The organism is Natronorubrum bangense (genome assembly GCF_004799645.1).
In the GTDB taxonomy this organism is placed as follows: Archaea; Halobacteriota; Halobacteria; order Halobacteriales; family Natrialbaceae; genus Natronorubrum; species Natronorubrum bangense.
On sequence record NZ_CP031305.1, the window covers coordinates 1576845 to 1687945 of the forward strand.

General features: G+C 60.3%; 115 protein-coding genes, 8 tRNA genes, 3 rRNA genes and 1 other RNA gene (2 of these 127 cut by a window edge). 71 read left to right on the forward strand and 56 right to left on the reverse strand.

The window, feature by feature from the left end:
* Positions 1 to 468: the beginning of a DNA-directed RNA polymerase subunit B'' gene (locus tag DV706_RS07765; protein WP_006065184.1), read on the reverse strand. 1113 nt of this gene lie to the left of the window's left edge; the window shows 468 of its 1581 coding nt (coding positions 1–468); its start codon is at positions 466 to 468; the stop codon falls past the left edge of the window.
* Positions 469 to 696, reverse strand: a complete 228-nt coding sequence (locus DV706_RS07770) for a DNA-directed RNA polymerase subunit H (RefSeq protein ID WP_006065183.1) — start codon at positions 694 to 696, stop codon at positions 469 to 471.
* A 313-nt stretch (positions 697 to 1009) separates the two neighbouring features.
* Here DV706_RS07770 and DV706_RS07775 point away from each other — a divergent pair.
* From DV706_RS07775 to DV706_RS07795, 5 genes are all read left to right on the forward strand, one after another.
* Positions 1010 to 1082, forward strand: a tRNA-Asp gene (locus DV706_RS07775).
* Positions 1083 to 1267: 185 nt separating this feature from the next.
* Positions 1268 to 1340 (forward strand) — tRNA-Asp (locus DV706_RS07780).
* Positions 1341 to 1523: 183 nt separating this feature from the next.
* Positions 1524 to 1596: transfer RNA gene (locus tag DV706_RS07785), tRNA-Asp, on the forward strand.
* Positions 1597 to 1836: 240 nt separating this feature from the next.
* Positions 1837 to 2250, forward strand: coding sequence for a group I intron-associated PD-(D/E)XK endonuclease (locus DV706_RS07790; RefSeq protein ID WP_006065182.1), 414 nt, complete (start codon positions 1837 to 1839; stop codon positions 2248 to 2250).
* 92 nt (positions 2251 to 2342) lie between these two features.
* Positions 2343 to 4439, forward strand: coding sequence for a bacterio-opsin activator domain-containing protein (locus DV706_RS07795; RefSeq protein ID WP_006065181.1), 2097 nt, complete (start codon positions 2343 to 2345; stop codon positions 4437 to 4439).
* Between the two features lie 326 nt (positions 4440 to 4765).
* Here DV706_RS07795 and DV706_RS07800 read toward each other — a convergent pair whose 3' ends face one another.
* The 3 genes from DV706_RS07800 to DV706_RS07810 all read right to left on the reverse strand — a co-directional run bounded on the left by DV706_RS07800 (position 4766) and on the right by DV706_RS07810 (position 7521).
* Complete coding sequence (locus DV706_RS07800) at positions 4766 to 5515, reverse strand: protein-L-isoaspartate O-methyltransferase family protein (RefSeq protein WP_006065180.1); 750 nt, start codon at positions 5513 to 5515, stop codon at positions 4766 to 4768.
* A 330-nt stretch (positions 5516 to 5845) separates the two neighbouring features.
* Positions 5846 to 6505: an HVO_0476 family zinc finger protein gene (locus DV706_RS07805; RefSeq protein ID WP_006065179.1), complete on the reverse strand. Its 660-nt coding sequence runs from the start codon at positions 6503 to 6505 to the stop codon at positions 5846 to 5848.
* A 62-nt stretch (positions 6506 to 6567) separates the two neighbouring features.
* Positions 6568 to 7521 carry an aminopeptidase gene (locus DV706_RS07810; protein WP_006065178.1) on the reverse strand — a complete coding sequence of 318 codons (954 nt, stop codon included), beginning with the start codon at positions 7519 to 7521 and terminating at the stop codon, positions 6568 to 6570.
* Between the two features lie 124 nt (positions 7522 to 7645).
* On the opposite strand from DV706_RS07810, the gene DV706_RS07815 reads away from it, so the two are divergent.
* Positions 7646 to 8575, forward strand: a complete 930-nt coding sequence (locus DV706_RS07815) for a phosphatase PAP2 family protein (RefSeq protein WP_006065177.1) — start codon at positions 7646 to 7648, stop codon at positions 8573 to 8575.
* An 86-nt stretch (positions 8576 to 8661) separates the two neighbouring features.
* On the opposite strand, the gene DV706_RS07820 is transcribed toward DV706_RS07815, so the two are convergent.
* From DV706_RS07820 to DV706_RS07830, 3 genes are read right to left on the reverse strand one after another with little or no spacing between them, the layout of a single operon-like run.
* On the reverse strand, positions 8662 to 9882 hold the full coding sequence (locus tag DV706_RS07820; protein WP_006065176.1) for a TrkA C-terminal domain-containing protein: 1221 nt from the start codon (positions 9880 to 9882) through the stop codon (positions 8662 to 8664).
* Between the two features lies 1 nt (position 9883).
* The gene (locus DV706_RS07825; RefSeq protein ID WP_006065175.1) at positions 9884 to 11170 is read right to left on the reverse strand and encodes a hypothetical protein; all 1287 of its coding nucleotides are present in this window, start codon (positions 11168 to 11170) and stop codon (positions 9884 to 9886) included.
* Positions 11171 to 11184: 14 nt separating this feature from the next.
* Positions 11185 to 11709, reverse strand: a complete 525-nt coding sequence (locus DV706_RS07830) for a DUF7382 domain-containing protein (RefSeq protein ID WP_006065174.1) — start codon at positions 11707 to 11709, stop codon at positions 11185 to 11187.
* A 76-nt stretch (positions 11710 to 11785) separates the two neighbouring features.
* Here DV706_RS07830 and DV706_RS07835 point away from each other — a divergent pair, with 76 nt between their 5' ends.
* From DV706_RS07835 to DV706_RS07860, 6 genes are all read left to right on the forward strand, one after another.
* Positions 11786 to 12847 (forward strand): ATP-binding protein, encoded by a 1062-nt coding sequence (locus DV706_RS07835; protein WP_006065173.1) that lies wholly within the window; start codon positions 11786 to 11788, stop codon positions 12845 to 12847.
* Positions 12848 to 12931: 84 nt separating this feature from the next.
* Entirely contained in the window at positions 12932 to 13696 is a 765-nt protein-coding gene (locus DV706_RS07840) for a DUF7310 family coiled-coil domain-containing protein (protein ID WP_240756737.1), read from the forward strand.
* A complete protein-coding gene (locus DV706_RS07845; RefSeq protein ID WP_006065171.1) occupies positions 13693 to 14157 on the forward strand; it encodes a DUF7311 family protein in 465 nt (154 codons plus the stop codon). Before DV706_RS07840 ends, DV706_RS07845 begins: the two co-directional genes overlap by 4 nt.
* 31 nt (positions 14158 to 14188) lie before the next feature.
* Positions 14189 to 16114, forward strand: a complete 1926-nt coding sequence (locus DV706_RS07850) for a type II/IV secretion system ATPase subunit (RefSeq protein ID WP_049889689.1) — start codon at positions 14189 to 14191, stop codon at positions 16112 to 16114.
* A 7-nt stretch (positions 16115 to 16121) separates the two neighbouring features.
* On the forward strand, positions 16122 to 17837 hold the full coding sequence (locus DV706_RS07855) for a hypothetical protein (RefSeq protein WP_006065169.1): 1716 nt from the start codon (positions 16122 to 16124) through the stop codon (positions 17835 to 17837).
* A 97-nt stretch (positions 17838 to 17934) separates the two neighbouring features.
* Positions 17935 to 19227 (forward strand): DUF7125 family protein, encoded by a 1293-nt coding sequence (locus tag DV706_RS07860; RefSeq protein ID WP_006065168.1) that lies wholly within the window; start codon positions 17935 to 17937, stop codon positions 19225 to 19227.
* A 43-nt stretch (positions 19228 to 19270) separates the two neighbouring features.
* Here DV706_RS07860 and DV706_RS07865 read toward each other — a convergent pair whose 3' ends face one another.
* Complete coding sequence (locus DV706_RS07865; protein WP_006065167.1) at positions 19271 to 19978, reverse strand: MinD/ParA family ATP-binding protein; 708 nt, start codon at positions 19976 to 19978, stop codon at positions 19271 to 19273.
* Positions 19975 to 20340 carry a DUF7857 domain-containing protein gene (locus tag DV706_RS07870; RefSeq protein ID WP_006065166.1) on the reverse strand — a complete coding sequence of 122 codons (366 nt, stop codon included), beginning with the start codon at positions 20338 to 20340 and terminating at the stop codon, positions 19975 to 19977. Before DV706_RS07870 ends, DV706_RS07865 begins: the two co-directional genes overlap by 4 nt.
* A gap of 184 nt (positions 20341 to 20524) precedes the next feature.
* Here DV706_RS07870 and DV706_RS07875 point away from each other — a divergent pair, with 184 nt between their 5' ends.
* Together DV706_RS07875 and DV706_RS07880 are read left to right on the forward strand one after the other, a co-directional pair.
* On the forward strand, positions 20525 to 21538 hold the full coding sequence (locus DV706_RS07875) for a type II glyceraldehyde-3-phosphate dehydrogenase (protein WP_006065165.1): 1014 nt from the start codon (positions 20525 to 20527) through the stop codon (positions 21536 to 21538).
* A gap of 97 nt (positions 21539 to 21635) precedes the next feature.
* Positions 21636 to 22037: an Hsp20/alpha crystallin family protein gene (locus DV706_RS07880; RefSeq protein ID WP_006065164.1), complete on the forward strand. Its 402-nt coding sequence runs from the start codon at positions 21636 to 21638 to the stop codon at positions 22035 to 22037.
* Positions 22038 to 22131: 94 nt separating this feature from the next.
* Here DV706_RS07880 and DV706_RS07885 read toward each other — a convergent pair whose 3' ends face one another.
* Complete coding sequence (locus tag DV706_RS07885) at positions 22132 to 22989, reverse strand: hypothetical protein (RefSeq protein ID WP_006065163.1); 858 nt, start codon at positions 22987 to 22989, stop codon at positions 22132 to 22134.
* 157 nt (positions 22990 to 23146) lie between these two features.
* Here DV706_RS07885 and DV706_RS07890 point away from each other — a divergent pair, with 157 nt between their 5' ends.
* Complete coding sequence (locus tag DV706_RS07890) at positions 23147 to 23926, forward strand: SDR family oxidoreductase (protein ID WP_006065162.1); 780 nt, start codon at positions 23147 to 23149, stop codon at positions 23924 to 23926.
* Positions 23927 to 23932: 6 nt separating this feature from the next.
* Here DV706_RS07890 and DV706_RS07895 read toward each other — a convergent pair whose 3' ends face one another.
* The 3 genes from DV706_RS07895 to DV706_RS07905 form a co-directional block, all read right to left on the reverse strand.
* Positions 23933 to 24802, reverse strand: a complete 870-nt coding sequence (locus DV706_RS07895) for an ATP-grasp domain-containing protein (protein ID WP_006065161.1) — start codon at positions 24800 to 24802, stop codon at positions 23933 to 23935.
* A gap of 326 nt (positions 24803 to 25128) precedes the next feature.
* Complete coding sequence (locus tag DV706_RS07900) at positions 25129 to 25659, reverse strand: 50S ribosomal protein L16 (RefSeq protein WP_006065160.1); 531 nt, start codon at positions 25657 to 25659, stop codon at positions 25129 to 25131.
* 280 nt (positions 25660 to 25939) lie between these two features.
* A complete protein-coding gene (locus tag DV706_RS07905) occupies positions 25940 to 26170 on the reverse strand; it encodes a hypothetical protein (RefSeq protein WP_049889679.1) in 231 nt (76 codons plus the stop codon).
* 752 nt (positions 26171 to 26922) lie between these two features.
* On the opposite strand from DV706_RS07905, the gene DV706_RS07910 reads away from it, so the two are divergent.
* The 4 genes from DV706_RS07910 to DV706_RS07925 all read left to right on the forward strand — a co-directional run bounded on the left by DV706_RS07910 (position 26923) and on the right by DV706_RS07925 (position 30599).
* Positions 26923 to 28155: a site-2 protease family protein gene (locus tag DV706_RS07910; protein ID WP_006065157.1), complete on the forward strand. Its 1233-nt coding sequence runs from the start codon at positions 26923 to 26925 to the stop codon at positions 28153 to 28155.
* A 91-nt stretch (positions 28156 to 28246) separates the two neighbouring features.
* Positions 28247 to 29245, forward strand: coding sequence for an ABC transporter ATP-binding protein (locus DV706_RS07915; RefSeq protein ID WP_006065156.1), 999 nt, complete (start codon positions 28247 to 28249; stop codon positions 29243 to 29245).
* Positions 29245 to 30042 (forward strand): ABC transporter permease, encoded by a 798-nt coding sequence (locus DV706_RS07920; RefSeq protein ID WP_006065155.1) that lies wholly within the window; start codon positions 29245 to 29247, stop codon positions 30040 to 30042. The genes DV706_RS07915 and DV706_RS07920 overlap by 1 nt, the downstream gene beginning before the upstream one ends.
* 92 nt (positions 30043 to 30134) lie before the next feature.
* Positions 30135 to 30599 (forward strand): zinc ribbon domain-containing protein, encoded by a 465-nt coding sequence (locus DV706_RS07925; protein WP_006065154.1) that lies wholly within the window; start codon positions 30135 to 30137, stop codon positions 30597 to 30599.
* 40 nt (positions 30600 to 30639) lie between these two features.
* Here the strand turns inward: DV706_RS07925 and DV706_RS07930 are convergent, their stop codons facing one another.
* Positions 30640 to 31656 (reverse strand): NADP-dependent oxidoreductase, encoded by a 1017-nt coding sequence (locus tag DV706_RS07930; RefSeq protein ID WP_006065153.1) that lies wholly within the window; start codon positions 31654 to 31656, stop codon positions 30640 to 30642.
* A 128-nt stretch (positions 31657 to 31784) separates the two neighbouring features.
* On the opposite strand from DV706_RS07930, the gene DV706_RS07935 reads away from it, so the two are divergent.
* The 6 genes from DV706_RS07935 to DV706_RS07960 all read left to right on the forward strand — a co-directional run bounded on the left by DV706_RS07935 (position 31785) and on the right by DV706_RS07960 (position 36646).
* Positions 31785 to 32486 (forward strand): carbonic anhydrase, encoded by a 702-nt coding sequence (locus DV706_RS07935; protein WP_006065152.1) that lies wholly within the window; start codon positions 31785 to 31787, stop codon positions 32484 to 32486.
* 108 nt (positions 32487 to 32594) lie between these two features.
* A complete protein-coding gene (locus DV706_RS07940; RefSeq protein WP_049889688.1) occupies positions 32595 to 32813 on the forward strand; it encodes a hypothetical protein in 219 nt (72 codons plus the stop codon).
* A gap of 110 nt (positions 32814 to 32923) precedes the next feature.
* The gene (locus DV706_RS07945; RefSeq protein WP_005554588.1) at positions 32924 to 33118 is read left to right on the forward strand and encodes a cold-shock protein; all 195 of its coding nucleotides are present in this window, start codon (positions 32924 to 32926) and stop codon (positions 33116 to 33118) included.
* Positions 33119 to 33234: 116 nt separating this feature from the next.
* Positions 33235 to 33669, forward strand: coding sequence for a cupin domain-containing protein (locus tag DV706_RS07950; RefSeq protein ID WP_006065150.1), 435 nt, complete (start codon positions 33235 to 33237; stop codon positions 33667 to 33669).
* 85 nt (positions 33670 to 33754) lie between these two features.
* The gene (locus tag DV706_RS07955; protein WP_006065149.1) at positions 33755 to 34399 is read left to right on the forward strand and encodes a class I SAM-dependent methyltransferase; all 645 of its coding nucleotides are present in this window, start codon (positions 33755 to 33757) and stop codon (positions 34397 to 34399) included.
* Between the two features lie 180 nt (positions 34400 to 34579).
* Positions 34580 to 36646, forward strand: a complete 2067-nt coding sequence (locus tag DV706_RS07960) for a DEAD/DEAH box helicase (RefSeq protein ID WP_006065148.1) — start codon at positions 34580 to 34582, stop codon at positions 36644 to 36646.
* An 83-nt stretch (positions 36647 to 36729) separates the two neighbouring features.
* Here the strand turns inward: DV706_RS07960 and DV706_RS07965 are convergent, their stop codons facing one another.
* Positions 36730 to 36984, reverse strand: a complete 255-nt coding sequence (locus tag DV706_RS07965; RefSeq protein ID WP_006065147.1) for a pro-sigmaK processing inhibitor BofA family protein — start codon at positions 36982 to 36984, stop codon at positions 36730 to 36732.
* A 90-nt stretch (positions 36985 to 37074) separates the two neighbouring features.
* On the opposite strand from DV706_RS07965, the gene DV706_RS07970 reads away from it, so the two are divergent.
* A tRNA-Pro gene (locus tag DV706_RS07970) sits at positions 37075 to 37147 on the forward strand.
* Positions 37148 to 37531: 384 nt separating this feature from the next.
* Positions 37532 to 41050 (forward strand): LAGLIDADG family homing endonuclease, encoded by a 3519-nt coding sequence (locus DV706_RS07975; protein WP_006065146.1) that lies wholly within the window; start codon positions 37532 to 37534, stop codon positions 41048 to 41050.
* 58 nt (positions 41051 to 41108) lie between these two features.
* On the opposite strand, the gene DV706_RS07980 is transcribed toward DV706_RS07975, so the two are convergent.
* From DV706_RS07980 to DV706_RS07990, 3 genes are all read right to left on the reverse strand, one after another.
* Positions 41109 to 42005, reverse strand: a complete 897-nt coding sequence (locus tag DV706_RS07980) for a transcription initiation factor IIB (RefSeq protein ID WP_006065145.1) — start codon at positions 42003 to 42005, stop codon at positions 41109 to 41111.
* A gap of 232 nt (positions 42006 to 42237) precedes the next feature.
* Positions 42238 to 42693 carry a fluoride efflux transporter FluC gene (locus tag DV706_RS07985; RefSeq protein WP_006065144.1) on the reverse strand — a complete coding sequence of 152 codons (456 nt, stop codon included), beginning with the start codon at positions 42691 to 42693 and terminating at the stop codon, positions 42238 to 42240.
* Positions 42690 to 43100 (reverse strand): fluoride efflux transporter FluC, encoded by a 411-nt coding sequence (locus DV706_RS07990; protein ID WP_006065143.1) that lies wholly within the window; start codon positions 43098 to 43100, stop codon positions 42690 to 42692. Before DV706_RS07990 ends, DV706_RS07985 begins: the two co-directional genes overlap by 4 nt.
* 229 nt (positions 43101 to 43329) lie before the next feature.
* Here DV706_RS07990 and DV706_RS07995 point away from each other — a divergent pair, with 229 nt between their 5' ends.
* The 3 genes from DV706_RS07995 (at position 43330) to DV706_RS08005 (ending at position 47314) form a co-directional block, all read left to right on the forward strand.
* Entirely contained in the window at positions 43330 to 44235 is a 906-nt protein-coding gene (locus tag DV706_RS07995; RefSeq protein ID WP_006065142.1) for a cation diffusion facilitator family transporter, read from the forward strand.
* Between the two features lie 78 nt (positions 44236 to 44313).
* On the forward strand, positions 44314 to 45240 hold the full coding sequence (locus tag DV706_RS08000) for an MBL fold metallo-hydrolase (RefSeq protein WP_006065141.1): 927 nt from the start codon (positions 44314 to 44316) through the stop codon (positions 45238 to 45240).
* Between the two features lie 127 nt (positions 45241 to 45367).
* The gene (locus DV706_RS08005; RefSeq protein ID WP_006065140.1) at positions 45368 to 47314 is read left to right on the forward strand and encodes an AMP-dependent synthetase/ligase; all 1947 of its coding nucleotides are present in this window, start codon (positions 45368 to 45370) and stop codon (positions 47312 to 47314) included.
* Positions 47315 to 47361: 47 nt separating this feature from the next.
* On the opposite strand, the gene DV706_RS08010 is transcribed toward DV706_RS08005, so the two are convergent.
* Both DV706_RS08010 and DV706_RS08015 read right to left on the reverse strand, forming a co-directional pair.
* Positions 47362 to 47964, reverse strand: coding sequence for a magnesium transporter (locus DV706_RS08010; protein WP_006065139.1), 603 nt, complete (start codon positions 47962 to 47964; stop codon positions 47362 to 47364).
* Positions 47961 to 48533, reverse strand: a complete 573-nt coding sequence (locus DV706_RS08015) for a magnesium transporter (protein WP_006065138.1) — start codon at positions 48531 to 48533, stop codon at positions 47961 to 47963. The genes DV706_RS08010 and DV706_RS08015 overlap by 4 nt, the downstream gene beginning before the upstream one ends.
* Positions 48534 to 48704: 171 nt before the next feature.
* Here DV706_RS08015 and DV706_RS08020 point away from each other — a divergent pair, with 171 nt between their 5' ends.
* Both DV706_RS08020 and DV706_RS08025 read left to right on the forward strand, forming a co-directional pair.
* Positions 48705 to 49406: a helix-turn-helix domain-containing protein gene (locus DV706_RS08020; protein ID WP_083902003.1), complete on the forward strand. Its 702-nt coding sequence runs from the start codon at positions 48705 to 48707 to the stop codon at positions 49404 to 49406.
* Between the two features lie 74 nt (positions 49407 to 49480).
* Positions 49481 to 50113, forward strand: coding sequence for a DUF7344 domain-containing protein (locus tag DV706_RS08025; protein ID WP_006065136.1), 633 nt, complete (start codon positions 49481 to 49483; stop codon positions 50111 to 50113).
* Positions 50114 to 50137: 24 nt separating this feature from the next.
* On the opposite strand, the gene DV706_RS08030 is transcribed toward DV706_RS08025, so the two are convergent.
* Positions 50138 to 50707: a DUF2391 family protein gene (locus DV706_RS08030; RefSeq protein WP_006065135.1), complete on the reverse strand. Its 570-nt coding sequence runs from the start codon at positions 50705 to 50707 to the stop codon at positions 50138 to 50140.
* 137 nt (positions 50708 to 50844) lie between these two features.
* Between DV706_RS08030 and DV706_RS08035 the strand changes: the two genes are divergently transcribed.
* Positions 50845 to 52536, forward strand: a complete 1692-nt coding sequence (locus DV706_RS08035; RefSeq protein WP_006065134.1) for an aldehyde ferredoxin oxidoreductase family protein — start codon at positions 50845 to 50847, stop codon at positions 52534 to 52536.
* Between the two features lie 143 nt (positions 52537 to 52679).
* Here DV706_RS08035 and DV706_RS21425 read toward each other — a convergent pair whose 3' ends face one another.
* The 3 genes from DV706_RS21425 to DV706_RS08045 all read right to left on the reverse strand — a co-directional run bounded on the left by DV706_RS21425 (position 52680) and on the right by DV706_RS08045 (position 54464).
* Positions 52680 to 52838: a hypothetical protein gene (locus DV706_RS21425; RefSeq protein WP_161569793.1), complete on the reverse strand. Its 159-nt coding sequence runs from the start codon at positions 52836 to 52838 to the stop codon at positions 52680 to 52682.
* Positions 52839 to 52922: 84 nt separating this feature from the next.
* The gene (locus DV706_RS08040) at positions 52923 to 53258 is read right to left on the reverse strand and encodes a hypothetical protein (RefSeq protein WP_006065132.1); all 336 of its coding nucleotides are present in this window, start codon (positions 53256 to 53258) and stop codon (positions 52923 to 52925) included.
* Between the two features lie 69 nt (positions 53259 to 53327).
* On the reverse strand, positions 53328 to 54464 hold the full coding sequence (locus tag DV706_RS08045; RefSeq protein WP_006065131.1) for a thiolase family protein: 1137 nt from the start codon (positions 54462 to 54464) through the stop codon (positions 53328 to 53330).
* Positions 54465 to 54618: 154 nt separating this feature from the next.
* Between DV706_RS08045 and DV706_RS08050 the strand changes: the two genes are divergently transcribed.
* The gene (locus tag DV706_RS08050) at positions 54619 to 55263 is read left to right on the forward strand and encodes a DUF5806 family protein (RefSeq protein WP_006065130.1); all 645 of its coding nucleotides are present in this window, start codon (positions 54619 to 54621) and stop codon (positions 55261 to 55263) included.
* A 247-nt stretch (positions 55264 to 55510) separates the two neighbouring features.
* A complete protein-coding gene (locus DV706_RS08055) occupies positions 55511 to 56536 on the forward strand; it encodes a hypothetical protein (protein WP_136350837.1) in 1026 nt (341 codons plus the stop codon).
* A 36-nt stretch (positions 56537 to 56572) separates the two neighbouring features.
* On the opposite strand, the gene DV706_RS08060 is transcribed toward DV706_RS08055, so the two are convergent.
* Complete coding sequence (locus DV706_RS08060) at positions 56573 to 57088, reverse strand: DUF7529 family protein (protein ID WP_006065128.1); 516 nt, start codon at positions 57086 to 57088, stop codon at positions 56573 to 56575.
* Positions 57089 to 57169: 81 nt separating this feature from the next.
* Positions 57170 to 57883 carry a lipoate--protein ligase family protein gene (locus tag DV706_RS08065; protein WP_006065127.1) on the reverse strand — a complete coding sequence of 238 codons (714 nt, stop codon included), beginning with the start codon at positions 57881 to 57883 and terminating at the stop codon, positions 57170 to 57172.
* A gap of 62 nt (positions 57884 to 57945) precedes the next feature.
* Here DV706_RS08065 and DV706_RS08070 point away from each other — a divergent pair, with 62 nt between their 5' ends.
* Entirely contained in the window at positions 57946 to 58815 is an 870-nt protein-coding gene (locus tag DV706_RS08070) for a hypothetical protein (RefSeq protein ID WP_006065126.1), read from the forward strand.
* 147 nt (positions 58816 to 58962) lie between these two features.
* Here DV706_RS08070 and DV706_RS08080 read toward each other — a convergent pair whose 3' ends face one another.
* Complete coding sequence (locus DV706_RS08080; RefSeq protein ID WP_006065124.1) at positions 58963 to 59421, reverse strand: DUF4385 domain-containing protein; 459 nt, start codon at positions 59419 to 59421, stop codon at positions 58963 to 58965.
* Between the two features lie 92 nt (positions 59422 to 59513).
* Between DV706_RS08080 and DV706_RS08085 the strand changes: the two genes are divergently transcribed.
* A complete protein-coding gene (locus DV706_RS08085; RefSeq protein WP_006065123.1) occupies positions 59514 to 59999 on the forward strand; it encodes a PaaI family thioesterase in 486 nt (161 codons plus the stop codon).
* A gap of 24 nt (positions 60000 to 60023) precedes the next feature.
* On the opposite strand, the gene DV706_RS08090 is transcribed toward DV706_RS08085, so the two are convergent.
* Genes DV706_RS08090 through DV706_RS08095 form a run of 4 tightly spaced genes read right to left on the reverse strand, consistent with a single transcriptional unit; the run spans position 60024 to position 61152 of the window.
* Positions 60024 to 60203: a hypothetical protein gene (locus DV706_RS08090; RefSeq protein ID WP_006065122.1), complete on the reverse strand. Its 180-nt coding sequence runs from the start codon at positions 60201 to 60203 to the stop codon at positions 60024 to 60026.
* Between the two features lie 56 nt (positions 60204 to 60259).
* Positions 60260 to 60421 (reverse strand): hypothetical protein, encoded by a 162-nt coding sequence (locus tag DV706_RS21715; protein ID WP_169331110.1) that lies wholly within the window; start codon positions 60419 to 60421, stop codon positions 60260 to 60262.
* Positions 60414 to 60536, reverse strand: coding sequence for a hypothetical protein (locus tag DV706_RS22295; RefSeq protein ID WP_275040520.1), 123 nt, complete (start codon positions 60534 to 60536; stop codon positions 60414 to 60416). Before DV706_RS22295 ends, DV706_RS21715 begins: the two co-directional genes overlap by 8 nt.
* Positions 60537 to 60570: 34 nt before the next feature.
* A complete protein-coding gene (locus tag DV706_RS08095; protein ID WP_006065120.1) occupies positions 60571 to 61152 on the reverse strand; it encodes a cysteine hydrolase family protein in 582 nt (193 codons plus the stop codon).
* 132 nt (positions 61153 to 61284) lie between these two features.
* On the opposite strand from DV706_RS08095, the gene DV706_RS08100 reads away from it, so the two are divergent.
* From DV706_RS08100 to DV706_RS08110, 3 genes are read left to right on the forward strand one after another with little or no spacing between them, the layout of a single operon-like run.
* Complete coding sequence (locus DV706_RS08100) at positions 61285 to 62979, forward strand: Hvo_1808 family surface protein (protein ID WP_006065119.1); 1695 nt, start codon at positions 61285 to 61287, stop codon at positions 62977 to 62979.
* 3 nt (positions 62980 to 62982) lie between these two features.
* The gene (locus tag DV706_RS08105) at positions 62983 to 64431 is read left to right on the forward strand and encodes an Hvo_1808 family surface protein (protein ID WP_006065118.1); all 1449 of its coding nucleotides are present in this window, start codon (positions 62983 to 62985) and stop codon (positions 64429 to 64431) included.
* A gap of 30 nt (positions 64432 to 64461) precedes the next feature.
* Positions 64462 to 65643: a nicotinate phosphoribosyltransferase gene (locus DV706_RS08110; RefSeq protein WP_006065117.1), complete on the forward strand. Its 1182-nt coding sequence runs from the start codon at positions 64462 to 64464 to the stop codon at positions 65641 to 65643.
* A 210-nt stretch (positions 65644 to 65853) separates the two neighbouring features.
* Here the strand turns inward: DV706_RS08110 and DV706_RS08115 are convergent, their stop codons facing one another.
* Positions 65854 to 66453: a TIGR00296 family protein gene (locus DV706_RS08115; protein WP_006065116.1), complete on the reverse strand. Its 600-nt coding sequence runs from the start codon at positions 66451 to 66453 to the stop codon at positions 65854 to 65856.
* Positions 66454 to 66698: 245 nt separating this feature from the next.
* Between DV706_RS08115 and rnpB the strand changes: the two genes are divergently transcribed.
* Positions 66699 to 67049, forward strand: an RNA gene (gene rnpB / locus DV706_RS08120) — RNase P RNA component.
* Positions 67050 to 67102: 53 nt separating this feature from the next.
* Here rnpB and DV706_RS08125 read toward each other — a convergent pair.
* From DV706_RS08125 to DV706_RS08135, 3 genes are all read right to left on the reverse strand, one after another.
* Complete coding sequence (locus DV706_RS08125) at positions 67103 to 67990, reverse strand: esterase/lipase family protein (RefSeq protein WP_006065115.1); 888 nt, start codon at positions 67988 to 67990, stop codon at positions 67103 to 67105.
* Positions 67991 to 68049: 59 nt separating this feature from the next.
* Positions 68050 to 69255 (reverse strand): outer membrane protein assembly factor BamB family protein, encoded by a 1206-nt coding sequence (locus DV706_RS08130; RefSeq protein WP_006065114.1) that lies wholly within the window; start codon positions 69253 to 69255, stop codon positions 68050 to 68052.
* A 327-nt stretch (positions 69256 to 69582) separates the two neighbouring features.
* Positions 69583 to 69655: transfer RNA gene (locus tag DV706_RS08135), tRNA-Arg, on the reverse strand.
* 310 nt (positions 69656 to 69965) lie between these two features.
* Here DV706_RS08135 and DV706_RS08140 point away from each other — a divergent pair.
* The 3 genes from DV706_RS08140 to DV706_RS08150 all read left to right on the forward strand — a co-directional run bounded on the left by DV706_RS08140 (position 69966) and on the right by DV706_RS08150 (position 72945).
* Positions 69966 to 71417 (forward strand): single-stranded DNA binding protein, encoded by a 1452-nt coding sequence (locus tag DV706_RS08140; protein WP_006065113.1) that lies wholly within the window; start codon positions 69966 to 69968, stop codon positions 71415 to 71417.
* 66 nt (positions 71418 to 71483) lie between these two features.
* A complete protein-coding gene (locus DV706_RS08145; RefSeq protein ID WP_006065112.1) occupies positions 71484 to 71915 on the forward strand; it encodes a histone in 432 nt (143 codons plus the stop codon).
* 1 nt (position 71916) lies between these two features.
* Entirely contained in the window at positions 71917 to 72945 is a 1029-nt protein-coding gene (locus tag DV706_RS08150; protein ID WP_006065111.1) for a histone deacetylase family protein, read from the forward strand.
* Between the two features lie 70 nt (positions 72946 to 73015).
* On the opposite strand, the gene cca is transcribed toward DV706_RS08150, so the two are convergent.
* Entirely contained in the window at positions 73016 to 74419 is a 1404-nt protein-coding gene (cca, locus tag DV706_RS08155) for a CCA tRNA nucleotidyltransferase (RefSeq protein ID WP_006065110.1), read from the reverse strand.
* Between the two features lie 95 nt (positions 74420 to 74514).
* On the opposite strand from cca, the gene DV706_RS08160 reads away from it, so the two are divergent.
* Together DV706_RS08160 and DV706_RS08165 are read left to right on the forward strand one after the other, a co-directional pair.
* Positions 74515 to 74587, forward strand: a tRNA-Asn gene (locus tag DV706_RS08160).
* 163 nt (positions 74588 to 74750) lie between these two features.
* Positions 74751 to 75215 carry a group I intron-associated PD-(D/E)XK endonuclease gene (locus DV706_RS08165; RefSeq protein ID WP_006065109.1) on the forward strand — a complete coding sequence of 155 codons (465 nt, stop codon included), beginning with the start codon at positions 74751 to 74753 and terminating at the stop codon, positions 75213 to 75215.
* 27 nt (positions 75216 to 75242) lie between these two features.
* Here the strand turns inward: DV706_RS08165 and DV706_RS08170 are convergent, their stop codons facing one another.
* Positions 75243 to 75665 (reverse strand): CopG family ribbon-helix-helix protein, encoded by a 423-nt coding sequence (locus DV706_RS08170; RefSeq protein ID WP_006065108.1) that lies wholly within the window; start codon positions 75663 to 75665, stop codon positions 75243 to 75245.
* 109 nt (positions 75666 to 75774) lie between these two features.
* On the opposite strand from DV706_RS08170, the gene DV706_RS08175 reads away from it, so the two are divergent.
* From DV706_RS08175 to DV706_RS08220, 9 genes are all read left to right on the forward strand, one after another.
* A complete protein-coding gene (locus DV706_RS08175; RefSeq protein WP_006065107.1) occupies positions 75775 to 76980 on the forward strand; it encodes a GTP-binding protein in 1206 nt (401 codons plus the stop codon).
* Positions 76981 to 78231 (forward strand): CobW family GTP-binding protein, encoded by a 1251-nt coding sequence (locus DV706_RS08180; RefSeq protein ID WP_006065106.1) that lies wholly within the window; start codon positions 76981 to 76983, stop codon positions 78229 to 78231.
* A gap of 132 nt (positions 78232 to 78363) precedes the next feature.
* Positions 78364 to 78957, forward strand: a complete 594-nt coding sequence (locus DV706_RS08185) for a MogA/MoaB family molybdenum cofactor biosynthesis protein (RefSeq protein ID WP_006065105.1) — start codon at positions 78364 to 78366, stop codon at positions 78955 to 78957.
* Between the two features lie 209 nt (positions 78958 to 79166).
* Positions 79167 to 79274: transfer RNA gene (locus DV706_RS08190), tRNA-Ile, on the forward strand.
* A gap of 168 nt (positions 79275 to 79442) precedes the next feature.
* Positions 79443 to 79682: a DUF7563 family protein gene (locus DV706_RS22035; RefSeq protein ID WP_049889677.1), complete on the forward strand. Its 240-nt coding sequence runs from the start codon at positions 79443 to 79445 to the stop codon at positions 79680 to 79682.
* A gap of 120 nt (positions 79683 to 79802) precedes the next feature.
* The gene (locus DV706_RS08200) at positions 79803 to 80093 is read left to right on the forward strand and encodes a hypothetical protein (RefSeq protein ID WP_006065103.1); all 291 of its coding nucleotides are present in this window, start codon (positions 79803 to 79805) and stop codon (positions 80091 to 80093) included.
* Positions 80094 to 80095: 2 nt separating this feature from the next.
* Positions 80096 to 81718 (forward strand): DUF7845 domain-containing protein, encoded by a 1623-nt coding sequence (locus tag DV706_RS08205; RefSeq protein ID WP_006065102.1) that lies wholly within the window; start codon positions 80096 to 80098, stop codon positions 81716 to 81718.
* A gap of 343 nt (positions 81719 to 82061) precedes the next feature.
* Positions 82062 to 82964, forward strand: a complete 903-nt coding sequence (locus DV706_RS08215) for a S1 family peptidase (RefSeq protein ID WP_083902002.1) — start codon at positions 82062 to 82064, stop codon at positions 82962 to 82964.
* Positions 82965 to 83190: 226 nt separating this feature from the next.
* Entirely contained in the window at positions 83191 to 83445 is a 255-nt protein-coding gene (locus DV706_RS08220; protein ID WP_006065100.1) for a DUF7692 domain-containing protein, read from the forward strand.
* Positions 83446 to 83473: 28 nt separating this feature from the next.
* Here the strand turns inward: DV706_RS08220 and DV706_RS08225 are convergent, their stop codons facing one another.
* The 10 genes from DV706_RS08225 to DV706_RS08265 form a co-directional block, all read right to left on the reverse strand.
* Positions 83474 to 84625: a type IV pilin gene (locus DV706_RS08225; protein ID WP_083902001.1), complete on the reverse strand. Its 1152-nt coding sequence runs from the start codon at positions 84623 to 84625 to the stop codon at positions 83474 to 83476.
* Positions 84626 to 84813: 188 nt separating this feature from the next.
* The gene (locus DV706_RS08230; RefSeq protein ID WP_006065098.1) at positions 84814 to 85197 is read right to left on the reverse strand and encodes a hypothetical protein; all 384 of its coding nucleotides are present in this window, start codon (positions 85195 to 85197) and stop codon (positions 84814 to 84816) included.
* On the reverse strand, positions 85194 to 85457 hold the full coding sequence (locus DV706_RS08235) for a hypothetical protein (protein WP_006065097.1): 264 nt from the start codon (positions 85455 to 85457) through the stop codon (positions 85194 to 85196). Before DV706_RS08235 ends, DV706_RS08230 begins: the two co-directional genes overlap by 4 nt.
* A 166-nt stretch (positions 85458 to 85623) precedes the next feature.
* Positions 85624 to 86790, reverse strand: a complete 1167-nt coding sequence (locus DV706_RS08240; RefSeq protein WP_006065096.1) for a hypothetical protein — start codon at positions 86788 to 86790, stop codon at positions 85624 to 85626.
* On the reverse strand, positions 86783 to 86971 hold the full coding sequence (locus tag DV706_RS08245) for a hypothetical protein (protein ID WP_006065095.1): 189 nt from the start codon (positions 86969 to 86971) through the stop codon (positions 86783 to 86785). Before DV706_RS08245 ends, DV706_RS08240 begins: the two co-directional genes overlap by 8 nt.
* Positions 86968 to 87774: a hypothetical protein gene (locus tag DV706_RS08250; RefSeq protein WP_006065094.1), complete on the reverse strand. Its 807-nt coding sequence runs from the start codon at positions 87772 to 87774 to the stop codon at positions 86968 to 86970. The genes DV706_RS08245 and DV706_RS08250 overlap by 4 nt, the downstream gene beginning before the upstream one ends.
* Positions 87771 to 88484 (reverse strand): hypothetical protein, encoded by a 714-nt coding sequence (locus DV706_RS08255; RefSeq protein WP_049889676.1) that lies wholly within the window; start codon positions 88482 to 88484, stop codon positions 87771 to 87773. The genes DV706_RS08250 and DV706_RS08255 overlap by 4 nt, the downstream gene beginning before the upstream one ends.
* 2 nt (positions 88485 to 88486) lie before the next feature.
* On the reverse strand, positions 88487 to 90304 hold the full coding sequence (locus DV706_RS08260; RefSeq protein WP_006065092.1) for a hypothetical protein: 1818 nt from the start codon (positions 90302 to 90304) through the stop codon (positions 88487 to 88489).
* On the reverse strand, positions 90304 to 90429 hold the full coding sequence (locus DV706_RS22300; RefSeq protein ID WP_275040519.1) for a hypothetical protein: 126 nt from the start codon (positions 90427 to 90429) through the stop codon (positions 90304 to 90306). Before DV706_RS22300 ends, DV706_RS08260 begins: the two co-directional genes overlap by 1 nt.
* A gap of 92 nt (positions 90430 to 90521) precedes the next feature.
* A complete protein-coding gene (locus DV706_RS08265; protein ID WP_006065091.1) occupies positions 90522 to 90953 on the reverse strand; it encodes a hypothetical protein in 432 nt (143 codons plus the stop codon).
* Positions 90954 to 91063: 110 nt separating this feature from the next.
* Between DV706_RS08265 and DV706_RS08270 the strand changes: the two genes are divergently transcribed.
* Positions 91064 to 91249 carry a hypothetical protein gene (locus DV706_RS08270; RefSeq protein ID WP_006065090.1) on the forward strand — a complete coding sequence of 62 codons (186 nt, stop codon included), beginning with the start codon at positions 91064 to 91066 and terminating at the stop codon, positions 91247 to 91249.
* A gap of 52 nt (positions 91250 to 91301) precedes the next feature.
* On the opposite strand, the gene DV706_RS08275 is transcribed toward DV706_RS08270, so the two are convergent.
* Positions 91302 to 91871 carry a type IV pilin gene (locus DV706_RS08275; RefSeq protein WP_086010027.1) on the reverse strand — a complete coding sequence of 190 codons (570 nt, stop codon included), beginning with the start codon at positions 91869 to 91871 and terminating at the stop codon, positions 91302 to 91304.
* A gap of 7 nt (positions 91872 to 91878) precedes the next feature.
* On the reverse strand, positions 91879 to 92397 hold the full coding sequence (locus DV706_RS08280; protein ID WP_006065088.1) for a type IV pilin: 519 nt from the start codon (positions 92395 to 92397) through the stop codon (positions 91879 to 91881).
* A gap of 334 nt (positions 92398 to 92731) precedes the next feature.
* Between DV706_RS08280 and DV706_RS08285 the strand changes: the two genes are divergently transcribed.
* Positions 92732 to 93571 carry a hypothetical protein gene (locus DV706_RS08285; RefSeq protein ID WP_006065087.1) on the forward strand — a complete coding sequence of 280 codons (840 nt, stop codon included), beginning with the start codon at positions 92732 to 92734 and terminating at the stop codon, positions 93569 to 93571.
* 82 nt (positions 93572 to 93653) lie between these two features.
* Here the strand turns inward: DV706_RS08285 and DV706_RS08290 are convergent, their stop codons facing one another.
* Positions 93654 to 93884, reverse strand: a complete 231-nt coding sequence (locus DV706_RS08290) for a helix-turn-helix domain-containing protein (protein ID WP_006065086.1) — start codon at positions 93882 to 93884, stop codon at positions 93654 to 93656.
* Positions 93885 to 94283: 399 nt separating this feature from the next.
* Here DV706_RS08290 and DV706_RS08295 point away from each other — a divergent pair, with 399 nt between their 5' ends.
* The 5 genes from DV706_RS08295 (at position 94284) to rrf (ending at position 100875) form a co-directional block, all read left to right on the forward strand.
* Positions 94284 to 95321, forward strand: a complete 1038-nt coding sequence (locus tag DV706_RS08295) for a tyrosine-type recombinase/integrase (RefSeq protein WP_006065085.1) — start codon at positions 94284 to 94286, stop codon at positions 95319 to 95321.
* A 465-nt stretch (positions 95322 to 95786) separates the two neighbouring features.
* Positions 95787 to 97261: ribosomal RNA gene (locus tag DV706_RS08300) — 16S ribosomal RNA — on the forward strand.
* A gap of 152 nt (positions 97262 to 97413) precedes the next feature.
* A tRNA-Ala gene (locus DV706_RS08305) sits at positions 97414 to 97485 on the forward strand.
* 225 nt (positions 97486 to 97710) lie between these two features.
* Positions 97711 to 100628, forward strand: a 23S ribosomal RNA gene (locus tag DV706_RS08310).
* A gap of 125 nt (positions 100629 to 100753) precedes the next feature.
* A 5S ribosomal RNA gene (gene rrf, locus DV706_RS08315) occupies positions 100754 to 100875 on the forward strand.
* The 16S, 23S and 5S rRNA genes sit together here with 1 tRNA gene alongside, the layout of an rRNA operon.
* 274 nt (positions 100876 to 101149) lie before the next feature.
* Here the strand turns inward: rrf and DV706_RS08320 are convergent.
* Together DV706_RS08320 and DV706_RS08325 are read right to left on the reverse strand one after the other, a co-directional pair.
* On the reverse strand, positions 101150 to 101422 hold the full coding sequence (locus DV706_RS08320) for a PadR family transcriptional regulator (protein ID WP_006065084.1): 273 nt from the start codon (positions 101420 to 101422) through the stop codon (positions 101150 to 101152).
* A gap of 274 nt (positions 101423 to 101696) precedes the next feature.
* Entirely contained in the window at positions 101697 to 101891 is a 195-nt protein-coding gene (locus DV706_RS08325) for a cold-shock protein (RefSeq protein ID WP_006087767.1), read from the reverse strand.
* Between the two features lie 542 nt (positions 101892 to 102433).
* Here DV706_RS08325 and DV706_RS22040 point away from each other — a divergent pair.
* The 4 genes from DV706_RS22040 to DV706_RS08340 all read left to right on the forward strand — a co-directional run bounded on the left by DV706_RS22040 (position 102434) and on the right by DV706_RS08340 (position 105060).
* Positions 102434 to 102619, forward strand: coding sequence for a hypothetical protein (locus DV706_RS22040; protein ID WP_240756741.1), 186 nt, complete (start codon positions 102434 to 102436; stop codon positions 102617 to 102619).
* A gap of 74 nt (positions 102620 to 102693) precedes the next feature.
* Entirely contained in the window at positions 102694 to 102915 is a 222-nt protein-coding gene (locus DV706_RS22045; RefSeq protein WP_240756742.1) for a hypothetical protein, read from the forward strand.
* Positions 102916 to 103018: 103 nt separating this feature from the next.
* Complete coding sequence (locus DV706_RS08335; protein WP_006065082.1) at positions 103019 to 104113, forward strand: aminopeptidase; 1095 nt, start codon at positions 103019 to 103021, stop codon at positions 104111 to 104113.
* 332 nt (positions 104114 to 104445) lie between these two features.
* On the forward strand, positions 104446 to 105060 hold the full coding sequence (locus tag DV706_RS08340; protein ID WP_006065081.1) for a DUF309 domain-containing protein: 615 nt from the start codon (positions 104446 to 104448) through the stop codon (positions 105058 to 105060).
* Between the two features lie 121 nt (positions 105061 to 105181).
* On the opposite strand, the gene azf is transcribed toward DV706_RS08340, so the two are convergent.
* Positions 105182 to 105925, reverse strand: coding sequence for an NAD-dependent glucose-6-phosphate dehydrogenase Azf (azf, locus tag DV706_RS08345; RefSeq protein ID WP_006065080.1), 744 nt, complete (start codon positions 105923 to 105925; stop codon positions 105182 to 105184).
* A gap of 169 nt (positions 105926 to 106094) precedes the next feature.
* Here azf and DV706_RS08350 point away from each other — a divergent pair, with 169 nt between their 5' ends.
* The 3 genes from DV706_RS08350 to DV706_RS08360 all read left to right on the forward strand — a co-directional run bounded on the left by DV706_RS08350 (position 106095) and on the right by DV706_RS08360 (position 107436).
* The gene (locus DV706_RS08350; RefSeq protein ID WP_006065079.1) at positions 106095 to 106463 is read left to right on the forward strand and encodes a dihydroneopterin aldolase family protein; all 369 of its coding nucleotides are present in this window, start codon (positions 106095 to 106097) and stop codon (positions 106461 to 106463) included.
* Positions 106464 to 106548: 85 nt separating this feature from the next.
* The gene (locus tag DV706_RS08355) at positions 106549 to 106827 is read left to right on the forward strand and encodes a hypothetical protein (RefSeq protein WP_136350839.1); all 279 of its coding nucleotides are present in this window, start codon (positions 106549 to 106551) and stop codon (positions 106825 to 106827) included.
* Positions 106828 to 106968: 141 nt separating this feature from the next.
* Positions 106969 to 107436, forward strand: coding sequence for a DUF5790 family protein (locus tag DV706_RS08360; RefSeq protein WP_006065077.1), 468 nt, complete (start codon positions 106969 to 106971; stop codon positions 107434 to 107436).
* A 60-nt stretch (positions 107437 to 107496) separates the two neighbouring features.
* Here the strand turns inward: DV706_RS08360 and DV706_RS08365 are convergent, their stop codons facing one another.
* Entirely contained in the window at positions 107497 to 108234 is a 738-nt protein-coding gene (locus tag DV706_RS08365; RefSeq protein WP_006065076.1) for a creatininase family protein, read from the reverse strand.
* 122 nt (positions 108235 to 108356) lie between these two features.
* Between DV706_RS08365 and DV706_RS08370 the strand changes: the two genes are divergently transcribed.
* Together DV706_RS08370 and DV706_RS08375 are read left to right on the forward strand one after the other, a co-directional pair.
* Positions 108357 to 109268, forward strand: coding sequence for a phosphatase PAP2 family protein (locus tag DV706_RS08370; protein ID WP_006065075.1), 912 nt, complete (start codon positions 108357 to 108359; stop codon positions 109266 to 109268).
* A 97-nt stretch (positions 109269 to 109365) separates the two neighbouring features.
* On the forward strand, positions 109366 to 109710 hold the full coding sequence (locus DV706_RS08375) for a DUF5789 family protein (protein ID WP_049889674.1): 345 nt from the start codon (positions 109366 to 109368) through the stop codon (positions 109708 to 109710).
* A 170-nt stretch (positions 109711 to 109880) separates the two neighbouring features.
* Here the strand turns inward: DV706_RS08375 and DV706_RS08380 are convergent, their stop codons facing one another.
* Positions 109881 to 111101, reverse strand: the 3' portion of a protein-coding gene (locus DV706_RS08380) for an ABC transporter ATP-binding protein (RefSeq protein WP_006065073.1). It continues 795 nt past the right edge of the window; only the last 1221 of its 2016 coding nucleotides appear in the window; its start codon lies off the right edge, out of view; its stop codon occupies positions 109881 to 109883.

Sequence of the window (111101 nt, forward strand, 5' to 3'; positions counted from 1 at the left end):
GGCGGGGTCTTCACCGATTTCGATCAGTTCTTCATCGGAGAAGCCGGCGATGTTACATTTGTCGGAGCCGACCATAATCGGCATCCGGCCGATCTTCGTCTCGGTCGAGTCGACGACCCGCTGGTCGCCTTCCTCGCCTTTGACGATGGACATCTCCATGAAGACAGGTGCGGAGTAGGTGATGTTCCGAAGTCGAGCTTCCTGTGGGTAGAGAAGTTCCTCCGACCCGTCGGCCTCTCGCACACGCGGTGTGACGACACGAACGTCGCCAAGTTCGACGTGGACTGGTTCCTCGCCTTCTTTGTCACCGATGTCGGTGTCGATCGTTGCCTTCTCGTCGACGACTTCCTGCATCCCTCGGTTGAGGAAGGCGTTGAACGAGCGGTAGTGGTGTTCGGCGAGTCGTTCCTTCGAAAAGTATTCGCGCGAAATGTCACGTCGTTTCGTTCGGTCAAGTTCCATTGCCATTTATTCCACCACAAGTCGATAGATAATCGCCTGATCGGTCGTCCGCGAGTTCCGAACGATCTTGATGACGTCACCGACCTCCGCGTCGTCCGGGAGTGCGGCGTCGGTATATTTGATTTTGGGCAGGTCTGTACGGTCGATGTCGTACTCGGAGAGAACCTCCTCGAGGACCTCTTCCTCGAGGACGGTGTGTTCCGGCACGAGTTCGTGTTGGCTTACGTCTACCATGTGTTGGGATTGATGTGCGTGTGGGCTATCGGGAAAGAAGCGGCTGTCACGAGATACTACAGGCAGATACCGGCGGGACGCATTTAACGGTTACTAACTCGATCGGGAGCAACAGCTATCCGGCCGGGCAAACCTGACCGGAGGTGCCGATCACATTCGATAATAGCCCAGTATCAGTTAAATTCCTTGTGGAGCATGTTACTATATGACATAAGTGTATTTGAGGGGCATGCCGTGTCCCGATTCACCGTACCATGGTCCTCTCGATTGGAAAGCCTTAAGAAGTTCACCGGGAAAGAAAGAGTTGCAGGAAGCCCGGGTGGTGTAGTGGCCCATCATACAACCCTGTCACGGTTGTGACGCGGGTTCAAATCCCGCCTCGGGCGCTTTCTCAAAATCTAACTTCTCGAGCAGCTGGTCTGCTATACCGGAGTATCCACAACCGACGTTTAGGGATCTCGAGCCGGCCGAACGTATCGAACGAACCCTCACACAGATATATTAACTATAACTGACAATACCGATAACACAACCCTTAAGAAGTTCACCGGGAAAGAAGGAGTTGCAGGAAGCCCGGGTGGTGTAGTGGCCCATCATACAACCCTGTCACGGTTGTGACGCGGGTTCAAATCCCGCCTCGGGCGCTTTCTCAAAATCTAACTTCTCGAGAGTCAGTCTATTGTACTGGAATATCCTCACCGATGTCCAGTAATCTCGAGCCAGCCGAAAGTATTCAAGATGATGAACATACTGCCATGTTACTAAATCTGACAATACCGATAACACAACCCTTAAGAAGTTCACCGGGAAAAGAAGGGTTGCAGGAGGCCCGGGTGGTGTAGTGGCCCATCATACAACCCTGTCACGGTTGTGACGCGGGTTCAAATCCCGCCTCGGGCGCTTTCTCAAAATCTAACTTCTCGAGCAGTCGCGCTATTCGAAACGCCAAACGAGGTCGCGACATAGAACGCCTCTGAACGGGTTCAGTTCCCGCGTTAGGCAGTTTTTAATTTCTATAAGCGAACAACTGGTGCAGTTACTTCTCAAACACACAACACTGATTTCGTAGTCACCTACAGTGGGATGATCTCGGTTTTGTGTACACTGTGGTTTTTATCAGATGCCGATAGCAACCGCTGTATGCGCAATTCGAAGGCCATTGGAGACGAAACCGAGTCGAGAGCGCTTTCGGAACTGCTCACACACGGGTACAGTGTCTCGATCCCGTTCGGCGATAACGACAGATACGACCTCGTTGTCGACGATGGCGATGAACTCTATCGGATTCAGTGTAAGACCGGCTGGCCCAACAAAGACGAAACACTCCGTTTTAATACACACTCTCAGACGGGCAAAAATGGCACATACCACGAACGAACCTATCACGGAGATATCGATGCGTTTCTCGTCTACTACCCGGAGACGGAGACGTTCTACTGGATCGATATAGCTGATGCGACTGAGCAGAAGATGGAACTCCGTTTCGAATCCGAGATCGATCATCCCTCGATAAATTGGGCGAGGGAATACGAGTTCGATGGGACCATCCCCTGATTGGTCCGATCAAAATACTAATTGTTTAGCGTTCACTCTGTTTCAATAGAAAAACGGCTCTAATAATTGTTTTCTAACTGACTATTTATTCCATGACCCCACCGATAACCGTTCTCATCGTCGATAACGAACCGGGATTCGCCGACCTCGTCGGCGAGATGCTCGAGCGCGAGCATGAGACGATCGTCGCCGAACCGGCGATGGATGCCAGAGAAGCACTGGCCATCCTCGAGGAACGGTCGATCGACTGTATCGTCAGCGATTACGAGATGCCAGAGATGACGGGGCTCGAGTTGCTCGAGCGAGTTCGCGAGGACGACCCAGAACTGCCGTTTGTTCTCTTTACCGGGCGGGGCTCCGAAGCAGTCGCCAGCGAAGCGATCGCAGCAGGCGTGACCCAGTACCTGCAAAAAGAGTCCGGCGAACAGCAGTATGCCCTGCTTGCAAACCAGATTACGAACGCCGTCTCTCAGTATCGAACCGAAACCGAGCTTCGTGAGAGCGAGCGCCGGTACGAGCGGACGCTGACGACGTTACACGAGACGACACGGGAGTTGATGCGAGCGAACACGAAAACCGAGATCTATCGATCGGCAGTCGACACCGCAGGAGAGATCCTCGAGGTATCGATCGCCGCGGCGTACGCGTTCGAGCCGACAAACGGGGTGCTCGAGCACGCGGCATCGACACGAGACGTCGTCGAGTCGGAGCGACAAGCCGAGCACGGTGATGGATACATCTGGGACGTGTTTTCCGAGGGCGAAAGCGCCTACTACGAAGATGTGAGTCGGGACACAGCTGTCGACAAAACAGTGTGTCGAAGCGAGCTGATCGTCCCGCTGGGGACACACGGTGTGTTGGTTGCAGGCACTGAAGCCGTCGACGGCATCGACGAGACGATGACGGAGCTGCTTCACATCCTGGCGGCAAACACCGAAGCCGCACTCGATCGGGCAGAACGGGAGCAGCTACTGCGAGAAAACGACCGAACACTTACCCGGCAAAACGAGGAGCTCACACGGCTCAATCATACAAACGAGATCGTCCGGGAGATCAACCATGGTGTCGCACAGGCGTCAACACGGAGCGAGATCGAGACACGAGTGTGTGAGCGACTGGCCGACACCGAGCGCTACTGTTTCGCCTGGATCGCCTCGGCCGATACTGATCCACCCGAGCCGACATCGTGGGCCGGCGTCGACGGAGCGTTTATCGATCACGTCCGCGAGAACGGCGAACGAGCGCCTGAACTCCAACTTATCACGGACACGCTCGAAGCCGAACGGATCCAGATCGTCCAGAACGTGCTCGAGGCCGACGGCTGGGAGAAACGCCGAAAGGAGGCGTTGACCTACGGCTACCAGACGATACTCGCAGTCCCATTACTAGACGATGAGCGCCGGTATGGCGTCTTACTCGTCCATGTGGCAGGGGTCGACTCTATCGGTGATCGCGAACGGGACGTGCTCGGCGAACTCGGCGAGACGATCGGCCACGCGATTCGATCGGTCGAGCGCACGCGAGCGATGCTCACCGACAGCCGTCTCGAGGTCGAACTCGCTGTCCACGACTCGCGGCTATTGCTGAACCGGCTTGCCAAGCACGTCGACGGCCCGGTGACCGTCGAGGGCGTGATCGAGCGAGACGACGAGGTCGTCGTATTTGTCACTGTACCGGCAGACACAGCGTGTGTGACAGTAGACCAGTCGGCATCGATCGAGACGCCCACGATCGTCTCGGAGGGTGAAGACAAAACGTTGTTCGAGCTAACGATCACTTCGTCGCCGTTTGTAGAGCTCTTGCGGACGTACGACGTTCAGTTGCGGACGGCGACGGCCCAGAACGGGACGACGACGTTCGTCCTCGAGGTGCCACAGCAGGTCGAAGCCCGGTCACTGGTCGAGGCATTCAGCGAGCGATATCCGGAGACAGAGCTAGCAGCCCGACGCGAAACGACCAGAACCCGGTCGACTCGACCGCTCGATACGCATCTCGAAGAGCGACTCACCGAGCGACAGTTCGAGGCGCTGCAGATGGCCCACTACAGTGGCTTCTTCGAGTGGCCCCGTGAGAGCACTGGCGAAGAGCTTGCGGACGTCCTCGATGTGGCCGCACCGACCTACCACTATCATCTGCGAGCGGCCGAACGAAAGCTCGTAACGCTGGCGTTCGACCGGGACGCTGACTGAGTCACGCCAACACAGCGATGTGAGATGAAGAGACTCGACACGCAAACAGCGATGTGAGATGAAGAGACTCGACACGCAAACAGCGCACCGCGTCTTCCGATCAGCGTCCTGTTTACGCACCAGCCATCTAATTACCTAGAACCGTATCTCGAGACACACTAACCAGTTAGAGAGTATATTTAACCACGAGTAGCCCCTACTACCACTTGGCGATCTGCGATAGTCTGTCGCCACTCCCAATCCCCCACCCCACTTTTCGAAGACAACGATACGAAAGACGGCCAGTGTCGGCTATCCGGTGTCGATACAAGCGCCCACGGCACCGTTCACTGTGGATCGATCGATTCCTCCCACTCGATCCAGTCTAGTTCCCAGCCTCGTCTCGATTCGGCACGACGAAAGGCGTGTTCGCGGTCCTCACGGGCCATACGGTTTCGTTCAACGGCTCCTGACTGTTCGCCCTCTATCAACAGCGGGCCGAACGAGACAGCACCGAACTGGGTCCGGTCGCCAGTAGCCGAAATTGCCTCGAGTCGCTGGCGCTGGCTTCCACGGGGCAACACGAGTCGGCCGTCGGCCGTCAGTTGCTCACGTAATGCCCGCGGTGGCTCGACGGTCGCGGCCTCGAGCAGGATGCGATCGAACGGGGCGTACTCGGGGAGGCCGTTGGCTCCATCGCGGCAATCGACGAGCACGCCGTCGTAGCCCGCGCTGGTGAGGTTCGCTCTGGCGTGGTTGACGAGCGGCCGAGAGATGTCGACGGCGTGGACGTTTCGTTCGCCAACGAGTTCCGCGGTGACGGCGGCCGTGTAGCCGACACCGACGCCGACGATCAACACCGTGTTGTCGTCCTCGAGGGCGAGCGCCTGCAGCAAGCGCGCAACCGTACTCGGCGCGAGAACGCGAGTGCCGAGCACTTCGTGTTCACGATCTGCATACGCCGAGCGGTCATCGTCGAGAAACTGGTGACGAGGGACGTCACGCATCGCAATGGCGACAGCCTCGTCCTGAAGGACGTCCTTGGTGGGGGACTCGAGGCTGTCGACCATATCCGCTCGCAGTACCGCGGGGTCCATACGCGGAGCTATTGCGCCGGTTGTTATCAATGGCGCGCTTGCGCGACCTGCCATCCAGTACGTGGCACTCTCCTCGCATTCGGACGAAGCGAACGCCACCGTGGCCAGACCACTCCAGCTGTCCGTCGTCTTCGCCGGATTCGAGGGCGAGTGTGCTGGATAGCGTAGCAATGGTAGCCACTGAAAATCAGTGCACAGCCGTCGTGCGATCGGTGTGTGACCCGTTTCGGTTGTTCCTATCGGACAACGACCTCCATGCACAGAATCTGGGTGGCAGGTGCCGATTGCCGCTCGATCGCGACGGCGTGAGTGGCCTGTCTACTGCAGCCGTTACCAGGCCGACCAGGCGCTGCTTTGTTCGTCGTAGGCGTACACTCGTTTCGTGTCCTTGGCGAGGACCGTATCGCCGCCTTCCTCGTAGCGGTCCCGGTGATAGCCCGATGCGTCCTTGCGCACGACGAAAGCGTCGATCTTGAACTCATCGTCGCCGAACTCCTCGGTTGAACCGACCTCGAACTCGTAGTCGCCGGGAACGTGGACCGTGATGCTTCGGCTGTCGTTTCGTGAGCCGTCCTGTGGATGGACGGTAACGTTGACCGCGACGTTATCGACTTCGCGAGTCCAGACGGTCTCGATTTCGTCCGCGTCGGCCTCGTCGACGCGTTTCTGGCCGTCGAGTTCGAGGCTCGTGACACGAACCGTCGAGAGCACCTCATCGGTCTCGAGAATGAATTCGTCGCCGACTTCGATCGACTCGTCTTCGGGCGTCGTGACGTTCGCCGTAAACGATTCGCCCTCCTGAGAGACGACGACGTCGAGTGTGACCTCGCGCTCTTGTTCGGGCTGGATCTTGTGGACGTGGCCACACTCACTACAGCGGACGGTTACGGTGCCGCCGCCTTCCGTCGTCGTCAGGACCTCGTGGACCGTCTCGAGGTCCGGCGAACAGGACGGACATGGCGTTGGGACGCGGTCCGGAATATCGTTCATATCGCGCTGTAAACGCTACGTCCGTAAAAGACGATTGAACCTGCGTTCGGCGTCTTCGCGTCTCACGGCTCGCTCTGTGGAAGCTCAATGACGGCTCCGTCAGCAGACACTGTCGGGTCCCGTAGAATGCCGTCGAGGTGGATCGGTGCTTCGGTCTCGCCGCCGATTCCGGCGTTGTCACCGATCGCGATGTGGACGGTGCCGCCGGCTTTTTCATCCAAGAGAACGGAGCCGACGAGATCGGTGACGGCGACGTTTGTCCCAATACCCAGCTCTGCGAGGTTGTACGCGGCGTCACCGACGTCTTCTGCAGCAGCCTCGACCGTCGTGCGGATCTCGTCGTCCGAGATGTGGGTGACGAGGCCGTCTTCGACCTCGAACGTGAGCTGGTGGCCGTCGTCGAGCAACCCGTGGGGTCGCATCGTTCCATCGACGACGAACGTGCCGTCGGCGCTTTCGGGGCTGATGAACACCTCGCCGGCGGGAAGGTTCGACATCTGGCCGGGTTCGTGGACGATTCCAGTGTCCGAGAGCCACTCCCGATCACCGATTTCGAACGTGATGTCGGTTCCAGCGGGTGTCGTCACGCGAATCTCTTCGGCGCCGGCGACCTGCTCACGGACGTCCTCGCAGTGGGCCGCAATCGACTCGTAGTCGGCATCTAACCCCGTGGTAAAGACGTCTTCAGTGATCCCCGGGAGTGTCGCGACACGGGCCCCGGCGTCGTTGGCTTCGGTTCGAGCGCGTGTATGACTCAGACTCTTGGTCGTTGGTGCGAGGACGACATCACCATCGGCCATCGCCGCTGCGACGGGTGCGGGCGGCTCACTGCCGTGGGTTTCTCCTGGCGGATAGCGAACGATGACTGCGTCGTCGGTGCGCTCGCTGGCGACGGCATACAGCGCCTCGCCGATCGACTCGCGTTTGTCGTCGGTCACGATCACACAGGACTCATCGGCCTCGAGGGCCAGACACTGGTAAACGGCCGTCTCGGCAGCGGCACGGAGCTCAGACATATCTCATCTGTACTCGAGTGGCCCAAAAGCTGTTATCCTTGTGCTGTTCCGTGTCAGCTGTCGATCAGCTTTGAGAGTACGACGATAGCGTTTTTACTGACGAACCCAACTGTTCACCGAACTCATGGGCACGTCTACGGTCGAGCGCGTCTTTTTCGACGAATCGACGAACGAGGCCATCAGGGATGCGCTCCCGGAAGCCGGGATCACGTTCTTCGAATACGTCACGCATCTCGGTGACGGCGCGCTGTTGATCGTCTTCGCGACGCTGCTCTACTGGTTCGGTGCCGACTCTCGTCGTGAACAACGAGCGCTCGTGATCGCCATTGGACTCGGTGCGCTCGCGATCAGTGCCGGAATGAAAGGGATTTTTCTCCGGCCACGGCCCGAACTGGCAGCCGGCTACGGCGGCTACAGCTTTCCGAGCGCACACGCGATGGGTGCAGCCGCGTTCTACGGCGCGCTTGCGGTCGTCGCTGACACTGGGACACGGCTCCAGCGGTACGTCGTTGCTGGAACCGTTATCGGACTCGTCGCGTTCTCACGGGTCGTGATCGGCGTCCACTTTGTGGGCGACGTCGTCGTCGGCGTCGCGATCGGGCTGGCGTTCGTTGCCCTTGTCGCTCACGATCGGACTTCCGAGCCCGATTTTATCTTCGCCATCGCGGCTGTCATTGCGATTCTCTCGTTTATTCTGGGCTCACGGGAGTTTACAGCGATGACAATCGGTGCAACGATCGGGGCAACCATCGCTTGGCAGTACGTCAAGGCCCTGTCGCCACAGCCCCGTGGCGCTGCAATCCTTCTGCTTGGCTATCTCTGTCTCCCGATCGTTATCGGACTCCGGGCCGTTCCCGTGTTCTGGCCGGATCACGTACTGGTCTCTGTCCTCGAGGTGATCGGCTACGCAGTCGTGACTGCGGCTGCCCTCGTCGTTCCGGTCGTTGCCGAGCGGATGAACGACTGGCAACCGGTAGAGTGGCTCCAGGCGCGACTTCCATTTAGCGGCCGGACGATCGATCCCGATCAGGTGCCGGGGTCGGCAGGCGATTAACGTTCGGCTTTCTTCTCGAGTAGCTGTCACGACTGTGCCCGCGATCGAGCTCGATTGGCACTCGAATTGGGCATCCAAACCAACGCTCACTCCCTCGTCTCCGGCGAATCCGATATCTCGACGCCTGACGGCGACTCGAGACCTGCTGTGAGTGTTTCCGGCGTTCCGAACACGTAGAGCGTATCGCCAGCTTCGATCGGCTCGTTGTCCGCCGGCAGTGATAGTACGTCGCCGTCTCGTTCGATCACGAGGACCGTTCCGGGGATCCAGCCAACGAACTCGTTCTCGAGCGGGCTATCAGCCTCGATCCGAGTCGCCGTCACCGTCTCGTCTCCGTTCTGGATCGCCGAGATCAGTGCGTGAGCATCGCTTCCCGCCTCCGGCCGGGTCGTAAGCCGGTACTGCTCGCCGGGCTCGAACGCGTCCGCGTCGTCAGCGTCGACCGCGATCGTCGTCACCGAGCCGACACACGCGCGTAACATCCCTGTTGCCACGAGCCGACTCGACGCATCGCTGTCGGTCCAGATTTCGACCGGATCCCCGGTACTCGCCCGCGGTGAGGGATCGCCTGAGATCGCAACGGCGACCTGAGCAGGACCCAGCGTGGGACTGATGCCAGTCCGTCGACCGCCGACCGAGAGCGCGCCAACGTTCCCGTCGTCGGCAACCACTGCATCGACGTATCCGACATCGAAGTCGGTCTCGAGTCGCCTCTCCACTCTCGACTCGAGTTCTGGAACCGACAACTGACTCGGAAGCCGGAACAGACGGCCTTCGAGGTCGCGTTTGACAGCCTCGTCGACCGCTGGATACCCTTCTGCGTCGTCGATCGACTCTGGCAACGTCACGACGGCAGAGAGCCCTGCCGCTCGGATGAGATCCGCAACTGGGCCGCTGGCGTCGACCCTTGTGATCCCATAGGTCCCACACGCGAGGTGGTCACCGAGTCGGTGGCCACCGGCAGCGACGATGGTGCCGGCGAATAGGACGCCAAGGAGATACGATCCGGTTGTGTAGTGGATCAGCGGCGAGTCGGCGAGGACGGTCCCGTGGCGCACTGCTTCGCTCGTGAGCCAGCCCGTCGGCAGTGCAAGGCCGAGGAGAACCGCTGGCCCAGTTGGCAGCTGGCGAACAGTCAGCGCCCGGTATCCGAAAGCAAGTACGAGGGCACCGATGCCTGCCAGCAACCCGTAGCTGAGCAGTCCCAGCAACGCCGTCCGTGTCCATTCGATCCTCGTCGAACCACCGAGTTCCACACCGGTTTGCAGTACTGTCTCCGTTCCGACCGCTGCGATCGTGAGCGGCATCTCAGTGACTCACCTCGAGAGCCGCTGGCTCTCGTTTGTCCCGTCTGGTTCCGAACACCGTCGTATCCGTGCCGAGGACGAACGCTTCTGTCCCGACCGTGAGCGCAGCTGGCTCGGGATCGAACTGCCACTCCTGTTTGTCGATCGGGTCACCGTCGCTCGCCTCGGAGCCTCGGACCGCAAACACCTCGAGATCGGTGTCTTCGGCGGTCACAGCATCGAGCGCTGCCTCGGTCAGCGTTTCTTTTCGGATCGTCGTCTCGTTCCGCTCGAGCAGTGATACTGCCTCGAACTCGTGTGTCGTCTCCCGTGGCGTGACGGCGACTCGAACACGCTCGGCGTCCAGCAGCGTCTCGGCGTCGGTCGTCGAGACGGCGACGGTTACACGGCCTGGGCCCCCGGTCGTCACGGAATCGGCTGAAACGCCATTGGTCGAGTGGGTGACCTCGCTAGCTGTGGACCGGTTGCAATCTCGAGGCTCGCTGACAGCCGCCGATGGGTGCACGCCGCCATCTGTGGGATCCGTGTCGACTGTGGCGCTGAGCACCGTCCCGGAGACCGTCCCCGTGTCGGTGATCGTGCGGACGCTGTCGCCCGGTGTCAGTCCCGTCGGAAGCAGTGCCCGAACCGAGACGGCGCGCCACCCCTCGGGAACCGCCTTCGCGATACCGTTGACCGGCGGTGTCGCGGTGATCGTCGCTCGACCACGGCCGTCGACGGCAACGGCGACCGCCTCGAGGTCGTATCTCGTCCGGAGTCGATCTTCGAGGCGTCTCTCGAGTTCCGAGCGCGGAAGATCTGCTGGGAGCCGCCAGGCACCGTCCTCGAGTGCAGCCCGGAGCGCCGGACCGAGTGGTGGATAGGCCTCGAACTCGCGAACGCCACCGCTCGAGCGGATCGTCACCTGTCCCATCGCGTCGACGGCATCGATCGCGTCCGCTGCGAGCGGCTGTGTTCGCTCGACCGAGCCGGTGATGAGACGCGGCGAGTCGACGGCAAGCTGGTGTCCCCAACGCGTTGTATAGAGCCCGAGAACGACCGCGAGCCCGACGCCGAGAGACAGCCCCGGCTGGATGGTGCTAGTGCCGAGGACGCCAGCTGCGGACAAGAGACTAGCAGTGACCACCGCCGTGGCTGTCCCGCCAGCGATCGGCGGCATCGTTCTGCCGGCGAAAACGGTCCCCACAAAACTGGTGACACCGATGACTGCCGAGACAGCGGTTCCGAACAGCAACCCGGTCGACACACCAGTGAGAACGTCGATTGGGGTGACGAACAGTAGGCTCATTGGGCTCAGACGGGCTAACTGGTTTCAGCAACCCGAATCTCGGGGTTTGGCTGTTCATCGATGTAGTTGCTGTCCGACGGCGGGATTACGTCTATCTCCAGCGTTCCGATATCCTGGTCAGCACGAAGGCCTTGATTGTTATCGAAGACCAGCTCTGCCTCGTTACTGTCTCCGTCCGTATCCGCTTCGACGACCCCCTCGAGCTGTGCAGATCCAGCCGTTGCGATCACAGTTGCGTCCTGTACTTCGTTGCCGTTTTCGTCGATGACGGAAACCGTGACCCGTTCGGTCCCAGACGGATCGATGATTTGGCCGTTGTCGTGGATCTCTACAGTGACCTCTGTATCTCCAACATCGCCGATTCCACCGAGCATGTTCAACATGAGCGCAAGCGCCGCGACACCAACGACTAACGCGATCACGAGCCGGATCGGTAAGCCTTCGATCGCACGATCGTCTCGAGCGAACGACGATCGTGATCGAGTGTTCACCCGCTCCGATCTGTCGGAACGGTCCGAAAGCAAGGTCTTCGAGAGCATACCCCTGCTTGGATTCGTCTTCTGACTTAAACGTTCGACCGAGGATTCAAAACTGAAGGGCAGACGAACCACGGTCGTGAGTTTCGTAATCGGACGCGGTGACGATCTCGAGGCTGGCCCCGTGGGCGCTCTGGGCACGTACCGGGCTCGAGATGGGAGCGAAGGCGCAGCCCTCCATCTCGACTTCGATGGGCCACACGCGATGTTGATCGTCGGAAAGCGTGGCTATGGGAAGTCGTATACGATGGGCGTCCTTGCAGAGGGGCTCGCTCGAGCCCACGGCGTGGCCCCGGTGATCGTCGATCCGATGGGTGTCTTCGACACCCTTGCGGAGTCGACTGCCGGTGACGGCGTCCCTGCGAGAGTGATCGACGAGCCGACGGTAACGCCGAATTCGCTCGACCCCCGCTCGTGGTGTACACTGCTCGGACTCTCGCCGGAAAGCGGTGCAGGAAGCCTCGTCTGGCAGGCCGCACAGGCAGCGCCGACACTCGAGACGATGCAGACACACGTCGGGTCCGCCGATGCTCCGGCTGCGGACACGCGAGCGGCGCTCAATCATCTTCAACTCGCCACCGCGTGGGGCGTCTTCGACGCCGACGGCATCGACGCCGCCGACCTCGGTGGGGCCGAGGTGACGATTCTCGACGTGTCTGGACTCGAGTCGGCACCGATGAACGCCGTCTGTCGAGGGGTCGCAGAAGCGTTGTATCGGGCACGCGTCACCGAGACGATCGACCGACTCCCATGGCTGTTGCTCGACGAGGCCCACACGTTCTTCGACGGGATCGCCGAACCGGCGCTCCGGACGATCCTGACGCGTGGCCGCGCACCTGGTGTCAGTCTCGTTTCGGCGACACAACGTCCGAGCGCCGTTCCGCCGGTCGGCATCTCCCAGTCGGACGTCCTGATTTCGCATCGGCTAACGTCACAGGCCGACCTTGACGCGCTGCAGGCGGCCCAGCCGACGTATATGAACGTCTCGCTGTCGGATGCTGACCGCCTTCCAGAGGCGCCCGGTGAGGTCGTCGTCGTCGACGACGCCACGGAAACGGTTCATACCGCACAGATCAGATCGCGTGACACGCCACACGGCGGTGACAGTCCACGGGCAAGTGAGGTCTCCAGCGGAGAATAATCTCGCTCGACGCCGTCGATCCCCGCAATCGAAAGCGCTCGATCGAGGCTGATGTTTAAATACGATGCGTCGGCCAACTGCGATATGACCGATCTCGAGCGACTCGACCAGCGACTCACTGCTGTCGAGCGTGTGGTCGTCGACGGCGATGTCGAACTCGATGGACTCGCTGATCTCGCCACGCTCACGGCAGACATCGACCGACTCCAGACCAGAGTCAAGGACTACGAGCAGCGACTCGCGGCGCTAGAGGCGACAGTCGATGCGGTCAGCGGCTTCATTGGAAACGTCGAGTCGGTCGACGAAGACGTCGAACGGCAGGCGGCTGCGGCCGTTGCTGCTGTCGACCGTCTCGAGTACCGGATCGACGAACTCGAGCGGGCGCTCCCAACCCACCGGAGCCGCAACGACGATGTTGCCACCGGCGAGACGGCAAGAACGGAGTCTCCTCTCTCGAGCGGCGCCAGTATCGACGACCAGATCGACGAACCGCCCGCCACAGCAGCGACCAGCGAGAGCAACACTGATTCGACAGCTTTCACGGGGGAGACCGGAGCCAGTGACACCCAGTTTGGAGAGCCCGCTGACGTGGAGTCGACCGCCGAAACACTGCTCGAGCCGCCAGATGAGCGCACAGCAGACGGAGACGCTGGCGGTCAGTCAGCCGGCGGGCTGGCCGTCCAGCAGACGGTCGACCGTCGGTCATCCAGTTCGGGTGACGAGGCAGGCAACACACCCAGTTCGGGCGATACACCTGGCTCGAGCGATGACGACGCCTCACGTGGGACTGTGACCGATGGCGACGACACGAACACACTGATCGCCTCGCTTCGCGCCAAGCTCCTGTGATCCGATACGTCCTCGCAGTGGTGTTGCTGATCGCACTCATCGCGCTCTCGATGCCAGCTATTGACAGTGGTGCAACGATGAACACTGAGCGACAGGTCGATGCGAGCCTCGCTGCGATCGATGAGAAAGCGACCTCGCTGATCGAAACCGAGGAAGTAACACCCGATGGGCACCCGAACCCCCAGCGCGTCGTCGAACTCTCGCTGCCGCGGAGTACGCTGACGACCGCAGGGGTCGACCACGTCGAACTGGTTCCCCACGAGAGTGGACAGTACACCCACGCCCGGTACGTCCTCGAGGACGGGACGACTCGAGAAACCATCATCAGCGAGCAGATCGTCTGGGACGATCCGTCGGAGACCGACACGACCGAACTGGGCGGTGCCGGTGAGCAGCGCCTCGCACTCGTTCTTTTGCCAGACGAAACTGGAGAACCAAGACTCGTCGCTCGCCATGTCTGAGTTTAAACCGGAACACGCAGCCAGTATCGACATGCCACAGGTTGGGATCGCAAGCACCCTCGGATCGGTCCTCGACGACCTTGGGCTCGGCTGGATGCTCGATGACGGTGAGCCGGATGGGAACTGTCCGTGCAGCGTTTCAATCGAGGACGAACTGGTAGTCGTCGATGCAAGCGACTGTGACGGCGACCTCACGACGTCTACCGCGTGTCGACACGCTGTCGTCGACGCGCTTGCCGACCGCGAGGTAGACGGCATCCGCACTCGATCGAACGGGGTCGAACGGCGATACGATGATCAGGCTGTCGAGTTGCTCAGTGCTGCTGGCCGGTTCGTCGAACTACTGGGCGACCGGGACGAGCGACTAGCTGACGCCGCCGCACGAAACCCACTCGAGGTCGCTGCCGAGCTAGCGACACAGATCGGACCAGTCGCGGATATCGCCGTCGAGTCTGGATTTACGGCCGCTGCAGACGGGATCGACAGCTACGAATCGGCGTTGACGTCGACCGTCGGGCTCACGATCGGACACTACTTTCTGGATCAGCAACTCGACGACGGCGCACGCCTCGAGGATGTCCGGACACTCGAGACGGGCAGCGAGGCGCGGATCTACACGCGGCCGGATGGGGTGCCGCTGTACGTCCTCGACGTGGTTGACAGCACGCTCTCGAGCACGGAGCGGAAACAGCTCATCGAGGGGTATGAAGCCATCGCGGAGGGCGACGTCGAGGGCGACCGGGCGGCCTCACGCGCGATCGAGCGCGCAACCGACGCGCCAGCGGAGCCGTTGTTGACGACGGTGCTTTCGAAGCACACGAGCGGGTACGGGATCCTCGAGGACCTGTTTGCAGACGAGCGAGTGACGGACGTGTACGTGACTGCCCCAGTCACACAGAACCCGATTCGGCTCGTCGCCGATGGGGCGTCGATGACGACAAACGTCTACCTGACGGCGGCTGGTGCACGCGCGCTCGCGTCTCGAGTCCGTCGAACCAGCGGGCGAGCGTTCTCGCGGGCAAACCCAACCGTTGACGCGATGGCCACGCTCGAGAACGGGGCCGGCGTCCGCGTCGCCGGCGTCACCGAGCCGGTCTCGGATGGGGTCGCGTTTGCGTTCCGAGAGGTGGCCGACGACCGGTTTACGCTCCCTGCTCTCGTCGCCAACGGAACCATGCCAGCCGAGGTCGCGGCGTTTCTCTCGGTGGCCATCGAGCGTAACGCGGCCGCGCTGATCGCCGGGACTCGAGGGTCGGGGAAGACGACGCTGCTTGGCACCTTGCTGTACGAACTGACGCCGGGTACCCGAACGGTTCTGATCGAGGACACGCCAGAGCTCCCGGTCGCCCAGCTTCAGTCAGTCGACCGGGACGTTCAGGCGCTCCGAACCGGGACCGGCGACGGGCCGGAGATTTCGGCGGACGAAGCGCTCAAGACAGCACTTCGACTCGGAGATGGAGCCCTCGTTGTCGGCGAAATTCGGGGTGAAGAAGCCCGTGTCCTCTACGAGGCGATGCGGGTCGGTGCGAACGCGAACGCCGTGCTCGGGACGATCCACGGCGACGGGGCGGATGACGTCTATGAGCGTGTTGTCTCGGATCTCGACGTCGAACCCTCGTCGTTTGGTGCAACGGACCTCGTCGTGACTGTCGAGGCCTATCGAACGCCGAATGGCCGCAAGCGGCGGGTTGCCAGGATCGAGGAGGTCATCACCAGTGGCGATGATCTCTGGTTCGAATCGCTGTACGAACTGGATGGCGACCAGGCTGCCCCCACGGGGCGGATCGACCGCGGTGAGAGCGTGTGTGTCGACCGACTCACCCGACCGTCCGAGGCGTATGCGTCGGTTCGACAGGCGATCACGACGCGGACGGAGCTGCTCTCGAGGCTCGCTGCTGACGGCCGGACGAGTCCACGCGAAGTCGCCGCGGTGTACGCTGATCGGGGGCGTGAGTGATCGACCCATGGCGCTGTCGACGACAGTGATTCGGAAGCTGGCTGCGCTGTATCCGTACGACGTCAGCGGGAGCGACGCTCTCACTGAGTCGCTCTCGTTTATCAACTCGCCACACGACGAGAAGACGGTTGTTCGTGCGAGCTATGGGGCCGGCATCGTCGGCGCACTGCTCCCGCTCCCGCTGTTTTTGACCTCGGCACCGCTTCCCTTCGTCCTGTTTTTCGTGGTCGTGACACCCACTGCAGCGATTTACACAGTCCACTCACTCCCACATTTACAGGCGGCGTTTCAACGAACCGAAGCACTCGGCGACACGCCGAATCTCATCGGCCGTGCAGTGTTACGGATGCAGGTACAGCCAGCGCTTGAGAGCGCGGTTCGATTCGCTGCCGAGACTGGCAGCGGGCCGCTCTCGGCCAGTCTCAACGGCCACATCGATCGGTCGATGGGGACCGCGAACACGGGACTGCTGTCGTTCGCCGAGGAGTGGGCCGAGTGGTTCCCCGCGTTGCGACGCTCTTCACACCTGCTCGCGACTGCACAGGACGCGCCAGAGGGCGAACGGGCGCGAACGCTCGACCGGGCACTTTCGGCCGTGCTCAACGGCACCAGAACTCAGATGGCGGAGTTTACCGCCGCCATTCGAGCGCCGACGACCGGGCTGTTCGCTTTCGGGATCATGATCCCACTGGCGCTGATCGCGCTCGTCCCCGCCGTGCCGATGGTCGGCTTCTCGGTCAACATCTGGATCGTCGTCTTGCTGTACAACATCGTGCTTCCCGCATGTCTCATCGCCGCGAGCTTCTGGTTGCTCGTCCGTCGTCCGGTTGCGTTCCCGCCACCGAACGTCAGTCACGACCATCCCGACGTGCCGAACCGCCTCTGGATTCGCGGGCTGTGGGGAGTGTTCGCAGGCATCTGTGGGTACGCGATCACGGCGACAGTCGGCCCCGCCCATCTGGCGTCGGTCATCGGTCTCGGCCTCGGCCTGGGCGCTGGCTTGCTTGCGATCTTCAGACCGATCCTCGAGGTGCGAAACTACGTTCGAGACGTCGAAGCCCACCTCACCGACGCACTCTACATCGTCGGTCGACAGGTTGCTGAAGGCGAATCCGTCGAGTCGGCGATCGAGCTCGCGGCCCAGCGGGTGCCTGCTGAAACGGGCGAGGTTTTCGAGCACGCTGCCGGTGTCCAGCGACGACTTCACGTGGGCGTCGACGCAGCGTTTCTCGGCGAGTACGGTGCGCTCAGAGCCGTCCCGAGTTCGCGTGTCCGCGGGACAGCCGCGTTGCTTGCGATCGCTGCCGACGAGGGGAAGCCAGCGGGTCGTGCAATCGTCTCGATGGCCGACCACCTGGAGGAGCTCGACGACGTCGAAGCCAAGACAAAACGGAGTCTGGAACAGGTGACCGGCACGCTCGACAACACGGCAGCGTACTTCGGACCGCTGGTAGCGGGTGCGACGGTCGCGATGGCTGCCATGATGTCGAGTGAAGAGCTGGTTGGGGCGGCAGACGTCGATGCTGCTGCGTTTCCAGCCGAATCGCTCGCCATCGTCGTCGGCATCTATCTCGTCACACTGTGTTTTATTCTGATTCCACTCTCGATCGCCCTCCGGTACGGTCTGGATCGTGCCCTCGTCGGCTATCATATCGGGCGTGCGCTCGTCTCTTCGATGGTCCTGTACGCCGTTTCTGTCGCGATCATCGAGATGATACTCTGAACTGATCGGGTCTCGAGGAGGGCCGTTTGTCGAGTGGGACCGGACTGACCGTCCCAGCGGTGTCCAGGTTCAAAAAGGAAGCCGCACCAATCCCGATATGATCGCGATTGCTGGTGCGAAAGGTGGCTGTGGAAAGACGGTAACGACGCTCGGACTCACAGAGGCATTCGCTCGAGCTGGGATCGCCGCGCTCGCAGTCGATGCCGATCGGCAGCTGCCGAATCTGCACGTCACTGGCGGTGTCGACCGCACGCCAACGCTTGCAGCGCTTGCCGCCGAGACCGGTATCCGATCGGTCGCACAGGGAAGTCCGCGAACGTCGACTGCCGGCATTATTCCTGCTCCGGAGCCGTCGGCGAACGTCGATCTCGAGTCCGTGCTCGGTCGGCTCGAGGCGAGTACGATACAGACGATCGTCGACTGTCCGTCCGGTGCGGGGCCGGACGTTGTCGAGCCACTCGCTGCAGCCAGTGGAGTGATCGTCGTCACGACGGACAGCGATCGAAGTCTCACTGCTGCCGAGATGACAGTCGAGATGGCTCGTCGCCTCGGTGCTCGGGTGCTGGGAACGGTACTAAACAGATGTGAGACGGTCCCGCCCCAAGTCGACTCATGGGTCGACGTGCCGGTGCTGGGCGTGATACCCCAGGCGGAGTCACCGTTGATAGACGACGAGACGACGACTGCCTACGATGAACTCGTCGAGACGTTACGAACACGAAACGCAACGGCACAGACACCACCAGCGTACGATGACGACCTGTTACCGACGGGGATCGATGCTCTCGACCGTCGGCTGGGCGGCGGGCTCGCACCCGGCTCCGTCGCTGCACTGATCGCCGAGCCAGCGAGTCAGTCAGAACACTTGCTCTATGAAGCGACTGCACCCCGCGGGACGCTGTATCTCACGACCGAGCGCTCGGCAGTAAACGTTCAGCGAGCGATCGAAACCACGTCGACCGAAACCGGTACTCCGACGGTCCGCCACGTCAGCGGCGAACACCGCCTCGAGGAGGCGATGGAGAATATCAGCAGACTGCCGGCGGAGGCGACGCTCATCATCGATCCGATCGACGTCCTCGAGCGACACGACCGGCACGCGTACGTCTCGTTCCTGAACGATCTCAAAGACTGGATGGTCGAGACCGAAAGCATTGCCCTGTTGCACGGTCTAAACGGATCCAATCGACCCGATAACCGAACAGCGACGATCCACGCGACCGACGCTGTCTTCGATGTACAGACGAGTAACCCGGGGATCGGAGCGGGCGTCGGACACTCCCTGTCGATCCCGAAGTTCCGTCCCGAGCGGTCGTTCACGGAGACGATCGAGCTCAGTTTCGACGGCGTGGGGGCAGCGGTCATCGAGACCGACCAGGACGGAGCGTGAACGCACGTGGTCGGTGGAACGACTGCACGAGACGACGAGGGACTCAGCGAACGCCGATGTGACCGGAGCGATTCCCTTCGCAGCGTTCGACTGAACGGGCAACTGACTCGAACGCGTCGCTCACACCACAGTCAGGGGACACATCTCTGACTGGACGCCACTCCTCCATCGCGTTGTCGACGGCCGGCCGCTCCGCGACCATTGTCGTTGGTGCGCCGAGTTTCCGTTCCACGCGAGCCGCAAGCTGCTCGTGTTCATCGGCTTCGTCTGCTGTCGTCCGATTGAGGACGACCGCGGCGATCGGCGTCTCGAGTTCGAGCGCGACCGCCCGAGTCCGTAGCGCATCGACGAGTGCCGATTCGGTCGGCGTGGTGACCAGTACTGCGACGTGGGCGCTCTCGAGTTGGCGGCCCACGTCGCGTGCCAGCCCTGCCGGACAGTCGATAACGACGCGACCGAACTCCCGCTCGAGGCGATCGACCACGCGGGGGAGTTCCGTCAGTGCCGACGCGCGGGCACCAGCGAGCGTTCGACCGCACGGCAGTATCCGAACTGTGCCGAACGACTCCACGGCGTCGAGTGGGGCTGCCTGCCCCGCGAGAACGTCATGCAGGTCGGCTCCATGTCCACGGGGGAGATCCGCAGTCGAAAGATCGGCGTCGACGACGACGGCGTCGAGCTCTCGGCCGAGATTCAGCGAGACAGTCGACTTGCCGACGCCGCCTTTACCACCAGCGACAGCGACGATCATGGGTTCTGCGTGAGTACGTCAGCTGTCGGTGCCCACCTATCGAGTTCGGCGAGCACCGCTTCGGACGTCGTGGTCCGCTCTGTGGCGATCCGGGAGCTCTCAAGAACCTCGAGTGGCGGCTCCGTCGGCGTGGCTGGGCTTGCGAACCCAACCCCACGGCGTCGTCCTGGTTCGACAGCGCCCTCCCAGACGTCGCCACGCCACTCGGGGACGACCATCCCGTCTCGTCGTGGCGGCCACGTCGGCCCGTCGAGTTGGCTCTCGAGACGGACTTGCTGTGGAGTCGTCTGCGTATTCGTGATGATCGCCGTCACAAACGTCACTCCCTCGCGTCGATCCGTTTCCCAGTCGACCTCGACCATGCCGGTAGTTTCGCGCCTGCTATCGTATAAACTCCAACACGGCTCGCCTCGAGGGGACAGCCGAGAGCACGGCTGAAGCGAGGGCAGCAAAATTACCAGAATGTGGGTAAAACTCACCTGCGAGTTACAATCGAGCGTGAAGCCTCGAAACGGTTATCCCCCTCCGTAGAGGATTGCCGAATATATGATCCAGGTCGCGATCAACGGCTACGGCACGATCGGTAAACGCGTCGCAGACGCCGTCCGGCAGCAGCCGGATATGGAAGTCCTCGGCGTCGCCAAGACGCGGCCGAACTTCGAAGCCGAGACAGCTATCGACAAGGGGTTCCCGCTTTATGCAGCCATCGAGGAGCGCGCCGACCAGTTCGCCGAGGCCGGCCTCGAGATCGCTGGTCCCGTCGAGGACCTCATCGACGCAGCCGACATCGTCGTCGACGCGACGCCGTCCGGAATCGGCGCGGAGAACAAAGAACTGTACGAGGAGTACGACACGCCAGCACTCTATCAGGGCGGCGAAGACGCTGCTCTCGTCGACACCAGCTTCAACGCCCGCTCGAACTACGAGGACGCCACCGGCGCAGACCACGTCCGCGTCGTCTCCTGTAACACGACCGGCCTCTCCCGAGTTATCGCCCCACTGCGAGAGGAGTACGGCGTGGAAAAGGTGCGTGCAACTCTCGTTCGCCGCGGCGGCGACCCCGGCCAGACCAACCGTGGTCCGATCAACGACATCCTACCGAACCCGGTCACGATCCCCTCCCACCACGGCCCCGACGTCGAGACCATCTTCGACGACCTCGATATCGACACGCTCGGGATGAAGGTGCCTGCGACGCTGATGCACATGCACAGCCTGAACGTCACGCTCGAGGAGGAAGTCGACGCCGCCGAGGTTCGTGAACTGTTCGCTGACGAGTCACGCCTGTTTTTGATCCCTGAGCGCATGGATATCGACGGCAGCGGGAAGCTCAAAGAGTACGCGATGGACGCCGGTCGCCCACGCGCAGACATCTGGGAGAACTGCATCTGGGAGGAGTCCATCTCGACCGTCGGATCGGACCTCTACCTGTTCCAGGGCATCCACCAGGAAAGTGACGTCGTGCCGGAGAATATCGACGCGATCCGGGCAGTGCTCGGTGAAGCTGACGCCGGAGAAAGTATCGAGACGACGAACGAGACGCTCGGCATCGGCCTTTAAACGCCACTGCTCGACATTTTCAGTGTGTCAGTTTCGGCCACCCCGAACAATTAGTGACGACAGAAAGTTTTTGCCATGTGGCCCACTACGCATTCGCATGCGCCGAGACGACCGCGACGAACCCTTCGACGACCTGTTTCGCGAGATTGAGCGAATGATGAACGAAATGATGAACGGTGCCGATGCCAACGTCGAGTTCGACTCCTCGAGAGACGTTGACAACGGCTTTGGGATGGATACCCACGTCAATATCCACGAGACCGATGAGGAGGTCCGCGTCATCGCTGACCTACCAGGTGTCGAGAAAGACAATATCGAACTCGAATGTGACGGCAAGACGTTGACCATCTCTGCCTCGAGCGACCACCGTCAGTACGACGAACGCGTTTCGCTCCCCCAGCGTGTCAACGAACACACCGCGTCCGCGACCTACAACAACGGGGTTCTCGAGGTCGTGTTCGACCTTGCAGAGCAGTCATCGGGCATTAGCCTCGAGTAACGTCGTTGCGTCGCGGTCGAAAGACAGTTTTAGTGCGCGACTCGAAAACAGAACCGTCGAATCGACGCGAGCGGTTCTCTTCCTGTCCGTTGGCTTACGACACAATCTCTGCAGCCAGCCAGCCAAGCGCCATTCCGCCCAGAACGACACTGCCCAGTAACAACGCCGCGTTTGCTAACGCGTTTGGAACGAGTGCTGGTACCTGTCCGCTGACGAACATCATCACCGACACGCCAAGCAGGCCGACGATCCCCCCGATCCCTGCCACAGTTAGCGGATCCGGTGACGTTCCCGGGGACGTCGTCGATGCTGTCGAACTGTCGTCCGCCGTCGCGGTATCCGTTTCCGTATCGGACTCCGAGTGTGACGTCGTCGCCTCGTCGGCATCCGACTCAGCAGGTGACTCGAGATTCGAATCTGGCTCCGTCGACACGTCGTCGTCCTCTCGCTCTATCGTCTCCGTTTTCTCGTCCGTGTCGGAAGTTGGTTCGACATCGAGGGTCGGCTCCTCGAGTTCCGACACCACGACATCTGTCACGGTCGCCGGGTGGTCGGCCAGCCAGTTTCGACCTTCTGTGACGTCGTCGGTAATCAGCCGCTCGATGTCGTCATCGACCTGCTCGATGACGCTGTCGACGGACATCTTCGCGATGACTGACTCGGGATAGACGATGACGAGGGCCTCGAGTCCGGCTTCGTCCGCCTGCGTCGCCCACTCGGTAATTGACCACAGTTTGTCCTCATCGCTGATCGCCCCCTGATTGCGTGCATCGGCGTACATTTTGTTGGCGCCGGTGGCCTCGAGCAACTCGATACAGAGCTCCATATGAGCCCGAAAACTCTCGCTGGTCGCGAACCCGTGCCATCGAAGCAAGACGGCATCGAGCTCGTCGTCCCAACCGACAGTTCCAGCGTCCGTTCGCCGATAGATGTTCTCTTGAACGAGAGTCATATCGACTGCTAACAAACCTATATAAATATATCTATGCCAGGATATCAAATATAATAATGGGAGACCGCATGAGGAAATGACGGTGAATAATGTACTTTTGGATATAATTCATCTGTATCAACGCAAGATTGATATTCAAGCTATTTGATACACAACCATGAACTCTGTACTCGACGGCGAGACGGCAGTTATTACGGGCGCCGCAAGTGGGATCGGTCGTGCGATCGCACTGACGTTTGCTGACGCAGGCGCAGACGTCGTCGTCGCAGACCTCCGCGAGGGGCCACGCCAGGGCGGTGTTTCGACACACGAACGGATCGCCGACGAGACCGACGCCGAAGCGACGTACGTCGAGTGTGACGTTACCGATCGCAACGCTCTCGAGGCAGCGATCGACGCCGCAGACGAGTTCGGCGGCCTCAGCATCATGGTGAACAACGCGGGTGTGTTCGGGCCGATGGGATCGATCACGGAGATCTCCGTCGAGGACTACCGCGACCTGATGGCGATCAACCTCGATAGCGTCTTCGTCGGCTCGAAACTCGCCGCCGAGAAACTGATCGAACAGGGCGAAGGTGGGGCGATCGTGAACATCTCGAGTCTCGCCGGGCTGCAGGGATACGGCGAGATCGCGCCGTACTGTACGGCGAAAGCGGGCGTTCGAAACCTCACCTACTCGTTGGCCGACGATCTCGGCCCACACGGAATCCGAGTCAACGCCATCCACCCCGGCGAGGTCGAGACGGCGCTGACGACCGAGGACTTCCCGATCGTCGGCACCGAGCAGGAGGAGGCACTCAAACAGCTGATTCCACTCCAGAAACTCGCACAACCCGAGGACGTTGCCAACGCAGCGCTCTTCCTCGCGAGCGATCTCGCCGGCCACATCACGGCCGAGTCACTGCTCGTTGACGGCGGCACGCGGAATACGAGCTAAGTTTCTTTACCGACACCGCGTGCGTATCGCCGCCGCCAACCGATCGTAAAAATCCGGCTCGTATTTCGTTTCCTCGTCGATCGTCGGCCGGGCGTTCGTCTCGTTGACGACGAGTCGATCGTCGGTCTCGAGGAGGTCCACGCCGAGAAACGGAATCTCGAGTTCGGCGGCGACTGATTCGGCGAGGTCGCGCCACTGCTCGGGGAGGTCCACGCCGGTCGCCTCCGCCCCGCGGTGGACGTTGTGTTTCCACTGCCCGGACGCGACCGCGTCGTCGGGAAGGCGACGCTCGACGGCACCGACGTACTCGCCCTCGAGCACCATCACCCGGTAGTCGGTCGCATCGGGGAGATACTCCTGGACGAGAAACGAGCGGTCACCAGTGGCCCGATAGTCGTGGACCAGTGAGAGGTAATCACAGATCCCCAGAAACGAATCGAGATCGTGAGCCTTTGCGACGCCGACGCCGCGGGTCGTCGAGTTCGGTTTGACGACGACCGGCGGCTCGAATCGTTCGAAGACATCGGCCAACTCGGCCTCTGAGACCTCGTTCGAGACGTAAACCGACGTCGGGACCGGCAGGTCGGCTCGCTCGAGACGGGCGAGCACTTCGGCCTTGTTTCGCGAGGTCAGGACGGCGTCGCGACCGTTGAGCCACGGCACCTCGAGACGGGCGTCAGCGACCCCACCCTCCATCAGCCGCCCGGGATAGACGTAGCCAACGTCGTACTCCGCTGGCTCCCACGGTGTGTCCGTCCCCAGCGACACCACGCGCTCGCTGACTGGAACGTACTGAGCTTGAATATCGCGTTCGGCCAACGGCTCGCGCATCCGCTGGAACGTCTCCGTGTTGTTCGCAACCGCGAGAGTGAGCATACTCGACGTCGGGCGTAGACCGATAAAAAGGTGCTCGAGACCGCACTCGCAGTCACGAACTCGACCCGACCGAGAGCGGCACGTGCACAGCGTGTCCGCTACGGACGACTCACACTGCCAGACAACAGTCAGTAACCGCCCAATCGCGCCTCATAGTTCGTCGCCGTCGGCGACGACCGTTCGCGTGCGATCGGTGCGTGAATCGTTCTGTCCGGCAGTATCAGCGACCGCTGTGAACGGTCGACTATCGGAGAGACGGTTGAAAAGCGGCGTGTGCTCGCGACGAGAGTCTGTTTGCCTCTCGAGCAACGGAGCAACGCGTCGGTTTACGCGATCAGCTGCTCTTCGCCTTTCTCGACGACGATACGGCACGGCGGCGAGATCTTGTTGTAGGAGCGACGGAGCGCGTCCTTGGCGAACTCGGCGTCATCGACGTCACACCAGATCGTGAAGATGCGCTCGCCAGCGCCCATTCGTGCGGCGGTGCCGACGATCTTCCCGAAGGACTGTCGCATCCCGTCGGAAACACGGTCTGCACCCGCACCCGTTGCCTGCTTGTTCTCACGGATGACGTGGTGTGGGAACTTCCGGAGAATCATCTTGTAGTTGCCCTCTCCGGCGTTTTTCAGCATGTGACGGTTGGCCGAGAGACGCGAGGCCTCGAGCGAACCGTGTCGGATCTGCACCTCTTCTTCGGTGACGAGGCTGATCTGGATGGGGTAGTCGTCTGCATCGGCGCTGAGGTCGCCCATCTTGTGCTGTGCGATCTTCGAACCTGGGATCCCAGTAATGTATTCGCGGCGCGTGTAAGCCGGCTTACTGATTTCCCGATACATTGAGGCGGGTTTATCGGACATGGTTGTGGTTACTTACGAAAACGCAGGCCTACCGTGCGGATAAAGGCTTCGAAGCACGCGTTGAGGAGACCGGCCAACGGCCACCGAAACACGACGGTGGGGTGATACGGTAGAGCAGATATTATTACTCTCCCGTGTGGGTGTGTGGGAACTGAGCTGCTGACGGCGTCTCTCGAGAGACTGGTGTGGCGACAAACAGCAAACCAACACACAGTTACGCGACGTTGCGGCAGCGGCGACTCGATGAAAGGACGACAGAACAGCGATCGAAGCTCACAACTCAGTTGCGCAGAACGTACTCGGTGTCCTGTTTCTCGATCAGTCCCTCGGTCGAAAGGGAGTTGAGGACGCTCAGGATCGTGATCTTCTTCATTGCCAGGATCTGCCCGAGTTCGTCGACCGTCGTCCCATCGGTCGCATCCAGGGTGAGGTAGACGAGTTTGCCCTGTGGGGACTTGATTTCGGTCGGGAGGTGACTGATTTTGGCGTCGGAATGGGTCTGTTCCATCATTGTACTTCCACCGACAACGAACTCCTGTATAAGTCTATGGTACAGTGGGTGCATATTGGCTAACGAGTAATAATGTGATTATATGTATTGATTCGCACTCTCATGGTTTGGTAGCGTACCCGCACAGCGCGTACCGTACAGTTATATTCATTGTACCGGCCACTCAGCCGGATACGCTCGCCTGAGTGACAGGTGTGTTCGTCGCGTTTCAGATCGCTTCGGCTGGGGTGTAGCTCACAGAACACGTCATACAGCACGGCATACCGTACACTCGACTGTTACTTTTCTCGAGTCTCACATTCTGTTTAATGTGTATTAATATGGCCGATCAGGCGAGCGTGCAGTTCGGTGCACACTGCTCTTTATACGGTCACGCTCGGCTGTCGTCGCTGCTGCCCGTCACTGTACACCCCATCGCACGACGGGACGCGGTTCGGAACGTGCGCGGTTCGGAACGAACGAAGTGAGTGAGAACCGCGGAAAGCGAACGGGGAGGAACGACCCGTGAGCGAACGAAGTGAGCGAGAACCGCGGTCAGTGCGATGGGTGTGCCTCGGTTCAGTTGGTACGGTCGTTGGTCCGGGGTGACGGAGACATCGAGAAACGAACTCGAGTCCGGCATGCATCTGGGATCTGGATGCGGGTCACGTAGCGATTGGACGGAGTGGACTCGAGAAAAAACGCTCGAGAGAGTGACCGCCGAAACACACACCGGCGGCGTATTTAAGGCCCTCCCGCGGCTATGATAGGATATGATGAAGAGTTTCCGGATCGGTTCCCTGTTCGGGATTCCGATTAAATTGGATCTCACGTTCTTGCTGGTGTTGCCGTTGTTTGCCTATCTCATCGGTGCACAGATCGGGCCTGTCGTCGATATTCTCAACACGAGCATGAATGCCGGGATCGACGTCGACGCACTCACAGCCGAGTGGTGGCTGCCGTACGTCGTTGGTCTGGCTGCGGCGATCGGACTGTTCGTTGGCGTCGTCTTACACGAACTCGGTCACTCGCTGACAGCCCAGCGCTATGGGTTTCCGATCGATTCGATTACGCTCTGGCTGTTCGGTGGCATCGCTGCCCTCTCGGAGATGCCCGAAGATTGGAAACAGGAGTTCAACATCGCCATCGCGGGCCCGATCGTCTCCGTGCTGGTCGGTATCGCGTCGTATCTCCTCTTTTTGGTCACCCCCGAAGCGTTCAGCGGAACACGGTTCGTACTCGGCTATCTCGCTGTATTGAACGTCGCACTCGCAATTTTCAACATGATACCGGCGTTCCCGATGGACGGCGGACGAATCCTCCGAGCACTCCTCGCTCGCGGGCGGCCGTACGCGAAAGCAACACAGCAGGCTGCAGGCATCGGCAAACTGTTTGCTGTCTTCATGGGCCTGTTCGGGCTGCTCGCGTTCAACATCATTCTCATTGGTGTCGCCTTCTTCGTCTACATCGCGGCCTCGAGTGAGGCCCAGCAGGTGACGATGAAAGCCGCCTTCCAGGACGTCACCGTCGGAGATATCATGACGTCGACCGGCGATCTCCACACCGTCGAGCCCGACACCCCGATTTCGACGCTCATCCAGCGGATGTTCACCGAACGCCACACGGGCTATCCGGTTGTCGAATACGACGCGTTCGAAGGCGAGCGACTCGTTGGCCTCGTCACTCTCTCAGATGCTCGTGGGATCGATCCAGTCGAGCGTGATGCCTACACGGTCGAGGACGTCATGACGACTGATCTGCAGACGATCTCGGCTGATTCGGATGCCATGACCGCAATCGAGCAAATGCAAAAACACGGTATCGGTCGCTTGCTCGTCGTCGAGAACGATGAGCAGCGCTCTGTTGACCGGTCGGATGGCGAGACACCGCACGAAGGCGACGAACTCGTCGGCTTGATCTCGCGGTCGGACGTGATGACGGCCTTCGACATCGTCCAGAAAAGTGGGTCAGTCAGCCCGGTTGGCCAACCACAGACTGCAGACTGAACGAGCACTAAACCGGCAAAATGGGCCGTAACGGCCGTCTCGAGCACCGAGACCAACATTCTTAACCGCAGTCGGGGCTGACGCTTCGTCGATGCCACCGGCCATAGAGACCGTCGACCTCGTCAAGGAGTACGGCGATTTGCGCGCTCTGCAGGAGCTCTCACTGACCGTCGAGGAAGGGGAGTTCTTCGGCTTGCTCGGCCCGAACGGCGCAGGCAAAACGACGTTCATCAACACGCTGGTCGGACTGGTCCGCAAGACCGGCGGCGAGGCGCGTGTGTTCGGCCACGACGTCGAGGACGACTACCAGCAGGCCCGGGACGCGATCGGCGTGGCCCCACAGGAGTTCAACGTCGATCGGTTCTTCCCGATCAAAGAGGTCCTGATGCACAAGGCTGGCTATCACGGAATCCCGGACGACGAAGCCGCCGAGCGTGCCGACGAGGTGCTCAAACGCGTCGGTATCTACGACAAGCGAAACGAACGCTTCGACTGGCTCTCCGGCGGGATGAAACGCCGCCTGCTACTCGCCCGCGCCCTCGTCACCGACCCTGATCTCCTCATTCTCGACGAACCGACGGCGGGCGTCGACGTCCAGTTGCGCCACGATCTCTGGGAGCTCGTCACCGAACTCAACGAGGAGGGAACGACGATTTTGCTGACGACCCACTACATCGAGGAGGCCGAACGCCTCTGTGATCGGGTCGCGATCATGAACGAGGGTCGGAAGGTGACCGTCGCGACGCCGGACGAACTGAAAACCCGCGGCACGGATACGATCTCGGTGCAACTCGAGTCCACACCGGCTGTTGCACCCGATCTCAAAGCTTACGCACACGAAACGAGCATCTCTGGGGATCACCTCGAGGTGCGTGTCGATGACGGCGGCTCGATCGCGCCCCGCCTGCTCAACGACCTCGAGGCGATGGGGTACGAGATCACCGACCTCGAGATCGCTCGAACCTCGCTCGAGGAGATTTTCGTCGACCTGACGCGAAGCGAGGATCGGACGGTGACTCGCTCGTCGGCGACAGCCGACGATGGCGAGCGCGACCACGACCTCGAGCGAGAACAAGAGGGGGTCGCCTGATGTTCTCGGTCGGCTTTCGTGCGCTGTTCCGGCGCGAACTGCTTCGGTTCATTCGGCGTCCCAAGAACACGTTCATGCCGCCGGCGATCACGAACGTGCTCTATTTCGCCGTCTTCGGGGTGATTCTCGGCGGGCGGATCGACGAACCGGTGGCGGGGATCGGCTACATCCTCTTTCTGATTCCGGGGCTGATCGTGCTCGGGACGATCTCGAACGCCTTCGAGAACGCCTCGTTCTCGATCTTCCACGGGCGGTGGAACGAGTACATCCACGAGACGCTCACCTCGCCGCTGTCGTACGCCGAGATGGTTGTCGCCTACGTCGGCGCCAGCGCGGTTCGTGGCCTGATCGTTGGCGCGATCATCGCCGTCATCGGCCGGCTGTTCGTCCCGATCTCGATCGAACACGGCCTGTTCCTCGTCGCCACGATGGTCGTCATCGCCGCGCTGTTTGCGGGACTGGGGATCATTGGCGGGCTCGTTGCACGGGACTTCGACGACCTCACCGTGATGAACCAGTTCATCCTTCGACCGCTGGTCTTCTTTGGGGCCGTTTTCTACTCGCTGACCATGCTGGACCCCATCTGGCAGTACGTGTCCCTCCTGAATCCGATGGTCTACATGGTCGACAGCGTCCGCTACGGCTTGCTTGGCTACTCGGACCTGCTCGAGGTTGCGCCGGCGGCCTACGCCGAACTCGCACCGTATGCCTCACTCGGGGTGCTCACCGCACTCACCGGGTTCGTCATCGCGCTCGACGTCTACCTGTTCAAGATCGGCTATGGGCTGACTGACTGATCGGTGACGGTGGCTCGAGAGCTACTGACAGCGATTTTTACGCCGTGCGGTGTAACACAGATATTATTGGCCGTCGGCGACCTCGGTCTCTCATGGGAAACGAGTACTGCCGGCACTGTGGTGCAACACTCGCACCTGATTCCAATTTCTGTAGCGAATGTGGCGAAGCAGTCGCTGAGCCCAGCGGCTGGGGAAGCGATGTCGGTGAATACGACCGATCGCACGAACCGACAGCCCATACAACGACACGCGAGAAGGAAACGACGTTTGCGGCGCTCACACATGTTTTGGGACTGCTGACGTGGGTTATCGGCCCGCTGATCGTGCTCGTCGCGACCGAAGACGAGTTCGTCGAGGAGAACGCCAGAAACGCATTGAACTGGCAGATCATGTTCTCGATCTACATGCTGCTCTCGTTCGTGCTCACGTTCGTCCTCATCGGGCTCGTATTTTTGTTCCTTGTTCCGATCGTCGACCTGATCGTCTGCGTCGTTGCGGCTGTCAAGGCCAACGACGGCGAGGCGTGGACATACCCAGCCACACCTGATATCGTCTAGCGGGGGGCTCTTTCGTTCGAAATGACTCGAGTACCGACTCTCACCGGTCGTCTTCTGCGACCTTGACGAGCTGTTTGCCGATATTTTCTCCTTCGAACAGCCCCAGAAATGCGTCGGGGGCGTTCTCGAAGCCCTCGACGACGTGCTCGCGGTACTGGATCTCGCCGCTCTGAACGAACTGCGAGAGACGCTCGAGCGCCTCGCCCCAGCGCCCCTCGTAGTCGGTGACGAGGAAGCCCTCGACCGTCACACGGGATTCGATGAGTTTGCCGAGCTTTCGCGGCCCGGTGGGGACATCGGTCTCGTTGTAGAGGGCAATCTGTCCGCAGACGGCGACGCGAGCACGGACGTTCAGCCGGGGCCAGACGGCATCCGTAATCGGGCCGCCGACGTTGTCGAAGTAGACGTCGATCCCGTCCGGACAGGCGTCGTCGACCGCACTCGAGAGGTCGTCGGTCGTCTTGTAGTTAATCGCGGCGTCGAAGCCGAGGTCGTCGGTGAGCCACGCGATCTTTTCCTCACTGCCGGCGGTGCCGACCACGCGCGCCCCGCTGAGTTGTGCGAGTTGGCCGACGACGGAGCCGACCGCGCCGGCCGCGGCGGAGACGACGACTGTGTCGCCAGGCGTCGGTTCACCGACGTCGAGCAGCCCGAAGTAAGCCGTGACGCCGGGCATGCCGAGGACGCCCAGTGCCGTCGAGATCGGGCCGTGCTCCGGGTTCACTGGCCTGAGTTCGCCGGCGTCAGCGACGGCGTGTTCCGCCCACAGGAGGTCTCCGGTGACAATATCGCCGGTTGAGAACGCCGCGGCGTTGGACTCGAGGACTTCGCCGACGACGCCGGCGCGCATCGGCTCGTCGACGACCCACGGTTCGGCGTACGACTCCGCATCACGCATTCGACCGCGCATATAGGGGTCGACGGACTGATACAGCGTGCGAACGAGCACCTCGTTCGGCCCGGGCTCGGGACGTTCGACGGTAACGAGGTCGAAGTTCTCGGGTGCCGGTTCGCCGACTGGACGGCTCGCGAGCCGCCACTGTCTGGTTGTTGCCATACACAGACATGGCTCGTCGGGACCGTGAAAATTCGGCTCCCGGAACCCGCTTTGTCTCCGGCTCGAACTCCACCGGGATACGTGCACAAAGAGCAAGCGTTTTGACGCCAATTCGCCATGTCGTTCGTATGGGCGAAGATCACGACGTGTTAGACGCGTTGCTCGCAGGAAACGAGCGTCACGTAGCAGACCTCCCAGATGACTACTTCGCAGCCGTTCAGGACGGCCAACACCCCGACGTCGTCTCTGTCTGCTGTTCGGACTCCCGTGTGCCACAGGAGCGAATGTGGGGCGTCGACGATCCGGGAACGGTCTTTACCCCCAGCAACATCGGGAATCAGGTCTGGGACGAGGACGACGGCGAGTTGATCGTCGACGGCGGCCTCCTGTATCCCATCGCTCACGCTGGTACCGATGTCGCAGCTGTCGTCGGCCACACCGGCTGTGGCGCTGTCACCGCAGCGTACAACGCGGTGACTGACGGCGATCTGCCCGGTCCACGAGGCGTCGACAAGTGGGTCACGCAGCTCATCCCGGTTATCGAAGACGGCCTCGAGAGCGAGCTCATCGACGCCGATGCCGACGAGGAGATGGTCGTCAACCAGCTCGTCGAGTACAACGTCGATCGGCAGGCACAGTTCCTCCGTGACGCTGAGGAGGTCCCGGACGAGGTCGACGTCTACGGCTTTGTCTACGACTTTCAGGGAGTGTACGGCGACGAGAAGGGGCGGACGTACCTGATCAACGTCAACGGCGAGACGGATCCCGAAACGATCGCAGCGGAGATTCCCGAGGAGTACGCAACGGCAACGAACAGTCTGATCCACTGACAGCCGAGTAGTCTCCGCCGTTTGCAGGCTCGATAGTCGGTGTGCCGCGACGAACTCGAGAACGTCCGTGCCGGTATCGTTTTGCCGCTCCTACCGAAACAGTTGAGTATGCGAGCACTACTCGAGTCCGATACAGGGTTTTATTATCTCATCGGCCTCTTTACGATCGCGGTGTTTCTCGTGTCGCTGGCAGCGCTTGCGATACTCGGTCCTGCTGGCCTCGGTGCAGCCGAACTGGGTGGGCTCGTCGTCGGCTTTCTCGTCTTCATGCTGGTGTATTTCATCTCGATAGCAGTCCACCGACTCGAGGAAGGAGACGGGACATGACCGATCGAGAAAATCCGCGATATCGCCACTAACACGCGGTTAACGTCCGATATCGGCACTTGCGTCGAGTCGCAGGGTTTATCAGTATACGGGCACTCTCTTCAAAAGCAATGGCGAAAGGAACCGTTGATTTCTTCAACGACACTGGCGGCTACGGATTCATCGAGACTGAGGACGCGGACGACGACGTGTTCTTCCACATGGAAGACATCGGCGGCCCGGACCTTGAGGAAGGACAGGAGCTTGAGTTCGATATCGAGCAGGCCCCCAAAGGCCCACGCGCGACGAACGTCGAGCGCCTGTAAGGCGAATTCGCGGTAGTATCGGCACTTGACTGCAGTATTTTATCCCGGTGAGCGACAGCGCTTGTCTCACCGCGAGCCCACTGAACGTTTAGTGGCCTCGCCGCCTACATATGGGTATGGCAACACCAACATCCACACCCGAACCCGAGCCAGTGATCCGTCGCAGCGACGATATCGAGTACGAATCCGTCAGCGCTGCTGATGGACTCGAGAAAGGCGTCCTAATCAGCGACGACCACGGCGCGCCGAACTTCGCGATCCGGCGCTTTGTCCTCGAGGCCGGCGCATCGGTGCCCGCACACACGAACGAGGTCGAACACGAACAGTACGTTCTCGAAGGGGAGTATACGGTCGGAATCGGCGATATGCAAGCGGCAGATAGCGCAACCGGCGACGCCGTCGACGGCGATGAGGAGTACACGGTCGAAGCCGGCGACTCGCTGCTGATCCCTGCCGGGACAGTCCACTGGTATCGAAACGAGAGCGACGAGCCAGGGGCGTTCCTCTGTGCGGTCCCCAACGGCGACGACGAGATCGAACTGCTCGAGTGAGAGACAGAGCGAGGAGTGCTGTCAGCGGCGCTGGGCGAGCACGTGCCCGGCCAAATATTATAGTAGCCCGTGCTGACCGCCCGATATGGGTACGTTACAGAACCACGACGCAACCCGACACTGGTTCGATCTTCTGGCACCGGGCTACGACGCTGTCGTCCCGTCGCTGTTCTGGCCGGAGTCGCTCCAGCAGGCGGCACTCGATCGGATCGATCTCGAGTCGGTAGATCGAGTGCTAGACGTCGGCTGTGGAACCGGCGAGACGATCGACCAGCTCCGTTCGGACGTCTCAGCGACCCACGGGCTCGATCTAAGCCAACCACAGCTCGAGACCGCCGCGGACAAATCGGAGCTCGAGGACGTCCGTTTTATCCGGGGGGATGCGCGTACGCTCCCGTATGCGGACGAGACGTTCGACTGTGTGGTCTCAGTCGGCTCGATCCTTTACTGGTCTGCGCCCGTCGAGGCGCTGCGGGAGGCCCACCGCGTCACGAAACAAGGCGGCGAGATCCTGGTTCTTGGCTTCAACCGGCGATCGCTCTCGTGGTGGAACCCGGTCCAAAACGTTCAGGACGGTGTCGCAGAGACGCTCTTTTTCCGGTACAACCGCGAGGAGGGTACGGAGCTCTTTCTCGAGGCGGGGTGGACTGACCCCACTCACGAGGTGACTGGGCCGATCTGGGGACCTGAACTCGTAATCGCCACCACGGCACGGAAAGTCGAGTCGTAATCTCGACGCTCACTGGCCGCCGACGTGTGCGGGTCTGTCAGAGCTGTCGAACGGCGACGGTAGCAGGGAGCCACTGCTCGCCGCTGCAGACCCTGTTGAGCGATCGCCGTGCGGTTGATGCACGTTCAGATGTTCGGCATTTCGAACCGCTCAAGTACGCCGACCGACTATGGCAAACCAGTGTCGAAGCAGGTCCAGCAGGTCGAAACGATCTTTTGTCACGAGATTGGCGACGACTATCTCGTGGTGGTCGAGCGCGACGGACAGCGACTGTTCCGGGCAAAACTCGGACTGTCGGAAACCTCGGCCGGCCCTCGTCCCGCAAAGTTCCGGCTCAAAGACGGCTCGAGCGAAGAGCCACGCCAGCCCGACGAGTTCATCGAACTCGCCCGGCGATCCAAGCGGATTCGAATCTCCGAGCAGACCTCGAAGCAGGGCCGCGAGGAACTCATGGAAATGCTCAGCGGCTACCAGCTCGAGGACAAGGCCAAGGCCGTCCGAACCTGTCGGTACTGTGCCTCCGCAGGCCGGTATTCGCCGATTACAACCGAGACGGCCGTCAAAGACGACAACGACTGGATCTGCCAGGACTGTGCGCGCCAGGAACTCGAGCGTCAACTGTCGTACTCCGGTGGCGGCGCAGTCACCGGCGCGGCCAAAGACCGCCTCGAGGAGCTCATGCTCGAGGTGCAGGATTTAGAACGGATCGTCAACCTGCTGAAAGGCCAGCTCGATCCCGACCTGACGAAGTTCGATACCATCTCGGCGACGACCGACGAAGTCGATCCCGTTCGGGTGGACTCGCTGAACCTCCATCCTGGCTTACAGGGACTGCTCGAGGACCGCTTCGAGACCTTGCTCCCGGTCCAGAGTCTCGCCGTCGAGAACGGGCTGTTCGACGGTGAGGACCAGCTCGTGGTGTCGGCGACGGCGACCGGGAAAACCCTCGTCGGCGAGATGACCGGTCTCAACCGTGTGTTGAACGGCAAGGGGAAGATGCTCTTTCTCGTTCCCCTCGTCGCGCTTGCAAATCAGAAGTACGAGGACTTTCAAGACGAGTACGGCCACCTCGTCGATGTCTCCATTCGTGTGGGTGCGAGCCGGATCTCGGACAACGGCAACCAGTTCGACCCCAACGCCGACGTGATCGTCGGCACCTACGAGGGGATCGACCACGCCTTGCGGACTGGCAAGAATCTGGGAGATATCGGAACCGTCGTCATCGACGAAGTCCACACGCTCAAAGAGGACGATCGTGGCCACCGACTCGATGGCCTCATTTCACGGCTCAAATACACCTGCGAACAACGTGCGAAACGACGCGACGACTACGGCGGCGCGCAGTGGGTCTATCTCTCGGCGACCGTCGGCAACCCCGAACAGCTCGGCGCGGCACTCGAGTCGACGCTCATCGAATTCGAGGAGCGGCCGGTGCCGATCGAACGGCACGTCACGTTCGCTGACGGCCAAGAAAAAGTTCGGATCGAAAACAAACTCGTCAGACGCGAGTTCGATACGGAGTCCTCGAAAGGGTATCGCGGCCAGACGATCATCTTTACGAACTCGAGACGGCGGTGTCACGAGATCAGTCGAAAACTCGAGTACTCCGCTGCGCCGTATCACGCCGGCCTCGATTACCGGCGCCGGAAAAAAGTCGAACGGCAGTTCGGCGAACAGGAACTCTCCGCCGTCGTCACGACTGCCGCCCTCGCCGCGGGGGTCGACTTCCCGGCCTCACAGGTGATCTTCGACTCGCTGGCGATGGGGATCGAGTGGCTTTCGGTCCAGGAGTTCCACCAGATGCTCGGCCGTGCGGGTCGGCCAGACTACCACGACAAAGGGACAGTGTACGTCCTCGTCGAACCCGACTGTGCCTATCACAACTCCATGGAAATGAGCGAAGACGAAGTCGCGTTCAAACTGCTGAAAGGCGACATGGAGTCGGTGATGACTCACTACGACGAGGCCGCCGCGATCGAGGAAACGCTGGCGAACATTACTGTCAGCGGGAAAGCCGCCAAGGGACTCAACGACCGCATGCTCGGCGACGTGCCGACGAAACACGCGATCGGCAAACTCCTGCAGTACGACTTCATCGATGGCTTCGAACCCACGCCGCTGGGCCGTGTCGTCACTGAACACTTCTTAGAGCCCAGTGAAGCGTTCATGCTCGTCGATGGTATCCGAAAAGACGCCCACCCCTACGAACTCGTCGCGGATATCGAACTGCGCGACGCGGATCTGTAGCCGCTCGAGTCGCCCAGTAGTGCTTTCTCGAGTCTCGCGTTCGCGTTTGCTGTGAGACTGACCACCAAGAGCTGCGTGCGACGTTACGGAACGAACGCGATACCCAGCAGCGACAGCACGAGCACGATCACTGAGCCGGGAACGCCGCCGAGGGCGACGATCACGAGGACGATGGGCGTCACCGCCACCGAGAAACCGAACACGGCCTGTGCGAGAAACAAGACGACAAGTCCAACGACCGCATTGATGATGAACGGACTAACCGCGCGAACGAGGCTGGCCGCGATGAGGACGCCCACGAGAACGAAGATCAACAGCAGGATCTCGATGCCTGTCATGAGGTTAGTGATAGCACGTCGATCCGGAAAACCGTTCGGTCGATAACGAAAGCCTTTAACTAATACACCGACAAGCCATAGATGCAGCACGGGATCGTGGGTTAGCTTGGTATACTTCGGGCCTTGGGTGCCCGTGACCCCGGTTCAAATCCGGGCGATCCCATCTTTCTGTCACTCTCGAACTCTCGAGCGGTGCCCAACGGACGTACGTGGATTTCACTGTCGAAGCAGCCATTCGATCGGTTTCGACATTGGGCGTCGCCTCAACCGAACTCGGTGACCAACAGTAACCACGGACGAACGTGCCGATAGCTGTTCGTTCAGCAAGCGATACCAAAACAGATTGGCCGTACATACATAACCAGAGCGAACGGAGTTCGACTGTGGCCACGTAAACGGAACTACAGGAGACGGCGTGTGCGTCTCCGGCGGCGGCGGCGCTGGGGACCGTTTTTGAACGGCCGATTCGTGTGGCCCGAACTCGGTCCGTTCAGTTTCGTCCCGCTTTGCAACCATTTATAGCCGATGGCACTCCTAGAGAACTGCAATGGCGCAAGCGGGAAATTCTGAACTCGTCGACTCGTTCGAGCAATTCTTCCGCAACTACTACGATAACGAAATCAAACAGCTTGCGCAGCGATACCCCAACGAGCAGCGCTCGCTTCACGTCGACTGGCAGGACCTCTATCGGTTCGACCCCGATCTCGCGGACGACTTTCTGAACCAGCCCGAACAGCTCCAGCGCTACGCCGAGGAAGCACTGCGGCTGTATGACCTGCCGATCGACGTCAGTCTCGGTCAGGCCCACGTCCGGGTCAAAAACTTACCCGAGACGGAGTCCCCCGAAATCCGGGACATTCGTGCCCGGGATATGAACTCTCTCGTGCAGGTCCATGGCATCGTCCGAAAGGCGACTGACGTCCGTCCGAAGATCGAGGAGGCTGCCTTCGAGTGCCAGCTCTGTGGCACTCTGAATCGGATTCCACAGTCCAGCGGCGATTTCCAGGAACCCCACGAATGCCAGGGCTGTGAACGACAGGGGCCGTTCAAAGTCAACTTCGACCAGTCGGAGTTTGTCGACTCGCAAAAACTCCGGATGCAGGAGAGCCCTGAAGGCCTTCGCGGCGGCGAGACGCCACAGTCACTCGACGTCCACATCGAAGACGATATCACCGGCGAAGTCACCCCTGGCGACCACGTCTCGGCGACCGGCGTCTTACGACTCGAGCAACAGGGCAACGACCAGGAGAAATCCCCTGTCTTCGACTTCTACATGGAGGGGATGTCCGTCGACGTCGACGAAGAGCAGTTCGAGGATATGGACATCACCGAGGATGATAAGAAGGCGATCTACGAAATCTCTAATCGAGACGATATCTACGAACAGATGGTCGCCTCCATCGCACCCTCGATCTACGGCTACGAACAGGAGAAACTCGCGATGATCCTCCAGCTGTTTTCGGGGGTTACGAAGCAGCTGCCCGACGGCTCGAGAATTCGTGGCGACCTGCATATGCTCCTGATCGGTGATCCTGGTACTGGGAAGTGTGTCCACGGAGATACGAAAATCACACTCGCAGATGGTCGTGACGTCCCAATTCGGAAAATTGTCGAGTCGAATCTGGAGGACCCGAAGCCGATCGATGATGGCTGGTACGACGAAATCGATCTCAACGTCCCGTCCCTACAGGACGATGGCTCAATCGCACCGCAGCGGGCGACGAAAGTCTGGAAGCGAGAGGCTCCCGACCAGATGTATCGAATTCAAACCTCGAGTGGGCGAGAACTCGAGGTGACGCCGTCACACCCGCTGTTCGTACAGAATGACGGAAAGCTCAAACCGGTAATCGCAGATGACCTCACAGCAGGACAGTTCATTGCTGCACCTCGAACACTTACAGTAGACAGTGATGACACACTCAACATTGACTTTCGGCAATCTCGATCACCAAATGCGGTTCATCTTGACCTGCCAAGTCAATGGACGCCATCATTAGCCCGCCTGATTGGGTACATCATCGCAGAGGGATACGTCCAACAGCGAGACGATAATACAGGATTTGTTTCAATTACGAATAATGACTGGGAAGTATTGGACGACGCAACGGATGCACTCAAGAAACTAGACCTCAATACGACAGAGCGAGTGCCTCATAAATCGAAGGATGCGTATGAACTACTTTGTTCAGCAGGGGAGTTCGTAAGCTTCCTCAAAGCACTCGAGCCATGCATTCTTCAGTCATCTAGTGAGCAGTGTGTTCCTGGTTCGATCTTCGAGGCTTCAGCGACAACTAAATCGGAATTCCTCAAAGCATTCATCGAAGGAGAAGGACACGTTTCGGAGTCGCAGCGCGAGCTCACTGTTGCTTCGATGAGCCGCAATCTGCTCGAAGATGTTAGAACATTACTGCTCTCAGTTGGGATCCGATCACAACTGCACCAGCGGCAGAACAGTAGCTACCGACTCAGAATCAGCGGAAACGAATTTGAGAGATATGTCTCTAAAGTGGGCTTCATAACCCAGCGAAAACAGCAGGCTGCAGAACAATACGCCGATACAATGGGGAATACAAACCGGGATGTTATTCCAGATGTTGGCTCAGAACTGCGGCGAGTACGGGAATCACTATCGCTCACACAGGCCGAGTGTGGACTGCCACGATCAACGTATCAACATTATGAACGGGGGTCGAGAAATCCAAGTCGAGAAAGTTTCGAGAAGGTCGTCGCGACATTCAAAGACACGTTATCAGCAGAAGAGACACCAAGTGAGGACGGTGTTCTAGCTGACGGTGGGTCTCTAAAAAGGAGTCTCAACACTCTCGAGCAGTTTGCCGAAGGGGATGTCTGCTGGGAACGTATCGAATGTGTCAGCAGCGTCGAACCTGATTACGACTGGGTATACGATCTTGAGATCGAGGGAACTCACAACTACATCTCAAATGGCGTAATCTCGCACAACTCCCAGATGCTCAGCTACATCAAAAACATCGCTCCTCGAGCTGTCTACACCTCCGGGAAAGGGTCGTCCTCGGCAGGGCTGACGGCTGCTGCGGTTCGCGACGATTTCGGCGACGGCCAGCAGTGGACACTCGAGGCCGGCGCGCTCGTTCTGGCCGACCGAGGGATCGCCGCAGTTGACGAACTCGATAAAATGCGGTCGGAAGATCGGTCCGCCATGCACGAAGCGCTCGAGCAGCAGAAAATCTCGGTTTCGAAGGCGGGGATCAACGCAACCCTCAAATCCCGGTGTTCGCTGCTGGGTGCGGCAAACCCCAAGTACGGCCGGTTCGACCACTACGAACCGATCAGCGAACAGATCGACTTAGAGCCGGCGCTCGTCTCGCGATTCGACCTGATCTTTACGGTCACGGACGACCCTGATGAGGAGAAAGACCGTAACCTCGCAGAACATATCCTCACCACGAACTACGCCGGTGAGTTGACCACCCAGCGCGAGCAGATGACGTCGATGGATGTCTCCGACGAGGAGATCGAAGCGATGACCGGCCAGGTCGATCCCGAAATCGACGCCGAACTCCTGCGCAAGTACATCGCCTACGCGAAACAGAACTGCCATCCACGGATGACCAAGGCAGCACGCGAGGCGATCCGGGACTTCTACGTCGACCTGCGACTGAAAGGGACCGACGAGGACGCCCCCATACCGGTGACGGCGCGAAAACTCGAGGCACTGGTCCGGCTCTCGGAGGCAAGCGCCCGCGTGCGACTGTCGGATACCGTCGAAGAAGCAGACGCAAATCGCGTCATCGAAATCGTTCGGTCGTGTCTGCAGGATATCGGTGTCGACCCCGAGACTGGGGAGTTCGACGCGGATATCGTCGAAGCAGGCACGTCCAAATCACAGCGCGATCGCATCAAGAACATCAAACAGCTGATTAGCGATGTCGAAACGGAGTACGATGACGGTGCGCCGATCGATATCGTTCTGGATCGGGCTGAAGAGATCGGGATGGATCACTCCAAGGCCGAACACGAAATCGAGAAACTCAAACAGAAAGGCGAGGTGTACGAGCCGAGTACGGATAATCTCCGAACGACCTGAGCCGTCCGGTCTCGACCAGCCCGCCCGTCGATGCTTTCTCGAGCGGTGACAGTACGAGTCAGCGTTCCTTGATCGTCGTCACCGTCGATCGAATCGTTACGGGGGCGACATTGGCAACCTCGGCGGCGTCGGCCTGTGTGATCGTCGGCCACGCGTCGCGTTCACCGGCTGCCTTGTAGAGACAGGCCGCTGCAACCCCGCTTGGATTCCGACCACCGATCACGCCGTCCTGAAGCAGGGCAGTCAGATGCTCTCGAGCACGGCGTTCGACGGCCGTATCGAGACCAAGTTTCGAAGCATAGCGGGGGAGATACTGCGTTGGGTCGATCGGTCCCGTGGGCAGACCGAGTTCTCGGTTCAGTGCGTCGTAGGCGGTGGTGAGCTCGTCGGTGCTCGCGCGGGCAACGGCGGTAATTTCGTCGATCGTCCGGGGATTCGAACGTGTTCGACAGGTCGCATAGATCGCCGCTGCGGCAAACCCCTCGAGTGATCGGCCTTGAAACAGCCCTTCGGACTGGGCTGACTTGAATAGCGCACAGGCTTGTTCTCGAGCGGACTCGGGCAGTGAGAGTAAGGCGTTGACCCGTCGGATCTCGGTGAAGCCGTAGACCTGATTTCGTTCGGCTTTCGACGAGATTTGGGCACGGTTGTGCTCTCGTCGCAAGCGAGCGATCTGTCGTCGTTTCCGGCCCGTTACGCGAGAGCTGTACGTCGAATCGGAGCCAGAGCCGTAGCCGATTTTCGTCGACAGTCCACGGTCGTGTCTCGAGCGAGTAAGCGGTGCGCCGGTTCGTCGTGGATCGGTGTCGTCGTCGAACGATCGCCATTCGGGCCCACGATCGATCGCATCCTCGGCAAGTACAAGACCGCAGTCTTCACAGATCGTCTCAGTACCATCCGTCCGTAATCTCCCATCACATTCAGGGCAGATCCGCGCTGCATATTTCCTAACCATTGGCTATTACTGACCTGGTGGTTGGACTGAGCCCCGCCATGGTATTTAAAATATTGGATTTGTTAGAAAATAAAAGATATTAGCCAATAATACTATTGTGCAGACGAGTGATGACTCGAGTCAACTCTGGTTCAATTGTTACTACAGATCGCCCCGGCAGTCCTCCGACGGTGTGGAACTCGGTTCAGTTGTTACTTCTGACCTGACCCGTAGCTGATGGTATCGACGCTGACTAAACCGGCCACGCCGTGACGAGCCACCACGCGATTCCGATCGCTGCAAGCGAAAGGACGAGATTTCCTGCAGCGTTCGCGACAGCGAGCAGCCGATCACCGCGCTCGTAGAGCTGGACGGTCTCGACCGAAAACGACGAGAACGTGGTAAAGGCCCCGCAGATGCCGATCGCAACCAGCTGGATCGTCGTCTCATCGGCACCCGCAAAGATTGCCGCGCCGAAGCCGAAACTCCCGACGACGTTGACGGCAAGCGTCGGCCACGGGAACCGTTCGCTCGAGAACTGGCGGTAGATCAGATGACGCACGACTGCGCCGATTGCACCGCCAGTGCCGACGATGTGGGCGGGTTCGGGATCGAACGTCACGGACGCGAAGAGATCGGAGCCGAGAAGCGCCAGCCCGACGAGTACGGTGTCGAGCACGTCGCCTAACACCATGGTCTCGAGACTCATGCCGTCTCACCGCCAACAGTGGGTGTGCGGTCACGGAGTCGGCGTGCGAGGGTTCGGCTTGCGAGTACACTCGCGAACCCGAGTCCGTAGTTGCCGGCGACGACGGCGATGAGCACCAGTGGCTCGGCTGCCGTCGCGGTCTGGATCGCAAATGTGCTGTAGGTCGTCAGCGAGGAGAGAAAGCCAGTCGTGAAGACGATCCGTGACTCTCGCCCGATGTAATCGGTGTACTCGGCCTCGTAAACCAGAAAGCCGAGGACGAAACAGCCCAGCACGTTGACCAGTAAGACGGCCTGCAGATCAGACAGCAGGCCAAGCGCGAAGTACCGGAGATTCGAGCCGGCGAAGCCGCCGATACCGATCAGTGCAAGCGTCTCGAGTCGACCGAGGGGGTGGGCTGCTGTCATGACTGTGGCTACAGACAGGGACCGTCAGCCACCCTCTCGGTCGGCCGATCGTCGCGTAGACGACTCGTGCCGACGGCGAGCGGTCCGGCGGTTGGATCAGGCGGGCCCCATCGCCCGGATACGGCGTGGTACTCACAGCGGCGTGATGAAAATTGCGATACGGCAGCGCGCCCCACGCCTCGAGATCGGAAGGAAAAGACCCAAGTTTAGACTCTCTCTAAACAATCATATGACTGATGCCGAGAACGAACGACGCGGGTTCGCACGCGCATCGTGGGCGAACGTTCTCGGCAACGCAGTAAAGATCATCGTCGAAGGGGCTGTCGGGCTGGCGTTCGGGAGTGTCGCGCTCCTTGCCGACGCAGCCCATTCGATCGCCGACCTCGTCGCGAGCATCGTCGTGCTGATCTGGGGTCAGAGTTCGTACGACGAGCCCGACGACACCCACCCCCATGGCCACGATCGGATCGAACCACTCACGGCCCTGTTCGTCGGGAGCGTCATCGCATTACTCGGCTTGAATCTGCTGTATGAATCCGCACAGGGGCTGCTCTACGGCGTCGAGGTCATCTTCAGCCCGCTGCTGTTCGGAGCGCTCGCCTTCGCGATCGTCGACATGTACCTCGTCTACCGCTATACGAGTTGGATCAACGAGGACCTGAACTCGACGGCGCTCAAAGCGCTGGCGACGGACTGTCTGAACGATATCTACACCTCCTTCGCCGCCGTCGTCGGCGTCCTTGGTGTCCTCCTTGGCTTCCCGCTGCTCGATCCGGTTGCCGGCGCACTCGTCAGCCTGCTGGTCATCTACCAGGGTGTCGAAATCGGCCGCGAAAACGTCGATTATCTCATCGGTGCTGCCCCCGACCCGGAGACGCGGACCGAGATCGTCGAGACGCTGCGCGACCATCCGGAAGTTCGAGGCGTCCACGACCTAACGGTCTTCTACGACGGCCCCGTCCTCGAGGTGGAAGTCCACGTCGAAGTCGACGGTGACATGCCGTTCCGGCAGGCCCACGACGTCGAGTCGACGCTCGTCGACTGGCTGCGTGACGTAGAAGACGTTGGGGACGCCCACGTTCATCTCGATCCCTCGGGAATCGGCGAGTGGAAGGACTGTCCGGACGACTGTTGACCGCCGAACGCCGTAGACTGGCTCAGTATGCGGTGCGGTGACGTAGCTTTTATCTCATCTGCCGACGGGCCTACCGATATGAGTACGGATATCGGAGCGGTGCAGGAAGTCACCGCCGGCGACTGTACGGACTGTTACTATCTCGACGTGAATATGTACGACACTGAGGGGTACGGTTCGGTCTATATTCTCGATGACGACCAGCCCGCGGTCATCGAAACCGGACTTGGGACCAACTACGAGCTGATCCTCGAGGCACTCGACGAACTCGGAATCGACCGCGACGAGCTCGCGGCGATCGTCGTGACGCACATCCATCTCGATCACGCCGGCGGGGCCGGACTGCTCGCCGAGGCGTGTCCGAACGCCGACATCTACGTCCCGGCTGCCGGCGCAGGGTTACTCATCGATCCGACACGACTGGTCGAGGGCACGAAAAACGCCGTCGGCGACCAGTGGGAGTTCTACGCTGAACCAGAGCCGATTCCCGAGGATCGGGTCGTCGAGATCGAAGACGGCGACCACATCGATCTCGGCGAGCACGAACTCCGTGTCCACGCTGCTCCGGGACATGCGTTCCACCAAGTGATCTTCGAGGACCTCGCAAACGACGCCGTCTTCGTCGGCGACGCCGCGGGAATCTGGATCCCCGAGACTGAGACCATCACCGAGACATCGCCGCCGTCCGACTTCGACCTCGAGGAGTGTCTCGAGGACGTCGAGACGCTGCAATCGATCGACCCTGACGTCCTCCTCTATACGCATTTCGGACCCCGGGAGGTCGGCGACGACGCCGACGCCGCACTCGATGCGTACGCAACCGTCCTCAGCGAGTGGGTTGCAGCCGTCGAGTCGAAACGAGCAGCACTCGAGGACGACGAGGCAGTCATAGAGCATTTCGCTGACACGACCGACAAGGCCGACGTCTGGGGCGAACGCAAGGCACGCGCCGAAGCGGTCCTGAACACGCGAGGCGTGCTTGGCTATCTCGACCAGCGTGACTGACCGACACACAGTCTCGAAAAGCAGATCGGTAGGCTCGGTGTACTGATTGTTCGCCGTGAATAAACACGGCTTCTACGGTCTCCAGTTTCAACATGATTTATCGCACGGGAGGTACTGTCACACGTATATGGACTGGCAGGATGCCGAACGAGAGTACGACGACGAGGTCATCGGTGAGACAACACTCGGTCGGATGTTCGAAGAGACGGTCGACCGGAATGCGAACCGACCAGCTCAGAAGTACAAGGGTGGAGTCTACGACCGATCGCTGACGCCGTCGGTCCTGCCGGCTGCGACGCCCGGTGAGTTTCGGGCGATCTCTTACCTCGAGATGCGTGATATCGTCCGCAACCTCTCGGCGGGCTTTCACGATCTCGGTATCGAACTGGGTGATCGCGTCGGCATCTTCGCCAACACCCGAATGGAGTGGGCACAGTGTGACTTCGCCCTCCTCGGTGCTGGGGCCGTCGTCACGACGGTGTACGAGAGCTCCTCGCCCAGTCAGGTCGCCTACCTGCTCGATGACCCCGACGCAACCGCTGTCGTCGTCGAAAACGAGTCCCTTCTGGAGACCGTTCTCGAGGCCGAAGACGACCTCGACCTCGAGTGCATCGTCTCGATCGACGAGCTGTCGGGGTACGACGACCGCGACGATATCTACACGCTGGATGACGTCTACGACCGTGGCGAGGCGGTGTTCGACCTCGAGGCCTATCAGGAGCGGGTTGACGCACCCGGCCTCGACGATCTGGCGAGTCTGATCTACACGAGTGGGACGACGGGCCAGCCGAAAGGCGTCCAGCTAACCCACTGGAACTTCCGGTCGAACGTCAACGCGGTTCGAAAGCGGTTCGCGCCCCGGCCGGACAAACCTGCGGGGATCCCGTCGCTCGACGAGGAGTCGCTTGCAGTGTCGTACCTGCCGCTCGCCCACGTGTTCGAGCGGACGGCGGGTCACTTCGTGTTGTTTGCCAGCGGCTCCTGTGTTGCCTACGCGGAGAGTCCGGATACGCTCCAGGAAGATTTTGGCACCGTTCAGCCGACGATGGCGACGAGTGTCCCGCGTGTATACGAGAAGATCTACGATGCGATCCGCGAGCAAGCCAGCGAATCGGGGGTCAAAAAGCGCATCTTCGAGTGGGCGACCGACGTCGGCGTCGAGTACCAGCAAGCCGACTCGCCGGGTCCGATTCTCTCTGCAAAGCAATCGATCGCCGATACACTGGTCTTTTCGACGGTTCGAGAGGCGCTTGGCGGAGAGATCGAACTGCTGATCAGCGGCGGTGGCAGCCTCTCGGCTGATCTCTGTCAGCTCTACCACGCGATGGGGCTGCCGATCTACGAGGGGTACGGGCTGACCGAGACCTCGCCGGTCGTTTCGACGAACCCGCCCGAGGCAGTCAAGATCGGGACCATCGGCTACCCCTTGCCCGGCGTCGACGTGAAAATCGACGAGAGCGCTGCCGATCAAGCGGCGTTTACGGACGATCCTGGCGACGTCGGCGAACTCCTCGTGAAGGGGCCAAACGTCACGCAGGGCTACTGGAACAAACCCGGCGCGACGACGGGCGCGTTCACCGACGACGGCTGGTTCCGAACTGGCGACATCATCCACCAGCGACCCGACGGCTTCCTCGAGTTCCGCGAGCGCGCAAAGCAAATCATGGTGCTTTCGACAGGGAAAAACGTCGCGCCAGCCCCGATCGAGGACGCCTTTGCGGCCAGCGAAATCATCGAGCAGTGTATGGTCGTCGGCGACGGCGAGAAGTTCATCGGTGCACTGTTGGTCCCAAACTCGGATCACCTCGAGGAGTGGGCCGACGCAGAAGGAATCGACCTTCCCGACGACCCACAGGCGATGTGTGACGACGATCGTGTCCGCGAGTACATCCAGCAGGAAGTCGACCGCATCAACGAGAATTTCGAGAAACACGAGACGATCAAACGGTTCGAACTCGTGCCACAGGAGTTCACCGAGGAAAACGAGATGCTGACGCCGACGATGAAAAAGAAACGTCGCGTCATCTTGGACGAGTTCGAAGACCGTGTCGATCGAATCTACGCGGAGTCATAGACCGCAGCCAGCCACACTCGTCCCCGGTCACGTCGATCAGCAGCGGTTTACAACACGACCCAAACCACGCCAAAGAGGATGAGAACGCCCGTGATGTCACAGATGTTCGTGACGACGGGGATCGTCGTATCATCGGGGTCGTAGCCGAGTCGATACGAGCCGTACACCGAGACGGTGCTGACGATGACGACCCAGACAGCGAGCAACATTCCGCTAACGATCGTAATAACCAGCAGCGTCCCGAGCCCCAGCGTGCCGCCGAGTGCACGGCCGATGAGCCACGAGGCGATCCCAAGCAGGATGAACACGGTCGCTGCAAGCCCGATGACCGCACCCACGTTCGACCGGATGTTGGGGTTCGTCGGCGAGAACTCGAGCGTCCCCAGATGGAGCTGGGTCGCCAGTCGCGAGCACATGATCGAGCCGAGGTTGCCGGCAGTCCCGATCATCACCGGCACGAGAATCAGCAGCGACGGATTCTCGAGTAACTGTTCTTCGAACGTCTCGAGGACGGTTCCGGAGACCATCTGCAGGATCGAGAGAGCGATGAGCAGTGGGACCAGTGTCGAGACGATGTTTCTGACGGTCCACTCTGTGGCCGGGTTATCGTCCAGATCCTCGCCGTGTAAGACGTCGCCGCCGACGCTCACAGTAGGGCCCCCGCGACGGCGATACCGATGAGCAAGAACGCGACGCCGAAGACGTCACCGACGGTCGTCACGACCGGGCCGATGACGTTGTCCGGGTCGAGCCCTCGTCGATACCCCTTGAAGATCACGGTGAGCAACACCCCGAGCATTGCGAACGCGCTCAACAGCGCGGCGACGGTGAGGATAATCACCAACTCGAGCAGGCTGCCATTCCGTCCGAGAGCGAGCAAGACACCCCAGGCGAGCACGGCGATAAAAATGGAGACGATCATCCCGTTGAGAAACGAGGCGACGACCGCGTTTCGCAGGCGGTCGTTCCACTCGAAGTGGGGGTCGATCAACCCCTGGTGGAGCCCACTCGAGAGCCGAGCCCCCAGCGAGCCGTAGACGCCACCACGTGTCGCGAGAAACGCGGGGAGCAACAACAGGATCCCGGGGACGCTCTCGATTCCCTCGCGCATGGTCTCAGTACCGAGTAATGTCCCCGCGAACAGCCCTGCCACGAGGCTGATAAGGATAACCGGCAACGCCTGCTTGTAGACATCGGCGGCGGAGTCGTAGCCAACCATCTGTCCAAAGATTCGGCTCCGACATGGTAAGCGTTCGTGAACGATGCCGAGATGTGTTCGTCCGGTACGCATCCGCCGAGGCGGACACCGCCGCCGCTACAGTAGCGACGGAACCGATGGACACCCATCGCACAGCACAGTCTCGTGCGAGCAGGTGTGCCGTGACGAGCGATGGCTACGATAATATATCTCGATGGGCCACCAACGTTAGCCATGGTCGCCATCCTCGAATTTACGGTCAACGCGGAGGAGTTCTTACTCGGCGGCACACTCGAGCAGGCAAGCGGTGTCGAACTGATCGAACTCGAGCGTGTCATCCCCCTTGGCGACCAGAGCATTCCGTTTCTCTGGGTGATCGCCGACGATTTCGAGACGTTCGAACGGAGCGTTCGCTCCCAGTCGGCCGTCGCGTCGATCGATCAGTTCGGCGTCATCGACCGACACGGACTGTATCGCATCGAGTGGGCGATCGACCCGCCGAACCAGCTGATCGATGGCCTCGTCGAGGCGAACGCGACGCTTCTCGAGGCCCACCATGGAGAGCGCTGGCTCTTTCGGATCCGGTTTCCGGCACACGAGCTACTCACGCAGTTCTATACGTACTGTACGGACCACGGGATCCAGATCCACGTCGAGCGAGTGGTTCCGTTGACACAGCGCCCTCGTCGCGGCCCGGTGTTCGACCTCTCGCCGGAGCAACGCGAGGCACTGGTGTTAGCGATCGACCGCGGCTACTTCGAGACGCCCCGTGAGGTGACACTCGACGACCTCGCAGCCGACCTCGAGATCAGTCAACAGGCGCTGTCGGACCGGATTCGGCGGGGCGTCCAGCAGGTGTTGGTCGACTCGCTGTCGGCGCTCGAAGACGAGTGACCGGCCGGGGTGACTTAACGGCATAGTCACAACAAGACGGAACCTTACTGCCGTTGTGAGCCGAGTTCCGAGCGATGAGAAGCGAACCCACCACGAACCCGACACTCGATCCACTGCTTGACTGCCTCTCTCATTATCGCCGGCGCTTCGTGGTCGAAACGCTTGCCGAGCGTGGCGAACCAATGGACAGCGAAGCGCTTGCGGCGGCGCTTCGACGGTACGAGCGGGAGACGGAGGGCCAACCCGACCGCTCGCCGGCCGCCGTGGCGACCGAACTCGAGCATACCCATCTCCCAAAACTGTCTGACGCCGGGATAGTCGACTATCGTGACGGGCACGTCGTTCTCCGAGACGACACCGCGCGAGCAGTTCTCGGCGGGCTGATGGCAGCCGATCGTGGCCAGCGACTCGAGCCGATGGAGTTGCCGACTGCGGGAACGGCCCCAGAAACCGCCACTCGAGTGACGCACTGGGCAGAGCAGGGACGATCGCTGACCGATGCGATACTGGCTGCGGTCGCCGACCACAGAGGAGAGGACCTGCGCTGGGCTGATTTCGACCTGTATGACGAGATCGATCCCGAATCCCTCAACACGCTGTTTCAATCCGAATCGACAGCGGAAACGAGTGTAACACTGACGACAGCGACCGTTCAAATCGCGCTCTGGGAGGACGACGGCGTTGTGATTCGGGTCACTGACGCCTGATCCCGGTCCCGTGTCGGCGACAACTCAGTCCTCGCCTGGGAGGATATCGCCCAACGAGCCACCGATCGACATCGCCGTAAAGATCACCGACACCTGACAGAGGTTGACCCAGGGCTCGTCCCACACGACGCGTCCCCACAGCGTCATCATTGCCGTCGCGGTCGCAAACGCGATTCCAAGCACCCACACTGGTCGACGCGGCACCACGCCGAAGTAGGGATCGTGGATCTGAACCTCTCGAAAGTCGGCGACGTAGAGGATACCGACGACGAGGACGGCAGCGAGGGCGAGATTCACGACGAAAAACGCCGGGGTCGTCGCGAGGAACTCGCCGATCTCGAGGACGCCATCCTCGACGAGCAAGGGCATGCCGATGACGACGCTGCCGACGAACGCCTCCGCTTTGTCTTTGCCCGTAAACTCGGTGATCACCCGATTGACCATCCCGTTGTGTGAGAGGCGATCGGCCAGCCGCATTGTTCGGCGGACTTCCGTTCGCTCCTGGGGATCGTCGACCGTCTCTGCCAGTGTCTCGAGTTGGTCGTACAGATCGTCTATCGTCGCCTCGTCGGGAGGCTCCGTCGACCGTGACATACGCCGTTCTCACACTGTGGCCGTATATACTGTCGGCTACGGCGAGCAGTTCACTTACGAAGCCATTGCTATTGAGCCGACATACAGACGACAGGAATCGGTACCATTTTGCAGTTACGAGTGCCACTACATCACATATGAAACACGTCCAGGGACCACTGTGTACGGTCGATGTCGGCGACCGAACTGCCGAAACGGAGTCGATCGATGACGTTCTCGAGTCGTTCCTCGGTGGGCGTGCGCTCGGAACGAAACTCGCGTATGACCGAGTGCCGTTCGACGCCGACCCACTAGGAGCCGAAAACCGCCTCTTTTTCGCGACGGGGCCGCTGCAACATTCGACGATGAGCTTCACCGGTCGGATGTCAGCGACGAGCGTTTCGCCGCTGACTGACGGTTTGCTCTCCTCGAACGCCGGTGGCTTCCTCTCGCGGAACTTCACCGGCACCGGCTACAGCGCCGTCGAGATCACCGGCGCAAGCGACGACCTCGTCATCGTCCACGTCACCGACGAGGGCGTCGAGTTCGAAGCCGTCCCGGACCTCGAGGAGGCAACCGTCCCCGAGACCTGCGAGTATATCGAAGACGAACACGGTCTCGAGGCCGAACACACCGTCGTCATCGGCCCGGGTGGCGAGAATCAGGTTCGCTTTGCCTCGATCATGACCTCTGAGGAGCGCGCGTTCGGCCGTGGCGGGCTCGGTGCCGTCCTCGGCTCAAAAAACGTCAAGGCGATCACCTTCGACGGCGACTCGACCCACGAGGTCGAGATCCCGCCGCTGCAGATGGAGATCCACGGCGAGGCCGCCCAGTCCGACCACATTATGAAACGACAGGGCACCTCCTCGATGACCGAGTACGCAAACGAGGTCGAAGCCCTCCCGACGCGGTACTTCTCCGAACTGTCGTTCGAGGGCGCCGAAGGGATCAGCGGCGACCGCGTTGAGGAGAAAAAGTACAAGAAAGGCACCTGTTCGGCCTGTGCGTTCGCCTGCAAACTCCCGACCAGAGACGAGGAAACCGGCCTCGAGACCGAGGGCCCTGAGTACGAGACGGTGATGGCCTTCGGCTCGAACTCGGGTGTCGATGATATCGTCGACGTGATGAAATCGAACAAGCTCTGTGACGTGTACGGCCTGGACACGATTTCGGCCGGCGACGTCGTCGCGGCCTATCTCGCCAGCGAAGACGAGTTCGGTAACGTCGACCTGATCCACGACCTCGTCGAGAAAATCGCCTACCGTGAGGACGTCGGTGACACGCTCGCGGAAGGGATCGACCGCATCCACGAGGACCTCGGCGTCGACAACTGGACTGTCAAGGGCATGGAGTTCCCTGCCCACGACGGCCGAACGCTCAACGGCCAGGGACTCTCCTTTGCCACCTCGAACCGCGGGGCAGACCACATGTACGCCGAGTTCTACCCCTACGAGTACCCACTCGTCGACGCCGATCGGGCGTTCGACAAGCAGGGCCTCGAGAACAAGCCACCGAAGATCATCGAACTCGAGAACGTCAACGTCATCAAAGACAGCGGCGTGCTCTGTAAGTTCTCGCGGGACTTTGTCACTCCCGACCGCCTCGAGACACTGCTCGATGCTGACTACGAGGACCTGCTCGAGATCGGCGCCACTGTCGTCTCGCTCGAGCGCCACTTCAACAACCAGCGTGGCTTCGATCGCGACGACGACCGCCTCCCCTACGAGATCCCCGACTTCGAGGAGGGTCTCGCAACGTACTACGAAGAACGCGGCTGGGACGACGATGGGACTGTCCCCGAAGAGCGACTCGAGGCGACGGGCGCGACTGAGACGCCGGCAGACGACTAAGACGCCGCTGTTCGATCTCCATCGGCCTCTGACACTCCGGATTTGGCCCGAGTAAATGACTGATTACTGGACTGTTCAGATTTGTCACGACTCCCATACTTATGATGGTTCAGCTACAGTGACAGTTTGAGATGGCTACGGGGTCAGGGGAGCGAGGGGAGGAGGTGGGGTGTTCGCCGGTCTGGGTCGATCCGGGTTCGATCACACACCAGACTGTATCGACCACTGAACGACAGCGCCAGTGCGATGCCGAACAGCGTCGCTCTATCGATCTGGAGTTCGAGTGGTATCGACTCTGTCATGGCTGTACCGAACGGAAGTGGTTCACGGGGCTGATCTGTGATGACTGTCGGCAGCGACACGGGCTGTAGCCGTTCCGCGGACAGTTATCGCTCGTTTTCGTCGTCCTGATCGTTCCAGTCGTCGTCGTTGACTCCAGGTCGGTCATCGCCTCGAGACGGCAGCGGGACGTCGTCGGCCCGCGACGGATGGATGTTGAAATTGTTGCCCCGATAGGGGTCGGTCTCCGGATCGTAGGAGAGTTCGCTGCGCTCGAAGAGGTAGATGAAAAAGCCGAAGATCGGGATACAGAAGGTGATTGCTGTCCACTTTTTCCGTGGCTCGAGGCCGACTCTGCCGGCGTCGTAGTACGTCACCGCCGTCAGCCCGAGATGCCACGCGAGGGGGATGCCGATGAGGACCACCAGCAGGATCGTGCTCATACTGGTACAGTCGGCCCGAAGCTATCTAAATACCCGGTTACACGAGGTCGCTGGAAACGACGGTTCGATTTAGCTGACGTCGAACTCGATCGCCGCACCCTGCCCGAAGCCGACACACAGCGTCGCCAGGCCGCGACCGCCGCCGCGTTTTTGGAGTTCGTGGATCAGCGTTACTGGCAGGCGGGCTCCCGACGCGCCGAGTGGGTGGCCAAGCGCGATTGCGCCGCCGTTGACGTTGAAGATTTCGGGATCGATTCCGAGTTGATCGCGCGAGTAGACTGCCTGGCTGGCAAAGGCCTCGTTGAGTTCAACCAGGTCGTAGTCGTCGATCTCACGGCCGTTTCGCTCGAGGAGGCCTTCGGTCGCGGGAACCGGGCCGACACCCATCACGGTCGGGTCGACGCCAGCGACGTTGTTCATGCCGACCTCGGCGAGGATCTCGAGGTCGTGTTCTTCGGCGAAGGCTTCGCTCGTAATCAGCAGTGCCGACGCGCCGTCGGAGATCTGAGAGGCGTTGCCTGGCGTGACGGTACCGTCGGATTTGAAGACGGTCGGGAGTTCGCCGAGCTTGTCGGCGGTCGTGCCTGGGCGGATGCCCTCGTCTTCGGTGACGGTGCCGTCCTCGGTTTCGATCGGCACGATTTCGTCGTCGAAGCGGCCCTGTTCGGTGGCTTCGGTGGCGCGTTGCTGGCTCCGGGCGGCGTACTCGTCTTGCTGCTCGCGGCTGACGCCGTACTCTTCGGCGACCTTCTCGGCGGTCATCCCCATCTGGAGCTCGCCGATGTTGTAGAGTTCGGCCATCCGCGGGTGGACACTGCCCATGTTCTCGCCCATCGACACGCGGCTCATGTTCTCGACACCGCCGGCGATGATGGCGTCGCGGTTGCCGGCCGCGATGGCGTCGGCGGCGGAGATCACGGACTGCATCGAGGAAGCACACCAGCGGTTGATCGTCGTTGCCGGTACGCTCTCGCCCAGCTCGGAGAGCAAGGCGATGACGCGAGCTATATTGTTGCCCTGCTCGCTGCGTTGCTGGGCACAGCCCCACATCAGGTCGTCGACCTCCTCACCCGAGAGACCGGTTTCCGCGAGAATTTCGTCGATCAGTGGCACCGAGAGGTCTTCGCTACGGACGTCGGCGTACACACCGTCTTCTTTTCCCTGAGGAGTCCGGACTGCTTCGACTACGACTGGCGTCTGTGACATATACTACCGCATGTCCCTGACGAACTTAAATCCGGTAGAACTCGCAGACACACACAAGCGGTTTACAATTCATTCCCTCGAGATCACGGATCGACGGCCGACCAGTCGGTCGAAAACCTTCATAGCCTTACGTTCGACGGTCCAACACGTGCCCATGGACGAGGACGGACTGGACGCTGCCCGATTCGATGCCGACTCGGACGCTACAGCCGACGCCGAGACGGAGACGAGTACTGAGACTGCAGGCACTGACGAGACAGATGATACAATGCCGGGCGTTCCGGACCCCGAGCCGGATGCAGACGAGCCGCCCGAGGACGTCCAGAAGTACGCTCGGTTCACAAAGATGGACGGGGCACAGTACGACCGGGTCAACGAGTTCCTTCGCGACCGGACCTACGTCACCGCCCGCGAGTGGGCAATCGCCCGCCTCTGTTCCGATTTCCGGACCGAAACCGGCGTCGAGATGACCAAAATCGGCGAGAACCTGCCCGAACTCGTCCCCTTCATGACCGACACCTACACGCCACAGGCGGTCAACCAGGCTCGGTCGTCTTTCGAGGAGAAAGTCCGCAAGGCGGGTGCAACCTTCCTCTACGGCGCGATGTGTGATTTCTTTACCGCCGAAGAACTCGACGACGTGATGTACGAATCGACCGAAGTCGCCAAGTTCCTCCTCGAGGTCGAAGGCGTCGACCTCTCGGTCGAAGAGGAACTCGAGGCCGAAGAACGGATCTCGAGCGTGATGCGGGAGGTCCGTGAGGCAAGCGAAGAACTGCGAACCCAAGACGAAGAGTAGCCGGTGACGGGACAGGCAGTACTGTTGTACACAACCCAACGGTCTGCCGACAGCAGTAGACAGCCATTTCAGGTAGCCAACTCGGGTTCAGTACGGCGACCCACGCCCACAGTGATTAGCTGCGATGACAGTCACGTGATGCGTACTGTCCCAGCAGCGACAACCGTCCGTAGCGGTCGATGATAGTGTGGTTATTTTCAGGTAGCGACTCTGATACTATTACTGGTGCGCGGCTACTCCAGTTCGGATGAATACGACCACTAACTCCCGTGACGGGTGCGGATCGGGCGATTGCGACCGAACCGACACGAGCGAACCGACGTCCGCTGGCGTAACCAGACGACGAACGCTTCGTCTGGGCGGGCTCGTGGGTGCTGGCAGCCTGCTCGGCGTTACAGGAACGGCAGTCGACAGTGCGAGCGCGGCGTGTAACCGGCCGGACGAGGTGATCCATCTCGAGTACGACGACTACAACAGCTGGGACGAGGTCTACTGGCTGTCGAACGGCGATCCTGACAACCTTTCGTTCGTCTCGAGTCCGACCAACACCGGGGAAACGGCCCTTCAGCTGCGGATTCGTGAAGACGATCACTGGGGTGCGAGCACGCACTACCAGTTCGACGACGGGCTAGTCGAACTCAACGGCCGCGTCAGTTTTGCGCTCAACTCCAACTGGTCGATGGAGGGGCGACAGCCGTCGAACTGCCGGCTCTGGAACTGTGCGATCGCACTGGGCGAGGGGAGCGCCGGTGGTGGTGTCCCCGATGGGACCAACGGCTGGAGCAACCGGCTGTACGTGACCAGTCGAGAGACCGACCCCGAAGGACCGTTTCATCTCCTCTCGAACACCTACCACATGAGCGACGATGATGGCGTCGGCGACCACGATTACCTCATCGATGGCGAACCGTATGCGCTCGCCACACCCGAGATCGAACCGGGTGTGTGGTACGATTTCGAGTACTACGTCTGCGTGAACACGATGACGGACGGCGAGGCCAACGACGACGGCATCGTGCGATACTGGCTCGATGGCGAGCCCATCTACGAACGTACGGACGTCCGGTTTACGACCGACCTCGAGGACAACATCATCAACACGACCGGCCCCGTCGGACACTACGGCGGCCGATACCAGGCCCCGAAGAACCTCTATGCCTACTACGACGATCACTCGATGGCACTCAACGGGACCTTCGAGTCCAGATCGTGCGGTCTGCCAGCAGAACAGTCCATCACTCTCAGCGACCTGCTGGACTGGCTCCGCAAGTAACACCTCGTCGGCGAGTCACGGGCGGCCGACGGCGCGCTACTGCTCGCCCCAGCCTCGAACGTCCGCTTCCTCGAGGAACAGCGAGGGATCTTCGTGTGAGAAACTGACCCAGCGCTCGGTTTCGGCGTCAGGCGTGGTCGTCGTGACGTGAACGAGCAGTTCTTCTGCTGCCAGGGCGTTCTCGAAGACGGATCGAGAGTCGTCGAGATTGTAGGTCAGCGGGACGAAAATCGCGATTTCGCTCGTTTCGTCGCGCTCGACGACGAGGGCGATCCGATCGTGGTCGTCGCGTTCCGGTGGCCGGTAGTAGACGTCGGCAGCGGTGATGGTAACGTCAACGTCCTCGATGAGGGTCTCGAGAAGGTCGTACTCCTCGCTCGAAACCTGAACGTCAAATCCGGTTCGTGCTCCGCGTTCGACCGGCGAGACGTCCACTGGTTCGAGGACGATTGCATCCCAGTCGTTCTCCCGATACTCCTCGGCGATGTTCGCCGCGTCCTCGAGGAGTTCCGTCCAGCGTGGCCTTGCCGTGTCGGGCCGTTCGTCGGTCATCGCGCTCCCTCCGCGGTCGATCGCACTCGAGCGTGCATACGTGAGTTCGAGGACACCGAGCGGAAAAACGTTACCTCCTGTTCACCCGCCGCTGAGAGACTCGACCGTCAGGGCTTGTGTGTCGTCACCGATGAGGGCGTCCTCGAGTGCCCTGCGAACGACGGCGGGATCGGCGGGACCGTCGCCGGCTGCAATGGTCCCAACCGACTCGGGATCGAACGCGACGTCGAGGCGGTCATACACGTCTCCGAGGACGGCCGCGAGCAGCTCGCGGTTATCGACGAGGACGATACCGGCGACGATTGCGGCGTCCTGTCTAACTCGCTGGGCGATACCAGCGACCTTCTGTTGTCGGCCACTCGCAGTCAGCTGTGACACCGAATGCGTTCCGGGACAGAACGAATCTGTCGGCTCACCGCGGACGAGTTCGATGTCGCCCTCGAGTGATCGAAGTGCCTTCTCGACAGCGTCCGTAGTCCGCTCGTACCGTGCAGTCGTCCCACGGCGGAAATCCGCAGCCGGCTCAGCGCGGGCAAAGGCGATCGTCGTCTCGCCGTCGTAGGCGACCGCTCGCCCGCCGACGTCGCGCTCGATGGGTGGAAAGCCATGTTCACGGGCGAGTTCACGGGCCGACTCGTAGCCTTTGAGTCTGCAATCCCGCCGCCCAAAGGCGACCTGCTGGTGGGGCGTCCAGACACGCACTGCTGGTTCGCCCTCGGCGGCCGTCGAGAGCAGTCCGCGACTCACATCGCGGTCGGCTTCGATCGTCGCCTTTCGGCCACGAATCACTCGCATAGGCCCCTCTTTGCACCCGATGGACCTAAACGCTCCCGCTGCCCAGACGAAGCTGACAACGAATGGCCGTCATGCTCCCCGAGGCGCTGCTTGCGCGGTACAAGCGCTTCTCGCTCTACAACTCGCCATACCCCGCCCACGATGAGGGGTGTGCGATCGACCTCTACCCCGGCACGCTCCGGGACGGCCGGACGACGGCTGCGCCCAGCCCCGTCTCGGGGACCGTCCGCGAGACCAGAGCCGTTCGCGCGCCATCGAAACCCTACGCGCCCGAGCACGATTATCTTATCCTGCTCGAGTGTGACGGCCCGACCGAACTCGAGGGGCTGATTGCCCGAATCCTTCACGTCGACCCCACTGTCGAGGCCGGCCAGCACGTCGAACAGGGTGCGTCGCTTGGCACACTCGTTCGGGCTGGCTTTTTCGCCCCCTGGGTCGACAACCACCTCCACGTCGGCGTTCGCAGGCCCGACCAGAACCTTCACCGCGCGTCGGGGTCGCTCCCGCTCGAGGTAGGTGTCGACGTTCGCCCGCTTGCGTGGGATGGAACTGGAACGGTCGTCGCGACTGGCGAAACCTACGCCGTCCTCGATGCGCCGACACATCCCGCGCCGGGCGAGACGTTCGCCGGCGTTCGGGCCGACAATGGTGGCGTTCTCGACGGTGGGCTGCCCCACTACGACGGCGGCGGCGTCCACGGTGCCACTCAGGACGGTATCGTCTCGTTGAACGGCGAGCGACTCGGCGTCGCCGACGGCCGCACGATCACGTGGGACGACATCGTGGTCACGGCCAACGGTGAGGCGATCACCGGCTTGTCGCTGTTCTGTGCTCGAGACGCCGACTTCGGGGCGAAGCTGATTTGTCCGGATCGATCGTTCGACCTCGGGGAGCGCGTTCGAGTGCGGATCCGTCCGACTGACAGCCGTTGAGCCGTTCCGATCTACTCGTTAGTCGTTCTGCAACGTCTCCTCCTCGACGATTCGACCCCAGAACAGCGGCGTCTCGGTCGACCGATCGCGGATGTAGAAGACGAAGAGTCGGTCGACGACCATTTGAGCTTGCCGCGAACGAGTAGCTCACTCATGGCGATCGCGGTGGCGCGCTTTCGCCTGCTGGTAGGCGTCGTCTTCGCGGACACGCTCCCAGTAAGCTTCGAAGCCGAGCGCCGCCGCCCGTTTATCCTCGTCGGCCCACTGCTGCGGTTCGCGCTCAGACCCGTTTTCCCGGTATTTCCGCCCGCCGGGATACTTCGCGTAGCGCATCGCCCGTGTGTACCCCATCTGGAGGTACTTCCGGGCCATGTCCATCCCTGGAAAGTCCCCCTCCTCGCGGTAGTGTTCGTACTGTTCGTAGATCGCTTCGGCCGACTCACGGGCCGCCTCCTCGTCTTTGTACGACCACAGCGGGAGCAGTTCGCCCTTGTACGGTTCGACCTTGAAGACGCCCTCCTCGCCGCGACCGATCCCGTACCGCTCCGGTCGATCGCGAAAGTCGACATCGTACTCGGGGCCGTCTGAGTCGGACGGGACATCCATACCAGCCCTACGGTCGGAAATCAAATCAACCCTCGACAACGTGACAATCGAGAAACGTAGCCGTAAAGAGCGTCGATAGCAGACCACAGGGCATGACCGACGACACGCAGCCAACTCCCGAGGAGTTCGCTGATCTCGAGAGCCTGCTGCAGTACTTTATCGAGGAGAATCAGGAGTTCCTCTCGTGGATCGGCACGACCGTCGAACACATCGGCGAGGGGACGATGACGCTGTCGGTGCCCTACGACGAGAAACTGAGCAACAAGCGACCGACCCCGTCGGGTGACGGGCGGGCGGATCTCCACGGTGGGATCGCCGCGACGCTGATCGATACGGCCGGTGGCCTCGCCCTGCGGACGGCGATGGACAACCCCTTCGATGCACGAATCGCGACGATCAACCTGAACGTCAACTACCTCCGCCCCGCGGTCGGCGACCTCGTGGCGACGGCGAACGTGGTCCGCGTCGGCGGCAGCGTCGGCGTCAGCGAGATTATGGTCGAGAGCACCACGCCCGACGGCGAGACACGTGAAGTTGCGACTGGGCAGGGTGCGTTTCGCATTTTCCGGCCAGAGTAAGGCGCGCCCTCGCCTCGAGAGGGCTTAGCCGTCCGTTTGGGAGCCGTCGTCGGTGTGGGTGGCCGGTTGATCGGACTCACTCGAGCGATGCTGGCTTCGGTGTGTAAGCCAGAGCCGTCCGTGGAGATAACAGCCGATCGCGGCGACGACGACGAAGTAGAGATAGATCGCGGCTTCGATGGGAGCTGGAACCGACTCGAGCATTGGGCTCGGGTTCGAGTGCCCGCAGTATACGACTCCGCCTGCAGTGAGACACGCTTTTAGGCGGTTGTCAGCATCCAGTAGCGCACGCCGAGATACAGCATGACGATCCCGAACGTGACGGCAAACAGCGGCGAGCCGTCCATGGCTGCATACACCAATGCGATCGCGTTCAGTCCGATTCCGAGGAGATACATCGACCGCAGTCGGCGACTACTCATGCTGGCCACCTGCGCTCTCGGTGCTGTTGGACGGATACACGGTGGTTCGCGCAAGGAGGTTGCCGTTTGCCGGTCGCTCGAGGGGTGTCGTCTGTGCGGTCCGATGGGTGCTCATACCACCTCCTTGGTACGGCGCGTTGAAAACGCTCTCACTTCGCGCCGTCGAACTCGAGGTCGTCGCTCGTGACGACCTCGCCGAACAGCCAGTCGGCGTGCTCGAGGGCGTACTCGTGGTGGTCGTCCTCGATCGCGCCGATGCAGTCGTCGACCATGAGCGGCCGGAAGTCTCGCAGGCCAGCGCTGCCGCCGGTGTGGAGCACACAGACGTTGGCGAGGGTGCCACAGATCACGAGGTCGTCGATCCCGCGGGCGTTGAGCCACCCCTCGAGTTCCGTGTTGTAGAAGGCGTCGTAGGTGTGCTTTTCGACGACGAGATCGGCCGCATCAGCCGGGAGTTCGTCGACGATTTCTGCCTCCCAGGAGCCCTCGAGGACGTGTTCGCCCCACTGCTCGAACTCGTCGTAGTAGTGGGCATCGTCGAACTGCTCGGGCGGGTGGACGTCCTGCGTGTAGACCAGCCACGCGCCGGCGTCGCGGGCGTGCTCGATGAGGTCGGCGATCGGCTCGATAACTGCCTCGCTCCCCGGCGCGTACAGCGAGCCGTCGGGGTGACAGAAGCCGTTTTGCATATCGACGACTACGACCGCCGTGTGTGCTGGCTCGAGGTGCATCTGTACGGGATTCTACGAGGCGATTCGTAAAAACATTCGCGACGGTTCGACCCAACCCCTGCTGACAGCGTCTGTCGCCGTCGACCAGCGATCTTTTGACGCTCGCCTTCGTACGATTCCCATCCTCTCGAAATGACGGCCACACTGACGCGGACGCGACTGCTTGTTGCGCTCGTTGCGATATCGACGCTCGTTCTGACACTGGCCGTAGCCGGTGGGATGGTCCCGGGGATGTTCGGAGACGATTCGACCGACCGGCCGGCCGATCCCACCACCGAAGACACCGTCGGCTACGTCAACGGCTACTGGTACGACGATGCGCTCCCAGTCGACGACCGTGACGATGCCGTCGTCGACGACGGTGACGAACTCGAGTCGGTCGTCTACCGGTCGATGGCACGCGTCGAAGTGATTCGTGAGCTCACCTTCGAGGGCGACGTGCCGGTCGAGGTCATCTCCCGCGAGGAGTTCGCCGACGACCACGACGACGTCTTCCTCGAGTTGAGCGACGACGAACGTCTCGAGCAGGACGTTACCTACGAGGCGCTGTTCATGGTCGACCGTGACACCAACGCGGGAGACGAACTCGAAACGATGTACAGCGGTGCCGTCGGCGGCTACTACGATCCGGAGACCGATCAGGTCGTGCTCGTCTCGGATAATACAGAGACACCCGAACTGGATGAGGTCATCCTCGGCCATGAACTGCTCCACGCGCTCCAAGACCAGCAGTTCGATCTGACGAGTTACGACCGGGAGACGATCGACCAGGACGCTGCGAAAAACGGGCTCATCGAGGGCGATGCCGTCTGGGTCGAAGACGAGTACGACCACCGATGTGGGGCCGAGTGGGACTGTCTCACCCCTGGCGAATCCCACGCTGACCAGTTCGGTGAGGTGAACTGGGGGCTCTACATGACGCTTTTCCAGCCGTACAACGACGGCCCGGCGTACGTCGATCAGTTGCTCGAGGCCGACGACGACTGGGCAGCGGTGAACGCGGCCTACGACGAGCCGCCGACGAGTTCGTCGACGGTGATCCACACGGACACAGACCGCGAGCCGGTCGAGATCACGATCGACGACCGCTCGAGCGAGGACTGGGACCGGCTCGAGGTTGACGGCGAACCCACGACACAGACGGCCGGCGAGGCCGCGATGGTGTCGATGTTCGGCGCTGACGTCCACGACCGGGGGCAGCCGTCCGTGATCGACTCGGATGCACTCCTCACCGACGATCTGTCGGGGTACGACTACGACCAGCCGTACACGGACGGCTGGGCCGGCGACGAACTACTCCTGTACGTCGATGCGGACGCTGACGACCCCGAACCGGCCGACACCGGCTACGTCTGGGAGACTGAGTGGCACTCGAGCGAGGACGCCCAGCAGTTCCTCACGGGCTATCTCGAGTTGCTCGACATTCACGACGCCGAACCCGTCGACGACCGACAAGACACCTACGTGATCGACGACGAGTTCCCCGGGGCGTACGCCATCGAACACGACGGCGAGACGGTGACGATCGTTCGTGCGCCGTCGGTCGACGACCTCGAGGGGATCGCGGCTGGTGTCGCACCCGAGGGTGAGGACACACTCGAGCGTGTCGCCGTGGACGACAACGGCGACGGTGACGACACTGACGACGACAACAGCGACTCACTCCCCGGCTTTGCCGGTCCCGGGGCGGTGTTCGGCATCTCGATCTGGGTTCTCGTGGCGAGACGGAAAGACGGCTCCGTTCGTGGCTGGATCGGTCGCCGGACGCAGATGGCGACGCTCTCCGAGGACAGCGAGCAGTATATGACGCCGCCGTCACAACGGTAGCCAATGCACCGGAGTCGCCTCGCACTGTTCGCCGTCGTGGCGCTGGTCGTGCTCTCGGGCTGTACCCTTCCCGACTCGCCGGACCAGTTCGACACCGACCGTGAACTCGGCGCTGTTGGCGACTACACCCACGACGACGTCTTCGAGTTCGACGACACCGAGGCAGTTACCGAGTCCCAACTCGAGGCGGTCAAATATCGCTCGATGGCTCGAATCGAGGTCCTCCGCGGGCTGAAGTTCAAACACGACGTTGAACTCGAACTCATCACCAGAGACGAGTATCGCAGCCAACGCGGCGAGCCCGAGTCAGCATCGGTGTTTACGAACGAACTCTGGCGCGGGGCGTTCATCGTCGATGGCGAGACGGACGTCAATCACGCGATGGACAACCTCTACGGCGGTGCCGTCCAGGGCTACTACACGAACGACCGGATCGTCATCATCGCAGACGACACAGACGCGGTTCGGATCGACCGCGAAACGCTGGTCCACGAACTCGTCCACGCGCTGCAAGACCAGCACTTCGGCCTCGAGCGCCACGGCGAGACGATCGACGAACAGCGAGCCGATCTCGGCTTGCTCGAGGGAGAGGCAAACTATCTGCCGTATCTGTACGACCAGCGCTGTGGCGCCGAGTGGCAGTGCGTTCCCGCCGACGACGGGCCGGCCGGTGAGATCAGTCCCGGCGAGCGCCCGTTCAACGCCGGCCTCTTTCTCTCGATCTACACGCCGTACTCGGAGGGGCCGCCGTTCGTCGCCCACCTCCGCGAGCGTGGCGGCTGGGACGCCGTCGACCGCGCCTACGAGCGCTATCCGGCAAGCACCAGCCAGCTGATCCATCCCGAACGCTACCCGGATGACGAGCCAGTTGCCGTCGAGATCCCCGATCGCTCGAGCGAGGACTGGGTTGCCTACGGCCCCGAGGGCGACCCTCGAACGGAGACGATCGGTGAGGGGACCCTGTTCGCGGCGCTGTGGGCCAACGGCGTTATCGATCGATCGCTGACTGAAGGCAGTACTGAGCTCTCTCCGTACAACTACTCCCATCCGGCGACCGACGGCTGGGTCGGCGACTCGTTTCAGGTCTATCTGGATACGGCCGAAGACGACCGGACTGGCTACGTCTGGCACCTCGAGTGGGAGCGCTCCGACGATGCCGAAGCGTTCGCCGACGCCTATCGAACCCTCCTCGAGAATCGCGGCGGTGCGCCGGTCGATGCCGTCGACGACGCCTACCGAATCCCCGACAGCGAGCCCTTTGGCGGGGCCTACCGAGTCACCGTCTCCGGCGACACGGTCGAGATCGTTGGCGCACCGCTGGCGATCGATCTGGAAGCGGTCCACGCGAGCGAGGCGAACGCGTCGGCACAGGGCACCGTCGAGACGACAGCGCCCGTTACTCCCGGCCCCGCGTCGATACCGTCGGCGGCGACAGCGTCGGCAGACGGGTAGCTTATTTGCCTCCCCCGGGAAGTCGTCGACATGTCAAACCCGTTCGGAACCGTCCCAGCGGCGGCGATCCTCGAGGGCCGCGCGACGGATGCATACTTCGAGCGCACTCGGAGCACCCTCGAGCACGCGGGGAAAGATCCCCATGTCGTCGCCGAGGTGACCGCTGATCAGTTCCCTACCGGCTCGTTCGAAGTCTTTACCGGCATCAGCGACGTCGCCACGCTGTTCGAGGGCCGAAACGTCGATATCGATGCCTTGCCCGACGGCCAACTGTTCGACGGCGGTCCAGTGATGCGAATCGAGGGCCCGTACCTCGAGTTCGCCGAACTCGAGACCTCCCTGCTCGGATTTCTGTCTCAGCCCAGTGGGTTCGCGACGGCCGCTCTCGAGACGCGACTGGCGGCCCCTGATTCGACCGTCCTCTCCTTTGGTGCGCGCCACGTCCATCCCTCGATCGCTGCGACGGTCGAACGCGCCGCGTTGCTCGCCGGTCTCGATGGGTTCTCGCACGTCGCCGCAGGCGAGATTATCGGTCGCGAGGCGGGTGGCACGATGCCCCACGCACTCATGTTCTGTTTCGGCGAGGGCAACCAGGCCGACGCGTGGCGCGCCTTCGACGAGGCCGTCGGCGAGGACGTCCCGCGGATCGCCCTCGCGGATACCTTCTGGGATGAAAAAAGCGAGAGCCTGCTGGCCGCTGAGACGCTCGGCGACGACCTCGATGGCGTTCGGATCGACACCACGGGCTCCCGTCGCGGCGACTTCCGACACATCATCCGTGAAGTTCGGTGGGAACTCGACGCCCGAGGCCACGAAGATGTCGATATCTTCTGTAGCGGCGGGCTCGGCCCCGACGCGATCGAAAATCTGCGTGACGTTGCGGATGGCTTCGGCGTTGGCAGCTATATTACGGGCGCCGAATCGGTCGACTTCAGCCTCGATATCGTCGAAATAAGCGAGGGATCGGCGAGGTCCTCGAGCGAACCGATCTCCAAGCGTGGGAAACTCTCCGGCGTGAAAGCGGTGTACCGAACGGCCGACGGTGGTCACCACGTCGCACTCGCCGACAGCGGCGGGCCAGCAGACGGCGAGGCCTTACTCGAGCCACTGGTTCGGGACGGCGAGGTCGTTCGGGAGTTCGACCTCGAGGCCGCGAGCGAGCGGTGTCTGGCCGATGCCGAAGCGGTCGGGTTCGACCCGTCGGCGGAGTAATCCGCTCGCGCTTCGACTCGTTTCTCGGCATTACCGCCGCTGAATCTCTACACGGGGCCTCTTTCGTCGGACTCGTGGCGAACCACCCACCGTTCGATCGAGACGTATCGCTGACCCGAGCGACGGCTCTCCAAGCGTGATCGCTACCAGAAGACGCTGTATCGAAACGACTCGACTCGAGCGAGGGACTACGACTTGTCGCAGTGTTCGTTATAGTTCTTCGATGCTACCGTCGGCTTCGCGCTCGCGGAAGACCTGTCCTTCAAACAGCGTGACGATGACGTCGTCGTCCTGCCAGGCCCCCGGCGCGAGTTTGGCTTTTCGGCACGTGCGGTCGAGGTACTCGCGAGCGCTCCAGCCGTTCTCGACGGGCACCGTCGGATACAGCCAGCCACCCTCGCCGCCGTCGATGGCGACGCCGTGGGTTCCGAGTTCGAGGTCGGCCAGTGGGTCATCTGTCAGGACGACGCTTTTGACTGTACAGACCGAGACAGTGAGGTTCGGGAGTTCCGAGGGTGTCACCTCGGAGCTACACGAATCCTCGCTTGCGGCTTCGATCGCTGCGTCCACGATGACGTGCCCGAGCTGATCTGCCGACTGATAGCCGCCAGCACAGCCACGGAGGCTGCCGCGACCTCGTGTCGACTCGAGGCGGACGAACGCGCCAGTTCGCTCATAAAAGGCCTCGCGCATGCTGCCCGGTTGTTCTCGTTGACCGTGTTGTACGTAAGATTCGACGGATTCACGCGCGAGTTCGACGGCGCGTGCCCCGTCTTCGTAGGAAAGGTCGACGCCCTGTCGCTGGGACATACAACTGTATATGGCTGGTGCCGTCCTAAAGCGCTTCTATTCCATCTGGGCGTCATCTCTTCCGCCGACCGGGGGACTTATTCGCCCGACACTCATAGGACGACTGGGAGAGAGAGCCTGGCTGCCGCGGTGATCAACTGGCAACGGGGCAATCACAGATGACTGTTGCTCGTCTTTCGAGACGTGCAACACACCCGCGTTGGCCCCCCTCGGGTGGCCGACGCACCAACGTGGTCCATCCCTCCGGGATGTGCCACGCTCGCGAGGAAAGTCCCCCCACCTGTTCGGGCAGGTGACCGGGCGCAAGCCCGGAGCGGAAGACCGCTGGCTCTGGAACAGAAACGACACGTCTCGGCCCGACCGATGATGCGTGCGAACCCAACCGAGAGGACGGGGAGTTGACCTGCAGAGGGTTGGGCTGGTCGAACGATCCGTTCGACACCCCACACAGACGGCCGAGGATCGATGGAACGGCGAATCCTCACCGGTGCAAGTCCATGCCGTGGTAGCCCGAACACCCCGCGGCCTCGCCGCGGACGGCATGGACGCTCAGCCGAATGCCGGGATGAACAGAAGGGGGCTTACTCCTCTCACCCAGTTTTCTACCTCGAGTGACGACGCTTTCGACTCGGACGGATTCGTCCACCACTCACTCGAAGTCGGCTCTGAGTTGGGACACACAGCCGACGTCGGGCTTGATGTAGTCGCAGTGGTCGTCGACGTCGTCGGTGACGTCGACGTCAGTGTAGTGTTCCGGCGTCGTGCCGCTAGCATCGGTTATCCAGCCACTGCTGCAGTCTGCGCCGCCACAGCCGAGGCCGCTCGAGAGCGACTGTATATCGTAGCCGTAACAGACGTTGTCATCGGCTTCGGAATGATAGTTGAAAACGGCCTCGGCGCTGGTGTCGATACCGGAGGCGTATTCGCCGTCCGTACAGACCGAATCGTCGTCCGCGGCGGTTCCGACCAGCGTGACAGTCCCAACGGTGGCGTCGTCCAGCGCTGTGAGCGTCTCGAGGCAAACCCGCCCACCGAGTGAGTGGCCGACCAGCCGAACCGTGGTCTCCTCGGGGTCGACGCGATCGGCCTCGAGCCACGAGGCGAGGCGATCACCAGCCGTCTCAGTAGTGCCCTCGGCGCGCCAATAGTTGGGCGTGTCTGCCTCCCACGACGCGGCGACCACCGGCTCGTCGTAGTCGTTCGCCTCGAGGGCGCCCTCGAGCGTGGCGGCTTGATCGGTGCTGGTCTCCAGTCCGAGCCAGCCGTGGACGAAGATGACGACCTCGTCGGCGTCCGCTATGGCGTCGGCATTCGATGCCGTGGGATTCCCGCTGGTGAGGTCGATTTCCGGATACTCCGCCGGTGCACTCGTCCAGTCGTCACAGCCCGTAAACTCCGACGCCGATGCCGACCCGGTCGCTCCAGCCAGGCCCCCAGCGCCGACCGCCGTGGCGGCCGTCGTCCGAAGCAGTCGGCGGCGGCTGACGGTGGCCGGGTTCGTGTCGTCGCCGTCCGCTCGTGTGTGTCGTTCGCTCATGCCGTGTTTCGAGTGGTATCTCGAGGCGAGTAGGGCCCATGCAGGCAGCTTCCGGGGCCCTACGAGAGCACGAGCAACGCCGCGGTGTCGTCGCCTTCGAACCGACTAACGTCCGTCGTCACGAACAGCTTTCCGCCGGCTGCGGTCACGTAGCCGACGTTGTCTGGCTCCTCACGATCGAACCGTTCCCTACCGATCCGCAGCGAGCGAATCCCGTATCCGCCGCCGACGTCGAACGCTCGGAGTCGGTCGCCGCCGACGTACACCGTATCGCCAACGACGATCGGTGGATTCCGGGAACTGCGTCCGATGTCGGCTCGCCACAGATTATCTCCGTCGTTCGCGTCGAGCGCGTACAGCGTCGAACCCGAGCGGGCGAGGACGGTCCGGTGGCCGATCGCGAGTCCGTCGTTTCCGAAGCCGCCGAGATCCGTCTGCCACTCACGCTTTCCGCTGATATCGAAGTAGGTGACCGAGCCGTCACCGCCCGCGACCGCGACGCCGTGGCCGACCCGACGGTCGCTCGAGGTCAGGACGATCGGCGCACTCGAGATGCCCGCCTCGATCGTCCGTCGCCACTCGACGCGGCCCTCCCAGCGGTTGATGCGGTACAGTTCGCCGCCTCTGGTCGCGACGAACAGCCAGTCGGCGTACTTCGCGATCGCGTACTGTGCGATTCCGAGCAGTTCCTGTTCCCACAGCTCCTCGCCGGTCTCCGCGTCGAGCGCGTGGACGGCGTTGCCGCCAGCCACGTAGACGCGCCCGTCGTCGGTGTCCGTTACCGTGAGGGAGCTCTCGCTGATGATTCGCTCGAGTTCGAACGACCAGTCGACCGCGCCCGTTTCGAGGTCTCGAGCCGTCAGTACCTCGCGCTCTGGAACGTAGGCCGTGTCGTCGAACACCGTTGGCGAGCCCTGGTACGAGTAGGGCTCGTTCTCCGGATCGATCGACCAGCGTCGCTCGCTCGTCTCCCTGTCGAACGCGACGATATCGCGTCCCGTGTTCACGAGGACGGTGTCGTCGGTCACGATCGGTTCGCCGGTCGCCGTCGATGACTCGAGGTCGATACGCCACTCGATGTCCGGCTCGTCCCGTGGTGCCGCGCCGTAAGGGACGGCTCTCGAGTTCCGAAGGTCGGCACCGACGGTCAGCCACGTGTAGTCGTCGTCGGTTCCCGGCTCGTCGGTGCGGCTGCCGAGACAGCCAGCGACTGTCGCGGTACCCGCAACTCCGACTCCGAGGAGGAGTTCTCGCCTGGAGGGCATTTAGTACGAATCGTTGACGTGTCGAGATGAGTTTTGTGATTGGATCTGTTACTCGCTGTGGATGCGCTCGAAAAAGCGTCCTGACGGAGTCCAACGCGAACGAAGTGAGCGTTGGGCACGTCAGGACCGAACGACGAAGCGAGTGCTGAACAACGTGAAGCACTCGAAAGGAGTGAGCGTCCTGACGGAGATTTGAACACGCCGAGACGTTCCGGGTCGCTCACTGCGTTCGCTCCCGGACTGCGACTCGTCTGCTCAAATCTCCGTATTGGAGTTTCCTTCAGCACGGACTGCTCGCTACGCTCGCAGTGTTGTGCTGAAGAGAAACGTCCTGACGGAGATTTGAACTCCGGTCCCTGGCTCCGCAAGCCAAGAGGATAGTCCACTACCCTACCAGGACTCATCTCATCGTAATCGCGTGGACATTAAAGGCCTTTCGAAAGAAGGTCGTCGTATACGGGCTATATCGCCCGATCATGCGTGTTTCAGACTGTCACGACACCGGGTTGGCGTTGGCCGTCCGACACGTGAGTTTATATACCGAGGCGGGGCCAGCAGGGGTATGCATTCGGACGCGATCGCTGTCCGGCCGACCGGGCAAAAGCGACCTCGAGTGGGCAGTGTACAACGATTGGCTCGGATCGATCGATGGGGGCAAACACACCGAATGGACAATGCTTATGCGCGGGCTACCCATGCACGAGCATAGAATGAGCGACATCGAGGGCGTATATGAAGACCTCGAGGCCGACGTTTCTCTCGAAGAGTTTCGCGAGGCCGTCGAGGAAAAAGTCGAGCAGATGGGTGGACTTGCAGACGAAGAGACTGCGGCGATGCTCATCGCTCACGAGGTTGGGGAGAGCGAGGTCGGTGGCATCGCCGATATCGAGCCCGGAATGGAAGAAGCGAAGTTCGTCGCCAAAGTGACCAGTATCGGCGAGGTTCGAACGTTCGAACGCGACGGCGAGGACGAAGACGGCCGCGTCGTCAACGTCGAAGTCGCCGACGAAACTGGCGCCGTGCGCGCGGCTTTCTGGGATGACCACGCCGAGGCGGCGATCGAAGAGCTCGAGGAAGGGCAGGTACTGCGAATCAAGGGCCGGCCCAAAGAAGGGTTCAGCGGCGTCGAAATCAGTGTCGATCAGGTCGAACCCGATCCGGACACCGAGATCGAAGTGCAAGTGACCGATACACACACGGTCGAGGCGCTGTCGCTGGGCCTTTCGAACGTCAATCTCGTTGGACTCGTCCTCGATACCGGCAGTGTCCGGACGTTCGACCGCGACGACGGCTCCGAAGGAAAGGTGTCGAACCTCACACTTGGGGATTCAACCGGGCGCGTGCGCGTGACGCTGTGGGACGAGCAGGCTGATCTCGCGACGGAGATTGAATCGAACACGACCGTTGAGGTGATCGACGGCTACGTCAAAGAACGCGACGGCAGTCTCGAACTCCACGTCGGCAACCGCGGTGCTGTCGAAGAAGTCGACGAAGACGTCGAGTACGTTCCTGAGAGCACGCCGATCGAAGCCGTCGAGATCGGTCAAACGGTCGATATCGCTGGTGTCGTTCGCTCGGCCGATCCGAAACGTACCTTCGACCGCGACGACGGCTCCGAAGGGCAGGTCCGAAACATTCGCGTTCAGGATGCAACCGGCGATATCCGTGTCGCACTCTGGGGCGAAAAAGCAGACCACGACATCGGCCCGGGCGACGAGGTCGCACTGGGTGACGTCGAGATCCAGGACGGCTGGCAGGACGACCTCGAGGCCTCTGCGGGCTGGCAGTCGACGATCACGGTGCTCGAGTCCGAGTCGGCGACCGCCGATGAGAGCGAGGCGAGTGGCTCGAGCGACGAGAACGCCGGTCTGTCGGCGTTTGCCGGATCCGACGGCAGCGACGGTGCCAGTGAGACGGCCAGCGGTGGAACTGAAACCGATGACGAAGCCGCCACGGCCAACCCCGATGGGACGGATGATCCGACGAACGGAGAGGAACTCGAGTTCACCGGCGTCGTCGTGCAGGCCGGCAATCCGGTCGTTCTCGATGATGGTGAGACGACGATGAGCGTCGAGACGGACGCTGATGTCGGTCTCGGCGAGGAGCTAACCGCCAGAGGAGTCGTCCGCGACGGTCGGCTCGAGGCAAACGACGTCTTCTGAGGTCACGAGCAACCACATTGCGCGCCTAGGAAAAGCGTTAAGGGAGTTACCTTCGCCTATCATTGTATGAACGTCGAACTCCCGTTCGCCCCGGTGGATACGATCATCCGGCGGAACGCGGGCGATCTTCGGGTGAGTGCCGACGCGTCGAAGGAACTCGCAACACGAATCCAAGAACACGGAAGTGAGCTCGCGATCGGGGCCGCTGAGCGAGCGACCGAAGACGGGCGCAAGACGCTGATGGCGGCGGATTTTGGCGTCGAGACTGTCGTCGACAAAGACGATCTCGAGTTGCCGGTCGCACCCGTTGATCGTATCGCCAGACTTGACATTGACGATCGGTATCGCGTCTCGATGGACGCCCGCATTGCCCTCGCAGACATCCTCGAGGACTACGCGGACAACGTTGCCCGGGCAGCAGCGATCCTTGCACACCACGCTGACCGCCGGACGATCATCGACGACGATATCGAGACATACTTTTCGTTGTTCGAGTGAGATGCAGTTTGGTTACAGCGAGGTCTGCCTCGCACATGATCCCGGTTCGCGCCACCCCGAGACGCCGGACCGGCTACGAGCGATTCGAGAGCGACTGAAACGAAAACACGGCGTCGAGTACGTCAACGCCGACCCATGCGACCTCGAGACGATGGCGGCCGTCCACGAACAGGCGTATCTCGAGTCCGTCAAGCAGTTCTGTGCTGACGGTGGGGGAAACTGGGATCCCGACACGACTGCCGTCGAGGAGACCTGGGATGCGGTTCGTCACAGTGTAGGGCTTGCCTGCTGGGCCGTGGATGCGGCCCTCGAGGGACAAAACGGCCGAAAAACACCGTTTTCGATCGGCCGACCGCCGGGGCACCACGCCGTCTACGACGACGCGATGGGCTTTTGTTTCGTCAACAACGTCGCCGTTGCCGCCCAGCACGCCCTCGATACCGACGACCACGACGTTGATCGGGTTGCGATCGTCGACTGGGACGTCCATCACGGGAACGGGACACAGGACATCTTCTACGAGCGCGACGACGTCTTTTTCGTCTCGATACACGAACAGGGGCTCTACCCTGGCACAGGGGCCATCGACGAGACCGGAACAGGCGACGGCGATGGAACGACGCTGAACATCCCGATGCCCGCCGGCACGGACGACCAGGACTATCTGTCGGCGGTCGAAGGACCGATCGTCAGCGCCCTCACCGAGTTCGACCCCGACTGTCTGCTGATCAGTGCCGGCTTCGACGCCCATCGTCACGACCCGATCTCACGGATTCGACTCTCAACGGAGGCGTACGCCCTGATGACCGACCGACTGCGGACACTTGCCGACGACACCGACGCCGCACTCGCGTTCATCCTCGAGGGTGGCTACGGACTCGACGTCCTCGCCGACAGCGTCGCCATCGTTCACGAAACGTTCGACGGCCGCGCCCCGATCGAACCCGACGCTGGCTGTAGCGACAAGGCTGCGTCGACGCTCGAGGATGTGGCCGACGAACACGGACTCGAGCACGACTTCGACGGCTGAAGACACGTTTTTCTCCGGTTCGTCTGTTTTGAACTGTGAGTCCCCGCTTCGATTCAGACGGCAGACCGTCTCAGGGACGTGGATCGAAGTATCTCGAAAGTGCGGTCTCGAACGCGTCTAAGAGGGCCGTTATCTCTTCACCAACGAGAACCGTGTACTCGTCTTCGAGTGCTGTTTCGACGTGGGCTCCAAGGCCGACATCGAAGAGCCGATCGCTCTCGAGGAACTCGCGGGCAGTGGTAAACTCACGTGGCCGCTCGGTGACATACCGGCCGTCTTCGATAAAGGGGCCGTACGTCTCGGGGTCGTCAGCGTAGGTCTCGTAGAACCCCTCGGCATGCGTTCGGACGTGGACTGGGGGACCCTCGTGGCGCTCGACAGCGGGTCGCTCGCTGGCGGCGAGTTCGACGAGAATCGCTGCCGTCTCGCCGGCCATCGCCGTCGCACGGAGGACGTCGAAGCCCCGATCATTGAGTCCGCTCGTGATTCCGTCGAGCGACTTCTGGAGCTGTGGATACAGCTGATCTTCGACGAGATCCGGTGCCGCAAACTGGATGACGACGGGGGTCGTCGCCCGACGCTCGACGTGGCTGCAAAGCTCGGCTTTCGTAAGCGGCTCCGGCTCGTCGGGTTCGAACAGTTCGACCCGTGGCTCCTCGAGAAACTCACGCGCATAGTGTTGAAACCGGGCGACGTTTTCGGCCGAACAGACGGCGGCAACGTTGCGTTCGGGATCAGTCGGATCGATGACGACGAGTGGATCCGCAAACGTTTCTCGACCGTGGTCTTCGGGATCGAGTTCGACCGGCGGCTGCCAGTCAGCCGCAGCCTCGAGCAGCGGCCGAAAGCCGCCGTACTCACAGACGAGCAGTTCGGTTAGATAGCCGCTGAACCCTCGCGTCCGGAGGTCGCTGCCGTACGCGCCGATGCCCTTCAAGAACTGCTTTGTGAGGCGGACGTCCGCAGCGAGCTCGTCGTCGAGTCGCTGCTCGAGATACTGGGTGTGAAACGGTGTCCGATCGACGGCCGACCGGATCTCGGTCGCCGACTCGAGGCGAAAACAGGGGACGACATCGATATCGAACCCTTCGACGGTGCCTTTGACGTAGGGATGCTCGGCGTACTCCTCGTGACCATCGGGCAGCGTTTCGTGGCCGACTTCGAGGCCGTACTGCTCGAGGGCCTCGCGGTCGACCGTCGGGGGGAATCGAACGAAGATATCGATGTCGCGATCGCCGCTGATCCAGGTGTCTCTGGCCGTCGAGCCGACTTGCAACACGTCGGCGTCCGGACAGCGCTCTCTCGCGGCGCTCTCGGCGCGACTGGAGAGTCTAGTTGCGACGTTACGGAGGTTGGCTCGCTCCGCTGTGTCTGGCTCGATGTGGTCGTAGACCTCGGCGATAACCGACTCGATGTCGTCGGCGTTCATCCTGGTGGGTTCGTGTTCCCCACACTCGGTATCCTCCTTACTCATTGGGCGATGGTACTCGAGCAGTGCGTGAAAGGGTGTCGAACACAGTGCAGGGAAAACGAAAGCCCTATCAAATACACCCGGCTACTTGGAAATGAGCCGAAGTAGCTCAGATGGTAGAGCACCTCGCTGTTAACGAGGTTGTCCCAGGTTCGAGTCCTGGCTTCGGCGTCCGATACATTTCGAAGATTTTTGGGCTGTGAGATTAGCCTTTCCAGTCGTGCTGATTTTCGGCGGAGCAATCTGACAGAATAGCACCGTTGTGTACTCGAGTGAAACTGCCACGTGCCACTGACCACTGTGGTTTATATTGGATCGGGCGGCGAACTCGTCCATGCCCGATCGAACGGCGTGTTACGACGAACTTCAGGAGCCGCAAAAACGCGGCCAGGCGACCGAAGCGATCATTCAGTCGGCGTTTGTGTTGCGCGACATTCCCGTTCTCGTGCCGACCTACGGCACCGAATCCTACGATCTGGTCGTCGAAGTCGGCGGCCGGTTCCATCGAATTCAGTGCAAGACGGCCTACCGAAAACGCGAGGGAACGGTCGAATTCGAAACGGTCAGTGCCCACCTCGGTCAAGACGGCTCTGATCGGTGTGGATACGACGGCCGTGCGGCGTATTTCGCAGTCTACGACCCGATCAACGACAACCAGTATCTGATCCCCGTCTCGGAGCGCACACGCGACACGATGGAACTCCGTGTTCGAGAGTCAGCCACTGACCACCGCGTCGGGATCGATTGGGCTGGGGAGTATCGACTCGAGAATCAACTCGAAGAACTTCGCCGACCCTAGTGTCGTCTGCGGAGTACAACAACCGGCTCACGCGTCCTGTAACTGGTTCATGCTCTCGAGTGGGACCAGCGAGTAGTCGACGGCCTCGACATCTTCGATTGCACGCAGTTTGCCAACGAACGTAGAAATATCTTCGAGATCTGCCTCGAGGACGAACAGATCGACACAGTAGTCGTCAACATGACTGTGGTCGTTCGAGGCAATGTGGTCGTTGTGCTCGTGTCGAAGCTCTGTGACGCGTCGCTCGACGTGCCGTGTGCCGAAATCATAGAAGACGCTGATGACGCCGGCGAGAGAACTGTCCTCGAGACGGTCATCGTCGAACTCGGTGAGCAGCGCCCGTGCACCCTCGCGGACGACCTCGCTACGACCAGTGTAGTCGTGTTCTGCGGCGTGGGCATCGAGTCGTTCGATCAGTTCGGTTGGCATCGAGACGCTGACGACAGGCATCGGTGTTATGAATGAGCATAGGTGAGATGATATATTTTGTTATGACTTCGGCTGACGATATGTAATAACTAACCTTAACAAGACACGAGGTCATATTCACAATCGATCTATGACCGACGATCGCATTCCAGTAACTGTCCTGAGTGGCCCTCTTGGTGCTGGCAAGACAACTGTCCTCAATCATATCCTGACCGCTGATCACGGCTTCGAAGTTGCCGTTGTGGTCAACGACATGGGTGACGTCAACGTCGACGCCGAACACGTCGCCCAACAGACCGACCTCGGTGCCGACGAGGAGATCATCGAACTCTCGAACGGCTGTATCTGCTGTCGGCTGCGTGGTGATATGCTCGATGAGGTCGGACAGCTTGCCGATCGCCTCGAGTTCGACTACCTGCTGGTCGAATCGTCGGGGATTTCGGAACCCATTCCAGTCGCCCAGACGTTCGCAATGGGCTTTGAGGATGCCGACTTCGATCCCACCGACACGTACAGACTGGACACGATGGTTACCGTCGTCAACGCTCACAGCATCTGGGAGGCGTTCGACTTCGGGACTGCACTGACGGGCCAGCAACTCGAAGACGACTCCGGACGCGTCCCCGAGGAGGTCTTGCTCGATCAGATCGAGTTCTGTGACGTCCTCTTGCTCAACAAATGCGATCTCGTTCCGGACGACGCACTCGAGGAGATCGAAGCCGTCCTCGAACGACTTCAGCCCAGTGCGGATCTCATCCGGACAGAGTTCGGAGACATCGATCCGGACGATATCCTCGGCACCGGGGAGTTCGATTTCCAGCGCGCAAAGGCGTCGGCGGGCTGGAAACACGAACTCCAGCATGACCATCACCACGATCCACGGGAGGAACACGGCGTCACGTCGTTCGTCTACCAGCGGGATCGGCCGTTCCACCCCGAACGGATCGCGTCGCTCCTGACAGCCCTCCCAAACGAACTCATCCGTGCGAAAGGGTTCTTTTGGAGTGCCGGTCGTGAAGACGTCGCAATGGGTATCGACAAAGCCGGGACGTCGGTCCGAGCCGGCCCGGCGGGAGAGTGGCTTGCAACGCTGCCCGAAGCCGAACGCGAGCAGTATTTCGCCGCACGGCCGGGGATCAAAGACGACTGGGATGATCAGTGGGGTGATCGAATGACTCGTCTGGTCTTTATCGGTCGTGACTTCGAGAGCGACACGCTGATCGACCGCCTCGATGAGTGTCTGCTAACCGAACGCGAGATGACTGACAACTGGGACACGTACGCCGATCCGTTCGAACCGGAAGAACGACGTGAACTCGCGCTCGCAAACGAATAAATGAGCGTTCCGGTCACCATCCTCTGTGGCGAACTCGGCGCTGGCAAGACGACCCTGCTTTCGGAGCTCCTCGAGACAAGCGAGCGCGATATCGCAGTGTTAGTCAACGATGTCGGTGCGGTCAACGTCGACGCGGACCTCGTCGAAGCCCGAACCGATCTGACGACTGGCGAAGAAGTACTCGCCCTCGAGAACGGCTGTATCTGCTGTAGCCTCGGTGGCGAACTCTCACGGTCGGTCATCCAGCTCTGGAAGGAACACGACTTCGAGTATCTGATCGTCGAAGCTTCCGGCATCGGCGAACCCGAACCGATTGCGCGCCAGTTCGTTCGCGGCCCTGCAGGCGGCCCGTACGACCTCGACGCAGTCATCACCGTCGTCGATGCGCGTCGGTTTTACGACCGGTTTGGCGACAGCGCTGCCGACGAGCCACCAACTCGACAGGGGCCAGACAAAACTGGGAGCCGGCCACTGGCGGATCTGCTACTCGAGCAAGTCGAGTTCTGTGACCTGCTCGTCGTGAACAAATGCGACCTCGTCTCTACTGCCGAGCGCGAACGCGTCGTGGCACTGCTCGAGACGCTCCAGCCCCGTGCCGAAGTCGTGACGACCGAATACGGTGATGTCGATCCTGAAACGCTGCTCGACAGCAAACGCTTCGACCTCGAGGCGGCCACCGAGTCAGCCGGCTGGAAACAGCTCCTCGAGGACGAGACAGAGCACGAAGAGTCCAACGCAGCCGCTCACGACCACGACCACGACCACGACCACGACCACGAGCACAGCCATCCATCAGAGCGCTATGGGATCGCGGTCGACACCTACCATCGACAGCGGCCGTTCCATCCCGAGCGCTTTGTCGCCTTGCTTGCTGACCTTCCTGACGGCCTCGTGCGCGCGAAGGGGCTGTGCTGGGTCGCTAACCGCGAACGCCAGGCGATCACAATGAGCTACGCCGGCACGGAGACAACCCTCGAGGTTACCGGCCGCTGGATCGCCAGCCTCTCGGACGAACGGCAGGCAGCGTTCCGCGACAGCCAGCCCGATCTCACGTGGGACGAAGAGTGGGGTGACCGCGAGACCCGACTCGCGCTCATCGGCCGCAACCTGGCGATGGACGACTTGCAGGCTCGACTCGATCACTGCCTGCTCACCGACGACGAGCTGGACGCTGACTGGTCGACCTTCGAAAACCCTGCCCCGACGGGAATGGGCGACATGACGACCGTGGTGAGCGACGAGCAGCCCTGATTCACCTCGAGTGACCGTCTCGGCAGTGCCAGTCACGGACGACTATCGACGGCGTGCAGTCGCCGATCGATTGCTCTCCCGAATGCTGCCGCGAGGGGAGGGATTATCGCCTTCCAGCATGGATGTCACCGTATGACAGTCGATAGAGACGATCGGAGAACGACTGACGATCATGGCCACGACATCATCAACCCGCTGTACGTCGCCATCGTGACGGTCTCGAGTTCGCGTGCACAGGCTGCTGAGGATGACCCGGACGATCCAGGCGGGGACACCATTCAGGCGTGTTTCGAAGCCGAGGGCCACGAGGTACACGAACGAGTGCTGGTCCGAGACGACTACTCGGCGATTCGAACTGCAGTCCGCGGCCTCGTCGCGCGTCGGGATATCGATATCGTGCTCACCACCGGCGGCACGGGCGTCACTGCAGACGATGTCTCACCGGAGGCAACGCAGTCGCTGTTCGAGCGCGAGCTGCCCGGCTTCGGCGAACTGTTTCGGTCACTGTCGTGGGACGAGGTCGGCACTCGAGCGATGGCTTCGCGTGCAACGGCAGGCATCGCCGTCGACACGCCGGTGTTCTGTCTCCCCGGGAGTACGAACGCCTGCCAAACCGCCTGTGAGAAACTCATCGTCCCCGAAGCCCCACACCTCGCCGGGCTTGCAACACGCCATCGACAAGCCGGAACTGATCAGTCGCTGTCGGACTACCAGTCCGACGAGTAACGCCGCCACGAGCTTTTGGGCTCTTTCTCGAAGCAACCACGACCAACTGCGATCCACACCAGTGTCGCTTCAGCTGTCGGCGCTGTGGCTTGTCTGCGTGCCAACAGGTAACTTGCTCGAGTGAGTCTGTGGAGAGTATGTCAGTGACCATGTCACTCGAACAGGACAGCAACCGTTAACTACGGCGCGCGTTTTGCCTCGAATAGAAGGGGCCCTTAGCTCAGTCTGGTTAGAGCGCTCGGCTCATAACACGGCTGCGAGTTGCTGCGGTTGTGTGAGACACCGAGTGGTCGATGGTTCGAATCCGTCAGGGCCCATCCGCAAAAAACCCGTTCTGTGGCCGATCACTATTCGGCTGCAAACCAACGACTGAACCACCCGAAACCACTGTTTTCGGTTTCGGAAACAGGGGCCTCTGAACCGGAACCGAACCAGCCACTGGTTCCGGGTCGCCGCCTGCTTGCGATTTTCGTGTCCGAAACGGGGTGGTCGGCGTGACGGTTTCACCCTGGCCGTCTGTCGATACCTCGAGTTGTCATCACTGCGGTGCCCACGTTACCGATCGGTTCTGCCGTGTGTTCGGTGACAACCGCGATCGAGCCCACCGCTGTGGTGAGTGTGATACCTACGCTCGACTGAGCCGCGGTTCGGCAGCTGGAGAAGATGTCTCGGTTCCAGATCCAGAGACATCGCCTGGCCGTCACGGTGGTGAGGTCGATGCGTGAGGAACCATTTGTTCCGGCGAGTCGGCTCTACAACGTCAGGAGTCAAACGCCCATAGCCCATCCGGCCCACCAAGCCACAGACGAGGATGTTCGTCGCGCGCTTGAGGACGGTGGTTCGCGATGAGTGTCGACGGTGATCGCGACGGCCGCGACCTCGAGGCGGAACTCGAGAGTGCTGGTGCCGGAACGGTCGGCATTCCCGTCGACGCGATTTGCGTGGGCTGTGGGCGGATTCGAGTCAAGCGCTCGAGCCTCGAGGAACTGGACCAGAAGCTACACGTCGATCCCGACACGCTCGAGGCGAGTGATCTCACGTCGTTCAAGCACGTCTGTCATCCTTGCAAGGGCGCGACGTGGTGGAACCCGGTTTCGGTGCTGACTGGGTTGCTCGAGAGCGAGGGAGGTGAGTAGCGGTGTCGCAAGTCGAAACGACACCGCACGAGGTAGAGGGGCGCTGGAAGTGGGCCGACTGGGGCCGCGGGCCGTACGATGCGCTCTCGTCAGTGATGCTCGGTGCGCCGTTCGAGGGCTATCTCGAACTGGACATCGAAGTTGACGGCGAGCCGTGGCACCTGGAGGTAAGCTACAGCAAGTCCGGATTCGCCCCGCGACTGTCGGACGGAATCAACGCTGAGCGGCTGTACGAGTGGGACATCAAAGGCCGTGGGCGAGGCGAGCGGAAAGCATCGTACAATATCTCGCCACGGTTTCCGAACATGCGCCACTGGGAGACTGGCGATCCGATACAGCTCCCGTGGGAGAATCAGGTCGGCGATGTCGACGGTGTAGACGTCGAGTTCCACACTAGTAACATCGAACCCGAACGCGGGCTCGAGTTGCTGCCGGAGTTCTACGCGGCGATCTTTGAGCACGCAAACGAACGGATCTATCCCGAATACTTCCGGACCGAACCCCACGCGGCGAGTCGGATGTGGGCGTACGAGCGCTACGTCCGGATTCGACGGGAGTGGGCGGAAAAGCTCTCGTCGGCCGGGGTGCTCCAGAAGGTCGCGCTGTATCTTTCCGACCTGGAGGGAATCAAAGCCGAGCTCCACATCGACAACAAGGAGATCGTCAATCACCAGAACCGGCTGTTTCTGAACCCAGCCTCGGCTGGGAAGCTCATGCCGGGCCACACCTACGGACGAAAGCTCGAGATCTACCAGCTGGCCGATCCGGATGCGGTCTCGAAAGATCACCCGTCCTACCATCCGAAGGTGGAGGTGCTGGTGAACAAGTCGATGAACGACAAGAAGGCATGGGCGTGGGCCGATCGCCACGACGTGACCGAGCAGATCGAGGAGACGCTGTTGAACGCGCTCCACTGGGAAGACATCCCGCTTGGTCCTGACGGGAACGGCGTGTACATTCCGGATGATCACTTCGACGCTGTGGCTCGAGACGATCTAGTGGAACTGTACGATGATCCGACGCCACGCCTCGAGGCGAAGTCGGACCACCTGTTGATGACGACGCTGCGAGACATGGGCGAGACAGCTCGGGATGTTACCGAGACAGTTGCGACCGACGGCGGTGGCACGGTCGACGATCTCGCCGACCAGCTGGGCAAGCATCCCGCGACGATCTACCGAGCGATCCAAGACCTCGGTGACATCTTCGAACTGGATCAAGGGCAGATCTCGTTCCGTGCCCGGAAGTATCGCGAGGAACTTCGCGGCCTCGTCGAGTCGGCCGAGTACGCGATCGAGAGCTACGCCGATCGGATGCAACACATCATGGGCCTGGCCGACCACGTTGCAGAACTCTCGCCGTTTCAGAAGTGGCTCGCAGAGAACGGTGCCGACCTCGAGTTCGACGAGGCTGGGAATCCGAAGAAGCTCCGTGTCGATACGATTCTCTCGATGCTGAAAGGCAACAGCTACGAAAACGCTCAGCGAGTCGCCCGTGAGGCGATCGAGAAGTGGCGCAAGTCGGGTAACGATCCGGCTGGCTTCGCGAGAATCCACATGGTTTGGCAGTCACCGGAAGGCGACACTGCGGCCCGTCCGCTCGGGAAGCTCGCGCCCGACTGGTAGCGCCGTCCCTCTGAGTGGCAACACTCGCCCGACACTTCTTTTCAGCAATTCAGATTGTGTTAGATGTGTTACTGTCCAACTGTAGTTGTTGTTCACTCTTCGAGAGCGGGGTCGGCACGGCGATCGCACCGCAACCGCAGCGGGGTCGTTTCGCGCTGCGCGCGAAAGCCCCCTTGGCGGGTGTCCCCAAGGGGACTGAGCCAAAAAATTACATCGCCCCGCCCCTGCCTCCGCACGCGGATCTCCAGTTGAAGCAGGCGAAACCTAGGTCAGTGATCCCCCCGTGCAACTTTGCATTTTGACCTATAGTTTGTAGTACTTGGAGACACTGAGATAGAATAAGATGAATAACATGAATCCCGTATTTTCCACGGTAACGATACTTAAGGTCAATAATGGTGCTGATTTTGGGACTGGCTTCTTTTACAACCTCCTTGACCGGACCTATATCGTAACTAACAAACACGTCCTCTCACCAGAAGAAGGCGAACCGGCGGAGGAGATCCGCTTTTTTATCCGTGACTTTGGTGACATGGAGTCTATAAATTGGATCACGATTTCAGTAGAAGATGGAATTGGTGAAGATTGGTTTGAACCTCCTCTAAATGAGTCATTGGATTATGATATAGATATAGCAGTTATACCAATAAATCAAAGACTATCAGATTTTTCTGAATACATCAACACTAGTTCTCCAAATATAGAAACAGGGAGTACTGCATTCACTCCAGAAATGATTATGCGGGGTGATGATATTGTTTCAGGAGGAGATGTGGTCTTAGTAATAGGATACCCTGATGGATTATTAGATAGTGGGTCATATTTCCCACTTCTTAGAGATGCTAGGATATCTACGCCCTTCGGTGCTGCTTTTCAACGGCAACCCAAGTTCATCACAGATGCGATGATGTATCCAGGGATGAGTGGTTCTCCAATTGTAGCAGGGCCTCGAACCTTGAAGAATCCGGCTACAGGAGGGTTGCGTACGAGTTCTCGGGGATTTGCTCTGCTAGGTGTGCATTCGGACAATTATCAGAGACCCCACGGTGAAACTGTAGAGCGTTTAAACCTGAATGCTGGATGGTATGCGATGATGATTAATATTGCAATTCAAGAATTTCACGAGAAGGAGAGTGATTTATCGCCAGAGGAGGTCATAGAAAAAATCCATGAGGAACATCCTGGTGCGCTTGAATTCGACCCGAATGTCATCAAACACTTGATTAAGGACCTGGGTCAGGAGTAGGGTTTTAGCGGCTCTTTTTCTCGACATCTACGGGGTTGCACGTCGACAGAATCCGTTTCCCGAATATGCACACGAGATCGGAAACGCCGTGTGCATATTGCGAGTCGATCGCCACCTCGAGCCGGGATTCATCTACGATGGGCCGACAGGTCACCCCCGTTTTGGGCCGATGTGGGCCATTGAGTGAGCCGAAAAAACTAGGATTTCGGGGGTCGTGTGTACGAGCATGCGAATCAGAACCGACGGCGACTACGCGTATCGACGAGACGCGATCGAGCGAGCAGCTGACTTCTACGACTGTAACAGGACGAAAGCCGTGGTCAGTGCCTGCGATGATGTCCCTCACTTCGTCCGTGCGATTCAGCAGGTCCTCGAGCGCGATGATCTCACGCTCGAGCAGCGCCGGGAGATCGCCGAGACACTGAGTACTCGAGCCGTGAGTTTTGAGATCAATACTGAAGTCCGCGCAAGAACCGAGTAAGAAGTATGGTCTTGGGTTTAGAGTAAGATCAGCAAACGTCTATTCCACTGCTGCCGATCTCGATTCCATCTGCACTGCATTCTTTGCCGTCAATTACTCCTTCGACGTTTATCTCATCGTTCTGGTTCTGCGGCTCCAGAGCAAACGAAATGGTACCATCCTGATTTTGAACCTCTTCACTCGCTCTGTTGTCTGAATGATCGAACTCTGCAGCGATTTCGACGTCCGCATTATCCGGTTCACCGCTTAGTTCGTACTCGATATCGATCGTTACGTCATCGTCTTGGCCTTGGTTAAACTCGCTAACATCCACTGTTAGGACGTCAAACGAAACCGGCTCATCGGTTGTACTCTCGTCATCTTCAACTTGAATGACTAACCCTGTCTCGCTATAATCTCCGCTACTAACTGTCGCCGGATACGACCGTTGATCATCTTCGCCGCTATCGCCATCGTCTGTTTCCCAGGTTAGTTCGATATCCGTTGAATGCCCGCTCGACAGCTCAACCTCTGTCTGGTCGATGACTTCGGACTCACCGGTTTCGTCATTTACAATCTCTAGTTCGATATTCTGAGAGTCTGTTTCCTCACCAGTGTTTTCGATAGTCGCGTCGAAGACTACTTGCTCACCTTCAGTTACAGTCTCGTCATAGCTGTTCACGGAGACCGTAAAGGTGGATTCGCCTTCTCCACTTTCTCCGCCTTCTCCGCTTTCTCCGCCTTCTCCACCTTCGCCAGCGTCTTCATCTCTCACGTCATAGGTGCTGAGCAATTCTGACTGTGAGCCTTCATCCAGAATCACAGCAATCGAACTTGTCTCATCGAGTTCTGTACAGCTACCTCCGTCAGCGTATCCTGTGATGTTCATCGTGTCGCCGACACCGACTCCGTTGGAACTATCCCATGCACCACAGGCTTCCTGTCCGTCTACCCGGATCTCGAAGTCATCTTCATCGAGAGAAGAGGTGCCGATGAGAGATGTGACGACCATCGAAACATTGTCATCTTCCTGCTCGACATAGTCCACGTCGATGTCTGGTGTGGGCTGGACGATCCCTCCCTGACTAAGAACAAGAGAGCCGACAAGAGCCATAGTCATAACAGATATGCCGACAAGTAACACAACTCCAATTACCGGCGAAACGGCGTTATCATCCCTGAGAAATGCCGATTTCTCCATCTTTTCTGAATCTACCAAACAGTGATCGCTTAAGTATATCGACGGTTTGTGCCGTGTTGGACTGCTATCCTTTTTTCTATAGCTTCCTGTAGGCGAACAAGAGCGCCTTGAACGCCTTGACTGGCCTCTGTTGGTTCACAAATAGCGGAATCTACACCGAAGGCGTGAGCAGAATTGACAGAGGGGAGCTAAAACACGTCACCGATTGCGATCTTCGCCTGTTGGGTCCCACGGTGATCGCCGCCGCCGTGCCACCGGAGCAGCGGGAGATCGCCCGCTCGAACCATCTTGTCCTTGACGACGGTCAACCCGCTGCGGCCGTGAGGCTTGTAGACCACGAAGCAGTACCAGCCGTCCGCCCGCCGAAGCTTCTCGTGATACGCTCGGTAGACTTTGAAGTTGCCCGGCTGGCCGTCGGCGTGCTCGAGCATCGTTGATTTGATCTCGACTGGCGTACCGTTCTGGAATCGAGCGTCGTGCCAGCTGGCGCGCTCGAGATCGAACCGACGCTTCCGTGCCATGCGCTTTTCGCAGATCGTTCCGAAGTGGTTGGCTCGCTTCGATCGGTTCACGGTGTCCTCCGTTCGTCTCGCCAGCGCCGGTCAGCTCGAGCACTCGACCAGGTAACGAACGCCGCGAAGAGCAGCGCGCTAATCCCCAGTCCGTATGCGGCCGTCGTGATCGACGCGATCGCGACCGTGCTCGAGCCGCCGATGATCGCGAGCGTTTGTCTCGAGAAGACACCGCGTTCGTAATCCATCCGAAGTTCGTGGGCCAGATCGACAACAGCGAACCGAGCAACGTCGATCAGATAACGGAAGGCGACAGCCATGCCGATCACATCCTACGCGCTCGTCGCGCGTCTTTATTTATTTCTCCGCCAGCTATGTCACACGGAATGCAGGCGATGGGCGTAGCCACGCGGCCCTGTCGGGCCGCGCCCATAGCTACTGTAAAGGGGGGTGTGTAACCGTAACCAGCTATCCAACCCGCTGCCGTCATGCGATTACCTCTTCGACCTTGCCAAGCGTCTCAACGTGTTTGCCGTCCTTGCGGTGTTCGTTCCACCGGGAATTGACCCATCCGTGGCTGTACGGTACGAATTTAGCGGTTTCACGGTCGGTCATTCCCTCTTCTTTGCACCGAATTGCCGTCCAGATCGCGGTCATCTTCGCCGCCTGATCTGCCTCGAGGTCGTCCGTTTCCTCGCCGTACTCCGACCAGCTCCAGTCGCTCGCTTCTTTCGTGTTGTATCGGAAGTCCGTCGGTGGAACGCCTTCGATCTCGCCTTCGATGTCTGCCAGCTGGGCGTTCCGAATCGAGTCGGCGATGACGGCCTTCTTTCTCGAGACCTTCTTGACGATCGTCCCAACGCGCCAGAGCATCGGATGAATCGAGCGCTCGCCGTGTGCGATGTAGATCAGCGCCCCGCCGTACTTGCGGATCTTGTAGACCAGCGGTGCCATTTTCTGTCGCGTCTCGTATCCCTGCTTGCCGCTGCCGCTGGCAGCACTCGAGAACTCGTCACCGATGAACAGCTTGTCTCGCTGGCTGTGCTTGAGCGGATCACCGTCCTGTTCGACCCACTCCATGAGGGTGCCGTAGTCGCCGATCCAGCCGTCCTGGACGTCACCGTCGTCGTCGACCCAGCGATTCTTTTCCTCTAAGCTCTGGATATTCGTGCCGAGCAGCGAGTTCTCCTGATGGAGCGCTCGCCACCGCTGCGCGAGCAGACACGCGAAGTCGGTCTTACCCGCCCCCATCTCGCCCAAGACGACGATGACCGGAGCCGGGCCGTTCACGAGTTCGTCGACTTTGCCGATCGCCTTCAGTCCGCTCACGTCCGCGCGTTTCGATGTATCGCCGACGAGATGCTTGATTGTCGGCATATCGCCGTTCTCCATCGCTCTACGGAAGGTTTCAGTCCCTTCGACCATCCGAATTTGACGGTGTTTCTCGAGGTCTTTGCTCTGGCCGGGCATCTTGTCGGGCCGATCGGCCGCGGTCGGCTCGTAGTGAATCGACCGGATCGACATCGCTCGAGAGATCGATTCGTCTCTGACGATGCCACCGTGATCGGCGATCTCGCGGTTCTCTCGCTGACCGAATCCGTCCTGGTACTCTCGTGCTTCGCCCGTGACGTGGAGTGCGTTGTCGTCAGTCATCGGTCCACCTCCAGCGGTCGCTTTCGTGACCGACGAGCAGCGGTTTCTCGGTCCTTCGAAGCTTGTACAACAGCTTCCCGAAGCCGTTTCTCCGGGCCGATGTGACCGGCTCGCTTCCGACAAACGTTTTCGGTGGCTCAACTGTTCGATTCCGTACCGTGCCGTCGTGGATGTATCTCATTCGTGTCCTCCGTCGGTTGCTGCTTGCCCATCGCCCATGCCCATCGCTCCCTGATCGATCGTCACGGGATCAGGGTCGGCCGGGTCGAACTCCTGTTCGTACTCGCCGAGGTCGCTGATCTCGTCGCTGGACCACTCGTTCGCATCGTCTTCGGCCGCTTCGAACCGTTCCTTGACGCTCGTCTTCTGGGTCATCAACCCGCGCTCGTCCGCCTCCGCGTGCGCGTTGATCGTGTCGCGTTCGATCTCGATACCCATCCTCGAGATTCGACCGCGGAGTTTGTTGTAGGCGATCGCCGTCTCGACCAGCTCGCCGTGGATGTCCTCGAGCATGGCTTTGACCGTGACGAGTTTCGAGTCCGACAGCTGTGAGAAGTAACAGCCAGTGACGACCAGCGTCTCGGTGTCTTCCTGCCAGTCGAACTCCCGAACTTCAAACGCCTCGTCGTCGTTCACTCGGTATGGGCTTGGACCTTCGATCACCTTCTCGTCCCACACCTTCGGCTCGACGTAGAGCTTCCGCCGAACGTCCTCGACGGCGTTGATGTGGTGAACCTCGACCATCCGCCGTTGTCTGAGCTTCCGCGCTCCAGTCACGAACAGCGCCAGCAGCGGCGGTCCGAGCAGGAGTAAGGCTGCGAACCAGCCGTAGGCGATCGGTGGCACACCCGGCAGTGACGGCCGGATGAGCACCAGCGCGCCACCGAGTGAGACCATGAGCCCGAAAACGATCAGCTGGCTCTCGGCTGCGAGGTACGTCAGTCGGTCGCTCCAGGAGCCGAACGTGCCGCTCGTTTCGGTCATGCTTCGATCACCCCGCTGTCTTCAGAGCGTAGTACGTGTGCCGTGCCGACGACGGCCAGCCCAACGGTCATGAGAATCCCGCTGAACAGTCCGCTCTCGCCGCCGAAGTGCCGGAACGGATTCTCGTCCTGTTGCTCCGGCGCTTGCATCTCTGTCGAGAGTCTGACTGTGGTGTCGCTAACTGTAACGCCGACCGTTGACGAGCCGCGCATCTCGCGCACGTCTGTCGAGATCGTCGTTTCGCCGCGCTCGAGTTCGTAGGTTTCACTCGGCACTTGCACAGCGCCATCCTGATCGACTCCCGCGAGCGCATCCGACACTGTCACTCGCTGGTAGCGACTGGTTTCGAAGGTGATCGTTGCCTCGCCGTCCTCGAGCGAGTAGTCGGTGATCCACACGCCGCCGCTGAACTCAACCTCGAACTCTTCGGGAGCGTCGATCTCTGCTGGCTCGTCGCGCAACCAGTCGCGGACGGTCTCACGTTCGTCGTCGGTGAGTTCGTCCGGGTTGTCCGTTGCCCAGTTGTTGATCGCCGTCCGGGCATCCTCTGGCACGTCCTCGCGGTCCTGCTCGATCGCCTCGAGCACGTCGCCACGCTCGAGGTCGTCCTGATCGGTCGGCCAGTCCTCGTCAGCTGCGGTCAGCCCAACGCCCATGCCCATCGCCAGTGCCACCGCTGCCACCATCGAAAAGACGAGAAGACGTTGCACGGTCAGTCACCCAGCCCCGGAATGAGGTCAGTCACAATCCCGATGACCGCCAGCACGACGACACCGATAAGGCCGAGTCCGAGATACTCCGCCCCGTCCGAATCGAGCGGGTTGTCGAAGTCAAACAGTGGGTCGCCGCCACCACCGTCACCGCCGTCGAGATTGATCGTAATCTCGGCATCCTCCTCGGCTTGGCGCTCGCGCTCGTAGGCATCGCGGATGCGCTCGAGCATCGCTTCGGTGTCTTGTGGATCCGGGAGCTCTGTCTCGTCAAACATCAGTGGACCGTCGTGCCCGCCATCGAGTCCGTTGATACGGAACGGCTGGGTGAGCTTCGTCACGCCAACCCAGTCCTCGTCCCAGTCGTCACCGTCGTATCCATCGAGGTCGCGGACTTCTGCGCCCATGTGGATCTCGCCGAGTTCGTCTTCGGGTTCGATCCACTCACCGACGGGCATACCGCGCTCGGGATCGGGGGCCGTCCAGAACAGTGCGCCCTCGAGTTCGACACCGCTCTCGAGTTCCACGACCGCGGCATGCTCTCCTTCGGGCGTGTTGACCTGGCGGAAAAACATCGCCGCATCGTTCCAGTCGTCGAGATCGGCAGCCGCATCGAGCACTGCCTGACCTGACGCAACGTCGTGGTAACTGACTTCGCCGTCGAGCATCGCCTGCCCAAGATTATCGACGAGCGTTTCGGCGTGGCTCAGTTCCTGCTCGAGCAACTCGAGCAGGCTTTTGTGGATATTGGTAAACCGTTGCGCGTCCAGAATATCAGCGCGATCGTCGTCAGTCGCATCATAGGGATAGATCCCGATGCGCGAAATCGTTTCATATTCGTCAGTAAGGTCTTCGATTTCAGTTCCGACAAAGTCATCTTGATAAGTATAGTCGTTCGGATTGACTACTTTATGTGCGAGTTCGTACCAGTTTTCGTAATCGCTGCTCCCATCGACGTTATCTGTGTCTCCCCAATCAGGATCTGAGGCCTCTGCGAACGGGAATAAGGAAGTCCCTGTTCGGTAGTGATCGACGTATGAGTCTACCGGGAGCGTTATTGAGTCGCCGTTTGGCAGTGATAAACTGACGGTGTTGATTTCTTCTGCATCGGGCGGTTCGTCTCCCTCAGCGCCGTCAGTATGGTAATACGTCCACTTGTCGTAGTACTGTTTTTCTTGATCTGTTAGGGATCCACCACTGACTCCATCAAATGACGCGATCCCAGCTAAGAACATATGCGGATCAGGCTCGTATCCGCTCATATCAACCTCATAGATCGCTTTCGCAGTCTTCTCGAAATCAGTTACCCAGACATTGAACAGATTTTGTATAGAGTTCGAGATATTGTCGCGCACCACGTCTTTAGACGCATCGTGCATCTCTTCGATCGAGCCATCAGTAGCCGCCACGTTCGCCAATTCGTTGGCAACGTTATCTCGAATCCACCCCGACAGCATGGTCAAATCGTTCTCGAGCGAGTCGAAGGCGTTCTGTCTGTCCTCCTCAATCTCGCGGGCCGTGGCATACATCTCCTCGTGCAACGCCTCGTCTTGAGCGTCCTGATAGTTGCCCCATGCTCGAGTCGCATACCGCCCAGTCAGGAGCATATGAACCCCGTTCGTTCCATCACGAACGTAGTCCCAGTTTGAGGTCTCGTCGTCCTCGTCATCTTCGGCAGCCGCCGACGTGCTCGAGGCCGTCCCCGCAGTGATCGCGGCGGCACCGACACCCACCCGTTGCATAAACGACCGTCGCGCGATCGCGTTGCTCGGCAGCTCGAGATCATGGGCGGTGGGCTGTGGGCTATCGTCGGCCGACATCACGATCCACCCCCGAGCACGAACAGCAACAGTACGAACGCACACCCCAGTAGCGTGAGGACGCCGACCGCCTCGAGTATCTCGTGCCCGACGTCCGACAGCGGCAGTCTGCGGAGCACTCGCATCAGAGCCACCCCGCGATGCCGCTGAAAGTCGATGTGCGATACCAGTCCGTCGTGTCGCTGAAAATATCGAAATACATGGTGTGTCCTCCGGGTTACTTGTAGGCGATGACGTAGAACGCGGCTCCGTTCAGAAAGACGGTGAACCAGCCGACGTACCACATGCTCTCGAGGGTGACCTGCATCGCAGGGACGAGCGCCCCAAGCACGTTCAACAGCACCGCCAGGAGCACAACGACGGTCTCGACGTCGGTCCAGTCCTCGGGGGTGCTTTCGTTGGTCAACCAGCCGACCACGAGAATCGAGATCGAGAGGATGAACGCGTAGGTGATGTCCGTCCCGTGGGCCGAATAGAGTGAGTCCGTGAGCGCCACGTCGAGCGGCGCGCTGAACTGGAGCGTGCCGACCGCGCCGATCGAGAACGACGCCAGCACGAACAGCGGGGCGAGAATACTGTCTGTCAAGTCGATACCGTCTTCCTGACGAACCGAGTCAGGGACGTACTTCTGCGGGAGGCTTAATGCCATACGACCAGCCGGTTTCCCCGCCGTGACGAAAATGTCAGGAAAACCTCGGGAACACCTCGGGTTTCCCGTCAGTCACCAACTTTTATGAGATGGGGGGTTGCCCGCCAGATATGGCATTGAACAAACTCCGCCAGCTCGATCAGGATTCGGTCGGGATCACGCTCCCGAAAGACGATGTGCGTCTCGAGGGGTTGTTAGACGAGGACGGGCGACTTGAGGGCGAACATCACGTTCATATTCGGCATGTGGGTGAGGGAGAATGGGCGCTCGAGTTAGTGACAAGCATAGAAAAATAGGGTCAGTCAAAACACCATTCAGTACTGGAACTGAATCATCAGTTTAGATTGCTTACGATCCCGCGTAATCGTAGCTTGGTGTGTTGAACTCTCCTTCAAAGATAATTGAACTACTGGGTTCGTGAATGATTGTAACCTCGTAGTTCTCATCAGGTTTAATTGCCGAAGTATCGTCAGCAACCTCACCACTGTCACCGTCTATTCCAGCATCAGTCACGTCTATTGAGTCACCAACACCGAAGTTTTCATCGTGGAAGCCACCAGCATCAACCCCATCTGTTCTTCCATCACCGAAGTTGACATCAGCATCAAGGCTATCTCCATCAATCCGCACTGTAATTTCGTCAGTGTTGATTTCGTCCCCGCCGTCGTGGCTAAATGTAGCTAGTCTATCATCCTCTACATCGCCGCCTTCTACATCACCGAAGTTCGAATTCGTATCGTAACTTATCTGCGCAGTTGGCGCATCATCGTCCAGATCGCCGATGTCCAGCACGAATGCTGCAATCACAGCCGCGAGAATAACCGTTATGGCGACCATGAGAATGACACCGATGACAGGCGACACTGCCCGCTGGTCCTCGGTTCCGACTAATTTATTCCGGATTGGTTTTAAATCCATCATCATTTCAGCTCCCAGCAGCCGTAAACTCTCCGTCAAAGATGACCGAGTTACTAGGATTATGAACAATTGTTATCTCGTAATCGGTCGTAGTACCAATATTACCTGCATTATCATCTATATCCACCGAATCACCGACCTCGAAAGACCCGCCACTATTGAAATCACTATTGTCGATTTGAGTCTCTCCATCGCTGTTGTGATCGAAGCTGTTATCCGCATTTAGCGTGTATGTGGTATCTCCGTCATCGATTCGGATCTCGATATCTTCAGTATTAACTGCGTCACCACCCTCATGCGAGAGTGTACCTAGGTCATTGTCTCCATCATAATTCGAGTTCGTGTCATAGCTGATCTGAGCGTTCGGTGCACCATCATCAAGGTCACCGATGTCCAGCACGAACGCTGCGATCACAGCCGCGAGAATCACCGTTATCGCGACCATGAGAATGACACCAATGACGGGCGATACAGCTCGCTCGTCTTCGCTTCCGATCAACTTGTTTCGATATTTTGTGAGATCCATAGTTGGATTTGCGTTTTCACGCACCCGCAACAGTGAGATGACTTTGCTCGAGTGCCACAGTGGCAACCCGATGCCGCTCGAGGGAGCGACAAATCGCCCCTCAGCGGTGCCGTCTCGTCGTTGCGGTGCTACTTGCAGCCAGAGAAGACTGCATATATATAATTATCCCAAAGTACAACGTATTGGTGAAAAGAACGTTCTGGGACACTTTCAGAACTGATAATTAGGCGGGGTTAGAGACCCTACAGCACCCCCTTGAAGCCACGCCGTCTTGCGATTTTCCGACTATTCAACAATACAACACGTATTTGAAGTCTCACATCTGAAACCCAGTATGGACTGGGACACCCCCGTAGTCGACGAGCGCGACCTCGCGCGCACCTACGACGGCGGGGCATACAGTGATCCGTGGGCGGCCGTCCTCGACTACCAGGCTGTGATGCAGTATGCGAGTCAGCATCCGGACAAAGGCTCCTACGCGATCTCGAATGCGCTGGAGTTACCACGTGGGCGCGTTCGTGGGTGGACCGACGGTGGGAAGCCGGATGCCGCCCGCGGGATCGAGGTGGCCCGCGACTACGGCTGGTTAGATGCGACCATGCAAGATGGGACGTTTCTCGCATTGAATACGCTCGTCGCGAACGTCTTCTCCGGCGGCTCGATCGCCACCGAGACGTTCACTCCCTCCTTCGCATTGAACCATCGCGATCACCGCTCGCACGTGATCGACGCGCTCGACGGAGTCGGGGTGGAGCACGAGTTCTACCACGAGGATGACGACTCGCGAGCAACGGAGGTTCGACCGACGGCCGCCGGTTCGGTCTTGGGCCGAACGCTTGCCGTCCTCGGTGCGCCAGTTGGGCCGAAGGCGCGACTCGAGGACTTCACGTTGCCGTGGTATCTCGACGAGGCTCCGTTCGAAGTTCGCGAACTGTTCGTCCTGGCGTATCTCGCAAATCGGGCGATCCACCAGCGAACGAAAGAGACGGTCCAGATTCAGGAGGAACGCGACAAGTCCTATCGCGATGAGCTGGCCGCGCTGATCGAAGACGTGGCGAAGGAACCAGTCACGTCCGGCGAGCGAATGGTGACGATCTCGGCTGACGCCGCGCGATCCCTTGGGCTCCAGCCGCGATATCGCACACCGACTGGAACGACCGAACCCAGCGAGTAGCTGCTATTTTTGAGGGCGACTGCCTCGAGGAGCGATCACTTACTACGTTCCAGTCCTGTTACTGTTATCTCGACCATGAAGGTCACACCAAGTCCTCAACCTCGAGGTCTCCATTGAGATACGCCCGTCCGTGGTCGGTGATTCGATACAAACCGTCGTCGACACGCTCGACTAATCCAGCGTCGCGAAGTTTTCCGAGCCGTGTGCTCAGATAGTGTCTTGAGTAGTCGATATTGACCGAGAGAACATGCGGTGAGAGAATTAGTTCACTATCCGCAAGGGTCTCGAGGATTCGGTCATCAGCTTGTGTCATCCACGGCACCCTTGGTCTTCGCATACAGGAACCGTACAGCGCCGCATTTTATCAATACTGGTTGATTAAGCTATAGTACGCTCTGTTACTCCAGACAATAACGTACGGTTAGATAATTATAAGTGGACGTGGTGTTTCGGTGACGATACCGGAAGCCCAATGGACCCACCGGTCGCCGTGTGGGTTCACCTGAAAACGCGGACTCGGTGTTCCAGCACCAGCCCGCCTGGCTCCCGTACCTAACTACGGAAGCATGCAATTCCACGATACTACGGGGCATAAAGCCCTCGCTCGACCGTACCGATTAGGCCGCGGTCCACAGCCCACGGCCTGGACGACTTTGACTAACGAAGACCGATTACAAACTCCGGTAGCTGCCGGTAATCGCGAGAGATCGGAATGAGTTCCGATCTTGAACCGATCGGCCCCGAGCAGGCCGTCGAGATGTATATCGAGGGTCGGCGAGACGAACTAAGCGACCAGACGCTCCCGTCGCACGTCTACCGCCTTGAGGCCTTTACACAGTGGTGTGCCGAAGAGGAGATCGAGAACCTGAACGATCTCTCGGGTCGCGATCTCTATGCCTACCGCGTTTGGCGACGAGAGGGTAACGGCGAGGGCCGCGAGCAAGTGGCGACGATTACCTTGCGCGGGCAGCTGGCGACGTTGCGTGCGTTCCTTCGGTTCTGTGCAGACATCAATGCGGTTCCGGAAGACCTGTTCTCAAAGGTGCCGCTCCCGACTGTCTCGGCGAGCGAGGGTGTAAGCGACTCGACCCTCGAGCCCGAGCGCGCGGTCGAGATACTCGATTACCTGCAACGGTACCACTACGCCTCGCGGAAGCACGTTACCCTACTGCTTCTGTGGCACACGGGCGCGCGTGCAGGAGGGATACGTGCAATCGATCTTCGAGACTGTGATCTCGGGGTCGGTTCGCCCGGCCTGCAGTTCGTTCATCGCCCGGAAACGGATACCCCACTCAAGAAAGGCGAGAAGGGCGAGCGATGGAATACGATCAGTGGTCACGTCGCTGGCGTTCTCCAGGACTACATCGATGGTCCCCGGAAGGACGTGACCGACGGCCACGGACGTGATCCACTTCTGACGACAGGCCATGGCCGTCCAACTGTCTCGACGATTCGAGATACGATGTACGGAGTGACTCGCCCATGCTGGCGCGGCGAGGACTGTCCCCACGATCGCGACCCAAAGGACTGCGAGGCGACCACCTACACGAGCGCGAGTAAGTGCCCGTCCTCGAGGTCACCCCACGACGTACGGAGTGGCCGGGTAACGGCCTACCGTCGCGAGGACGTGCCCCGTCGAGTCGTCGGTGACCGACTCGATGCGAGCGACGATATCCTCGATCGCCACTATGACCGGCGAAACGCCCGCGAAAAGGCAAATCAGCGACGCGACTACCTACCAGATCTATAACCATGATTGACGAAACCTCAACAATAGCAACGAGCCAAGAGTCCAGTCCCGTCAGGGCCCATGAAAACAGATTGTGCAGCCGTTGAGTGGTCTGTACGAACTGGCTCATTTTACCCCGACGGAACCATCGCTTGGAGTTCGAGCGACTTGTCGATCTTCCAACGAGATGGTTATATATTAGACGAAAGTCCGTTTCATATACTCGCTTGGTACTGACTATCTTTGAAGTTAAGGTTCGAAGCCCTTATGTATTGACCCGGGTCTACAGATATAGTACGCAGAAGATGAGGACTCCACACCTGCGGTCCGCCGTATAGATGGGGTCTGATGTTAGCCTTGGTAGTTCGGTGACGCCTGATCGGTCGTCGATCGTGGTCACCGAACGTGGACCCATTTATGTGTGAGTGTGTATTCGAACATTCACCGCCAAATGAACCCTCCCAACAACAGTTGGGAGTAGATAGCATTCCGGTTGATCCTGCCGGAGGTCATTGCTATTGGAGTCCGATTTAGCCATGCTAGTTGTACGAGTTTGTACTCGTAGCAGATAGCTCAGTAACACGTGGCCAAACTACCCTATGGATCCGGATAACCTCGGGAAACTGAGGCCAATCCGGAATACGATTCCCAAGCTGGAACTGCTGGGAATCCGAAACGCTCAGGCGCCATAGGATGTGGCTGCGGCCGATTAGGTAGACGGTGGGGTAACGGCCCACCGTGCCAATAATCGGTACGGGTTGTGAGAGCAAGAGCCCGGAGACGGTATCTGAGACAAGATACCGGGCCCTACGGGGCGCAGCAGGCGCGAAACCTTTACACTGCACGCCAGTGCGATAAGGGGACTCCGAGTGCGAGGGCATATAGTCCTCGCTTTTCACCACCGTAAGGAGGTGGTAGAATAAGTGCTGGGCAAGACCGGTGCCAGCCGCCGCGGTAATACCGGCAGCACGAGTGATGACCGCTATTATTGGGCCTAAAGCGTCCGTAGCTGGCCGCGCAAGTCTATCGGGAAATCTGTGTGCCTAACACACAGGCGTCCGGTGGAAACTGCTCGGCTTGGGACCGGAAGACCAGAGGGGTACGTCTGGGGTAGGAGTGAAATCCCGTAATCCTGGACGGACCACCGGTGGCGAAAGCGCCTCTGGAAGACGGATCCGACGGTGAGGGACGAAAGCTCGGGTCACGAACCGGATTAGATACCCGGGTAGTCCGAGCTGTAAACGATGTCTGCTAGGTGTGACACAAACTACGAGTTTGTGTTGTGCCGTAGGGAAGCCGTGAAGCAGACCGCCTGGGAAGTACGTCCGCAAGGATGAAACTTAAAGGAATTGGCGGGGGAGCACTACAACCGGAGGAGCCTGCGGTTTAATTGGACTCAACGCCGGACATCTCACCAGCATCGACAATGTGCAGTGACGGTCAGTGTGATGAGCTTACCTGAGCCATTGAGAGGAGGTGCATGGCCGCCGTCAGCTCGTACCGTGAGGCGTCCTGTTAAGTCAGGCAACGAGCGAGACCCGCATGCCTAATTGCCAGCAGTACCCTTGTGGTAGCTGGGTACATTAGGTAGACTGCCAGTGCCAAACTGGAGGAAGGAACGGGCAACGGTAGGTCAGTATGCCCCGAATGTGCTGGGCGACACGCGGGCTACAATGGCCACGACAGTGGGATGCAACCCCGAAAGGGGACGCTAATCTCCGAAACGTGGTCGTAGTTCGGATTGAGGGCTGAAACTCGCCCTCATGAAGCTGGATTCGGTAGTAATCGCGCCTCAGAAGGGCGCGGTGAATACGTCCCTGCTCCTTGCACACACCGCCCGTCAAAGCACCCGAGTGAGGTCCGGATGAGGCCGCCGCAACGGCGGTCGAATCTGGGCTTCGCAAGGGGGCTTAAGTCGTAACAAGGTAGCCGTAGGGGAATCTGCGGCTGGATCACCTCCACAGACCGGGACTGGGGCGATGCCCCAGCCCACAAGTCGTAGCGTTTTGCGCTACGCGGTTCACGTTCGATTGACCCATCGCTGGGCCGATCGGGCACCTTAGAACTACCGAGGCTAACACGTATATCTCTGTCCGCCCGTCTGGGCGGACGTGGGCCCATAGCTCAGTGGTAGAGTGCCTCCTTTGCAAGGAGGATGCCCAGGGTTCGAATCCCTGTGGGTCCATGACTCGTACCGGTCACAGATCCGTGCCCTTAAGTGGGCGACGGGATTGTGATTGAGTACGACTGAACTGATGCACCACCCCGCGTAAGTGTGGGTGGGAAGGGTCAATGCAGGCCGGCCGTCTACCGGCGTGCAGATGAGACCGTGTGTACGTGTAGTCCAGGCGTCCACTGGACCCGTTCCCGGGTCACTATACGTTGCGACTTTGTCGCAACGCCGATCCGATGAACGTGGCTACTGTGCCAGCTGGTGGATCGCTCGGCTTGAGAGCTGAAGAAGGACGTGCCAAGCTGCGATAAGCCCAAGGGAGCCGCACGGAGGCAAAGAACTTGGGATCTCCGAATGGGAATCCCCACCGCAATTGCTTCGCGCAATGGGGAACGTCGAGAATTGAAACATCTTAGTATCGACAGGAAAAGAAAACGAACGTGATGTCGTTAGTAATGGCGAATGAACGCGACACAGTCCAAACCGAAGCCTTCGGGCAATGTGGTGTTCGGACTGACGATCACTTCTCGAAAGACGACAGGAAGTCTCTTGGAATAGAGCACGAAACAGGGTGACAGTCCCGTAGTGTCGTCGAGTACGGAACGAGTCAGCTCCAGAGTATCGGGGGTTGGATATCCCTCGTGAATATCGCGGGCATCGACCGCGAAGACTAAACACTCCTCAAGACCGATAGCGAACAAGTAGTGTGAACGAACGCTGAAAAGCACCCCACAAAGGGAGGTGCAATAGGGCGTGAACTCAGTTGGCGATAGAGCGACAGGGCACGAAAGGTCCCGTATCAAATGAATCAGGCGCGAGCCTGTAGTAAGCCGTACGGGAAGCCGGTGTTCTGTCGTACGTTTTGAAAAACGAACCAGGGAGTGTGCCTGTTTGACGAGTCTAACCTGATCATCAGGGAAGGCGTAGGGAAACCGATATGACCGCAGTGCTTTGCACCAGGGTCACCGTGTTCAAGCGCGGGGAGTCAAACGGGCACGACCCGAAACCGGACGATCTAGGCGTGGACAAGGTGAAGCGTGCCGAAAGGCACGTGGAGGCCTGTTAGAGTTGGTGTCCTACAATACCCTCTCGTGATCTACGTCTAGGGGTGAAAGGCCCATCGAGTCCGGAAACAGCTGGTTCCAACCGAAACATGTCGAAGCATGACCTCTGCCGAGGTAGTTCGTGGGGTAGAGCAACGGATTGGGGGACCGCACTCCGAGAGGAGTGCGCCCCCCTGTCCAACTCCGAACCTACGAACGCCGTTTGACGCAGGGAGTCCGGTGCGCGGGGTAAGCCTGTGTACCGTGAGGGAGACAACCCAGAGCTGGGTTAAGGTCCCCAAGTGTGGACTAAGTGCGATCGAAGGTGGTCTCAAGCCCTAGACAGCCGGGAGGTGAGCTTAGAAGCAGCTACCCTCTAAGAAAAGCGTAACAGCTTACCGGCCGAGGTTTGAGGCGCCCAAAATGATCGGGGCTCAAGTCCACCACCGAGACCTAGCGGCATCCTTGATCGGATGATCCCGTAGGTTGGCGTTCTGTTCGGGCGGAAGCATGGTCGAGAGATCATGTGGACCGTTCAGTAACGAAAATCCTGGTCATAGTAGCAGCGTTAGTCGGGTTAGAACCCCGACGGCCGAACGAGTAAGGGTTCCTCAGCAATGCTGATCAGCTGAGGGTTAGCCGGTCCTAAGTCAGCCCGTAAGTCGAAGCTGACAACAGGGAAATAGGTTAATATTCCTATGCCAGTGTGCATCCAAAGCCAACGCTTTGGGGCCGCCTGAGCTGGGCTTTCGCCCAGTCGAACTGTCAAAGTTCGTGGAAGCCGTAATGGCACGAAGCGAGCGAACGGCAGGATAGCGCAAGTCAGGTCAACCCAGAGCCCGTGAAAAGGCGAGCACACTGTCCGTACCGAGATCCGACACAGGTACTCGTGGCGGCGAAAGCCAAGGTCTGTCGGGAGCAACCGACGTTAGGGAATTCGGCAAGTTAGTCCCGTACGTTCGCAATAAGGGATGCCTGCCTCGCGAAGAGGCAGGTCGCAGTGACTCGGGCGCTCCGACTGTCTAGTAACAACATAGGTGACCGCAAATCCGAAAGGACTCGTACGGTCACTGAATCCTGCCCAGTGCGGGTATCTGAACACCCCTTACAAGGGGACGAAGGACCCGTTAACGGCGGGGGTAACTATGACCCTCTTAAGGTAGCGTAGTACCTTGCCGCTTTAGTAGCGGCTTGCATGAATGGATCAACGAGAGCGCCACTGTCCCAACGTTGGGCCCGGTGAACTGTACGTTCCAGTGCGGAGTCTGGAGACCCCCAAGGGGAAGCGAAGACCCTATAGAGCTTTACTGCAGGCTGTCACTGAGACGTGGTCGCCATTGTGCAGCATAGGTAGGAGCCGTTACACAGGTACCCGCGCTAGCGGGCCACCGAGGCAGCATTGAAATACTACCCGATGGTGACTGCGACTCTCACTCCTGGCGGAGGACACTGGTAGCCGGGCAGTTTGACTGGGGCGGTACGCGCTTGAAAAGATATCGAGCGCGCCCCAAGATTTCCTCACTCGGGTCGGAGACCCGAGAAAGAGCGCAAGAGCATAAGGAAGTCTGACAGTGTCCGGCACAACGACGGACGCTGACGCGAAAGCGTGGTCTAGCGAACCAATTAGGCTGCTTGATGCGGCCAATTGCTGACAAAAAAGCTACCTTAGGGATAACAGAGTCGTCACCCGCAAGAGCACATATCGACCGGGTGGCTTGCTACCTCGATGTCGGTTCCCTCCATCCTGCCCGTGCAGAAGCGGGCAAGGGTGAGGTTGTTCGCCTATTAAAGGAGGTCGTGAGCTGGGTTTAGACCGTCGTGAGACAGGTCGGCTGCTATCTATTGGGGGTGTGAGGTATCTGACGAGAACGTTCGTATAGTACGAGAGGAACTACGAATGGGTGCCACTGGTGTACCGGTTGTTCGAAAGAGCACGTGCCGGGCAGCCACGCACCACGGGGTAAGAGCTGAACGCATCTAAGCTCGAAACCCACTTGGAAAAGAGATACCACTGAGGCCACTCGTAGAAGACGAGATCGATAGACTCGGGATGTACGCGCCAAGGCAACGAGGCGTTGAGTCCGCGAGCACTAATCGGCCAAGCCACACATTCATATTACATCGCATTGGATCCGTGACGCGAGAACGGGTCCGGACGCAAACTGGACTACACGTACACACGGTCAGAGAGACCACCGATTACGGTTTGACGACGGTTCGATTCCGTTGATCGGCGTTACGGCGGCCACAGCGGCGGGGTTCCTCCCGTACCCATCCCGAACACGGAAGATAAGCCTGCCTGCGTTCCGGCGAGTACTGGAGTGCGCGAGCCTCTGGGAAATCCGTTTCGCCGCCTCCATTCATACTCAATATCCATACAGCAGCTGTTTTAAGATTCGATTTTTAAATGAACGCTGTCCAACGTATGTGTCGTATGTGTGCTCGAGCGCGAGCTGTTAGACACCGACTCGAGCGCGAGTCGCGGACCGTTCGAACAACCGGCAAAGTAATAAAATCCGCAACGGCACTGGATTCTGCGGATACACGGCTTGAGTTCTGTCGGCGTCTGACCATGGCGATGAGAGTGGGGCAGTGTAAGGCGGGTGGGATATGTTGTAACAGCCGTCTGACCCTCAGTCGAGATACTGTTCCTCCCACTTTCTGCGGGCTTCGATCTGCTCGAGTCCGCGATCGCTGATCGCGTAGTAGTTTGTCCGCCGGTCGAGCTGTCCCTTTTCGACAAGTGCTTTATTAACCAGCGTGTCGAGATTGGGATACAACCGGCCGTGGTTAATTTCACTACTGTAATATTTTTCGACTTCTTCTTTTACGTCTTGGCCAGACGGTTGGTCGGCCCCAGCGATCACGTACAGGAGATCGCGTTGAAATCCGGTCAGATCGTCCATTGTGCTACCACACAGACAAACCAACTAACCGACTATTTGTTATCGTTCTCGTATCAACGGTTGCAAAGGCGTTTTGGAAGACTAACTAGAGTAACAACACTGAGCAATCGGCTTGGTATCAGTAAGAGAGTACTACTGGCTCTGGAATGAAACCAGCGTCGCTATCGACATCGCAGCCCCGAACAAACTCGAGGCAACGCTGTCGCGTTCGAAGTAGGTGTCTGAAGAATGTATAGTTGAATGTGAAACCCGTTACCGAACGTAAGAAGCCGTATTACAGGCGGGTGACGTTGGTGGCGCGGGGGCCCTTGGGGGCCTGTTCAATATCGAATTCGATGTCTGTGCCTTCTTCGAGGTCCGGACCGCCAACGTCTTCCATGTGGAAGAAAACGTCATCGTCCGCGTCGTCCGTCGAAATGAAACCGTAGCCGCCTGTGTCGTTGAAGAAATCAACGTTTCCTTTCGCCATTGCAATCAAAGAGTGTGCCCCGCCACGTATAACAGTTGTGTTATACTCGTCCTCTCGAGAACCAGACACACACGTAAGTGAAATAGCTGAAAATTCGCCTCTCAAGCCTTATTTTCTGCGTTTAGAAGTGTGCTTATACTGATTAAATATTTCTCATGACCGTGAGATGTCACGGTTTAGGGTTGCTACCGGCCGATTCCATTTTCGGTTGAGTGATACGTTCGGTTCAGACGCGCTCCGATGCGACGCGTGAACCGACTGAACAAGCGACTCGAGATCTGAGACGACTCTCGAATCGTGTCGGTGGGCCCGAAAGACGCATTGTTGCAGAACCCACTCAGAGACGTCTGCTCGCCGCGGGCAGAGATCACCCAGGTAGCGTTCATCGAGTGTTCGTGAGACGTTTGTTACAGCGCAGTTGACTGCGTCGAAGGTGCTTGCCTTCTGATTGGCAGTCTCGATTTCCGATCGCCGGCACAGAGTTCGTCTTTCCGGGAACGGCCCTCGCCTTTGCGCTACGGTTTCTGGCCAGTGACTGTTCTGTGGAACTGTACGGTCGGCGGGCGCAATATGATGTGGTTAACATCATGTTTGCGATGAACTTCGTCGTGTTCGCGCCCGTCTGGTCGATAATCGCCACACCAGCAGCCGGCCCCGATCCTGCGGGTCAGTTTGCGGACGTTTTTGGTACTCTGCTTGTCTCTATCGTTCGCCAGAAAGGGACGTGATCGTACTGGACCCGCGACTTCACTGGCTGCGAAACGCCGCCTCGGCAGCGAGCAGCCAGGCCACCAGGATCATCATGTTCGTTGCCACCGCTTTTTTGCTCGCGCCCGTGTTCTTTGGTGTTTGGCCTGTTTTCGGTGTCGGAGTACTCTTTACGTTGATGGTTGGCCAGCACCTGCTGCAACTCGCTCTTACTATCGCTGAGACACCAATCGGCGATCTTGTTGTGTCGGTTGTCCGCTCCAGTGAACAGGAAGGTGCCGAAGATTCAGCTACCGCCTGGTCTTCGCTGGGTTGATTTCGGCTGTTGCGTCCCGGGCGATCGTTTTGCCGGTGAACTGAACACTGACGTATGATGGCGAACGGAGAGCGTTTAGTGGCCACCCTCGAGAGTAACCGGTATGGACGAACGCGTTCGCAAACACGCCGAGGTACTGGTCGACTGGAGCGCTCGCGTTGAGGCGGGCGATAACGTCGTGCTCGCAGTGGGGCCTGATGCCCACGAGCTTGCGGTTGCAGTCGCCGAGACGCTTGGCAGTCGGGGCGCGAATCTGCTTGCAACCTACAGCTCCGGCGAGATCACGCGCGCGTATCTCCGAGCTCATGATGGCGACTTCGAGGAGAATCCGGCCCACGAACTCGCACTGGTCGAACAGGCAGATGTGTATCTCTCGCTTGGGGGCGGTCGAAACACGAGTGCAACGGCGGATGTTCCGGGTGCAACTCGGCAGGCCTACAACAGCGCCAGAGCTGGAATCCGCGAGACGCGACTGGATACTCGATGGGTGTCGACGGTCCATCCGACACGTTCGCTCGCCCAGCAAGCCAACATGGCCTACGAAGCGTACCAGGAGTTCGCGTATAACGCGATTCTTCGAGATTGGGAGTCACTGGCCGAAGAGATGGCCAGACTGAAACAGTTGCTCGACGACGGCTCGGAAGTCCGGCTCGTCTCGACTGACACCGATCTCACGATGCGAATCGACGATCGAACGGCAGTCAACAGCGCTGCTTCGGTGGTCTACGACTCGCATAATCTGCCCAGTGGCGAGGTGTTTACCGCACCGTACGCCACTGAGGGGACGGTGACCTTCGACGTCCCGATGACGCTTCATGGAGATGCGGTCCGCAACGTTCGCCTCGAGTTCGAAGCCGGCGAAGTAGTCGAGTACGATGCCGAGCAGGGGGCCGACGTCATCGCTGAAATCATCGACACTGACGACGGTGCGCGTCGACTCGGCGAACTCGGGATCGGGATGAATCGCGGGATCGACCGCTATACGGACAACATCCTCTTCGACGAGAAGATGGGCGAGACGGTCCATCTCGCGCTCGGGCGAGCCTACGACGCGAACCTTCCCGAAGGGGAGTCCGGCAACGAATCCGCGATCCACGTCGACATGATCACCGACGTCAGCGAAGATTCACGACTCGAGATCGATGGCGAGGTCGTCCAGCGAAACGGCCGGTTTCGGTGGGAGGACGGCTTCGAGTAATCTCACGAGTGGAGACGGGACCTGTTACGGCCGGTTTCGAACCCGTCACGGTAACTGGTAGGTGTCTGTTAACGGTGTCTCGTGTAGATCCTGTGTGTTGTAACCAGTAGACACGGTTCTCGAAGCACCTGCATAATAATACGGTACTCCAGTCTTTCATCGAGTACCGCCATGACCGGTGGCGGCAAGTAACCGGTCAGGGATTTGCTATTCCCCTTCCACAGTTGTCTGCCCGCCCCGCCGGAGGCGGCATATATCCGGCGTTGCAGCTCACCGCGCACGATTTTTCGACGGGCCGACACGCTCTCGAGGCTCGAGTGCCTACGCCAGCTATGCGCGACCAGCTCCGGGCAGGGGCCGCGATCTACAACGCGGGCTACTACCACGCCGCCCACGACGCCTGGGAAGAACACTGGCTCGACCTCGAGTCAGGCACTGATGATGAGCAACTGCTCCACGGGCTGATTCAGTGTACGGCTGCTGTACACCACGCCCACGAGCAAAACTGGGAAGGGGCTGTTGGACTGGCAGCGAGCGCCCGTGAGTATCTCGAAGCGGTACCGCCTGAGTACCACGGTGTCAATCTTCCGCCGATCCGGGCGTTTCTCACGGCGCTTGCAGCGGATCCAGAACGCATAGAGCGTCAGCCACCTGTTCAGTTCGAACACGAGGGCGAGCGACCAACGCTTGCAACACTCGAGTTCGCGCCGACGGCGATTGCGGCGACTGTGCTTGCCGACGAGTTGGGGTTCGACGAAACGCCAGTTGTGCAGGCCCGAACGTACGCTGAGCGAGACCTCGAGGCTGGCGATGACGGCAGCCAGTTCATCGCACTGTTGTTTGCGTTCGTCCGAGAGGAGGCCCATCGCGGAATCATCTATCAGCGACTGCGCGACCACGTCGGCAGGCGACAGGCTCGAGAAGCAGACGTCGACGGACTGTTCTGATACGGTCTACTGTAATCAATGACCGCCGACCCCATCCTGGCGATCGGCGGGAAATCGTTACAGCAGTCCGTATGAATCGTGCGCGTTCGAGATCAGTGATCGAGAAAAGCCAAGGCGGTGTTCAGTCGTGGTGGGCGGAGTTGTCCTGTGGCTCGTAACCGAGTGCCTCTCGAGCGCGCTCGATCGAGTAGTACTTGCGGTCGTTGTCGGAGATGCCGTAGACGATCTCGTAGTCGTAGTCGGCACGGATACAGCGATCGAACAGGTGTGCACAGTCGCGGTAGGAGAGCCACATCGCCTGGCCACGCTCGTAGTCGATCGGTGGGTGACCTTCGGTGAGGTTGCCGATGCGGACGTTGACGACCGAGATGCCGTACTCGTCGTGGTAGTAACGGCCAAGCGCTTCGCCAGTGACCTTCGAGACGCCATAGAGGTTCCCTGGCCGGGGAAGTTCCGTCCCATCAAGCAGGTAATCGTCGTCTGTACGGTACATTTCGGGAGTGCGCTCTTCGGTCTCGAAGGCGCCGACGGCGTGGTTCGAGGAGGCGAACGCAACCTTTTCGACCCCGGCGTCGATGGCAGCCTCGTAGACGGTTTGCGTGCCGTCAATGTTGTTCGTCAGGACGCTCTTCCACGGTGCTGTCTTCCGGGGGTCACCCGCAAGGTGGATAACGACATCGATGCCGTCCATCGCCTCCCGGACAGTTTCCCTGTCGGTAATGTCTGCGACGACGAACTCGCCCGGGTGATCGTCCGTCGGCGGATCGCGATCCAGTAAACGCCACTCGTGTTCGTCTGCGAGGCCGCCAAGGATGGCTGTCCCGACTCGCCCCGCAGCCCCAGTAAGCAGGACCGACTGTGCCATTCGTTCGAAGTGAGGCATACCGTCGATAAGTAACGTGCGATTCCGCGCTGTCGTGGTCGTCCATCGCATTCGATACGCCACCGTTGCACACTGTATCCCTCTCGAGTGACCGTCTCCAGCCACGCTCTGGACCGGAATCGACTTCCCGACGGCACGCGAGGCCTCACGCATGTCGACTGATGAAACCCCGACCGACGCCGAGGCCGCCTGCTTCGAGGCCGGTATCAAGTTCGGCACGCTGTACCACCAGTTCGCCGGCACACCGATCGCTCCTGAGAGCGCACCCAGTCTCGTAACGGCGATGGAGGAGTCGATCGAGAACCAGCCCCACTGTACCGACGTCACTGTCGACGTGCGAATGGACGAACTCGAGGCCGAACTCGCCGATTCGACGGCCGACTACACCGAGCTAACAGGCCGATTTCTCGAGGTCGAGATCGTCGTCGACTACGAGGGCTATGCAGTCGTGACGCGCATGGACATGGAAGACGGCTATCCGTTGATGCGGGTTGTCTCCGTTCGCGACGGCGACTGCTAGCGGCGACGGACGGTTTCAACGGGTACGGAAGGCGCGTTCCTCGACGGTAGTCATATCTTCTTCCCGACATGATTTCGGGGTGATGATGAGTAAGAGCCGACCGAACGATCCACCGGACGACGACGACGTCGAACGCCCATGGCACGACTCCGAGGAGTTTCAGATGACGACCTCGAGTTCGCCGTCTCTGCGAAGCGATCTTCACCAGTTGGGATTGCTCATCGCTCTCGTCCTCGCAGTTGTCGCTGTGGCAGTACACGTCTCGGAGGCTCACACGAGTTTCGTGGCGGCGGTCGTTCTCGCTCTCGCGGTGCTCGTCGCTGTGATCTCGGTTCCGTACGACGAGTTCCGAGATCGTGAGTGAGCACACTGCAAACTCGGTGGCAAATACAGGTCATACCTTTCGAAATCGATCGGCCGTCCCCTCGAGACCGCGCCTCTCCTCCCAGTTTTCACTTTCACTTTCGGGCTACCTTTTAAACCCAGTCCCGGTGAAAGAACACGTATGAGTCAAGCGACATTCGGCGACGACGAGGAACTGTTCGGTGAAGCAGCCAACGAGATGCGCGCGGACGTCGAATCCTCACTCGAGGACGGATGGGGGACACTCCCCAGCGCCGATGACGTCTGGGAGACAGACGCCGACAACGTCTTGGGTGTGTTAAACGGCCTCAACTCCGCACTGAACGTCGGCGATGCCGAGGAACATCTTCGTGACGCCAAAAAGTGGTTCACGATGGGCCAGCGAGCCGACGCGTTCGAGGACGCCGACGACCTCGAAGAAGAGATCGCCGACCTCGAAGACGCGATCGCGGACATCGCCGAGGCGGGCGAACAGGTTGGCGAACTCACCTCGACGATTCCGGCGCTTCGCGGGACGCTCCAGGACGCCGGGAGCACGGCCGAAGCCGACGAAGACGCTGATGAAGAAGCGGCGGCAGAAGACGAAGATGAACCAGCGGACGAAGAATAACGCCAAAACTGCCGCCAGACACACCGCGGACGAATTGCCTATCGCCCCACTGTACACCCACTACCGACGGTCGGGTCGTGAGACGTCTCGCTCGGCAACGGCCTCGAGCAACCGAGCCAGTGCGTCCGCAGCCAACTCGAGTAGTTCCTCGCCTCGCTCTTTTTCGCCCGCGCTTGGGTCGCCGACGACGCCGTTGTCGGTGAACTCGGCCGAATCGTAGGCCAGGTTCGTGTGGCTCACCCACTCGCCCCAGCGTTCAGCACTGCCAGCGCTCGCCTCGTCGATCCGGTCCTCACGGACGAGGTCGGGTTCGCAGTGGCGAAGCAAGGCGGTCTCGAGCGGGCCACCGTGGCCCATCTCGGCGGCGTGCTCGCCGACGGCCTCGAACCAGGTAAAGGGGACAGCGTAGGCGTCGCCGGCTCGCGTTACGGTCGCGCCGACCTCTCGGACGGCGTCGACGTTGCCGCCGTGGCCGTTGACGATGACGACGCGATCGAAACCGTGGGCGGCAAGGCTCTCGACTGCCTCACGGACGTAGCTTCGAAACGTCTCTGGAGAGACCCACATTGTGCCGGGGAACTGGCGATGCTCTTCGGCGATGCCAACCGGGATCGCTGGCGCGCGGACGACGTCGTCGTCAAATCGCTCGAGGCCGGCGTCGGCGACCGCCTCGGCGGTCAGGACGTCTGTCCCGAGGGGTGCATGAGGGCCGTGTTGTTCTGTGCTGCCGACGGGAACGACGGCGAGGTCGGTCTCGAGGTCGCGGATATCTGTCCACGTTGCATCGGTGAGATTCATGCGGAAATACTCCCACGGCGTGGGCATGAAACCCTCGGTGACTGCGTCGGGCAGGGCACGTCTTTCGGGGGCTTGCAGGTGCCACTCCGGCTGCTATATCGTCGTCTGTCGGACTGACTGGTATGTATCGCGGCGGCGAGCTCCTCGAGACGCTTCACGGATCGATGCCCGAGTGGCTCTTGCTCTTGGCTGCGCTCGTCACGCGTCTTGGCGACGTCTGGGTCGTGATTTCGATCACGATCGCGGCTTCGTGGCTGCTCACGTGGCAACGATCCACCGGCGGAGCCAGTCCACCGCAGCAAGGGGCGACGAACACATCCGAAATGCCGTCTGCAGTCTGGATGGTTGGCGTCGTCGTCGGCGGATTGGCAGTCATGACGGCACTCAAACACAGTTTCGCGTTACCCCGACCGGCGCTCGTCGCAGCGACTCCTGGTGCGTTACCACCAGCGCTCGAGTCGGTCTACGTCTCTACGGTGACGCTCAGTGGCTACGGCTTTCCGAGTGGGCACGCGCTTGGGGCAACTGTCGCCTACGGCCTGCTGGCACTGACTGTTCGGAACGGAACACGGCGCGTTCGGTTCGCCGTTGCGGGCGTCATCATCCTCGCAGTCAGTCTCTCTCGAGTCGTCCTCGCCGTCCACTACCCGGGCGATATCGTCGCCGGAATCGCCGTCGGCGTTGCCTATCTCGTGGCGATGGTGTGGCTCCTCGAGCGCTCGCGGTTCGATCGAGTCACGAGTGCCTTCACACTGGCACTTGGGTTTGCACTCGTCGCGATAGCCATCAGCGGCGCTGCGGGCCGATCAGTGACGTATGCAGCACTCGCAGCAGGTGCGCTTGCTGTCTGGGCACTCGGTCATCGACGGTTTCACTCGTCTCCAACACCGCGGGTGACGTACCACACCGGGTCGGCGACGGTGTCGATTGGACTGCTCGCCGGACTCACTGTGCTTGACGGGAGCGTGGCTGCAGTCGGTCCGGCTGCCGTGATCGGAGCGCTTGCAGTCGCACTAGCTATTATCCTTTCGTGACCGTCGATCAGGAGAGTCGGCGTTGTCGATGCGGCCCGTGCCCCCGATGGCGAACGCAGGGCCAACTGGTTTCAGACGCCTCGTCTATCCCTCGAGTATGAGTGACGATAGTCGCACACTCGGCGTCGAACTCGGCGACCTCGATGACGACCTCGAGAGCCACGCGTATCCGATCAGCGAAGACGAACTGTTCGACCAGCACGGCGACAGAGAAATCGAGATGGGTGAGGAGACGGCGACGCTCGAGGAACTCATCGAACCGCTCAACGAAGACGAGTACGGCTCGGCCGACGAAGTCAGACAGGCGATCATGAGCATGGTCAGCGACGAGGCAATCGGACGGAAAAACTACAGCGATCGCACGCCGCCTGCAGCTGGCGAGGACCGTCAGGACGAGGGTGCGCCAGGTCAGGATGGACAGCGAGAACAGGAGTCGTTCTAGTGTCGGCCGTACCGATGGTTGTTTGGCAGTCGGTCCCGGCACAACCGGAGGCCAGCGTGTGGATGCGCTGGGAGAGAGATAGTAACAACGGAACCGATGTCCACACACATCGCACAGCAGTCGTGCGATTCGGTGTGCAGTGACGGTCAGTGGCTACGATAGCCGACAATTCAGTTGTCGGTTTCGACTTCTGTCCGTGCTTGGCGGCGTTGGGCGCGTTCGATGAACTCCTGTGGTAGTTCGTCGATTTCGCCGGCCTGGACACCCCAGAGATGTGAGTAGAGTCCATCGTTTCCGAGCAGCTGTTCGTGGCTGCCACGCTCGACGATCCGGCCGTCCTCGAGAACGAGGATCTGATCGGCGTCTTTGATCGTCGAGAGTCGGTGAGCGATGGCGAACGTGGTCCGATCCTCGGTCAGTTCGTCGATCGAGCGCTGAATGAGCATTTCGGTCTCGGTGTCGACGTCGCTGGTCGCCTCGTCGAGGACGAGGATATCGGGGTCTTTGAGCACTGCACGGGCGATCGCGACGCGCTGGCGCTGGCCGCCCGAGAGCTTCACACCGCGTTCGCCGACCATCGTGTCGTACCCGTCGGGCAAGTTCTGGATGAACTCGTGGGCTTCTGCGGCTTTGGCCGCGGTGACGATCTCCTCGCGGCTCGCGTCAAACGAGCCGTAGGTGATGTTCTCTTCGACGCTGCCATAGAACAGAAACGACTCTTGGCCGACGTAGCCCATCGACTGGCGGAGACTCGACAGCGAGACCTCTCGAATATCCTGGCCGTCGATCCGGATCGCGCCCTCGTCGACGTCGTACAGTCGGAGCAGAAGCTTGAGGACGGTCGATTTCCCGGCCCCCGTCGGTCCGACAAGTGCGACCGTCTCACCGCCGTCGACGTCGAAGGAGATGCCGTCGATGATCTTGTTGTCAGTGTCGCCGTCCCGCTCGTCGCGCTGGTCGTCGCTCGATGGACTCTCGTTCTCGTCTGCAGTGCGTGACACACCGTGATCCTCGTACGTGAAGCTCACGTCGTCGTACTCGACGGCTCCCTCGCTGACCTCGATCACCTCGGCCCCCTTTTCGCGTTCGATCCGGCCTTCCTCGTCCATCAGGCCGAAAATACGCTCACTCGAGGCCGCGGCGCGCTGGTACATATTGATCACCTGGCCGAACTGGGCCATCGGCCAGACGAGTTGCTGCGTATAGAGGATGAAGGCGACGAACGTCCCGGTCTGGAGCGTGCCCGTAAACGGACCTGGGCCGCTGCCGGTGAAGATCCAGTAGCCGCCGACGGCGAACGTCAGCACGAAGCCGATCCCCGAGATCAGCTGCAGAGCGGGGAAAAACCGAATTCGAAGCCAAATCGCCTCCCAGTTCGTGTCGTAGTACTT

What these genes read in the sequence shown, in the direction of transcription:
- DV706_RS07770 (WP_006065183.1), bottom strand. Translation starts at nt 696, where the DNA reads ATGGTAGACGTAAGCCAACACGAACTCGTGCCGGAACACACCGTCCTC.
- DV706_RS07790 (WP_006065182.1), top strand. Translation starts at nt 1,837, where the DNA reads ATGCGCAATTCGAAGGCCATTGGAGACGAAACCGAGTCGAGAGCGCTT.
- DV706_RS07795 (WP_006065181.1), top strand. Translation starts at nt 2,343, where the DNA reads ATGACCCCACCGATAACCGTTCTCATCGTCGATAACGAACCGGGATTC.
- DV706_RS07800 (WP_006065180.1), bottom strand. Translation starts at nt 5,515, where the DNA reads ATGGACCCCGCGGTACTGCGAGCGGATATGGTCGACAGCCTCGAGTCC.
- DV706_RS07805 (WP_006065179.1), bottom strand. Translation starts at nt 6,505, where the DNA reads ATGAACGATATTCCGGACCGCGTCCCAACGCCATGTCCGTCCTGTTCG.
- DV706_RS07810 (WP_006065178.1), bottom strand. Translation starts at nt 7,521, where the DNA reads ATGTCTGAGCTCCGTGCCGCTGCCGAGACGGCCGTTTACCAGTGTCTG.
- DV706_RS07815 (WP_006065177.1), top strand. Translation starts at nt 7,646, where the DNA reads ATGGGCACGTCTACGGTCGAGCGCGTCTTTTTCGACGAATCGACGAAC.
- DV706_RS07820 (WP_006065176.1), bottom strand. Translation starts at nt 9,882, where the DNA reads ATGCCGCTCACGATCGCAGCGGTCGGAACGGAGACAGTACTGCAAACC.
- DV706_RS07825 (WP_006065175.1), bottom strand. Translation starts at nt 11,170, where the DNA reads ATGAGCCTACTGTTCGTCACCCCAATCGACGTTCTCACTGGTGTGTCG.
- DV706_RS07830 (WP_006065174.1), bottom strand. Translation starts at nt 11,709, where the DNA reads ATGCTCTCGAAGACCTTGCTTTCGGACCGTTCCGACAGATCGGAGCGG.
- DV706_RS07840 (WP_240756737.1), top strand. Translation starts at nt 12,932, where the DNA reads ATGACCGATCTCGAGCGACTCGACCAGCGACTCACTGCTGTCGAGCGT.
- DV706_RS07850 (WP_049889689.1), top strand. Translation starts at nt 14,189, where the DNA reads ATGCCACAGGTTGGGATCGCAAGCACCCTCGGATCGGTCCTCGACGAC.
- DV706_RS07855 (WP_006065169.1), top strand. Translation starts at nt 16,122, where the DNA reads ATGGCGCTGTCGACGACAGTGATTCGGAAGCTGGCTGCGCTGTATCCG.
- DV706_RS07860 (WP_006065168.1), top strand. Translation starts at nt 17,935, where the DNA reads ATGATCGCGATTGCTGGTGCGAAAGGTGGCTGTGGAAAGACGGTAACG.
- DV706_RS07865 (WP_006065167.1), bottom strand. Translation starts at nt 19,978, where the DNA reads ATGATCGTCGCTGTCGCTGGTGGTAAAGGCGGCGTCGGCAAGTCGACT.
- DV706_RS07870 (WP_006065166.1), bottom strand. Translation starts at nt 20,340, where the DNA reads ATGGTCGAGGTCGACTGGGAAACGGATCGACGCGAGGGAGTGACGTTT.
- DV706_RS07875 (WP_006065165.1), top strand. Translation starts at nt 20,525, where the DNA reads ATGATCCAGGTCGCGATCAACGGCTACGGCACGATCGGTAAACGCGTC.
- DV706_RS07880 (WP_006065164.1), top strand. Translation starts at nt 21,636, where the DNA reads ATGCGCCGAGACGACCGCGACGAACCCTTCGACGACCTGTTTCGCGAG.
- DV706_RS07885 (WP_006065163.1), bottom strand. Translation starts at nt 22,989, where the DNA reads ATGACTCTCGTTCAAGAGAACATCTATCGGCGAACGGACGCTGGAACT.
- DV706_RS07890 (WP_006065162.1), top strand. Translation starts at nt 23,147, where the DNA reads ATGAACTCTGTACTCGACGGCGAGACGGCAGTTATTACGGGCGCCGCA.
- DV706_RS07895 (WP_006065161.1), bottom strand. Translation starts at nt 24,802, where the DNA reads ATGCTCACTCTCGCGGTTGCGAACAACACGGAGACGTTCCAGCGGATG.
- DV706_RS07900 (WP_006065160.1), bottom strand. Translation starts at nt 25,659, where the DNA reads ATGTCCGATAAACCCGCCTCAATGTATCGGGAAATCAGTAAGCCGGCT.
- DV706_RS07905 (WP_049889679.1), bottom strand. Translation starts at nt 26,170, where the DNA reads ATGATGGAACAGACCCATTCCGACGCCAAAATCAGTCACCTCCCGACC.
- DV706_RS07910 (WP_006065157.1), top strand. Translation starts at nt 26,923, where the DNA reads ATGATGAAGAGTTTCCGGATCGGTTCCCTGTTCGGGATTCCGATTAAA.
- DV706_RS07915 (WP_006065156.1), top strand. Translation starts at nt 28,247, where the DNA reads ATGCCACCGGCCATAGAGACCGTCGACCTCGTCAAGGAGTACGGCGAT.
- DV706_RS07920 (WP_006065155.1), top strand. Translation starts at nt 29,245, where the DNA reads ATGTTCTCGGTCGGCTTTCGTGCGCTGTTCCGGCGCGAACTGCTTCGG.
- DV706_RS07925 (WP_006065154.1), top strand. Translation starts at nt 30,135, where the DNA reads ATGGGAAACGAGTACTGCCGGCACTGTGGTGCAACACTCGCACCTGAT.
- DV706_RS07930 (WP_006065153.1), bottom strand. Translation starts at nt 31,656, where the DNA reads ATGGCAACAACCAGACAGTGGCGGCTCGCGAGCCGTCCAGTCGGCGAA.
- DV706_RS07935 (WP_006065152.1), top strand. Translation starts at nt 31,785, where the DNA reads ATGGGCGAAGATCACGACGTGTTAGACGCGTTGCTCGCAGGAAACGAG.
- DV706_RS07940 (WP_049889688.1), top strand. Translation starts at nt 32,595, where the DNA reads ATGCGAGCACTACTCGAGTCCGATACAGGGTTTTATTATCTCATCGGC.
- DV706_RS07945 (WP_005554588.1), top strand. Translation starts at nt 32,924, where the DNA reads ATGGCGAAAGGAACCGTTGATTTCTTCAACGACACTGGCGGCTACGGA.
- DV706_RS07950 (WP_006065150.1), top strand. Translation starts at nt 33,235, where the DNA reads ATGGCAACACCAACATCCACACCCGAACCCGAGCCAGTGATCCGTCGC.
- DV706_RS07955 (WP_006065149.1), top strand. Translation starts at nt 33,755, where the DNA reads ATGGGTACGTTACAGAACCACGACGCAACCCGACACTGGTTCGATCTT.
- DV706_RS07965 (WP_006065147.1), bottom strand. Translation starts at nt 36,984, where the DNA reads ATGACAGGCATCGAGATCCTGCTGTTGATCTTCGTTCTCGTGGGCGTC.
- DV706_RS07975 (WP_006065146.1), top strand. Translation starts at nt 37,532, where the DNA reads ATGGCGCAAGCGGGAAATTCTGAACTCGTCGACTCGTTCGAGCAATTC.
- DV706_RS07980 (WP_006065145.1), bottom strand. Translation starts at nt 42,005, where the DNA reads ATGGTTAGGAAATATGCAGCGCGGATCTGCCCTGAATGTGATGGGAGA.
- DV706_RS07985 (WP_006065144.1), bottom strand. Translation starts at nt 42,693, where the DNA reads ATGAGTCTCGAGACCATGGTGTTAGGCGACGTGCTCGACACCGTACTC.
- DV706_RS07990 (WP_006065143.1), bottom strand. Translation starts at nt 43,100, where the DNA reads ATGACAGCAGCCCACCCCCTCGGTCGACTCGAGACGCTTGCACTGATC.
- DV706_RS07995 (WP_006065142.1), top strand. Translation starts at nt 43,330, where the DNA reads ATGACTGATGCCGAGAACGAACGACGCGGGTTCGCACGCGCATCGTGG.
- DV706_RS08000 (WP_006065141.1), top strand. Translation starts at nt 44,314, where the DNA reads ATGAGTACGGATATCGGAGCGGTGCAGGAAGTCACCGCCGGCGACTGT.
- DV706_RS08005 (WP_006065140.1), top strand. Translation starts at nt 45,368, where the DNA reads ATGGACTGGCAGGATGCCGAACGAGAGTACGACGACGAGGTCATCGGT.
- DV706_RS08015 (WP_006065138.1), bottom strand. Translation starts at nt 48,533, where the DNA reads ATGGTTGGCTACGACTCCGCCGCCGATGTCTACAAGCAGGCGTTGCCG.
- DV706_RS08020 (WP_083902003.1), top strand. Translation starts at nt 48,705, where the DNA reads ATGGCTACGATAATATATCTCGATGGGCCACCAACGTTAGCCATGGTC.
- DV706_RS08025 (WP_006065136.1), top strand. Translation starts at nt 49,481, where the DNA reads ATGAGAAGCGAACCCACCACGAACCCGACACTCGATCCACTGCTTGAC.
- DV706_RS08030 (WP_006065135.1), bottom strand. Translation starts at nt 50,707, where the DNA reads ATGTCACGGTCGACGGAGCCTCCCGACGAGGCGACGATAGACGATCTG.
- DV706_RS08035 (WP_006065134.1), top strand. Translation starts at nt 50,845, where the DNA reads ATGAAACACGTCCAGGGACCACTGTGTACGGTCGATGTCGGCGACCGA.
- DV706_RS21425 (WP_161569793.1), bottom strand. Translation starts at nt 52,838, where the DNA reads ATGACAGAGTCGATACCACTCGAACTCCAGATCGATAGAGCGACGCTG.
- DV706_RS08040 (WP_006065132.1), bottom strand. Translation starts at nt 53,258, where the DNA reads ATGAGCACGATCCTGCTGGTGGTCCTCATCGGCATCCCCCTCGCGTGG.
- DV706_RS08045 (WP_006065131.1), bottom strand. Translation starts at nt 54,464, where the DNA reads ATGTCACAGACGCCAGTCGTAGTCGAAGCAGTCCGGACTCCTCAGGGA.
- DV706_RS08050 (WP_006065130.1), top strand. Translation starts at nt 54,619, where the DNA reads ATGGACGAGGACGGACTGGACGCTGCCCGATTCGATGCCGACTCGGAC.
- DV706_RS08055 (WP_136350837.1), top strand. Translation starts at nt 55,511, where the DNA reads ATGAATACGACCACTAACTCCCGTGACGGGTGCGGATCGGGCGATTGC.
- DV706_RS08060 (WP_006065128.1), bottom strand. Translation starts at nt 57,088, where the DNA reads ATGACCGACGAACGGCCCGACACGGCAAGGCCACGCTGGACGGAACTC.
- DV706_RS08065 (WP_006065127.1), bottom strand. Translation starts at nt 57,883, where the DNA reads ATGCGAGTGATTCGTGGCCGAAAGGCGACGATCGAAGCCGACCGCGAT.
- DV706_RS08070 (WP_006065126.1), top strand. Translation starts at nt 57,946, where the DNA reads ATGGCCGTCATGCTCCCCGAGGCGCTGCTTGCGCGGTACAAGCGCTTC.
- DV706_RS08080 (WP_006065124.1), bottom strand. Translation starts at nt 59,421, where the DNA reads ATGGATGTCCCGTCCGACTCAGACGGCCCCGAGTACGATGTCGACTTT.
- DV706_RS08085 (WP_006065123.1), top strand. Translation starts at nt 59,514, where the DNA reads ATGACCGACGACACGCAGCCAACTCCCGAGGAGTTCGCTGATCTCGAG.
- DV706_RS08090 (WP_006065122.1), bottom strand. Translation starts at nt 60,203, where the DNA reads ATGCTCGAGTCGGTTCCAGCTCCCATCGAAGCCGCGATCTATCTCTAC.
- DV706_RS21715 (WP_169331110.1), bottom strand. Translation starts at nt 60,421, where the DNA reads ATGAGTAGTCGCCGACTGCGGTCGATGTATCTCCTCGGAATCGGACTG.
- DV706_RS22295 (WP_275040520.1), bottom strand. Translation starts at nt 60,536, where the DNA reads ATGAGCACCCATCGGACCGCACAGACGACACCCCTCGAGCGACCGGCA.
- DV706_RS08095 (WP_006065120.1), bottom strand. Translation starts at nt 61,152, where the DNA reads ATGCACCTCGAGCCAGCACACACGGCGGTCGTAGTCGTCGATATGCAA.
- DV706_RS08100 (WP_006065119.1), top strand. Translation starts at nt 61,285, where the DNA reads ATGACGGCCACACTGACGCGGACGCGACTGCTTGTTGCGCTCGTTGCG.
- DV706_RS08105 (WP_006065118.1), top strand. Translation starts at nt 62,983, where the DNA reads ATGCACCGGAGTCGCCTCGCACTGTTCGCCGTCGTGGCGCTGGTCGTG.
- DV706_RS08110 (WP_006065117.1), top strand. Translation starts at nt 64,462, where the DNA reads ATGTCAAACCCGTTCGGAACCGTCCCAGCGGCGGCGATCCTCGAGGGC.
- DV706_RS08115 (WP_006065116.1), bottom strand. Translation starts at nt 66,453, where the DNA reads ATGTCCCAGCGACAGGGCGTCGACCTTTCCTACGAAGACGGGGCACGC.
- DV706_RS08125 (WP_006065115.1), bottom strand. Translation starts at nt 67,990, where the DNA reads ATGAGCGAACGACACACACGAGCGGACGGCGACGACACGAACCCGGCC.
- DV706_RS08130 (WP_006065114.1), bottom strand. Translation starts at nt 69,255, where the DNA reads ATGCCCTCCAGGCGAGAACTCCTCCTCGGAGTCGGAGTTGCGGGTACC.
- DV706_RS08140 (WP_006065113.1), top strand. Translation starts at nt 69,966, where the DNA reads ATGAGCGACATCGAGGGCGTATATGAAGACCTCGAGGCCGACGTTTCT.
- DV706_RS08145 (WP_006065112.1), top strand. Translation starts at nt 71,484, where the DNA reads ATGAACGTCGAACTCCCGTTCGCCCCGGTGGATACGATCATCCGGCGG.
- DV706_RS08150 (WP_006065111.1), top strand. Translation starts at nt 71,917, where the DNA reads ATGCAGTTTGGTTACAGCGAGGTCTGCCTCGCACATGATCCCGGTTCG.
- cca (WP_006065110.1), bottom strand. Translation starts at nt 74,419, where the DNA reads ATGAGTAAGGAGGATACCGAGTGTGGGGAACACGAACCCACCAGGATG.
- DV706_RS08165 (WP_006065109.1), top strand. Translation starts at nt 74,751, where the DNA reads ATGCCCGATCGAACGGCGTGTTACGACGAACTTCAGGAGCCGCAAAAA.
- DV706_RS08170 (WP_006065108.1), bottom strand. Translation starts at nt 75,665, where the DNA reads ATGCCTGTCGTCAGCGTCTCGATGCCAACCGAACTGATCGAACGACTC.
- DV706_RS08175 (WP_006065107.1), top strand. Translation starts at nt 75,775, where the DNA reads ATGACCGACGATCGCATTCCAGTAACTGTCCTGAGTGGCCCTCTTGGT.
- DV706_RS08180 (WP_006065106.1), top strand. Translation starts at nt 76,981, where the DNA reads ATGAGCGTTCCGGTCACCATCCTCTGTGGCGAACTCGGCGCTGGCAAG.
- DV706_RS08185 (WP_006065105.1), top strand. Translation starts at nt 78,364, where the DNA reads ATGACAGTCGATAGAGACGATCGGAGAACGACTGACGATCATGGCCAC.
- DV706_RS08200 (WP_006065103.1), top strand. Translation starts at nt 79,803, where the DNA reads ATGAGTGTCGACGGTGATCGCGACGGCCGCGACCTCGAGGCGGAACTC.
- DV706_RS08215 (WP_083902002.1), top strand. Translation starts at nt 82,062, where the DNA reads ATGAATAACATGAATCCCGTATTTTCCACGGTAACGATACTTAAGGTC.
- DV706_RS08220 (WP_006065100.1), top strand. Translation starts at nt 83,191, where the DNA reads ATGCGAATCAGAACCGACGGCGACTACGCGTATCGACGAGACGCGATC.
- DV706_RS08225 (WP_083902001.1), bottom strand. Translation starts at nt 84,625, where the DNA reads ATGGAGAAATCGGCATTTCTCAGGGATGATAACGCCGTTTCGCCGGTA.
- DV706_RS08235 (WP_006065097.1), bottom strand. Translation starts at nt 85,457, where the DNA reads ATGGCTGTCGCCTTCCGTTATCTGATCGACGTTGCTCGGTTCGCTGTT.
- DV706_RS08240 (WP_006065096.1), bottom strand. Translation starts at nt 86,790, where the DNA reads ATGACTGACGACAACGCACTCCACGTCACGGGCGAAGCACGAGAGTAC.
- DV706_RS08245 (WP_006065095.1), bottom strand. Translation starts at nt 86,971, where the DNA reads ATGAGATACATCCACGACGGCACGGTACGGAATCGAACAGTTGAGCCA.
- DV706_RS08250 (WP_006065094.1), bottom strand. Translation starts at nt 87,774, where the DNA reads ATGACCGAAACGAGCGGCACGTTCGGCTCCTGGAGCGACCGACTGACG.
- DV706_RS08260 (WP_006065092.1), bottom strand. Translation starts at nt 90,304, where the DNA reads ATGTCGGCCGACGATAGCCCACAGCCCACCGCCCATGATCTCGAGCTG.
- DV706_RS22300 (WP_275040519.1), bottom strand. Translation starts at nt 90,429, where the DNA reads ATGCGAGTGCTCCGCAGACTGCCGCTGTCGGACGTCGGGCACGAGATA.
- DV706_RS08265 (WP_006065091.1), bottom strand. Translation starts at nt 90,953, where the DNA reads ATGGCATTAAGCCTCCCGCAGAAGTACGTCCCTGACTCGGTTCGTCAG.
- DV706_RS08270 (WP_006065090.1), top strand. Translation starts at nt 91,064, where the DNA reads ATGGCATTGAACAAACTCCGCCAGCTCGATCAGGATTCGGTCGGGATC.
- DV706_RS08275 (WP_086010027.1), bottom strand. Translation starts at nt 91,871, where the DNA reads ATGGATTTAAAACCAATCCGGAATAAATTAGTCGGAACCGAGGACCAG.
- DV706_RS08280 (WP_006065088.1), bottom strand. Translation starts at nt 92,397, where the DNA reads ATGGATCTCACAAAATATCGAAACAAGTTGATCGGAAGCGAAGACGAG.
- DV706_RS08285 (WP_006065087.1), top strand. Translation starts at nt 92,732, where the DNA reads ATGGACTGGGACACCCCCGTAGTCGACGAGCGCGACCTCGCGCGCACC.
- DV706_RS08290 (WP_006065086.1), bottom strand. Translation starts at nt 93,884, where the DNA reads ATGACACAAGCTGATGACCGAATCCTCGAGACCCTTGCGGATAGTGAA.
- DV706_RS08295 (WP_006065085.1), top strand. Translation starts at nt 94,284, where the DNA reads ATGAGTTCCGATCTTGAACCGATCGGCCCCGAGCAGGCCGTCGAGATG.
- DV706_RS08320 (WP_006065084.1), bottom strand. Translation starts at nt 101,422, where the DNA reads ATGGACGATCTGACCGGATTTCAACGCGATCTCCTGTACGTGATCGCT.
- DV706_RS08325 (WP_006087767.1), bottom strand. Translation starts at nt 101,891, where the DNA reads ATGGCGAAAGGAAACGTTGATTTCTTCAACGACACAGGCGGCTACGGT.
- DV706_RS22045 (WP_240756742.1), top strand. Translation starts at nt 102,694, where the DNA reads ATGTTCGTTGCCACCGCTTTTTTGCTCGCGCCCGTGTTCTTTGGTGTT.
- DV706_RS08335 (WP_006065082.1), top strand. Translation starts at nt 103,019, where the DNA reads ATGGACGAACGCGTTCGCAAACACGCCGAGGTACTGGTCGACTGGAGC.
- DV706_RS08340 (WP_006065081.1), top strand. Translation starts at nt 104,446, where the DNA reads ATGCGCGACCAGCTCCGGGCAGGGGCCGCGATCTACAACGCGGGCTAC.
- azf (WP_006065080.1), bottom strand. Translation starts at nt 105,925, where the DNA reads ATGGCACAGTCGGTCCTGCTTACTGGGGCTGCGGGGCGAGTCGGGACA.
- DV706_RS08350 (WP_006065079.1), top strand. Translation starts at nt 106,095, where the DNA reads ATGTCGACTGATGAAACCCCGACCGACGCCGAGGCCGCCTGCTTCGAG.
- DV706_RS08355 (WP_136350839.1), top strand. Translation starts at nt 106,549, where the DNA reads ATGAGTAAGAGCCGACCGAACGATCCACCGGACGACGACGACGTCGAA.
- DV706_RS08360 (WP_006065077.1), top strand. Translation starts at nt 106,969, where the DNA reads ATGAGTCAAGCGACATTCGGCGACGACGAGGAACTGTTCGGTGAAGCA.
- DV706_RS08365 (WP_006065076.1), bottom strand. Translation starts at nt 108,234, where the DNA reads ATGAATCTCACCGATGCAACGTGGACAGATATCCGCGACCTCGAGACC.
- DV706_RS08370 (WP_006065075.1), top strand. Translation starts at nt 108,357, where the DNA reads ATGTATCGCGGCGGCGAGCTCCTCGAGACGCTTCACGGATCGATGCCC.
- DV706_RS08375 (WP_049889674.1), top strand. Translation starts at nt 109,366, where the DNA reads ATGAGTGACGATAGTCGCACACTCGGCGTCGAACTCGGCGACCTCGAT.